The sequence below is a fragment of the Streptomyces sp. WI03-4A genome (assembly GCF_033792105.1).
Taxonomy (GTDB): Bacteria; Actinomycetota; Actinomycetes; order Streptomycetales; family Streptomycetaceae; genus Streptomyces; species Streptomyces collinus_A.
On sequence record NZ_JARAUO010000019.1, the window covers coordinates 1 to 115,343 of the forward strand.

Here is a 115,343-nt window from a genome sequence, read left to right on the forward strand (position 1 = left end):
GCCCCCGGCCTCCCGGCCCCCGGCCCCCGGCCTCCCGGCCCCCGGCCCCCGGCCTCCCGGCCTCCGGCCTCCCGGCCACCAGCCCCCGGCTCCTGGCCCCCGGCCTTCCAGGCGGCCCCTACGGCTCCCCGTGCAGCCTTGCCACCAGTGCCGTGGCCGTCGCTGCCGGTACGCCCGCTGCGGTCAGGACCGTGACCGTGGCCGAGCGGCCCGCCTCATCGGCGGTCACCAGGCCGTCGTTCACCGCCTCCATCACCGCGAACAGCAGCTGCTCGTGGACGTACGCGAGGGCCGGCGCCGGCAGCGGGGAGGTGAAGACTCCCTCGTCCAGGCCGCGCCGGAGGACCTGGATCTTGTTCTCGCGCAGCGGCGCGAGGCGGTCGCGGATGCCCTGCACGGTGACCGTGCGCTGGGCCAGGGCGACCAGCAGCCGGTAGCGGTCCGCGATCGCCCAGATCGCCAGCACCGACCGGGCCACCGCCTCCGCCGGGTCCGCCACCCCGGCGCGTGACCCCGCGTCCGCCTCCGTCAGCGCCTCCACCGCTCCGTCGACGAGCGTGCTGATCAGCGCCTCGCGGCTGGGGAAATGGCCGTACACGGTCCGTCGTACGACCCCCGCGGCGCGGGCGATCTGGTCCATGGAGGCGTCGGGATCGCGCAGCAGCTCGGCGAGGGCGACGTCGAGGATGCGGCGCCGGTTGGCGTCGGCGCGGCTGGTGTTACCCGTGGTCATGACCGTCATTCTGCACTCCTCTCCCCGACTTGCACAGCGATGTGCAACGACGTACATTGCACATGTCTGTGCAATTGCACGACGCTGTGCAAGTCTGTCGCGTACCGAGGAAGGCGATCCCTGCCATGCGACTCGTCATGAAGGAACCGGTCGAAAGCACGGGCCGGCCCTACGCCCGGCGCTGGTGGGCGCTGCTCGTGCTCTGCCTGAGCCTGCTGATCATCGTGATGGCCAACACCGCCCTCACCGTCGCCGCCCCGGACATGACCCGCGACCTCGGGCTGTCCAGCGCCGACCTGCAGTGGGTCATCGACGGCTACACCGTCCCCTACGCGGCGCTGATGCTGCTGCTCGGCGCGATCGGCGACAAGTACAGCCGGCGTGGGGCGCTCGTGCTCGGCCTCGTCGTCTTCGGCGGCGGCGCCGTCCTCGGCTACCTGGCCGGCAGCGCCGCGACCGTCATCGCGGCCCGCGCCGTGATGGGCGTCGGCGCCGCGTTGATCATGCCCGCCACGCTCTCCCTGCTCGCGGCGACCTTCCCGCGCGCCGAGCGCGCCAAGGCGATCACCCTGTGGACCGCCACCGCCGGCCTCGCCATCGCCGCCGGACCGGTGGTCGCGGGCGCCCTGCTGCGCGACCACGGCTGGTCCTCGACCTTCCTGATCAACGTGCCGATCGCCGCCCTCGCGATCGTCGGCGCCCTGGTCCTCGTGCCGCCCTCCAAGGCCGGGCACCACGACCGCATCGACTACGTCGGCGGCCTGCTCTCCGTGCTGTGGACCGGCTCGCTCGTCTACATGATCATCCAGGGGCCGCACTTCGGCTGGGGCGCCGAGGCCGTCACCGCGGCGGTCGTCGCGGCCGCCGGCCTGGTCGCCTTCGTCCTGTGGGAGCTGCGCCACCCCCGCCCGATCCTCGACGTCCGCCGCTTCACCGACCGCCGCTTCGCCGGCTCCAACCTCGCCGTCGCCCTGTTCTTCCTCGCCGTCTTCGGCGCCTTCTACTACCTCACCCAGCACCTGCAGTTCGTTCTCGGCTACGACGCCCTGGAGACCGGCGTCCGCATGCTGCCGCTGGCCGGTGCGGTCTTCGTGGGCTCGGCCCTCACCGGCTGGCTCACCCCGCGCGTCGGCATGAAGTGGACGGTCGGCGCGGGCATGGTCGGCGGTACTGCGGCACTGGCGCTGCTGACCCGGGTGGACGCGGGCTCGGGCTACGGCGACTTCGTGGCGCCCCTCGTCATCCTGGGCCTCGCCATCGGTCTCGCCCTCTCACCCTGCACCGACGCCATCATGGGCGCCTTCCCGGAGTCCGAGCTGGGCGTCGGCGGCGCGGTCAACGACACCTCGCTGGAGCTGGGCGGCTCGCTCGGCATCGCGATCCTCGGCTCACTGCTCGGCACCTCCTACGGCGACCGCCTCACCGACACCACCGCCGGCAGCGGGCTCCCGGCGAGCGCCCTGGCCACCGCACGGGACTCGGTCGGCGCCGGCTACGCGGTCGCCCAGGGCATCGGGGACAAGGCGCACCAGGCGGCGGCCCGCGCCGCGGCCGCCAAGGACCCGCAGCAGGCCGCGCAGCTCAAGCAGCAGGCCGCCGAACTCGGGAGCGGCGCCCGGCAGATGGCCGACGCGGTCGGCTCCTCCTTCGCGCACGCGGTCGCCCACACCAGCCTGGTCGGCGCGGTGATCCTGGGCGTCGGCACCGTCCTGGTGGCCGTCCTGCTCCCGCGCCGTGAAGGCGCCGCCCCGCAGGTGGGGGAAGAGGAGAGGGAATTGGCGGACAGCGCGGCCGGCTGACCGCCCCGCGCCCCCGTCGGCTAACGTGCCGCTCCGGATCGACCGGAACGGCACGTCGGCGTACGGCGTCCGTACGCGTAGGGAGGCACGGGGGATGAAGATCGACTGGGACCGGCGGACGTGTGCGCGCAAGGGGCACGTGACCTACGCGCCCGACGACCCGCGGCTGCGGGTACGGCTGCACGCCCGGACCGCGCTCGGCGACGTGTGGCGCTGCCTGCGCTGCGGCGACTTCGTGCTCGGCGAGCCGCACGGCTCAGGACCGGCCGAGGAGGCGCCGCTGGTGCCGCGCGGCAAGGTGCTGCGGGACCTGTTCATCCTGCGCTTCCTGGCGATCGAGCGAGCCGTGCGCGGGGTGTTCATCGTGCTGGTCGCCTTCGCGGTGTGGAAGTTCAGCAACAGCCAGGACGCGGTGCGCCGACTGTTTCAGGAGAACCTGAACGTCTTCCGCCCGGTGTTCCGGCACTTCCACTACGACCTCGACCACTCACCGGTCGTCGGCTCCATCCAGAAGGCGTTCGGCTACCGGCACTCCACGCTGCTGCTGGTCGCCGCCCTGCTGCTGGCCTACGCGCTCATCGAGCTGGTCGAGGCGGTCGGACTCTGGTACGCCAAGCGCTGGGCCGAGTACCTGACGGTGGTCGCCACCGCCGCCTTCCTGCCGCTGGAGATCTACGAACTCACTGAGAAGGTCAGCTACCTGAAGATCGCCACTCTCGTCCTCAACATCCTGGCGGTCCTCTACATCGCGCTGGCCAAGCGCCTGTTCGGGCTCCGGGGCGGGCGCAGAGCCTTCGACGAGGAGCGGCACAGCGCGTCCCTGCTGGAGGTGGAGGAGTCGGCCGGAGTCGAGGCCGGCCGACCCGAAGGGGCCGGCGCCGGCTGACCCGAGGGGCCGCCGGACGATCCCGCCGGCCCGGGGGCTTGCCTTGACGCCGACGTCAACGCCTACCGTCGGGGACATGCGAATCGGCGAGCTGGCCGCACGGGCCGGGACCACCACCCGCACCCTGCGCTACTACGAGGCGCGGGGGCTGCTGCCCGCCCGGCGCGACGACAAGGGACACCGCACCTACGACGAGGGCCACCTCCGGCTGCTGCGCCAGATCCGGACGCTGCAGGACTTCGGGTTCGACCTGGAGGAGACCCGCCCGTTCGTGGAGTGCCTGCGGGCCGGGCACCCGGAGGGCGACTCCTGCCCGGCCTCGCTCCTGGTCTACCGGCGCAAGCTGGACGAGCTGGACGCGCTCATCGGGCAGCTCACCCAGGTGCGGCGGACGGTCGCGGGGGAGCTGGAGCGGGCCGAGCGGGCGCGGGACGCGCTGGCCGCCGAGTCGCTGGTTCCGGGCGGTCCGGAACCCGGGTGCGAACTGGGAGGGGTGACGCGATGAGCTTGGTGAGCGGACTGGCCGAGGTGACGGACGCGGACTTCGGGACGGAGGTGATCGGGGCCGATCTGCCGGTGCTGGTGCAGTTCACGGCCGACTGGTGCGGGCCGTGCCGGCAGCTGGCACCCGTGCTGAAGGACATCGCCTTCGAGGAGGGCGACCGGCTGAAGGTCGTGCAGCTCGACGTGGACCGGAATCCGGGGACGACCGTCGCCTACGGCGTGCTGTCCACCCCGACCCTCATGGTCTTCCGCGACGGTGAGCCGGTGCGGTCCATGGTCGGGGCGCGGCCCAAGCGACGGCTGCTGGAGGAGCTGGCCGACCTGCTGTAGAACCGGCCCCCGAACGCGGAAAATCCCCTGAGCAATTGCGCTCGGGGGATTTCTGTGCGTATATTCAGGGGTTCGCGACTTCAATTTGGAAAGGTCGCGGAGAGGTTCAGTGACCACATTCTATCCGGGCGGGAGCGGAATTGTCAAACAGCGAATTTCCAGACGATGAATTGCGTCACGAGCAGGAATTCATCGACGGACTGTACGCACGGGTGGACGTGCTGCGCGGCGCGACCGAGACCTCGGTCGCGGACGCGCTCGCCCAGGGCGACAAGCCCATGCAGGCCCGGCTGGAGCGGGACATCCTGGTCGCCGAACGCTCCGGGCTGCTCGCCGCGCTGAACGCCGTGGACGGCTCGCTCTGCTTCGGCCGGATCGACCTCGCCGACGGCATGGTCCACCACATCGGCCGGATCGGGCTGCGCGAGGACGACGCCCGGCGCACCCCGGTCCTCATCGACTGGCGCGCGGACGTCGCCCGTCCCTTCTACCTGGCCACCGGCCACACCCCGATGGGCCTGCGCCGCCGCCGGCACATCGCCACCGAGGACCGCACGGTCACCGCCCTGCACGACGAGATCCTCGACCTCGGCGACGCCACCCGCACCGGCCACGAGGACCCCACCGGGGACGCCGTGCTGCTGGCCGCGCTCGACTCCGCGCGCACCGGCCGGATGAGCGACATCGTGCGGACCATCCAGGCCGAGCAGGACGAGATCATCCGGGCGCCGCACCGCGGGGTGCTGGTCGTCGAGGGCGGCCCCGGCACCGGCAAGACCGCGGTCGCCCTGCACCGGGCGGCCTACCTGCTCTACGAGCACCGGGAGCTGCTGGCCCGCCGCGCCGTGCTCATCGTCGGCCCCAACCCGGCCTTCCTCGGCTACATCGGCGAGGTGCTGCCCTCCCTGGGCGAGACGGGGGTGCTGCTCGCCACGGTCGGCGAGCTGTTCCCCGGGGTGCGGGCCACGGCGGCCGACAGCCGGGAGGCGGCCGCGGTCAAGGGCCGCGCCGACATGGCGGACGTCCTCGCCGAGGTCGTGCGCGACTGGCAGTCGCTGCCCGATCCGGTGATCGCGATCGAGCACGACCGCGAGATACTGATGCTCGACGACGGCCTGGTCCGGGTCGCCCGCGAACGCGCCCGCGCCGCCCGGCTGCCGCACAACGAGGCCAGGGAGCACTTCGAGGGCCACATCCTCAACACCCTCACCGACATGCTCGCCGAACGCATCGGCACCGACCCGTACGACGGGACCAACCTGCTCGACCCGAGCGACGTCACCCAGATCCGCGACGAACTCGCCGAGAACCCCGAGGTCTGGGCCGCCGTCGACCAGCTCTGGCCGCGCCTGACCCCGCAGCGCCTGGTCGCGGACTTCCTCGCCGACCCGGTGGGCTACCTTCCCGACGAGGACGCGGCCGCCGTCCGCCGGCCGGTCACCCGGGAGTGGACCGTGTCGGACGTGCCGCTGCTCGACGAGGCGGCCGAACTGCTCGGGGTGGACGAGCGGGTGGCGCGGGCCCGGGCGGAGCGCGAACGCGAGACGCAGGTGGCCTACGCGCAGGGCGTGCTCGACGTCTCCTACGCCTCGCGCACCTACGAGTTCGAGGACAAGGAGGACGGCGACCCGGACGGTTCGGAGGTCCTGTCCGCCCACGACATCATCGATGCCGAGCGGTTCGCCGAGCGGCAGGAGGAGGCCGACCGCCGCAGCGCCGCCGAGCGGGCCGCGGCCGACCGCACCTGGGCGTTCGGGCACATCATCGTCGACGAGGCGCAGGAGCTGTCGCCGATGGCCTGGCGGCTGCTGATGCGGCGCAGCCCGACCCGCTCGCTGACCCTGGTCGGCGACCCGGCGCAGACGGCCGAGGCCGCGGGCGTCGGCTCCTGGGCGAAGATCCTGGAGCCGTACGTCGGGGACCGCTGGGAGCACACCCGGCTCGGCGTCAACTACCGCACCCCCGCCGAGATCATGGAGCTGGCGGCGGCCGTCGTACGCGCCCGGCACCCCGGCTTCGAACCGCCCAGCTCGGTCCGCTCGACCGGGGTACGGCCCTGGGTCCGCGCCACCGACGACCTGCCCGGCGCCGTCGCCGAGGCGGTCGCGGAGCTGACCCCCGCCGAGGGCAGGCTCGCGGTCATCGCCCCGCGCCACCTGCACCGCAGGCTGGCCGCCCGGCTCGACGGCGTCACGGCCGGCGCCGAACCGGACCTCACGCGCACGGTCGTGCTGCTCGACCCGCGCCAGGCCAAGGGACTGGAGTTCGACTCGGTCCTGGTGGTGGAGCCGGCCCGGTACGGCACGAGCGACCTGTACGTGGCGCTGACCCGGGCCACCCAGCGGCTGGGAGTGCTGCACACGGGCACACTGCCGGCGGGCCTGGCCCCGGCCGGGTGACGGCGACGGGGCCCGGAGCCACCGCCCCGGGCCCGCTCGCCCCCGCGCCGGCCGCCTCCACCACCCCGACCGCCCCGGCTCGGCCGGGTGCGGTGGCGCAGGGGTCCGGCTAGGCCGGCCGCAGCCAGACCGTGGCCAGGGGCGGCAGCGTCAGCCTGATGCTCGCCGGGCGGCCGTGCCAGCCCTGGGGTTCCGGTTTGACCGCGTCCGGGTTGGCGACGCTGCCACCGCCGTAGTGGCCCGCATCGGTGTTCAGCACCTCCACCCAGGCCGGGACGTCCTCGGGGACCCCGAGGCGGTAGTCGTGCCGGACCACCGGGGCCAGGTGCGAGATCGCCAGCAGCGGGTTGCCGTCGGCGTCCTGCCGCAGGAACGCGAAGACGTTGTCGTCCGCCGCGTCACCCGTGATCCACTGGAAGCCCGCCGGGTCGGTGTCACGCTGCCACAGGGCCGGGGTGGCGCGGTAGAGCCCGTTCAGGTCCCGCACGAGGTCCCGCACACCCCGGTGGTCGGCCGCCGCGCCGTAGGACGGGTCGAGCAGCCACCAGTCGGGGCCGTGCGCCTCGGACCACTCGGCGCCCTGCGCGAACTCCTGCCCCATGAAAAGCAGTTGCTTGCCGGGGTGGGCCCACATGAAGCCGAGGTAGGCCCGCAGGTTGGCCCGCTGCTGCCACCAGTCGCCCGGCATCTTGGACACCAGGGACCCCTTGCCGTGCACGACCTCGTCGTGCGAGATCGGCAGCACGTAGTTCTCGCTGTACGCGTACACCATCGAGAAGGTCATCTGGTGGTGGTGGTACGCGCGGTGCACGGGGTCGTGGCTCATGTACTCCAGCGAGTCGTGCATCCAGCCCATGTTCCACTTCAGGCCGAACCCCAGCCCGCCGAAGCCGCTCGGGCCCTTGTGGTGGGTGGGCCGGGTGACGCCGTCCCAGGCGGTGGACTCCTCGGCGACGGTCACCACCCCGGGGCAGCGCCGGTAGACGGTGGCGTTCATCTCCTGGAGGAAGGCCACCGCGTCCAGGTTCTCCCGGCCGCCGTGCTCGTTCGGCGTCCACTGACCCGGCTCGCGCGAGTAGTCGAGGTAGAGCATCGAGGCGACGGCGTCCACCCGCAGGCCGTCGATGTGGAACTCCTCGCACCAGTACACGGCGTTCGCCACCAGGAAGTTGCGCACCTCACGGCGGCCGAAGTCGAACTCCAGCGTGCCCCAGTCCGGGTGGGCGGCCCGCAGCGGGTCGTGGTGCTCGTACAGCGGACGCCCGTCGAACTCGGCCAGCGCCCACGCGTCGCGCGGGAAGTGCGCGGGCACCCAGTCCATCAGCACGCCGATCCCGGCCTGGTGCAGCCGGTCCACCAGGTACTTGAAGTCGTCCGGGGTGCCGAGCCGGGCCGTCGGCGCGTAGAACCCGGTCACCTGGTAGCCCCAGGAGCCGCCGAACGGGTGCTCGGCCACCGGCATCAGCTCCACGTGCGTGAAGCCCATCTCCGTCACGTACGCGGGCAACTGCTCGGCGAGCTGCCGGTAGGTGAGGCCGGGCCGCCAGGACGGCAGGTGGACCTCGTACACCGAGAACGGCGCCTCGTGCACCGGGGTACCGGCGCGGCGGGCCATCCACTCCCCGTCGTCCCACTCGTGGTGCGAGGCGTCCACGATCGAGGAGGTGGCGGGTGGCACCTCGGTGCGGCGGGCCATCGGGTCCGCGCGCAGCGTGCGCGAGCCGTCCGGGCGGGTGATCTCGAACTTGTACAGCTCGCCCTCGCCGACGCCCGGGACGAACAGCTCCCACACCCCGGTGCCGCCGAGCGAGCGCATCGGGAAACCGGTGGCGTCCCAGAAGTCGAAGCCGCCCGCGACCCGCACGCCCCGCGCGTTGGGCGCCCAGACCGCGAACCGGGTGCCCGGCACGCCCTGGTGGGTCGTGACATGGGCACCGAGCGCCTGCCACAGCTCCTCGTGCCGGCCTTCGCCGATCAGGTGCAGGTCCAGCTCGCCGAGCGTGGGCAGGAAGCGGTAGGGGTCCTCCGCCTCGTGGGCGGTGCCCTCGTACGTCACCAGCAGCCGGTAGGCCGGGACGTCGGCGAGCGGGAGCAGGCCGGAGAAGAACCCGTCGCCGTCGTCGTGCAGTTCGGCCCGCAGATCGCCGGAGACCACGGCGACCGCCTGCGCGTAGGGACGGAAGACGCGGAACGCGACCCCTCCCGGCACCGGGTGGGCGCCGAGCACGCCGTGCGGGTCGTGGTGGGTGCCGTGCAGCAGCCGCTCGCGGTCACCGGCGTCGATCGCGGGGGAGACGGCGGCCATCTCCGGTGCCTGTACCTGTACCGGTGCATGTGCCGGTTCCGGCGCGGGGCGTGGCACGGGCACCGGGGCGGGGGCCGGGGAGGGCGCGTTCGTCGCCGCGGTGGGCTCCGGTGCGCGGGCGCCCGGGATCGCGGCCGGTCCGCCCGGCCGGTCGGTCTCCGGCCCGGCGCCGGCCCGCGTGGCCTTCTCCGCGGCGCGCTTCTCGGCCTCCTCCTGAGCCTTCCTCTCGACCTTCCCGACCTTCTCCGCCTTCTCGGCCTGTTCGATGTTCGCGGCCTTCGCGGCCTTCTCGGTCTCGTTCTTCCCGGCCTTGCTCTTGCCGGACTTGTTCTTCGAGGTGGCTGACTTCTTCGTCACGGACTGGTCTCCCGGGCGAGGGTAGGGTCGGACGCGGCGAGGCGGCGTACCGCCGAGAGGGGCACCCCCAGCCAGTCGGGGCGGTGCCGGGCCTCGTAGACGACCTCGTAGACGGCCTTGTCGGTCTCGTAGGCCCGTAGCAGGACCGGATCGGTGCGCGGGTCGCGGCCGGCGACCTCCGCGTACCCGGCGCAGTACGCCGACCGGCACCCGTGGGCCCATTCCGGGGCCTGCGGGCTCGCCGACCGGGCCGCGTAGTCGAAGGAGCGCAGCATCCCGGCGACGTCCCGCAGCACCGGCTGCGGCATGCGCCGCTCGGCCAGCGGCCGGGCCGGCTCGCCCTCGAAGTCGATGAGCGACCACGCGCCGGACGGCGAGCGCAGGCACTGGCCGAGGTGCAGGTCGCCGTGGACGCGCTGGGCGGTCCAGGTGCGCCCCTCCTCGGCGAGGTCGGCCAGCGCCCGGAAGGCGGAGCGCAGCCCCGGCTCGTACGGCCGCAGCGCCGGCACCGCCTGGACGGCCGCCTCGAGCCGCTCGGTCATGCCGTCGACCAGCAGCCCGAGCTGGGCCTGGCCCAGGGTGACCGTCGGCAGGGCGCGGGCGAGGGCGGTGTGCACCTCGGCGGTGGCCCGGCCCAGCGAGCGGGCCTCCGCGACGAAGTCCTCGCCCTTGGCCAGCTCGCGCAGCGCCAGCTCCCAGCCGTCGGTCGCACCGCTCACGAACGGCTGGAGCACGGCCAGCACGTACGAGTCGTCGTCCAGCTCGGCATGGAGCCAGCCCGTAGGCGCGGGCACCCGGGCACAGCCCTCGCGGGCCAGCGCCAGCGGTATCTCCAGATCGGGGTTGACGCCGGGGACGACCCGGCGCAGCAGCTTCAGGATGAACGTATCGCCATAGACGATCGAGGAGTTGGACTGCTCGGCGGTCATCACGCGCGCCACGAGTCCGTCCCGGATCTCCTGGCCCGGGTCCCGGTCGAACCGCAGCCCGCCGATGCGCGCCTGGGTGCGCAGGGCCTCCAGGAGCACGTCGGCGGGCCGGGGGTCGTACAGGGCCTCGTACACGGTGCGGCCGGCCAGCGGCCCCTCCGTGACATGTCCGATGAGCGCGGGCGCCAGCCGGGGCGGCAGCGCCTCGCGCACGCCTATGAGGAGCTGGTAGCAGTCGCCGGGGTGCGCCGGCGTGCCCAGCGCGGGCGGCTGGTGGACGCGCACGAGCAGGTGGTAGAGCCCGATCCGGCCGTCGGGCGGCAGCAGTTCGGTGACGGCCACCGGGGTGAGTCCGGTGACCGGGCGTCCCTTGCCGGCGAACCAGCGCTGCCGGGGCAGCCATTCGCGCAGCAGAGGTTCGAGCGAGGCGAGGGGGTGGCCGGATGAGGGGGTGGTGCCGAAGGGGGTGACCGTTTCCGCCACGGGCGTCACGTCCTTTCCCCGGGTCGTCGGGGTGTCACTGTTGCGTGCCCCGGGTGGGGCGAGGGAAACCGCCCCACCCGGGGTATGGCCTACGCGGCTTCCCGGCGCAGCCGGAACCAGTAGAAGCCGTGGCCCGCCAGGGTCAGCAGGTAGGGCAGTTCACCGATGGCGGGGAAGCGCACGCCGCCGAACAGCTCGACGGGGTGCCGCCCGCCGAACCGGCTCAGGTCCAGCTCGGTGGGCTGCGCGAACCGCGAGAAGTTGTGCACGCACAGCACCAGGTCGTCCTCGTACTCGCGCAGGAACGCGATCACCGCCGGGTTCGAGGACTGCAGTTCGTCGTAGGACCCCAGTCCGAAGGCGGGATTCTGCTTGCGGATCTCGATCATGCGGCGGGTCCAGTGCAGCAGGCTGGACGGGGAGGACATGGACGCCTCGACGTTGGTGACCTGGTAGCCGTAGACCGGGTCCATGATCGTGGGCAGGAAGAGGCGTCCGGGGTCGCTGGAGGAGAAGCCGGCGTTGCGGTCGGGGGTCCACTGCATGGGGGTGCGGACCGCGTCGCGGTCGCCGAGCCAGATGTTGTCGCCCATGCCGATCTCGTCGCCGTAGTAGAGGATCGGCGAGCCGGGCAGGGACAGCAGCAGGGCGGTGAACAGCTCGATCTGGTTGCGGTCGTTGTCGAGCAGGGGGGCGAGGCGGCGGCGGATGCCGATGTTGGCGCGCATACGCGGGTCCTTCGCGTATTCGGCCCACATGTAGTCGCGTTCCTCGTCGGTGACCATTTCGAGGGTCAGCTCGTCGTGGTTGCGCAGGAAGATGCCCCACTGGCAGTTGGAGGGGATCGCCGGGGTCTTGGCGAGGATCTCCGAGACGGGGTAGCGGGACTCGCGGCGCACGGCCATGAAGATGCGCGGCATGACCGGGAAGTGGAACGCCATGTGGCATTCGTCGCCGCCGGAACGGTAGTCGCCGAAGTAGTCGACGACGTCCTCGGGCCACTGGTTGGCCTCGGCCAGCAGCACCGTGTCGGGGTACTGGGCGTCGATCTCCTTGCGCACCCGCTTCAGGAACTCGTGCGTCGCGGGGAGGTTCTCGCAGTTGGTGCCCTCCTGCTGGTACAGGTACGGCACGGCGTCGAGGCGGAAACCGTCGATGCCCAGGTCGAGCCAGAACTTCAGTGCGGAGATCATCTCCTCCTGCACGGCCGGGTTCTCGTAGTTGAGGTCCGGCTGGTGCGAGAAGAAACGATGCCAGTAGTACTGCTTGCGTACGGGGTCGTACGTCCAGTTGGAGGCTTCGGTGTCGACGAAGATGATCCGCGCGTCCTGGTACTGCTTGTCGTCGTCGGCCCAGACGTAGTAGTCCCCGTACGGCCCCTCCGGGTCGCGCCTCGACTCCTGGAACCACGGGTGCTGGTCGCTGGTGTGGTTCATGACGAAGTCGATGATCACGCGCATGCCGCGCTGGTGCGCGGCGTCCACGAACTCCACGAAGTCGGCGAGGTCGCCGAACTCGGGCAGTACCGCGGTGTAGTCGGAGACGTCGTAACCGCCGTCACGCAGCGGCGACTTGAAGAACGGCGGCAGCCACAGGCAGTCGACACCCAGCCATTGCAGATAGTCGAGTTTGGCGGTCAGACCCTTCAGGTCGCCGACGCCGTCACCGTTGCTGTCCTGGAAGGAGCGGACCAGGACCTCGTAGAAGACGGCGCTCTTGAACCAATCCGGATTCCGGTCCTTGGCGGGAGTGTCCTCGAAGGTGTCCGGAACGGGCTCGTTGACGATCATATTGTGGGTGACCCTCCGGTCTTCGGGGTGGACGGTCGCAGCACCGAGAAGATATGCGCGGGTCGACGACCCGGTTCGAGCCGCACATAGTTGGCCCTGCCCCAGTGGTAGGTCTCGCCGGTGAGCAGGTCGCACACCGGCACCGACTCGTGCCAGTCCAGGCCGAGTTGCGGCATGTCCAACGAGACCGTGGCCTCCTGGGTGTGGTGGGGGTCGAGGTTGGCGACCACCAGAACCGTGTTCGATCCGCTCCGCTTGCTGTAGGCGAGCACCTGGTCGTTGTCGGCGTGGTGGAAGTGGAGGTCGCGCAGCTGCCGGAGGGCCGGATTCGCGCGCCGGACGGTGTTGAGCCGGGTGATGAGAGGAGCCAGGGTGCGGCCCTCGCGGGCGGCGGCTTCCCAGTCGCGGGGTTTGAGCTGGTACTTCTCCGAGTCGAGGTACTCCTCGCTGCCTTCGCGCAGCGGGGTGTTCTCGCACAGTTCGTAGCCGCTGTAGATGCCCCAGGTGGGGGAGAGGGTGGCGGCGAGCACGGCCCGGACCTCGAAGGCGGGCCGGCCGCCGTGCTGGAGGTAGGCGTGCAGGATGTCGGGGGTGTTGGCGAAGAAGTTCGGCCGCATCCAGGCCGCCGACTCACCCGAGAGCTCGGTCAGGTACTCCGTCAGCTCCCGCTTGTCGTTGCGCCAGGTGAAGTACGTGTACGACTGCTGGAACCCGACCTCGGCCAGCGCGCGCATCATCGCCGGCCGGGTGAACGCCTCCGCCAGGAAGATCACGTCCGGGTCCCTGCGGTTGACCTCGCCGATCACCCGCTCCCAGAACACCACCGGTTTGGTGTGCGGGTTGTCCACCCGGAAGATCCGCACCCCGTGGTCCATCCAGTGCCGCAGCACCCGCACCGTCTCCGCGACCAGACCGTCCATGTCCGCGTCGAAGGCGATGGGGTAGATGTCCTGGTACTTCTTCGGCGGGTTCTCCGCGTACGCGATCGTGCCGTCGGGCCGGTGATGGAACCACTCCGGGTACTTGTGCACCCACGGATGGTCCGGCGAACACTGCAACGCGAAGTCCAGCGCCACCTCCAGACCCAGCCGGGCGGCCTCACCCACGAAGTGGTCGAAGTCCTCCAGCGTGCCCAGCGCGGGATGCACGCTGTCGTGGCCGCCCTCGGGCGAACCGATCGCCCACGGCACCCCCACATCCTGCGGGCCCGCGGTCAGCGAGTTGTTGGGCCCCTTGCGGAACGTGGTGCCGATCGGATGGATGGGGGGCAGGTAGACGACGTCGAAACCCATCTCCGCGATCGCCTCGAGCCGCCTCGCCGCCGTCCGGAACGTGCCGTGCGGCTGTTCGGCGGTGCCCTCCGAACGAGGGAAGAACTCGTACCAGGAACCGAACAGCGCCCGCTCCCGCTCCACCAGCAACGGCATCGCGTCCGACGCCGTCACCAACTCCCGCAGCGGATACCGCGCCAGCACCGCCTCCACCTCCGGCGACAACGCCGCCGCGAGCCGCCAGGCGGCCGGGCGGTCCGCGTCCCGCAGCGCGGCGGCGGCCGACGCCACGACGGCCCGCTGCCCCTCGGGGACACCGGCGGCCGCTCGCTCGAACAGCAGTGCGCCCTCGGCCAGGACCAGTTCGGTGTCGATGCCCGCGGGGATCTTGATCCGCGCGTGGTGCCGCCAGGTGCCTACGGGGTCCGACCACGCCTCGACCGTGTAGGTCCAGTGGCCGGGCCGGTCCGCCGCGACGGTGGCACCCCAGCGGTCGGTGCCCGGGGCGAGTTCGCGCATCGGTGTCCAGGGCCCGGGGCGTCCCCCCGGATCGCGGAGCACGACGTTCGCGGCGACGGCGTCGTGCCCCTCGCGGAACACGGTGGCCGAGACCTCGAACTCCTCCCCGACCACGGACTTGGCGGGCCTGCGCCCGTGCTGGACCACGGGGCGCACATCGAGGACCGGGATACGCCCGACGGCGGTGGCCCCGGCCGGGCCGGGCTGCTGCCGGGGTGGCGCCGGTTCGAGGACGTCCTCCACCGGCTTGCCTGACTTGTTGCCCGATGTCTTCTTTCCGGCCGTCCTACTGGTAGTCGGGGGTGCTGACGAGTGGTGCGTGGCGGGCATGACCGCTCCTGTCCGCGTCAACGAGGGTGTGGGCGGATGGATGTGGGGAGGTGGGTCCTGCGGTGGTGCTCTGATGGTGCTGTGGGGTCACCGGAGGAGCCTTCCCATCCCGTTCGGGTGGGCAATCCGGCACTTTGTTAACTACTCACGCGTACGTCCACACGCAAGACCAGCCCCTTTTTTCCGGGTGCCCCACGCCCTGGCGTCCACGCCCCCGTGCCCCGACACCCCTGTCCGGTACGTCCCCACCGACGCCCCGGTAACCACTACCGTCGACCCTGACGACGAGACGTACAGCGCCGTGCGTCTCACCCCGCGACGTGTCGAGGTGGAATGTGAAGGCGATCCGTCGGTTCACCGTCCGTCCCGTTCTCCCCGAACCCCTCCGGCCACTCAGCGACCTGGCGCGCAATCTGCGCTGGTCGTGGCATGCGGAGACGCGCGACCTGTTCCAGTCCGTCGACCCCGAACGCTGGGCCGCCGCCGGGGCCGACCCGGTGCGGCTGCTGGGCGGGGTCCGCCCGGGCCGGCTGGCCGAGCTGGCCGGCGACCGGCGGTTCCTGCGCCGGCTTACCGCGGCGGCCGACGACCTCCACGACTACGTGACCGGCGACCGCTGGTACCAGCACCAGGACGCGGGCCTGCCCGCCGCGGTCGCCTACTTCTCCCCGGAGTTCGGCATCACGGCCGCGCTGCCCCAGTACTCCGGGGGCCTGGGCATCCTCGCCGGGGACCACCTGAAGGCGGCCAGCGACCTCGGGGTACCGCTGATCGGCGTCGGACTGCTCTACCGGCACGGGTACTTCCGCCAGAGCCTGTCCCGGGACGGCTGGCAGCAGGAGCACTACCCGGTGCTCGACCCGCACGAACTGCCCGTAAGCCTGCTGAAGGAGGCCGACGGCACCCCGGCCCAGGTCTCGCTGGCCCTGCCCGGCGGCAAGGCGCTGCGCGCCCGGATCTGGCTGGCCCAGGTGGGGCGGGTGCCGCTGCTGATGCTCGACTCGGACGTGGAGGAGAACGACCTCGGCGAACGCGGGGTGACCGACCGGCTGTACGGCGGCGGCAGCGAGCACCGGCTGCTCCAGGAGATGCTGCTCGGCATAGGGGGTGTGCGGGCCGTGCGGACCTACTGCCGGCTCACCGGGCACCCGGACCCGGAGGTGTTCCACACCAACGAGGGGCACGCGGGCTTCCTCGGGCTCGAGCGGATCGCCGAGCTGTGCGAGCGCGGGCTGGACTTCGACCCGGCGCTGGAGGCCGTGCGCAGCGGAACCGTGTTCACCACGCACACGCCCGTGCCCGCCGGGATCGACCGGTTCGACCGGGAACTGGTCGGACGGCACTTCGGGCCGGACGCCGAACTCCCGGGCATCGACGTGCAGCGCATCCTGGCCCTCGGCATGGAGACGTACCCGGGCGGTGAGCCGAACCTGTTCAACATGGCCGTGATGGGACTCCGGCTCGCGCAGCGGGCCAACGGCGTGTCCCTGCTGCACGGTCAGGTGAGCCGGGAGATGTTCGCCGGACTCTGGCCGGGATTCGACGCCGAGGAGGTGCCGATCACCTCCGTCACCAACGGGGTGCACGCCCCGACCTGGGTGGCCCCGGAGGTGCTCCGCCTGGGCGCCCGGCAGATCGGCACCCAGCGGGCCGAGGACGCGCTGACCGTCGGCGGCTCCGAGCGCTGGGACTCGGTCGCGGAGATCCCGGACCAGGAGGTCTGGGAGCTGCGCCGCACGCTGCGCGAGCAACTGGTGTTCGAGGTGCGGGAGCGGCTGCGCGCGTCCTGGCGGCAGCGGGGTGCGGGCGACGCGGAGCTGGGCTGGATCGAGGGGGTGCTCGACCCCGACGTGCTGACCATCGGGTTCGCGCGGCGCGTGCCGTCGTACAAGCGGCTCACCCTGATGCTGCGGGACCGGGACCGGCTGATGGAGCTGCTGCTGCACCCCGAGCGGCCGGTCCAGATCGTCGTGGCGGGCAAGGCGCACCCGGCGGACGACGGCGGCAAGCGGCTGGTGCAGGAACTGGTGCGGTTCGCCGACGACCCGCGGGTGAGGCACCGGATCGTCTTCCTGCCCGACTACGGCATGGCGATGGCGCAGAAGCTCTACCCGGGCTGTGACGTCTGGCTGAACAACCCGCTGCGCCCGCTGGAGGCCTGCGGGACCTCCGGGATGAAGGCCGCGCTCAACGGGTGCCTCAACCTCTCCGTGCTGGACGGCTGGTGGGACGAGTGGTTCCAGCCGGACTTCGGCTGGGCCGTCCCGACCGCGGACGGCGTCGGCACCGACCCGGACCGTCGCGACGACATCGAGGCCGGGGCCTTGTACGACCTGCTGGAGCAGCGGGTCGCGCCCCGGTTCTACGAGCGGGGGCGCGGCGGGCTGCCCGACCGCTGGATCGAGATGGTCCGGCAGACGCTCACCCTGCTCGGCCCGAAGGTGCTGGCGGGCCGCATGGTCCGCGAGTACGTGGACCGCCTGTACGCGCCCGCCGCGCAGGCCCACCGTGCGCTGACCCCGGACACGGCCCGCGAACTGGCCGGCTGGAAGGCCCGGGTGCGTGCCGCGTGGCCCGGGGTGAGCGTCGACCACCTGGAGACGGCGGCCACGACGGCCACCGCGGAGCTGGGCACGAGCGTGGGGCTGCGGGTCCGGGTGGGGCTCGGCGAGCTGGGCCCGGACGACGTCGAGGTGCAGGCCGTGTCGGGCCGGGTCGACTCCGAGGACCGCATCACGGACGCGACGACGGTGCCCCTGAAGCCGGTGGGCACTCCCGACCTGGAGGGCCGCCTGCTCTACGAGGGCCCCCTCTCCCTGGACCGCACCGGACCTTACGGCTACACGGTCCGCATCCTGCCGGCCCACCGCCACCTCGCGTCGAGCGCGGAACTGGGGCTGGTGGCGGTGCCGTCCGAGGACGCGGCGGAGGGGGCCGGGGTGCTGCTGCGCTAGACGCGGGGGCGGGCCCCCATGGCGAGTGCCGCGGGGGTCAGTCCTCCTCCAGCCCGGCGCACAACCGGCGCAGGACCGTCCCGCACCGGCGGGCGTAGGCGTGCTGGAGACCTCGGGTGGCCGGGCCGCCGGCCCGGGCGTACCACTTGGCGGCCCGGCTGAAGGCGGCCACCGTCAGCCAGACGGTGCCGTCGCCCGTGCGGTCGACCACGAAGGCCTCCTCGCCGCACTCGGGGTGGCCTTCGAGGGTGCCGTAGGCCCAGCCGGCGCGGCGGGGCTGCTCCACGGTCCACACGATGCGGCAGGGTGCTCTGACCAGGCCGGCCAGGGTGACCGTGACGTCGGTGCCGGGGGCCGCGCGGTCCGCGGTGGCGTCGATGCCCACGCCGAGCGCGCGGTGCATCTCCCAGGTCAGGACCGCCTCGGCGGCCCGGCGGAAGACCTCGGGACCCTCGCCGAGGCGGGTGCGCACGAGCATCGGGCGGAATCCGGGCGGGCAGAAGCTCAGGTCGTCGCGGGTCGCGCCGACCGGCTCGTAGGTGAAGGGCGCCGGGGACATGGGTCACAAGACTAAGGCGGTACCCGGGTCGCTCTCAGCCCGGGTACCGCCGACAGTCAACTTACCTGGTATCAGCTGACGTTGACCGCGGTCCAGGCCGCGGCGACCGCCTTGTACTCGGTGCTGGTGGAGCCGTACAGGGCCGACGCCGCGTTCAGGGTCGCCGTGCGGGCGGCCTTGTAGTTGGTCGTCGACGTCATGTACGTGGTCAGCGCCTTGTACCAGATCTGCAGCGCCTTGGCGCGGCCGATGCCGGTGACCGCGGCGCCGTTGTAGGTCGGGGAGTTGTACGAGACCCCATTGATCGTCTTCGCGCCGCTGCCCTCGGACAGCAGGTAGAAGAAGTGGTTGGCGACACCGGACGAGTAGTGGACGTCCTTGTTGCCGACCGTGGAGGACCAGTAGTCGGCGGAGCCGCCGTCCTTGCTGGGCTTGTCCATGTAGCGCAGCGGGGTGCCGTCGCCGTTGATATTGATCTTCTCGCCGATGAGGTAGTCGCCGACGTCCGAGCTGTTGGCGGCGTAGAACTCCACGCCGGTGCCGAAGATGTCGGAGGTCGCCTCGTTCAGGCCGCCGGACTCGCCGCTGTAGTTGAGGCCCGCGGTGTTTGAGGTGACGCCGTGGCTCATCTCGTGGCCGGCCACGTCCAGCGAGGTCAGCGGGTGGGTGTTCCCGGAGCCGTCGCCGTAGGTCATGCAGAAGCAGCTGTCGTCCCAGAAGGCGTTCACGTACGAGCTGCCGTAGTGGACGCGGGAGTAGGCGCCGACGCCGTTGTTCTTGATGCCGCTGCGGCCGAAGGTGTTCTTGTAGAAGTCCCAGGTCTCCTGGGCGCCGTAGGCGGCGTCGGCGGCGGCCGTCTGGTCCGTGGTGGAGCTGGAGGCGGTGCCGGTGCCCCAGACGTTGTCCGTGTCGGTGAACAGGGTGCCGGTGCCCGAGGTGCCGTGCTTCAGGTTGTACGTCTTGTGCCCGCCGCGCGTGGTGTCGTACAGCTGGTACGTCGAGCCCGACAGCGTGGTGTTGAGGCTGACGGTGCCCGAGTACAGCGACTTGCCGGTGCCGGTGGCGTTCTCGATGCCCTGGTACTCGAAGAGCTTCTTGCCGGTGGCCGCGTCGGTGATGACGTGCAGCTGGTTCGGGGTGCCGTCGTCCTGGAGACCGCCGACGACCGTCTCGTAGGCGAGCACGGGCTTGCCGGAGCCGGCCCAGATCACCTTGCGCGCGCCGTCCGCGGAGGACTTGGCGGAGCCGAGGGTTCTCGCGGCGCTCAGGGCCTGCTTCTCCGCCTTGGCGGCGGTGATCTGCGGCTTGAGCGAGGCGACCTTGACGGCCGACTTGACGGCCTTGGTGACGCCCTCGGTCGCACCCGACTTGGCGGTGTGGACGATGAGGTCGCCGCCGAGCACCGGAAGGCCGGCGTAGGTGCGCTCGTAGCGGGTGTGGACGGTGCCGTCGGCGTCCTTGACGACGTCCTTGACGACGAGCTTCTCCTTGGCGCCGAGGCCTATGTGCTGCGCGGTCTGCGCGGCACCGGCCTGTGCCTTCTGCAGCAGGGTGGTGCGGGCGGCGGAGGACAGCGCGGTCGGGGCGGCGGCCAGGGGCTTGGCGGCGACCTCGGCCGGGGTCTGCGCGCTGGCACTGGTGGTCAGCCCGGTGGAAAGCAGGGCTCCGGCGGCGACAGCGGTGGCGATGGCCAGAGTGGTGCGCTTGTGACGCGCGTAGAGGGGGCTCACAGAAGCTCCTTCTCGTGGGGGAGTCCGGGCAGTGTGGGGTTACTGTCCGGAGGCTGTGGCGGTGCGAAGTTGCTGTGCTGCTGCGGCGGGTGAAGGAAGAGTGGCACCAGGGGCGCGTACATGTCATGACCCTGAAGTGATGTTGGCGCAAAACCAACTGTCTGCCGAACGTTTCAAAGATGTAAACGGACGCCGCCGGAGAGTGGCGAACCCTCCGGCGGCGCTCCGTTCGCGGGCCTGTGGCGTGCGGTTTACGGGAAGGTCAGCTTCCAGCTGTTGATCTTCCCGACGTCCTGTGCGGCCTGGTCCTGGACCTTCAACTTCCAAGTCCCGTTGGCCGATTCGGAGGCGGCGTTGACCGTGTAGGTCTCCTGCACGTTGTCCGCGGAGTCGGACCCGGAGAAGTTCTTCAGCCGGTACGCGGTCCCCGACGGGCCGACCAGGTCGATCACCAGGTCACCGCGCCAGGTGTGCGTGATGTCGACCGCCACCTGGAGGTTGCCTGGCGCGTTTCCGCTCCTCCCGGAGACGGTGATGTTCGAGGTGACGGCGGGCCCGTTGTCCGGGATCGACACCGGTGTGGTGTTCTCGTACGAGGTGCCCCCGCCTCCGCCGCCGCCCGAGCGGGCACCGACCGCGACGGCCGCCCAGGCGTCCTGCACCGCCTTGTACTCCGCGCTCGTGGTGCCGTACAGCTCGCCGGCCGCCGCGAGGGTGCCGGTGCGGGCGCCCGCGTAGTTGGTGGTGGACGTCCACTTCGTGGTCAGCGCCCGGTACCAGATCTGCAGGGCCTTGTCGCGGCCGATGCCGGTGACCGGGAGCCCGTCCGCGGTCGGCGAGTTGTAACTGACGCCGTTGATGACCTTGGCGCCGCTGCCCTCGCTCAGCAGGTAGAAGAAGTGGTTGGCGGGGCCCGACGAGTAGTGGACGTCGACGCCGCCGATCCCGGAGTACCAGCTGTCCTTGGACGCGCCGTCCTTGCTGGGCTTGTCCATGTAGCGCAGCGGGGTGCCGTTGCCGTTGATGTCGATCTTCTCGCCGATGAGGTAGTCGCCGACGTCGCTGGAGTTGTTGGCGTAGAACTCCACGCCGGTGCCGAAGATGTCGGACGTGGCCTCGTTCAGGCCACCGGACTCGCCGCTGTAGTTGAGGCCCGCGGTGTTGGACGTGACGCCGTGGCTCATCTCGTGACCCGCGACGTCGATGGCGGTCAGCGGCTTGGCGTTGCCGGAGCCGTCGCCGTAGGTCATGCAGAAGCAGCCGTCGTCCCAGAAGGCGTTCACGTACGAGTTGCCGTAGTGGACGCGGGAGTAGGCGCCGACGCCGTTGTTCTTGATGCCGCTGCGGCCGAAGGTGTTCTTGTAGAAGTCCCAGGTGACCGCGGCGCCGTAGTGGGCGTCGGCGCCCGCGGTGGCGGCGTTGGAGTTGGTGCCGTTGCCCCAGGTGTCACTGCTCTGCGAGAACAGCGTGCCGGTGCCCGAGGAACCGTGGTTCAGGTTGTACGTCTTGTGACCGCCGCGCGCGCCGTCGGTCAGCGTGTACGTCGAGCCCGACTGGGTCGTGGTCAGCGTGACCTGGCCGCTGTACTGGGTGTTGCCGACGCCGGTCTCGATGCCCTGGTACGTGAACAGCCGCTTGCCGGTGGCCGCGTCGGTGATGACGTGGAGCTGGTTCGGGGTGCCGTCGTCCTGGAGACCGCCGACGACCGTCTCGTGGGCGAGGACGGGCTTGCCCGAGCCGGCCCAGATCACCTTGCGCACGCCGTCCGCCGCGGACCGGGTGCCGCCGAGGGACCTGGCCAGCTTCACGGCCTGCGTCTCGGCCGATTTCGCCGACACCGCCGGGGTGAGACCGGGGACCTTCAGCGGGGCGGCGTTCGCCTTCACGACCCGCTCGACCGCGCCGGACGCGGCGGTGTCGACGACGAGGTCGCCGCCGAGCACGGGCAGGCCCGCGTAGGTGCGCTCGTACCGGGTGTGCAGGGTGCCGTCCGCGTCCTTGACGACGTCGCGGACGACCAGTTCCTCCTTCGTCCCGAGGCCGAGGGACCGCGCCGTCGCGGCCTTCCCGGTGTCGGCGTGCCGGATGAGCTCGGCGCGCTGCGAGGGTGAGAGCCGGACGGCCGCATGAGCCGGGCCGGCCTTGCCGGCGGACGGGGCGGCGCCGGCCACGCCCGTCTGCGCGGCGGCGGCGATCAGGGCGGCGACGCCCACGAGGGCGACGGTGGCGGTGCGACGGGGCGCCGTCGGGCGAAGCGCTGTGTGGGGGGCGCGTCTGCGAGAGCTGTTACTCAACACTGACTCCTTCTGCGTGACCGCGGGTCGCGCGGTCAGGGGAGACCGGACGGTGGGTTCGGACGTCCGGGCAGAGCAGGGTGTTGCGCAAGGCCATGTGCGGGTGCGGAGCCGGCTCACACGCGGAGGCGGAAGCTGTGGGGTCGCTGTGAGTCGGCCGTGGGAAGAGTGACAGGAATGAGTGCATCTGTCAGGACCACGTCACGAATTGGCCGGAACTGGTTCGTTGAACGGGTGACCGTGTCCGCTATGCGAACCGCCGGTGGCTCATGGCCGGTCCTGTTCGGCGGCGTCCCCGTGCCAGGTGCGCCACAGGCCCGCGTACGCCCCGCCCGCCGCCACCAGTTCGTCGTGCGTGCCCAGTTCCGTCAGCCGGCCGTCCTCCATCACCGCCACGCGGTCCGCGTCGTGGGCCGTGTGCAGGCGGTGGGCGATGGCGATCACCGTGCGGCCCTGGAGGACCGCCGCGAGGGCGCGCTCGGTGTGGCGGGCGGTGGCGGGGTCCAACAGGGCGGTGGCCTCGTCCAGGACGAGGGTGTGCGGATCGGCCAGCACCACGCGGGCCAGGGCCAGTTGCTGGGCCTGGGAGCCGTCGGTGGGGTGGCCGCCGGGGCCGAGCGGGGTGTCGAGGGCGGCCGGCAGGGCACGGACCCAGTCGTCCGCGCCGACCGCGGCCAGCGCCGCCCACAGCCCCTCGTCGGTCGCGGCGGGCTCGGCGATCAGCAGGTTGTCGCGGACCGTGCCGAGGAAGACGTGGTGTTCCTGGGTGACCAGGACGACCTGGCGGCGCAGCAGTTCGGGCTCCAGCGCGGCGACCGGTACGCCGCCGACCGTCACCGTGCCCGCACCGGGGGTGTCGATGCCCGCCAGCAGCCGGCTCAGGGTCGTCTTCCCGGCGCCCGACGGACCGACCACGGCCAGGCGCTCGCCCGGCCGTACGGTCAGGTCCACCCCGCGCAGCACCTCGCCGCCGCGCTCGTAGGCGTAGCGCACCCCGCGCACGTCGATCCGGTCGCCGGCCGGCTTCGGACCGCCCTCGGCCCGCGCCCTGGGCGCCCGGGCCAGTCCCTCGACCCGGGCGAACGAGGCACCACTGCTCTGCAGTTGCTCCACCCGCATCAGGATCTGGTCCAGCGGCTCGGTGAGCTGCCGCAGGTACAGCGCCGCGGCCACCACCGCTCCGAGACCCACCGCGCCGCGCGCGTGCAGCCACCCGCCGACCAGCAGCACACCCGCCACCGGCACGGTGTACGTGATCTCCACGGCGGGGAAGAACACGGTCCGCAGCCACAGGGTGTGGAAGCGGGCCCGGCGGGACTTCTCCAGCGCCTCCCGGCTCGCCGAGATCCGCCGTCCGCGCAGCCGGAACGTCTCGACCGTGCGCGCCCCGGCCGCCGTCGCCGCCACGATCTCGGCGACCTCCGAGGTGGCCGCGCCCTCGGCGAGATAGCCGTCCCGGGCCCGGCGCAGGTACCAGCGCAGCGCCAGCCAGATCGGCGTGAGGCCCACCACCCCGAACAGGCCGAGCAGCGGATCGAGCGCGAAGACCGCGCCGAGCACGAACAACGCCTGCACCGTGCAGACCAGCAGCTCCGGGCCGACGTCGCGCAACGTGGTACCCACGGTGGCGACATCGGCCGTGCCGCGCGCGGTCAGGTCGCCGGTGCCGGCCCGCTCCACCGTCGAAGCGGGCAGCGTCAGCACCCGGTCGACGTACTCCTCGCGCACCCGGGCCAGCGTCCGCTCCCCGAACCGGTGCCCGACGTACCTGGCCCAGCGGGCCAGCAGCAGCTGGGCCAGCGCGCAGAGCAGGATCCACAGCGCCAGCCGGTCCACCGCCTCGACCCCGCGCCCCGCCCGCACCTCGTCGATGATCCGGCCGACCAGCCACGGGCCGACCAGACCCGCCCCGGCCGCCAGCGCGTTCAGCCCGAGCGCGGCGGCGAACGCCCGCCCGTCGGCACGGACCAGCCGCGCGGTCGCGCGCCGTACCCCGGCCCGGTCCGCCACCGGCAGCAGCGTCGCGTCCGTCGTCACCGTACGGCCTCCTCGGCATCCGCGGCGCTCCCGCGGTTCTCGGCGTCTGTGTCTCCATCGGGCCGGGCCTCCGCGGCGTCCTCCGTGTCCCGCGCCACCAGGTCCCGGTAGGCCGGTTCGCGGGACAGCAGCCGCCGGTGCGGGCCGCTCGCCGTCACCTTGCCGTCGGCCAGGAACAGCACCGTGTCCGCGTGGTCGAGCACCAGCGGCGAGGTGCTCACCACCAGCGTCGTCCGGCCCTGCCGCGCCGCCCGCAGCCGCTGTGCGACCGTCGCCTCGGTGTGCGCGTCCAGCGCCGAGGTCGGCTCCACCGCGAGCAGCACCTCCGGGTCCGCGAGCAGCGCCCGCACCAGCCGGACGCGCTGCCGCTGCCCGCCGGAGAGGCTGCGGCCCTGCCCGGCCACCACCGAGTCGAGACCGTCCGGCAGCCCGCGTACGACGTCCTCGGCGGCGGCCGCGTACACCGCCCGGCGCAGCGCCGCTTCGCCGGGCGTACGGTCCGCGGCCACGACCTCCCGCAGCGGCCCGGCGAACAGGTCGGCCTCGTTGTCCGCGACCAGGATCCGGGTGCGCACCTCGGCCAGCGGGACCGCGTCGAGCCGGACCCCGCCCCAGACGGCCTCGGTGGCCCCGTACCGCCCCAGGCGGTCGACCACGGCGGCGGCCTCGGCGGGCCGGGCGGCGGCCAGCGCGACCAGCCGGCCCGGCGCCAGCCGGACCCCGGAGGCCGGGTCGCTCAGCTCGGCCGGCCCGTCCGGCGCGGCCAGTGTGCCCTCGTCCGGCTCCGGCTCGAGGCGCAGCAGCCCCACCACCCGGCGGGCGGCCACCACACCGCGGTTCAGCTCGTAGGCGAGCTGCACGACGAACGCCACCGGCCCGATCAGCACCGCCACATAGCCGTACACCGACACCAGTTCACCCACGCTGATGTCGCCCCGCGCCGCCAGCCGGGCCGCCAGCCAGGTCACCACGGCCAGGAACAGCGTGGGCAGCCCCACCCCGAGCGCCTGCACCCAGCTCGCCACCGCGCCCACCCGGTAGCCCTGCGCCCGCAGCCGCTGCGAGTCGCCGCGGAAGGCGTCGGCGAACAGGCCCTTGCCGCCGAGCCCGTTGAGCACGCGCAGCCCGCCCGCCAGGTCGCCGATACGGGCCGCCAGCACGCCCTGCCGCTCCCGGTACTCGCTCTCGGCACCCTGCAGGCGCAGCGTCAGCGGCCCGGTGAGCAGCGCGATCACCGGCACCCCGAGCAGCACCACGGCGGCGAGCCGCACGGAGATGTCCAGCAGCAGCCCGGCCACCACCAGGTACACCGCGACCGCGCCGACCCCGGGCCCGACCACGGTCAGCGCCTGCGAGAGGGTCGCCACGTCGCCGACACCGATCGTGACGACCTCCCCGGCCCCGGCCCGCCGGGACAGCGCGGCGCCCAGCCGGGCCGCGTGCGCCACGACCAGCTTCACCGTGCGGAAGTTGGCGTCCATGCGCACCCGGGTCATCGTGCGGTGCCGCAGGATGCTCAGCCACGCGGTGACGACCCCGACCACGAACATCGTCGCCGTCCACCCGGCCAGGACGCCCGTCCGCCCCGGCACCAGCCCGTCGTCCACCGCCCGGGCCATCAGGTACGGCTGGGTGGCCATCAGCACCAGCCACACGCTGCCCAGCAGCGCGCCGGCCAGCGACCGCAGCGGCTGGCGCAGCACCAGCCACCACAGGTAGTGCCAGCCGCCCCGGGTGTCCGGTGTGCCCGGGTCCTCGTACGCGTCGATCACCGTCGTCCCCCCCGTCCGAACAGGCCCTGGGCCGTGTCCACAAAGTGCCGCCTGCCCCACGCCCTCCGGGCGGACGACGGGACTTTGCGGACCCGACCTAGGCCAGACTGTCCCGCCACGCCCGGTGCAGGTCGGCGAACCGCCCGGTGCCCGCGATCAGTTCCGCCGGGTGCCCGTCCTCCACGATCCGGCCGTGCTCCATGACCAGCACCCGGTCGGCGATCTCCACGGTGGACAGCCGGTGCGCGATCACCACGGCGGTACGACCCCGCAGCACCGTCGACATCGCCCGCTGCACGGCCCGCTCGCCGGGGATGTCCAGGGAACTGGTCGCCTCGTCCAGGATGAGCACCGCCGGGTCCGCCAGCAACGCGCGTGCGAACGCTACCAGTTGGCGCTGACCTGCGGAGATGCGCCCTCCGCGTTTGCGTACGTCGGTGTCGTAACCGTCGGGCAGCGCGCTGATGAACTCGTGCGCGCCGATCGCCTTCGCGGCCCGCTCGATCTCCTCGCGGGTGGCGTCGGGACGGCCGATCGCGATGTTGTCGGCGACCGTGCCCGAGAACAGGAACGCCTCCTGGGTCACCATGACCACCCCGCGCCGCAGTTCGGGCAGCGCCAGCTCGCGCAGGTCCACGCCGTCCAGCAGCACCCGCCCGTCGGAGGGGTCGTAGAACCGGGCCAGCAGCTTGGCCAGGGTCGACTTGCCCGCGCCCGTGGAGCCGACCACGGCGACGGTCTGCCCGGCCGGGAGCGTCAGGTCGAAGCGGGGCAGCACCTCGCCACCGGTGCGGTAGGCGAAGCGGACCCCGTCGAAGACGACCTCACGGCCCGGGAACTCACCCGCCGGCGGCGGGAGCTCGCGGGGCGCCGCCGGTTCCGGCACGGACGGCGTCTGCGCCAGCAGGCCGGCGATCTTCTCCAGGGACGCGGCCGCCGACTGGTAGGAGTTCAGGAACATGCCCAGCCGGTCGATCGGGTCGTACAGGCGGCGCAGGTACAGCACCGCGGCCGCCAGCACACCGAGGGCGAGCGAGCCGGAGGCCACCCGGTAGGCGCCCCACAGCACGATCCCCGCGACCGCCGTGTTGGCCACCAGACGGGACCCGACCACGTACCGCGCCATCTCCAGCAGCGCGTCCCCGTTGATCCGTTCGTGCCGCTGGTTGAGCACCGCGAACTCGGCGTCGTTCGCCGCCTCCCGGCGGAACGCGCGCACCGGCCGGATGCCGTTCATCGTCTCGACGAACTTCACGATCACCGAGGCGATCGCCGTGGACCGCGCGGTGTACACCCGGCCCGCGCGCCGCCGGTACACCCGCACGAGCTGGTACAGCGGCACGAAGGAGGCCACCGCCACCGCGCCCAGGCCGAGATCCAGCCACAGCAGCAGGGCCGAGATGTAGACGAAGGACAGCACGACGGTCACCAGCTCCTGCAGCCCCTCCTCCAGCAGTTCGCGCAGCGACTCGACGTCGGTGGTGGAGCGGGAGATCAGCCGGCCCGAGGTGTAGCGCTCGTGGAAGTCGACGCTCAGGGCCTGCGCGTGCCGGAAGATCCGGCCGCGCAGGTCGAGCAGCACGTCCTGGCTCACCCGGGCGGACGCCTCGACGAACCAGAACTGCAGCACACCGGAGAGCAGCGCGCAGACCAGGTAGCCGGCGGCGACCGCGATCAGCGGCCCGTGGTCGTGGTGCCGCAGCGCGGGTACGGCGCTGTCGAGGGCGTAGGCCACCAGCAGCGGACCCGCCTGCACCGCCGCCTGCTGGAACAGCAGCAGGAGCGCGGTGAGGACGACCCGGGTCTTCATGGGCGCGAGCAGCGAGCGCAGCAGGGCCGCGGTGGCGCCGGGCGGGGTGGGCAGGACGTCGTGGTCGAAGGGGTCGCCGGCCTCCTGGGGGCGGGGGACCTCGTCGTCGTCCGTGGCCGGGGCGGCGGTCGTGGTGGTGGTCATCGCTCGTCCTCGGGGTCGCCGTGGTCGTCGTCGAAGGGGTCGCCGGGGGTGCCCGGTTCACCGTCGTCGCCGGACATCAGGTGCGCGTACTCGGCGTTGCTGCGCAGCAGTTCGTGGTGGGTGCCGACGGCGGCGATCCGGCCGCCGGAGAGCAGGGCGACCCGGTCGGCGAGCAGCACCGTGGACGGGCGGTGGGCGACGATCAGTGCCGTGGTGTCCGTGAGGACCCGGCGCAGCGCGGCCTCCACGGCGGCCTCCGTGTGCACGTCCAGGGCGGAGAGCGGGTCGTCCAGCACGAGGAACTCCGGCCGGCCGACGACCGCGCGGGCCAGTGCGAGGCGCTGGCGCTGGCCGCCGGACAGGCTCAGGCCCTGCTCGCCGACCTGGGTGCCGGTGCCCTGTGGCAGCGCGTGCGCGAAGTCGGCCTGGGCGACGGCCAGGGCCCGGTCGAGGTCCGCCTCCCCGGCGTCGTCCGCCGCCCCCATGAGCACGTTCTCGCCGACGCTGGCCGAGAACAGGGTGGGTTCCTCGAAGGCGACGGCGACCTTGGCGCGAAGCCGTTCCCGGCTCATCGCGGTGATGTCCACCCCGTCCAGGGTGATGCGCCCCGAGGTGACCTCGTGCAGCCGGGGGACCAGGGCGGTGAGGGTCGTCTTGCCGCTGCCGGTGGCGCCGACGAGGGCCATGGACTCGCCGGGGCGGATGTGCAGGTCGACGTGGTCGAGAAGGGGCTGTGAACCGGCCGGGGCGTCGGGATAGCGGAACCGGACGTCCTCGAAGCGCAGTCCGCGCGCCCCCTCGGCGCCGGTGTCCGGCGCGGTGCCGCCGGCGTCCTCCGGCTCCTCGTCCACCACCTCGAAGTACCGTTCGGTGGCCGTGGCCGCCTCCTGGCTCATCGCGAGCAGGAAGCCGATCGAGTCGACGGGCCAGCGCAGGGCGAGTGCCGTGCTCAGGAAGGCGACCAGGGTGCCCGCCGACAGGTCCCCGTCGGCCACCCGCAGCGCGCCCAGGACCAGGGCCGCGCCGATCGCCACCTCGGGGAGCGTCACGATGACGCCGAGGATGGTCGCCAGCAGCCGGGCCTTGCGCAGTTCCGTGCCGCGCAGCGCGCCGGACAGCTTCCGGAACGCGCGGGCCTGGGCGCGGTGCCGGCCGAAGCCCTTGACGATACGGATGCCGAGCACGCTCTCCTCGACCACCGTGGTCAGGTCCCCGACCTGGTCCTGCGCGCGCCGCGCCACCTCGGCGTAGCGCCGCTCGAAGACCACGCAGGTCCACAGCACCGGGACGGCGGGCCCGAGGATCACCAGCCCGAGGACCCAGTCCTGCAACAGCATGATCACCACGCCGACGAGGATCGTCACCGCGTTGACCAGCAGGAAGGTCAGCGGGAAGGCGAGGAACATGCGCACCAGCATCAGGTCGGTGGTGCCCCGGGAGAGCAACTGGCCGGACGCCCACCGGTCGTGGAAGGCCACCGGGAGCCGCTGCAGCCTGCGGTAGAGCCCCGCCCGCATCTCCGCCTCGACGTGCGACAGGGGCCGGGCCACCAGCCACCGCCGTATGCCGAACAGCACCGCCTCGGCGACACCGAGCAGCAGCAGGTACAGCGCCCCGAGCCAGACCCCGGCCGGGTCCCGGTCGGCCACCGGCCCGTCCACCATCCACTTCAGGACGAGCGGGATCACCAGTCCGGTACAGGAAGCGACGACCGCGACGAACGCGGCGGTGAACAGGCGGGCCCGCACGGGGCGGACATACGGCCACAGCCGCAGCAGGGCGCGTACGGCGGAGCGGTCCTCGGTGGTTGCACGTGTCGTGGGCATCATCGCGAGCCTACGGATCCGCACCGACATCGCCCACTGAGTTTTGGCCGGACCGGGGTCGGTCGCTGGTCCTACGACCAGCGCGTTCGGTGCGCCGTACGGGTGACTAGCGGGGGCGGTGATTGCCCGGACCGCCGGTGATCGCCAGCATGAGCGCGTGGTTCTGGTCCCGGCATGGGTGTGGTGGCAGGGCCCGGTGCGCGGAGGGCTGTGCGTCGGCCTGGCCGCCGGTGTCCTCTTCGCCGCCTTCGTCGCCGTCGAGTCCGGCGCGTGGCCGGCCGCCGCCGTCGTCCTGCTGGTGCTCGGTCCGCTGTACGGCGTCCGGGCGGCGCGCCGGATGGACCGGACGTGGCCCGGCGGCGCCGCTCTCGCGCCCGCGGACCGGGCACGGGTGGTGCGGGCCACGCGCCGGGGCGAGTCCGTCGGCGACGCCCGGCTGGCGCCGGCGGTCCTGGAGTACGCCGGCGCGCTGCGTGTCCTGCGGGAGGAGGACCGCATGCGGTGGTGGCTGAAGGCGCTCCTGGCCGCCGTGGCACTGGCTCTCGCGCTCTACGACACCGTCGCCGGCCCGGCCCGCCAGGCCCTGGTGTCCTGGCTCGTGGTCGCCCTGGTGGCCCTGGAGCTGACCTGGTCACCCGTCAGGAAGAACCGCCTGCTGGCCCGGGTGGCACGAGCGGAGGAAGCGGCCCGCGCGCTGCCGCACGGGAGAGGGCCGCACGGGAACGCTCCGCGCGGGGACGGCCCGGACGCGCAGGTCGGGTGAGCCCGGGTGCCGTCCGCCCGGCCCGGCCGCCACGGCACCCGGACCGCCGCTACGGCACCCCGAGTTCGAACAGTGCGTACCCCGCGTACGAGCCGGAGGCCAGGGCGGCGATGCCGAGCACCGGGTACAGCGTGCGCGGGCCGAGCCGGCGCAGGGCGACGGCCAGGGGCAGGAACAGCGGGAAACAGGGGAGCAGGTAGCGCGAGACGTTGGCGAAGATCTGCTGGCTGCCGAGGACCAGGACGAGCGTCAGCACCGTGTGGACGACCAGCACCGGCGGCGGGCGCAGTCGCAGCAAAGGGGGGAGGAGGGCGAACGCCAGCAGGACCACGCCGACGCCGATGACGTCCGCGAAGGGGAACGCCGACAGGTAGGTGAAGTGGCCCACGGGCACCGAGGTCAGCACGTCGAGGGTCTGGCTGCCGTAGTCGAACCGGTGCGCCCACGCGCCCGACTGGAGCGTGAAGTACCCGCTCGGGTCGCCCATCCGGTTCCCCACCCAGCCCAGGTAGCCGAGCAGGCCCAGCGGGGCCAGGCCCAGGGCGAGCAGCGGGCGCAGGACGCCGTCGCGCCGGTCGCGCACCGCGCACAGCGCGGCCACGCCGAGCGCGGCGATCAGGGCGGCGGCCGTCGGGCGGTTGAGACCGGCGGCGAAGGTGAGCACCCCGGCGGTGAGCCAGCGGCGGGTCATGACGGCGTGGCAGGCCCAGGCGGCCAGGGCGACGTAGAGGGAGTCGGAGTAGACCGCCCACTCCACCCCGGAGCCGGGCCACACCGCCCACAGCCCGGCCGCGGCGAGCCCGGCGCGCCGGCCGCCGAACCGCTCGGCGACGTGGTGGATCCCGAGGGCGGCGGTGAAGGAGGCGACGACGGAGACCAGCATCCCGGCCCCGTAAGGGCCGAGGCCGGTGACCGCGGACGTCATCCGCATCAGTGCCGGGTAGAGCGGGAAGAAGGCCGCGGAGTTGCCCTCCAGCGTGATCAGGCCGGTGGCGCCGGGGAGGTGGACGAGCTTCGGGTCGTAGCCGTGCAGCGCGATCTGCTGGTACCACCAGCCGTCCCAGGTGGCGAGCACGTCCCACGCGTGCGCACCGCCGCCGAAGCGGGGGTGCCTGGTGCGGAAGTCCCCGGCCGAGTCCAGCAGGTACATGAAGGAGCAGAAGCCGACGAGCTTCAGGACGCCGAAGAGGGCGAGGACCGGGCCGTGTTGGCGGACGGCGGCGCGCAGCCGCTCCCGGGTGCGCAGGGCGTGGTCACGGGCACGGGCCGCCGCCGGGGGGCGGTCGACGACGGCGCTCACGGGGCGACCGGCCGGGTGCGGCGGCGGGCGGCCTCCCGGTACATCCGGGCGATCCCGCGCAGGTCGGCCAGCGCGGTGGCGAGGAGGTCGACCCGGCTGTCGGGGTCGTCCACCCAGTCCACGGGCACCTCGTGGATGCGCAGCCCCGCCCGCTCGGCGCGCACCAGCAACTCGGTGTCGAAGAACCACTCCCCGTCCCGCACCAGCGGCAGCAGCCGCTCGGCGACGTCGCGCCGCACCGCCTTGAACCCGCACTGGGCGTCGGAGAAGCCGACGGCGAGCGTGCAGCGCAGCAGGGTGTTGTAGCAGCGGGAGATGATCTCCCGCTTCGGGCCGCGCACCACCCGGGCGCCGGGCGCGAGCCGGGTGCCGATGGCCAGGTCGGAGTGGCCCGATATGAGCGGCGCGACCAGCGGCAGCAGGGCCGTGAGCCCGGTGGACAGGTCCACGTCGGTGTACGCCAGCACGGGCGCCCGCGAGCCCGACCAGGCGGCGCGCAGGGCCCGCCCGCGCCCCTTCTCGGGCAGCCGGATCCAGGCCACCTCGGTCAGTTCGTCCGCGAGGCGGGCGGCGATGTACGGGGTGCGGTCGGTGCTGGCGTTGTCGGCGACCGTGATCCGGAACGGGTAGGGGAAGGTGTCCCGCAGGTGCGCGTGCAGCCGCCGGACGTTCGGCTCCAGGTCCGTCTCCTCGTTGAACACCGGTACGGCCAGGTCCAGGACGGGCTCGTCCTGCCGGTTGGTCAGAGGGGCCCGTCGCGGCAGGTGCGGCCGGGCGGGTATCGCGCGACCCGGGAGGAGATTCATCACGTAAGTCCCTTGTGTTCTGGTTTTCGGGGCGCGCTCGGGGAACGCGGGGCGAAAGTGAGGCCGGGGAGGGGCCGGTGCGCTAGTGGTCCGGCCCGGCCGTGCCGGACGCGGCGTACGACGGATCGGCGGAGGAGGTCTCCGGCTCCGTGGCGGGTGGCGGCGCGGTGAGCGTGTTCCGCGCGGTGGCGGTCGTGGTGGTGGTCGCCGTGGCGGTGCCCGTGGGCGGGGCGCCGGTGGTCGGGCCGGAACCGCCCTGTGTGGCCGGGGGCAGGGAGGTCTCCGTGGCCCCGCCCGGGTCCGGCGACCGGGTCGGGGACGAACTGGGCGGCAGGCTCGGCGAGTCCTGCGGCGAGGGTGTCCCGGTCGGGCCCGGCACGGGGCTGACGGCGGGCCGCGGACGGGGCGCGCTCGGCTGGTCCGTGCCCGGCGCGTGCGGCCACAGGAGCAGCCCGAGGCCGAGCCCGGCGACCGCGAGGACCGACCCGGCCGCCCGGCGCGCGGTCCGCACCCGGCGCCGCGTGCGGACGCCCGCCCGCAACCGGTCCCGGTGGGCCGTCCCGAACGCCTGGTGTTCCCGGGTGTCGTGCATCAGCCGCGTCAGCTGCCGCTCGAAGTGATCCATGGCTTCTTCCCTCACCCCACCGGCTCGATGACGTCGGCCAGCAGCCGGCGCAGCCGGGCCACGCCGCGCGCGGCGTGGGACCGGGCCGTGCCCACCGGGCAGCCCAGGGTCTGTGCGACCTGCCGGTCCGGCAGGTCCTGGTAGTAGCGCAGCACGACGGCGGCCCGCTGCTGGGGGGTCAACTGCGCGAGCGCCGCCTCCAGGCGGGAGCGTTCGGCGACGGTGGCGGACACGTCGCCGGCCGCCGCCACCTCGGGCAGCTCCTCGACGGGCCGCTCACCCCACCAGCGCCGGCGGGCCGAGCGGGCCGCGGCCCGGGCCAGCACCTTGCGCACGTACGCCTCCGGCGCCTCGTCGGCGACCTTCGGCCAGACGAACCACAGCTTGACCAAGGACTCCTGCAACAGGTCCTCGGCCCGATGCCGGTCCCCTCCGGTGAGCAGACGGGCCAGATGGAACAACACCGACCAGCGGGCCGCCACGAACGCGTCGTACTCACCGGCCCGAGCCTGCTCCATTCCACGGTCCCCTCGCCGGCTGTCTACACAAGGGGAAAGGCCCTGGACCCACGCCCGCGCTGCACCCCGCGGACGTGATCCCCGTCACGCTTCGCGCGACGCACGTCCGGTCAGGGCCGGTCGACCCGCAGCAGCAGCACGGACCGGGCCGGGACCAGGACCTCCGCGCCCGCCGGATGGACCGTGCCAGGTGCGGCGGTCTGGTCCTCGCGGGCGGTGTCGACCACCACCTCGTACGCCTCGGCCCAGGGTGCGCCCGGCAGGACGAAGCGCACCGGGCGGTCGCCCGCGTGCAGCACCGCGAGGAAGCTGTCGTCCAGGACCGGCGCGCCCCGCTCGTCCCGGCCCGGGATGTCCCGGCCCGACAGATACATGCCGAGCGTGGCGGCGGGCGCGTACCAGTCGCCCTCGGTCATCTCCTCGCCCCGGGAGGTGAACCAGGCCAGGTCGCGCAGTCCGTCGGCCGAGGCGGCGCGGCCGGAGAAGAAGGCGCGGCGGCGCAGTACCGGGTGCCGGTGGCGCAGGGCGATCAGCCGCGAGGTGAGGTCGAACAGCGGGCGCCAGTCGGGGTCGTCCAGCAGGGACCAGTCCAGCCAGCCGATCTCGTTGTCCTGGCAGTAGGCGTTGTTGTTGCCGCGCTGGGTGCGGCCGAGTTCGTCGCCGGCCACCAGCATGGGCACACCGGTGGACAGCAGCAGGGTCGTCAGCAGGTTCCTGAGCTGCCTGCGCCGGGTGGCCCGCACCCGCTCGTCGGCGCTCTCGCCCTCGGTGCCGCAGTTCCAGGAGCGGTTGTCGTCCGTTCCGTCCCGGTTGCTCTCGCCGTTGGCCTCGTTGTGCTTGCGCTCGTACGACACCAGGTCGCGCAGGGTGAAACCGTCGTGCGCGGTGACGAAGTTGACCGAGGCGTAGGGGCGCCGGCCGCCCCAGGCGTACAGGTCGCTGGAGCCGGACAGGCGGTAGCCCATCTCCCGCACGTCGGGCAGCGCGTGGCGCCAGAAGTCCCGCACGGTGTCACGGTAGCGGTCGTTCCACTCCGTCCACAGCGGAGGGAAGGCGCCCACCTGGTAGCCGCCCGAGCCGATGTCCCACGGCTCGGCGATCAGCTTCACCCGGCGCAGCACCGGGTCCTGGGCGATGACCGCGAGGAAGGGGGAGAGCATGTCCACGTCGTGCATCGAGCGGGCCAGCGCGGCCGCCAGGTCGAAGCGGAAGCCGTCCACCCCCATCTCGGTCACCCAGTAGCGCAGCGAGTCCGTGATCAGCCGCAGCACCTGGGGCTGGACGACGTGCAGGGTGTTGCCGCAGCCGGTGTAGTCCGCGTACCGCCGGGCGTCGCCCTGGAGGCGGTAGTAGCCGCGGTTGTCGATGCCCTTCAGGGAGAGTGTGGGCCCCAGCTCGCCCGCCTCGGCGGTGTGGTTGTAGACCACGTCGAGGATGACCTCGATGCCGGCCGCGTGCAGCGCGCGGACCATCCGCTTGAATTCGCCGACCTGGCCGCCCGCCGTCCCCGAGGCGGCGTAGGCCGCGTGCGGGGCGAAGTAGCCGATGGAGTTGTAGCCCCAGTAGTTCCTCAGGCCCCGGCGCAGCAGGTGGTCCTCGTGCGCGAACTGGTGCACGGGCAGCAGCTCCACGGCCGTGACACCCAGCTTCACCAGGTGCTCGACGGCGGCCGGGTGCGCCAGCCCCGCGTACGTGCCGCGCAGCTCAGGCGGGATGCCGCGGTGCAGCTTGGTGAAGCCCCGCACGTGCAGCTCGTAGATCACCGAGTCGGCCCACGGCGTCTTGGGGCGGCGGTCGTCCTCCCAGTCGTCGTCATCGTCGACGACGACGCCCTTGGGGACGTGGGGTGCCGAGTCCCGGTCGTCGCGCACGGTGTCGGCGACGTGCTGCTCGGGCCAGTCCCGGACGTGCCCGTACACCTCGGGCGGCAGCCGGAACTCGCCGTCCACCGCGCGGGCGTACGGGTCGAGCAGCAGCTTGGCCGGGTTCCAGCGGGCGCCGGTCCACGGGTCCCAGCGGCCGTCCACCCGGTAGCCGTAGCGCTGCCCGGGCATCACGCCCGGTACGAAGCCGTGCCAGATCTCGTGCGTCAGTTCGGTCAGCGGAGCCTGGGTCTCCCGGCCCCGCTCGTCGAACAGGCACAGCCGGACCCCCTCCGCACCGGCCGCCCACAGCGCGAAGTTGGTGCCCGCGACCCCGTCCGGGCCCACCCGGAAGCGGGCCCCCAGCGGTGTCGGCGTCCCCGGCCACACGGGCGGGGACGGCGGCGTGGCACGGCGGGCGCCGCTCACCACGGCGGCCGGCTGCCCGTTCCCGGCGGCCCGCCCCTCGGCCAGTGCCCGCTGCTCGGCTGCGCTCGTCACCTGTGGCCCCTCTTCTCAGTGGCTCGCCCCGGCGGCTGCGACGCGGGCTTCGGGTGGGTCACCACGGGTGGGGAGGCTCCCCTCCGTGTCGTTCTCCCCACTGTTCTGCCCAGCGCGGGCGTCGCACTCACGTTTCCCCGGAGCGGGCACCGTCGTTGAGTCCCACGTGAGGCACGTACAAGGACACGCACGGCGCGCGTGCGCCGCGCTGGCAGCGGCACTGACATGGGCGGGACTGCTGGCCGGGTGCACCCCGGGCGGTTCCGGCGGACTGGGCCTGGACGGGGCCCTCGGCAAACCTCCGTCCCCCGAGGACGTCATCCGGGTCACCCCGGACGACGGGGGCAGGGACATCCGTCCGGGTGAGCGGCTGCGGGTGCGGGTGCCCGACGGACGCCTGGAGAAGGTGAGCGTCGTCAGGTCCCAGGACGCCCAGGACACCCCGGTGCCCGGGCGCATCAGCGCCGACGGGCTGACCTGGCGGCCGGACGACGGCCGGCTGGCGCTGGCCGCCAAGTACACCGTCGACGCGGTCGCGCTGGACGCCCACGGGCGCCGCTCGGCCCGGCACACCACCTTCACCACCTACGTCCCCGAGGAGCGGTTCATCGGCTACGTCACCCCGGAGAACCGGTCCACCGTCGGCACCGGGATGATCGTCTCCCTGGCCTTCAGCCGGGACATCGTGAACCGTGCCGCCGTCGAACGCGCGGTGCGGGTCACCGCGAACCCGCCGGTGGAGATCCGCCCGCACTGGTTCGGCAAGAACCGTCTGGACTTCCGCCCCGAGCGCTACTGGAAGCCCGGCACCGAGGTCACCGTCGGCCTCGGCCTCAGGGACGTCGAGGGCGCGCCCGGCGTCTACGGCCTCCAGGCCAAGACGTTCTCCTTCACCGTCGGCCGCAGCCAGACCTCCCTGGTCGACGCGGCCCAGCACATGATGGAGGTGCGGCGCGACGGCCGGCTGCTGGCCACCGTGCCGATCACCGCGGGCGCCCCCAAGAGCCCCACCTACAACGGCAAGATGGTGGTGATGGAGATGCTCGAGGTGACCCGTATGAACAGCCGCACGGTCGGCTTCGGCGGCGAGTACGACATCCCCGACGTCCCGCACGCCATGAAGCTCACCGACTCCGGCACCTTCCTGCACGGCAACTACTGGTCGCCCGACTCCCCGGGGCACGTCAACGTCAGCCACGGCTGTGTGGGTCTCATGGACGTGAAGGGCGGCAGTTCGGACACCCCGGCGGGCTGGTTCTTCGACCGCAGCCTGATCGGGGACGTCGTCGAGGTCGTCAACAGCAAGGACAAACAGGTCTCTCCCGACAATGGCCTCGGGGGCTGGAACATGGCATGGAACGAGTGGAAAGCGGGCAGTGCCGTCAAGTGACCCGGTGTGCGCCGTGGTTGCGGGCGCCGGTGACGGTCGAAGTTGCGACGGAACGGTGACATTCACCTGACACCTCGCTCAAATCCCTGCGGTTAACATGCGCACACCAAATGTGGTGGGGAGCGGGCCTGACCTGGCCCGGCGAGGGGAGAACGAGTGAACGTGCGGCCTATATCGGGGGCGGCGCCGGCGGGGAGCCGGAGGACGGGCCGCAAAGGGGCGGCGCTCATAGCCGGCGCCCTGCTGCTGTCGCTCACCGCCTGCGGCGGGGGCGGCGACTCCGGAGCCGGGTCCGGTTCCGGGGGCGGGAAGGACAAGGGCACCGGCACGCAGCAGGGCAAGCAGTCCACGGCCGCCGTCAGCATCCTGCCCAAGTCCGGCGCCACGGGCGTCGACACCAGCGGCGCCCTGAAGGTGAGCGTCGCCCAGGGCAAGCTGACCCAGGTCACCGTCAAGAACGCCAAGGGCGCCGAGGTCGACGGCAGCATCACCGGCGGCGGCGCCTCCTGGACGCCGTCGACCCACCTGGCCGGCGGCACCAAGTACACGGTGCACGCGGTCGCCAAGGACTCCGAGGGCCGCGAGGCCGCCGAGGACTCCACCTTCACGACCCTCACCCCGAAGAACACCTTCGTCGGCTACTTCACCCCCGAGGACGGCTCCACCGTCGGGGTGGGCATGCCGTTCTCCGTCCGCTTCACCCGGGGCATCACCAGCCCGGCGGCCGTCGAGAAGGCCATCCGCGTCAAGACCGAGCCGGCCGTCGACGTCGAGGGCCACTGGTTCGGCAACGACCGTCTGGACTTCCGCCCCGAGAAGTACTGGAAGGAAGGCACGAAGGTCACCGTCGACCTCGACCTGGACGGCGTCGAGGGCCGTGACGGCGTCTACGGCAAGCAGCACAAGACCATCAGGTTCACCATCGGCCGCGACCAGGTATCCATCGTGGACGCCAAGAAGCACACGATGAAGGTCACCCAGGACGGCAAGGTCGTCAAGACCATCCCGGTCACGACCGGCAAGCCCGGCTACGACACCTGGAACGGCCAGATGGTCATGAGCGAGAAGCTCGCCGTGACCCGTATGAACGGCGAGACCGTCGGCTACGGCGGCGAGTACGACATCAAGGACGTGCCGCACGCCATCCGCCTGACCGACTCCGGCACCTTCATCCACGGCAACTACTGGGGCGGCGGCGCCTTCGGCAACTACAACGCCAGCCACGGCTGTGTCGGCCTGCGCGACGTCCGCGGCGGCTACGACAAGAAGGTCCCGGCGGCCTGGTTCTTCAACCACTCCATGATCGGTGACGTGGTGGTCGTCAAGCACTCCCACGACCGCACCGTGGACCCGGCCAACGGCCTCAACGGCTGGAACATGTCCTGGGCCGACTGGAAGAAGTAGGTCCCGCGCGCGTTCCCCGCGCCCCTCAGGGGCGCGGGGAACTGCGCGGGCAGCCCGGGAGGTCCGCGGGTGACGACGTACCGGTGCTGCCCCCGATGTGAACGCCCGCTAACCTGCGGAGCATGACCGTCACTCTCGAAGTCGCCGCAGGCGTCGGAACGCTGCGCCTGGACCGTCCGCCGATGAACGCGCTGGACGTGGCCACGCAGGACCGGCTGAAGGAACTCGCCGAGGAGGCCACGCGCCGCGAGGACGTGCGCGCCGTGGTGATCTACGGCGGGGAGCGGGTGTTCGCGGCGGGCGCGGACATCAAGGAGATGCAGGCCATGGACCACACCGCGATGGTCCTGCGCGCCCGCGCCCTGCAGGACTCCTTCACCGCCGTCGCCCGCATCCCCAAGCCCGTCGTCGCCGCCGTCACCGGGTACGCGCTCGGCGGCGGCTGCGAGCTGGCCCTGTGCGCCGACTTCCGCATCGCCGCCGAGAACGCCAAGCTGGGTCAGCCCGAGATCCTGCTCGGGCTGATCCCGGGCGCCGGCGGCACCCAGCGGCTGTCCCGGCTGGTCGGCCCCTCCAAGGCCAAGGACCTCATCTTCACCGGCCGTCAGGTCAAGGCCGACGAGGCGCTCGCGATCGGCCTGGTGGACCGGGTCGTCCCGGCCGCCGAGGTGTACGAGCAGGCGCACGCCTGGGCCGCGAAGCTCGCTCACGGACCGGCGATCGCGCTGCGCGCGGCGAAGGAGTCCATCGACACCGGCCTGGAGACCGACATCGACACCGGTCTCGCCGTCGAGCGGAACTGGTTCGCGGGCCTGTTCGCCACCGAGGACCGCGAGCGGGGCATGCGCAGCTTCGTGGAGGAGGGCCCGGGCAAGGCCAAGTTCCTCTGAACCCACCGGGAAATCTCCCCCGGACTCCTTGCAATTGACGAGTCGTCTGATCCGGGTCCCTCGATGGGGCGGTTTATGGGAGCCTTAACGCACCCTTAAGCCTGCTTCGTCGAGGGAGCCTGTCGATTGCCCGAAAGTGAGCCGTCGCCGCAGGTCAGCCCGGCTGTCGTCCACCCCGGCATGCCATCGGCATATGCCGATCGACCGGATTGTGACACAGGCGCACAGGGGGCGTATTCCTCCGGAACGGCCACGGAGGCGGCTCCGGACGGCCATCATGGGGGCATGGCGGGGCTGGAGGGCATCGAACAGCCGCGGGGACACAGCCGTGCGGCCGCGGCGCGCTGGTCGCCCGCGGTCGAGGACGAACGAGCGCTCAAGGCACTCGAACTGTTCGGCAACCCGACGGAGGCCGAGGTCCCGCTGCCGTCCCGCCCCGAATCCGCGGCGACCGCGCGCCGGCTTGCCCAGGTCGTCGTCCTGCGCCAGTGGGGGCTGAGCCCCAAGATGACCGAGGACGCGGTCCTGCTCGTCTCCGAACTCGTCGGCAACGCGGTACGGCACACCGGGGCCCGGGTGTTCGGCCTCCGCATGCGCCGCCGCCGCGGCTGGATCCGCGTCGAGGTCCGTGACCCCTCCCGCGGACTGCCGTGCCTGATGCCGGTTCAGGAGATGGACGTGAGCGGGCGCGGCCTGTTCCTGGTGGACAAGCTGTCCGACCGCTGGGGCGTCGACCTCTTACCGCGCGGCAAGACCACCTGGTTCGAGATGCGGGTGGGCGACCGCTAGGCCGCCACACGGGCGCCGGCGCGCATGCCGGGGCCGGTTCCGCCACCGCGACCCGCAAATATCCCCAGAACGGGGCAATCGGCGGTTTTCTTACCTGACGCCCCTTAAATGGTGCGGGTGACCACGACCAACCGACGCGGAGTGCTGCGCACGGGTGCCGGGCTCGTCGCCGGGGGCGCGCTCGCCGCCGGATGCGGAAGCGGCCAGGACACCCCGCCCGCCGCCGAGACGTCCGCGTCCGCCCCGACCAACGACGCCTCCGGCCGGCCCGCGGCCACCGCCCGGACCGCGCGCACCGCCCACACCGCCCCCGCACCCCGCGCCTACGCCGGGCAGCCCGCCCAGATCACCCACGGCCCGCGCACCCACCCCCGGGTCGCCCTCACCTTCCACGGCCAGGGCGACCCCCATCTCGCCGAGTCCCTGCTCAGCACGGCCGAACAGCGCGGCGCCCGGCTCACCGTGCTCGCCGTCGGCACCTGGCTGGACGAACACCCCTCCCTCGCCCGCCGCATCCTCGACGGCGGCCACGACCTCGGCAACCACACCCAGCGGCACGTCGCCGTCAACGCCATGGCCGAGGCCGACGCCCGCCGGGAGATCACCGACTGCGCCGAACGCCTGAAGCGGCTCACCGGATCCATCGGCACCTGGTTCCGGCCCTCCCGCTCCCCGACCGCCTCCCCGCTGGTCGCCGGGCTCGCCCGGGCCGCGGGCTACCCGCACGTGCTCTCCTACGACGTCGACTCGCTCGACTACACCCGTCCCGGCGCCGGCGCCATCACCCGCAAGGTCCTGGCCGACGTGCGCGCGGGGTCGGTGGTGAGCCTGCACTTCGGCTACCCGGACACGGTCGCCGCCCTCCCCGCCGTACTCCACGAACTCGACCGGCGCCGGCTGCGCGCGGTCACCACCACGGAGCTGCTGAGCTGATGCAACCCACACGAGCCGCCCGCCTCCTGGCCGCCGGAGCCGCCCTGACCGCCCTGACGCTGCTCTCCGCGTGCGGAGGCGGCACCCAGCACCGCGAGGACGAGGCCCTCGCCAGCAAACCGCCGGTCCAGCCGCAGCTGAGGAAGCAGCAGGTGGACGTGTTGCCCGGGATGCCTCCGGTGCAGGACGCGACCGACCTCTACGCCGCGGACCGCCCGAACCGGCTCTCGCCCGTCGTCAAGGACTTCCCCTCCCGGGTCTACGTACCCAACACCAACTCGAACACCGTCACCGTCATCGACCCGGCGACCTACCGGGTACTGGAGACCATCCCGGTCGGCCATCAGCCTCAGCACGTGGTGCCGTCCTGGGACCTGAAGACCCTCTGGGTCAACAACGACCTCGGCAACAGCCTCACCCCCATCGACCCGCGCACCGGGAAGGCAGGCAAGCCGGTCGACGTGCACGACCCGTACAACCTGTACTTCACACCCGACGGCAGGTACGCCGTCGTCATGGCCTCCAAGGACCGCCAGCTCGTCTTCCGTGACGCGCACACCATGAAGATCGCCAAGACCGTGCCCGTGAGCTGCTCCGGCGTCAACCACGCCGACTTCTCCATCGACGGCAAGTACTTCGTCGTCTCCTGCGAGTTCAGCGGCGAACTGCTCAAGGTCGACACCGCACGGATGGAGGTCGTCGCCCAGCAGAAGCTGCCGTACCGGGGCGCCATGCCCCAGGACGTCAAGATCTCCCCGGACGGCAAGCTGTTCTACATCGCCGACATGATGGCCGACGGCGTGTGGATCCTGAACGGGGACACCTTCGACCAGCCGAAGCTGCTCCGGACCGGCAAGGGCGCCCACGGGCTGTACGTCAGCCGGGACTCCCGGGAGATGTACATCTCCAACCGGGGCGAGGGCACCATCTCCCTGTTCGACTTCACCCAGAACCGGCTCACCAAGAAGTGGCGGCTGCCCGGCGGCGGCAGCCCGGACATGGGCGGCGTCTCGGCCGACGGCAAGGTGCTGTGGCTCTCCGGCCGCTACAACTCCGAGGTGTACGCCATCGACACCCGCACCGGCACCGAACTGGCCCGCATCAAGGTCGGCAGCGGCCCGCACGGCCTCGCCGTCTACCCGCAGCCGGGCCGCTACTCACTCGGTCACACCGGCGTCTTCCGCTGAACCCCCGCCGGCCGGCACCCGGCCGAGCAGCAGCGCCTCCGCGCCCACCGCGCGGTAACCCGCCGCCTGGAACGCCCGCATGCTGCGGGCGTTCCCCGGCGACACCTGCGCCCACACCGGCTCCGCCGCGAGCTGCCGGGCCGCCGTCACCAGCGCCCGGCCCAGCCCCCGGAGCCGGGCGCCGTCGTCCACCTCGACGGACACCTCGAGCCGGCCACCGACCCCGCGGCCCATGACCAGCACCCCGCCGTCCGCCGTCCACGCCCGCACCGCGTCCCGCCGCCGGCGGGCGTAGCGGACCCGGGGATGCCCGGCGTCCTCGATCTCCCGCAGCGCGAGCGCCGGCCGGCCCGGCAGGGGCGTGCCGACCAGCAGTGCGTCGACGGTCTCGGCTCCGCGCCCGGTACGGGCCATGAGGGAGGCGAGGAAGACGGGGTTCATCGGCGCGGCGAGCGGGTCGCAGTCCACGGCGGCCAGGGCGCCGCGCACCCAGCGCGGGTCCTCGTCCGTGAAGACCACGGAGTGCCCGGTGAACGCGATCACCCCCGCGTCCCGCGGGCAGTCCTGCGGCACGACCGCCGTCCGGCCGTCCGCCGGCGGGAAGACGCCCCGCGCCGCCGCGTCGAGTACGTCCCGCAAGGTCTCCACCACCGCGCTCCTCCGCTCGTGCCGGTCCGCACCGGCCTCTGCCGGCCGTCACCGGCAGCCGTGGGCCGGCGGCCCCAGACTCGCAGACGTGATCGACGACGGCACCCGACTTCCCCTCGTCCGGGTGGCCGCGGTACGGGACGTGCGCGGGGGCCGTTAATCTGACCAGCGTCAGTACGCCAGCACGGCATGAGCAACACGAACAAAAAGGGGCGGATCGGTGGCGGACATCGAGGAAGCACGCAAGCAGTTCCAGCGGATCGACGCGGACGGTGACGGGTTCATCACCGCCGCCGAGTTCAAGTCCGCGCTGGCCCAGCAAGGTGACTGGAACGTCACCGACACGGTGGCGGAGGCCATCATCAGGACCCGCGACCTCAACGGCGACAAGGTGCTGTCGTTCGACGAGTTCTGGGCCTACCTGGACAAGTGACCGTCAGGCGGGGGTGCCGTCCCGTACGGAGGGCACCCCTGACCCGGCCGTCCCCTAGGACGCGGCCCAGGCGCGCAGCGCGGCCTTGGAGGAGAACGCGGCCACGTCCTTGTCGTGCGGCTCGCTGCTGTACTGGTGGAAGCGCCACGCGGCCTTGATCCGGGGCTTGCCCGCCGTCACGTAGTCGGCGATCCACAGGCCGTCGCCGGCGTACGAGGTGACGTCCACGTTCAGCCAGTAGTCCCGGTTGGTGTACAGCAGGACCTTGTTGTGCGGCCGCAGTTCCCGCACCCTGCGGATGAACAGGTCCTTCTCCGCGTTGCTCGCGTGCGTGCCGTCGCCGGTGGTCTCCCAGTCGACGGCGAGCAGGTCGCCCCCCTTCTCCGGGGCGTGCGAGACGAAGTACTCGGCCTGGGCGCCGATGTGACCCGGCCACAGGAAGTGGTAGAAGCCGACGACCAGTCCCGCGTCGCGGCCCCTCTTGGCCTGCGCGGAGAGTCTCGGGTTGACGTACGAACGCCCCTCCGTCGCCTTGATGAAGACGAAGGAGAGGCCGTCCGTGTCGTACGACGAGGACTGGTACGCGCTGACGTCGATGCCGTGGAGCATGGGGGGACTCCCTGAGTGCCGGTGGGGAGACAGGAGTTGACTGATATATGCCCACCCTGGCGCGGGCGATCCGCCCGCGTGTCCGGATTCCTCAGCCCCGGTCCGTCACCGCGCCCAGCACCGACGCCGGCTTGGCCGACCAGTCCGAGGTGATCAGGCTGGCGTGGTCCGTGGCCAGCAGCGCCAGCCGGGCGGCGACCTCGGCGTCCGTGGGGTTCGTGGAGGAGATCGCCGGGGAGACGCCGTCGGCGCCGGTGGCGATCAGGATGTAGTGGTTCGCCGAGTAGAACGACGTGTCGTACCCGTTGTTCACGTACGCCGCCGCGTCACCGTCGAAGAAGACGAACCAGGGGCGGATCGAGGCGTCGTAACGGCTGGTGCGCGGGTCCCCGTTCGCGGCGCCGAGCACCGCCGGGAAGGCCTGCGCCCGGCCGATGTTCCCGGCCGCGTACAGGTCGCGCAGGTGCTCGCCGTACTCCTTGTCCGTCCAGTAGTGGTCGAACGGGTTGGACTGCTCGACCGTGCCCGGGATCAGCTCGAAGAGGAACTTGCCCCGCAGGGAGTCGCGGGCCGGCCAGGCGTCGGCCTTGGCCGCCGCGTCCAGGGAGGAGTAGGTCCCGCCGAGCAGGTCGGCCGGCTTGAACACGCTGTCACCGAGTTTCTGCGAGACCAGCGTGTCGAAGGCGGCCGGGCCGAGGCCGGCGTTGTTGTTGAACCCCACCTTCATCTCGACCTTGAACACGATCGGCGGGTGGTCGGGGTGGAGCTGGTTCCAGGCCGCGATGTTGTCCAGACAGCTGCCGAGGTCCTGGTTGCGGCTCTTGCTGTACAGGTCGCCCGGCGTCTTGGCGGCCTCGCAGTTGTTGTCGTTGCCGAGCGGGTTGCTGTGGCTCACCCGCCACCGGTGGGTGAGGCTGTCGACGTACACGTCCAGTTCGAGCAGCGAGGCGCCGGAGTCCAGCGCCTGCGCGAAGTACGGGTACTTCGCCTTGTCGTACGCGTTGTGCGTCCCGATCGCCGTCGTCTGGGAGAACTTCGGCGACGCCGCCTGAGCGTGCCCCGGCACCGCCACCGCCACCACGGCCACACCCACCAGCGCCACCAGCCGTCTCACCGCACGCATGACTCAACTCCCCTATGTCGTCACGGACTTGGCCGCAGACTAGGGGTAGTTGATTACTGCTCGGTAGCCCTTGGAAGGACAGAGAGGGACGAGACCGGTCGCCCCCCGGCGCCGGGCGTCAGCACTCGATGATGTTCACCGCGAGCCCGCCGCGGGCCGTCTCCTTGTACTTGACGGACATGTCGGCGCCGGTGTCCTTCATGGTCTTGATGACCTTGTCCAGGGACACCTTGTGGGAGCCGTCGCCGCGCATCGCCATCTTCGCCGCGGTGACCGCCTTCACCGCGGCCATGCCGTTGCGCTCGATGCAGGGGATCTGGACCAGGCCGCCGACCGGGTCGCAGGTCAGGCCGAGGTTGTGCTCCATGCCGATCTCGGCCGCGTTCTCCACCTGCTCGGGGGAGCCGCCGAGCACCTCGGCCAGGGCGCCGGCGGCCATGGAGCAGGCCGAGCCGACCTCGCCCTGGCAGCCGACCTCGGCACCGGAGATGGAGGCGTTCTCCTTGAAGAGCATGCCGATGGCACCGGCCGCGAGGAGGAAGCGGACCACGCCGTCCTCGTCGGCGCCGGGCACGAAGTTGATGTAGTAGTGCAGGACGGCGGGGATGATGCCCGCGGCGCCGTTCGTGGGGGCGGTCACCACCCGGCCGCCGGCCGCGTTCTCCTCGTTCACCGCCATCGCGTAGAGCGTGATCCACTCCATGGCGTGGGCCAGCGCGTCGCCCTCGGCGCGCAGCTGGCGGGCCGAGACGGCCGCGCGGCGGCGCACCTTCAGGCCGCCGGGCAGGATGCCCTCACGGGACATGCCCCGCTGGACGCACTCGCGCATGACCCGCCAGATCTCCAGCAGACCCGCGCGTATCTCGTCCTCCGTGCGCCAGGCCCGCTCGTTCTCCAGCATCAGGGAGGAGATGGACAGGCCCGTCTCCTTCGTCAGGCGCAGCAGCTCGTCACCGGTACGGAACGGGTACTTCAGCACCGTGTCGTCCAGCACGATGCGGTCCGCGCCGACCGCGTCCTCGTCCACGACGAAACCGCCGCCGACCGAGTAGTACGTCTTGGTGAGCAGCTCGGCGCCCGAGGCGTCGAAGGCCCAGATCGTCATGCCGTTGGCGTGGTACGGGAGCGCCTTGCGGCGGTGCAGCACCAGGTCGTCGTCGAAGGAGAACGCGATCTCGTGCTCGCCGAGGACCGAGAGCCGGCCCGACGCCTGGATGGCCGCCACCCGGTCGTCGGCGCTCTCCACGTCCACCGTGCGCGGCGATGCGCCCTCCAGGCCGAGCAGCACCGCCTTCGGGGTGCCGTGGCCGTGGCCGGTCGCGCCGAGCGAGCCGTACAGCTCGCAGCGCAGGGAGGCGACGGAACCGAGCAGGTCCTCGTTGCGCAGGCGACGGGCGAACATACGCGCCGCGCGCATCGGACCGACCGTGTGCGAACTCGACGGGCCGATGCCGATCGAGAACAGGTCGAAGACCGAGATGGCCACGGGGACTCCTCAAGAACGGGGGTGGTGCGAAAAAGGGGCGGTGCGGGGGTGGGCACCTGCCCGGTACCGCGCACACCTTCCCTTTCCAGTGTGCGGGGTACCGGGCGTTACGGACCTACTTGTTCAGACCCGGGTACAGCGGGTGCTTGCCGGCGAGCGCCTCGACGCGCGCCTTGAGCGCCTCGACCTCGGCGCCCTCGAAGGGGGACGGCGCCTTCAGCGTCTCGGCGATCACGTCCGCGACCTCGGCGAAGTCCTCGGCCGAGAAGCCGCGGGTGGCCAGGGCGGGCGTACCGATCCGCAGACCCGAGGTGACCATCGGGGGGCGCGGGTCGTTCGGGACCGCGTTGCGGTTGACCGTGATACCGACCTCGTGCAGCCGGTCCTCGGCCTGCTGGCCGTCCAGCTCCGACTCGCGCAGGTCCACCAGGATCAGGTGCACGTCGGTGCCGCCGGACAGCACGTTCACACCGGCCTCGCGCGCGTCGGCCGCCGTCAGCCGCTCGGCGAGGATGCGCGCACCCTCCACCGTACGGCGCTGGCGCTCCTTGAAGTCCTCCGAGGCGGCGACCTTGAAGGAGACGGCCTTGGCCGCGATCACATGCTCCAGCGGACCGCCCTGGAAGCCCGGGAAGACCGAGGAGTTCAGCTTCTTCGCGAAGTCCTTCTTCGCCAGGATGATGCCGCCGCGCGGCCCGCCCAGGGTCTTGTGCGTCGTGGAGGTGACCACGTCCGCGTACGGCACCGGGTTCGGGTGCAGACCGGCGGCGACCAGGCCGGCGAAGTGGGCCATGTCGACCCACAGGAACGCCTCGACCTCGTCGGCGATCCGGCGGAACTCGGCGAAGTCGAGCTGCCGGGGGTACGCCGACCAGCCCGCGATGATCACCTTGGGGCGGTGCTCCTTGGCGAGCCGCTCGACCTCGGCCATGTCGACCAGGCCGGCGTCGTCCACGTGGTAGGCGACCACGTCGAACTGCTTGCCGGAGAAGTTCAGGCGCATGCCGTGGGTCAGGTGGCCGCCGTGCGCCAGGTCCAGGCCGAGGATGGTGTCCCCGGGCTGGGCCAGCGCGAACAGGGCCGCCTGGTTGGCGGAGGCGCCGGAGTGGGGCTGCACGTTGGCGTACTCGGCGCCGAACAGCTCCTTGATCCGGTCGATGGCGATCTGCTCGGCGACGTCGACGTGCTCGCAGCCGCCGTAGTAGCGGCGGCCCGGGTAGCCCTCGGCGTACTTGTTGGTGAGGACCGAACCCTGGGCCTCCATCACCGCGAGCGGCGCGAAGTTCTCGGAGGCGATCATCTCCAGGGTCGACTGCTGGCGGTGCAGCTCGGCGTCGACCGCGGCGGCGATCTCCGGGTCCAGCTCGTGCAGGGACGTGTTCAGGACGGTCATACGGCTACGACTCCTCAGCCGGCGTTCTGGGCGGTGTACTCGTCGGCGGAGAGCAGGTCGGCCGGCTCGTCCGTGACGCGCACCTTGAACAGCCAGCCGCCCTCGAAGGGGGCCGAGTTCACCAGGGACGGGTCGTTGACGACGTCCTCGTTGATCTCGGTGATCTCGCCGCTGACCGGCGAGTACAGGTCCGAGACCGACTTGGTCGACTCCAGCTCACCGCAGGTCTCGCCCGCCTCGACGGTGGAGCCGACCTCGGGGAGCTGGGCGTAGACCACATCGCCGAGCGCGTTGGCCGCGAACTCGGTGATGCCGACCGTCGACACGCCGTTCTCGGCGGCCGACAGCCACTCGTGCTCCTTGCTGTAGCGCAGCTGCTGGGGGTTGCTCATGGCCTGAATTCTCCTGTACGCGCGGGAGTGCTGATGAAGGGGGGACTGCCGGACCTGCCCGGAGGCAGGCGGATGTGCGCAGGGTCACGCCGCGATGACGGACCGCGCCCAGTGTCTACTTCTGGCGCTTGTAGAACGGCAGTGCCACGACCTCGAAGGGCTCGTGGCTGCCGCGGATGTCCACGCCGACGCCCTCGGTGCCCGGCGCGGCGTGCGCCGCGTCGACGTACGCCATGGCGATCGGCTTGCCCAGGGTGGGGGAGGGGGCGCCGGAGGTGACCTCGCCGATCACCGCGCCGCCGGAGACGACGGCGAACCCGGCCCGCGGGATGCGGCGGCCCTCGGCGACGAGGCCGACCAGGACGCGCGGCGGGTTCTGCTCGGCCCGGGCGGCGGCCTCGGCCAGCGCCTCACGGCCGACGAAGCCGCCCTCCTTCTCGAACTTCACCACCCGGCCGAGACCGGCGTCGAACGGCGTCAGCGCGGTGGTCAGCTCGTGCCCGTACAGCGGCATGCCCGCCTCAAGGCGCAGCGTGTCCCGGCAGGACAGACCGCACGGCACCAGGCCGGCGCCCTCGCCGGCCTTGGTCAGCGCCTGCCACAGCTCGACCGCGTGCTCGGGCTTCACGAACAGCTCGAAGCCGTCCTCGCCGGTGTAGCCGGTGCGGGCGATCAGCGCGGGGACGCCGGCGACGGTGCCCGGCAGGCCCGCGTAGTACTTCAGGCCGTCCAGGTCGGCGTCCGTGAGCGACTTCAGGATGCCGGGGGACTCCGGGCCCTGGACCGCGAGCAGCGCGTAGGTGTCCCGGTCGTCGCGCACCTCGGCGTCGAAGCCGCCGGCGCGCTCGGTCAGCGCGTCCAGCACCACCTGGGCGTTGGAGGCGTTGGCCACGACCATGTACTCGGTCTCGGCGAGCCGGTAGACGATCAGGTCGTCCAGGATGCCGCCGTCGGCCTGGCAGATCATGGTGTAGCGGGCCCGCCCGACACCGACGGAGGCGATGTTGCCGACCAGGGCGTGGTTCAGCAGGGCCGCGGCGCCGGCGCCGGTCACCGTGATCTCACCCATGTGGGAGAGGTCGAAGAGGCCGGCCCTGGTGCGCACCGCGACGTGCTCGTCGCGCTCGGAGCCGTAGCGCAGGGGCATGTCCCAGCCGGCGAAGTCGGTCATCGTCGCACCGAGCGAGCGGTGGAGGGCGTCCAGCGCGGTGTGACGGAGTTCGGTACTGCTCATCGGTCGGTCGTCTCCCAGGGCGATGGGGGTCCCCCCGTGCGAGCGCAGCCGAGCATGGGGGAAGGCGAGGTCGTTCCTCCCCATCTGTCATCGGAACCTGAGAGGTTCGCCATGATCCCCGCGAAGGGGTGGTCACGGCTTGCACCTTGGGTGGGGCCACTGTCGCAGCGGCCCGCTTTTCAGATGTGCCTCGCCCGCGCGGTAACGGTGCCTGAGAGATTCAAGGGAGGGACTTGCTCCTTCGGCGTCCCAGCGAACAGGGCTGGGAACTCTCCCGCGCGGATTCAAACGGCCGGTATGCAGTTGGCGGGCACATCATTGCACGCCACGCCCCCGCCCGTCAGGGCCCGCATCTGTAACCGACCTGTGGCAGTACGCGTACCGAACCGCGGGACCCGACGCATTACCTTCTCTTTAACGTCGCAGGGCATGGGATCGGTCGAGCCCCAGGGGAGGACGATGACGGTGAACAGGACCACGGCCTATCTCACCACCGCGGGCGTCGCGGTGCCGGGACAGCCCTCCGCCCCGGCCCTCGAGCAGCGCGCCGGGCGCCCCGTACCCGCCGTGCGCGACCTGCGTGAGCGCGCCGGTCGCGGCCCGCGCGCCCTGCTCTTCGGGCCGCGCGACGTGGTGGTGGTCACCGGCCTGCCCGGCAGCGGCAAGTCCACCCTGATGCGCCGCGCGGTCCCCGGGCCGCGCGTCGACTCCCAGGACACCCGTGACCGCTGGGACGCCCGGGTGCCCCGCGCGCTGCCCTACGCGTTTTACCGCCCCTTGGTCCGCCTCGCGCACTACGCGGGGCTGCGCCGCGCCCTGCGCTCCGGCGAGGGCCTCGTGGTGCACGACTGCGGCACCCAGTCCTGGGTGCGCGCCTGGCTCGCCCGCGAGGCCCGCCGCCGGGGCGGCACCCTGCACCTGGTCCTGCTCGACGTGCCGGCCGGGACGGCCGAGGAGGGGCAGCGCGAGCGCGGCCGCGCGGTCTCCCGGTACGCCTTCCGCCGGCACCGGCGCACCACCTCCCGGCTGCTGCGCGCCGTGGAGCGCGGCGAACCGCCCGCGGGCTGCGGTTCGGCGGTGCTGCTCGACCGCGCCGCGGTGGACGTCCTGCAGCGCATCGACTTCACCGGCTGATCGGGCCCTGGCCTGTCACGGGCACCCGCTAGCCTTCTGATCCACAGGCACGGTTCCCAGCAGGCGGTAGGCAGATGGACTTCCCGGCGGACGTTCCCGCGGACTTCCCGGCACAGACGCACCCCCACCCGCACGGCGGTTGGCCCGGCAACGAGCTGGAGGAGGTGCTCTCGGCCTCCCTCGGCATACCCACGGCCGGCGGCCGGATCATCGAGGTGCTGGGCCGCAGCTTCGTGTGGATCCCGCTGCCCAACGGCGGCGGCCCGGACAGCGGCCCGCTCGACCTGCCCACCATGGAGATCGACGGCCAGGTGTTCGTCCCGGTCTTCAGCTCCGAGGAGCAGCTGCGCCAGGCGGCCGGCTCCCACATGTCGTACACCATCGCCCCCGCGGTGGAGTTCGCCCGCGGCCTGCCCCCGCAGGCCGGGATCGCGGTGAACCCCGGCGGCGTGGTGGGCGTGCCGCTGCCGCCTGAGGCGGTGGCCGAGGTGTGCCGCTCCGGCCGCACCCCGCTCGACGGTCCCAGCACGGGCGGCCGGGTCCGCCTCTTCGAGCCCGACTGGCAGGACGACCCGGTCGACTTCCTCGCCGCGGCCGCCGCCGAGTTCGCCGGGACCGGCGTGGTCGTCACCGCCCGCCGCTGTCTCGCGGCGATCGAGACGGCCGACCCGGTCATGTTCGTCGGGGTGGAGCTCTCCCAGTGGGAGGGCGACCTGCGTGCCCTGCCCCTGGAGGCCCTCGGCCGGGCCCTCGGCAAAGTCCCGGTCAAGTGGCCGGTCAACCTGGTCCTCCTGGACGTTGCCCAGGACCCGGTCGGCGACTGGCTGAAGACCCACGTCCGGCCCTTCTACCAGTACGGCCACTGAAAGCCGGCGTGGCGACCGAGGGGCGCGGGGAACTGCGCGACCGGCCGGGACCGACCCGCACCCGCGCACGAACACGGGGCCCCGAGCCCTTGGGCGCTTAAGCTGTCTCCACACACAGGGCAAGAACCGAAGGGGCGGTACGGACAGGTGAGCGCGAGCCCAAGCGGCAGCGTCGAGCACATGCTGCGCCAGGTCACCCCCGGGCGGTACGACGCCTACGAGGCACTGCTGCGCGCCCTCGCCACCCCCTCCTCCGGCCAGATCTGGATGCTCCTGTGGCACGGCCAGGGCGGGTCCCCCGACGCCCAGTACGGAAACATGGAGGTCGACGGGGTCAGCTACGCCCCCTGTGTGACCTCCGCGCAGGAACTCTCGGCGAGCGGCTGGAACCGCTCCTACGAGGTGGTCGACGGACTGGACGTCGCCCGCACCCTCTTCCCGGACCACTACGGCCTCTGGCTCAACCCGCACGCCCCGGGCGGCGGCGTCGGCGTCCCCTGGCCGGACCTGCGCCGTATCGCCACCGGCCTGGACCGCCAGCCCGCCGGACCCCTGAGCCTGTCGGAACCGGGCATCGAGGTCTCGCAGTTCTACGCGCTGCTCGCGCAGAACGCCCACCGCACCCCCGCCCTGCGCGCGCTGCGCCGCGCCTGGGTGCAGCCCGCGCTCGGCGCCCCGTACCTAGCCATCGGCCTGGACGTGTACGACACCTCGCCGGCCGCGGTGGACTCGGTGCGGGCGATGATGCAGCAGTCCGTCGGAGCGGTGCCCGAGGGGCTGCCGGTGTCCACGGTCGCGATGACCGACGACTACGACCCGGTCGTGCTGTGGATGCGGGCCAACGCCCGGCCTTTCTACGACCGCGAGGCGCACGCGGCCGCGCCCCAGCTCCAGGCCCAGCCCCAGGGACCGGCCGCCGGGTACGGTTATCCGCCGGTCCACGGCGGCTACTGACCAACGGGCCCGCGCGGTCCGCCCCTTGGACCGTACGACGGCATCCCAGGCGAACTGCGGACTTCTTCGCGCGTAGATCAGTGCCGATTCGTCCGTATTGGCGCAGATGTTCACTCGCTGCCCCAAGTGCCCCGCGTTCGCTGGCCGTTACCCGCTGATCGGATAACGGAATCCCCTGGACTGCATCACGTTTGCGCATACTTTCTCCGTCAGCTCTGGCGGGTGATCGCAACGAAGCTGAAGACTCGCGACTCAGACCACAGGTGGAGATCTCGTGGTCGAGCAAGTCGACAAAGCCGCAAACCGCGGCAGGCGCAGGCCGGTCACCACCGGCGAGAGGGGTCGGGTCACTGTGACCGCACCGATCGAGACCACCGGGGCGGCAGCCGAGGCACAGCCGGAAGCTGTGCTCGAAGGCGCCGGTAAGGGGCAGATCGAGGGTCGTTCCCTTGGACAGATCGCGTGGACCCGGTTCAAGAAGGACAAAGTCGCGGTCGCCGGTGGTGTGATCGTGATCCTGCTCGTTCTTGTCGCGGTCCTCTCTCGTCCGATCCAGGCCATGTTCGGTCTCGACCCGAACGCCTTCCACCAGGACCTGATCACGCCCGACACCTCGCTGCCCAAGGGCGGCTGGGGTGGCATGAGCGCGGACCACCCGCTCGGCGTGGACCCGAAGTTCGGCCGGGACATCGCCACCCGCATCCTGGAGGGTTCCTGGGTGTCGCTGGTGGTCGCCTTCGGCGCCACGATCCTGTCCAACGTGATCGGCGCCATCATGGGTGTCGTCGCCGGCTACTACGGCGGCCGGGTCGACAACATCATCAGCCGCCTGATGGACACCTTCCTCGCCTTCCCCCTCCTGCTCTTCGCCATCGCGATCTCCGCCACTCTGCAGGGCGGCGCGTTCGGCCTGAACGGGCTGCCGCTCCACCTGAGCGTGCTCATCTTCGTCATCGGCTTCTTCAACTGGCCCTACCTGGGCCGGATCGTGCGCGGCCAGACCCTCGCCCTGCGTGAGCGCGAGTTCGTCGACGCCTCCCGCGGCATGGGTGCCAAGGGCCCGTACATCCTGTTCCGGGAGCTGATGCCCAACCTGGTCGGCCCGATCATCGTCTACTCGACGCTGCTCATCCCGACCAACATCCTCTTCGAGGCGTCCCTGAGCTTCCTCGGCGTCGGCATCCAGCCCCCGCAGGCGTCCTGGGGCGGCATGCTCCGCGAAGCGGTGACCTACTACCAGGTCGACCCCGAGTACATGATCGTGCCCGGTCTCGCCATCTTCGTGACCGTTCTCGCGTTCAACCTGCTCGGAGACGGTCTCCGCGATGCTCTCGACCCGCGCAGCCGCTGACGCCTGCCGCCGAGAGTCAAACAAGTTTCCGACAATGGAGGGGAAAGCGCCCATCATGCGAAGGTCTGCGCTGGCCGCGATCGCGGCCATCGGCTCCGCCAGTCTGCTCGTTGCAGGCTGCAGCAAGGCCGATGACAACAAGGGAGAGAACGGCACCTCGTCGGCCGGCGCGAACGCCGCGACCAAGGGCGTCGTCAACGCTTCCGACAAGAAGGGCGGCACGCTCACCTACGAGCTGTCCGACGTGCCGGACTCCTTCGACCCCGGTAACACGTACTACGCGTACATGTACAACCTCAGCCGGCTCTACGCCCGCCCGCTGATGACGTTCCAGCCCGGCGCCGGCGAGAAGGGCAACACCCTCGTCCCGGACCTCGCCGCGAGCAAGGGCGTCCCGAGCGACGGCGGCAAGACCTGGACGTACAAGCTGCGTTCGGGCCTGAAGTACGAAGACGGCACCGCGATCACCTCGAAGGACGTCAAGTACGCCGTCGAGCGCTCCAACTTCGCGCGTGACGTGCTCTCCCTCGGCCCGAACTACTTCCAGCAGTTCATGGCGAAGGGCGACAAGTACAAGGGCCCCTACAAGGACAAGAGCGCCAAGGGCCTGTCGTCCATCGAGACGCCGGACGACACCACGATCGTCTTCCACCTGAACCAGGCGTTCCAGGAGTTCGACTACCTGGTCGCCGCCCCGCAGACGGCCCCGGTGCCCCAGTCCAAGGACAAGGGCGTCGACTACGTCAAGCACATCGTGTCGTCGGGCTCCTACAAGTTCCAGAGCTACGAGGACGGCAAGCAGGCCGTGCTCGTGCGCAACGAGAACTGGGACCCGAAGACCGACCCGCTGCGCAAGCAGCTGCCGGAGAGGATCGTCGTCAAGCTGAAGGTCAACCCGGAGACCATCGACCAGGACGTCCTGGCCGGTGACGCGATCGACCTCGCCGGTGCCGGTGTCCAGGCCTCCACGCAGGCCAAGGTCCTCACCGACACCTCGAAGAAGGCCAACACGGACAACACCTACGGTGGCCGTCTCGTCTACATGGCGATCAACACCAAGGTGAAGCCGTTCGACAAGGTCGAGTGCCGCAAGGCCGTGCAGTACGCGATCGACAAGGTCTCGGTGCAGACCGCCGAGGGCGGCCCGATCCGCGGCGACATCGCCTCCACGGTCCTGCCTCCGGACATCCCGGGCTACGCGAAGTCCGACGTCTACGCCACCTCCGGCAACAAGGGTGACGCCGCCAAGGCCAAGGAGCAGCTCAAGGCCTGCGGCAAGTCGTCGATCAGCACCAACATCTCGGCCCGTTCGGACCGTCCGCAGGAGATCGACGCCGCCACGGCGATCATCAACTCGCTGAAGAAGGTCGGCATCAACGCCAGCCTGAAGCAGTTCCCGTCCGGTAAGTACTTCACCGACTACGCGGGTGTGCCGAAGTTCACCGAGAAGCAGAACGTCGGCCTGATCATGATGCAGTGGGGTGCCGACTGGCCCTCCGGCTACGGCTTCCTGCAGCAGATCCTGAACGGCAAGGCGATCAGCCAGTCCGGTAACACCAACCTGTCGCAGTACGACAACAAGGACGTCAACAGCCTTCTGGGCAAGGCCATCGGCACGCAGGACGACACCGCGCGCAACGGCCTCTACACCCAGATCGACAAGAAGACCATGGACGACGCCGTCCTCGTCCCGCTGACCTACTTCAAGGTCCTGCTCGCCCGCCCGCAGAACTACACCAACCTGGTTTCCACGGCGGCCTTCAGCGGTCAGTACGACTACCTCAACATCGGCGTCGCGTCGAAGTAGCAGCCCCGGAAGGCAGGTGAAGGCATTGGTGCCCGCGGGCTTCGCGGCCCGCGGGCACCAGCGCCGGTCCCCGTGATCTCGTACATCCTCCGCCGGACGTTCGCGGCAGTGATCCTGCTGCTGGTCGTCTCCGCGGTCACCTTCGCCATCTTCTTCCTGCTGCCACGGCTTGCCGGCCAGACAGCGGATCAGCTGGCGCAGCAGTACATCGGCAAGAGCCCGTCGAAGGCGGACATCGCCGCTGTCAAGCACAACCTCGGTCTGGACCAGCCTGTCTACGTCCAGTACTGGCACTTCATCAAGGGGATCGTGGCCGGCGCCACCTACGACCTCGGCCCCACCACGGTGCACTGCGACGCACCCTGCTTCGGTTACTCCTTCAAGAACCACCAGGCAGTGTGGCCGGAGCTCACCTCCCGTCTTCCGATCACCCTCTCGCTGGCCGTCGGTGCCGCCGTGCTGTGGCTGCTCTCGGGTGTCGCGGCGGGTGTCATCTCGGCGCTGAAGCCGCGCTCGGTCCTCGACCGGACCTTCATGGGCATCGCGCTCACCGGCGTGTCGCTGCCCATGTTCTTCACGGGCAACCTGGCGATCCTGCTCTTCACCTATCAGTGGCCGATCTTCGGCAAGACCTACGTCCCGTTCACCGAGAACCCCTCGCAGTGGGCCAACACCCTCTTCCCGGCGTGGTGTTCGCTCGCCCTGCTCTACTCCGCCATCTACGCGCGGCTCACCCGCTCGGGCATGCTGGAGACGATGAACGAGGACTTCATCCGCACGGCCCGCGCCAAGGGCCTGCGGGAGCGCACCGTCGTCACCCGGCACGGCCTGCGCGCCGCGCTCACCCCGATCATCACGGTCTTCGGCATGGACCTGGGCCTGCTGCTCGGCGGTGCCGTGATCACCGAGTCGGTGTTCTCACTGCCCGGTATCGGCCAGTACGCGGTGCAGGGCATCACCGACAACGACCTGCCCAAGATCCTCGGCGTGACGCTGCTCGCCGCGTTCTTCGTCGTCTTCGCAAATCTCCTGGTGGACGTGCTCTACGCCGCCGCCGACCCGCGGGTGAGGCTCTCGTGACCGAACTCTCCAAGACCGGTGCCGCAGTGGGGGAGCCCACCTCCCCCGGCACGGCGCCCGAGGCCTTCCTCGAGGTCCGCGACCTCAAGGTGCACTTCCCCACCGACGACGGCCTGGTCAAGTCCGTCGACGGGCTCAGCTTCTCGCTGGAGAAGGGCCGGACCCTCGCCGTCGTCGGCGAGTCCGGCTCCGGCAAGTCGGTCACCTCGCAGGCCATCATGGGCCTGCACCGGCTCGGCACCCGCGGCAAGAACGTGCGGATGACCGGCGAGATCTGGCTGGACGGCAAGGAGCTGGTCTCCGCCGCCCCGGACGAGGTGCGCAAGCTCCGCGGCCGCGAGATGGCGATGATCTTCCAGGACCCGCTGTCCGCGATGCACCCGTACTACAAGGTCGGCGACCAGATCGTCGAGGCGTACCGGGTCCACCACAAGGTCAGCAAGAAGGTCGCCCGCAAGCGGGCCATCGAGATGCTCGACCGGGTCGGCATCCCCGAGCCGGCCAAGCGCGTCGACGGCTACCCGCACGAGTTCTCCGGCGGTATGCGCCAGCGCGCCATGATCGCCATGGCGCTGGTGAACAACCCCGAGCTGCTCATCGCGGACGAGCCGACCACCGCCCTCGACGTCACCGTCCAGGCGCAGATCCTCGACCTGATCCGGGACCTGCAGAAGGAGTTCGGCTCCGCGGTCATCATGATCACCCACGACCTCGGCGTGGTCGCCGAGATCGCCGACGACGTCCTGGTGATGTACGGCGGCCGGTGCGTGGAGCGCGGTCCGGCGAACGAGGTCTTCGAGAAGCCGCAGCACCCCTACACCTGGGGCCTGCTCGGCTCGATGCCCCGCATCGACCGTGAGACCTCCGAACGGCTCATCCCGGTCAAGGGCCAGCCGCCGAGCCTCATCAACGTCCCCTCGGGCTGCGCGTTCCACCCGCGCTGCCCGTACGCGGACATCCCCAAGGGGAACGTCACCCGCACGGTGCGCCCCGAGCTGGAACCGGTGGGCACCGGGCACTGGTCCGCCTGCCACCTCCCGGCCGAGGACCGTGAGCGGATCTGGACCGAAGAGATTGCGCCGAAGCTGTGAGTGAGACCAAGAAGACGGACGAGGCCCAGGCCGTGATCCCGCAGCAGGCGTCCGCTCCCGAGGACCGTGACGTGCTGCTCCGGGTCGAGGGCCTGACCAAGCACTTCCCGATCAAGAAGGGCATTCTCCAGCGCCAGGTCGGCGCGGTGAAGGCCGTCGACGGCATCGACTTCGAGGTCCGACGCGGCGAGACCCTGGGCGTGGTCGGCGAGTCGGGCTGCGGCAAGTCGACCATGGGCCGGGTCATCACCCGCCTCCAGGACCCGACCGGCGGCCGGATCACCTTCGACGGCCAGGACATCACCCGGCTGAAGACCGGTCAGATGCGTCCGCTGCGCCGCGACATCCAGATGATCTTCCAGGATCCGTACGGCTCCCTGAACCCCCGGCACACCATCGGCTCGATCGTCTCGGCGCCCTTCCGGCTCCAGGGCGTCGAGCCCGAGGGCGGGGTGAAGAAGGAGGTCCAGCGGCTCCTCGAACTTGTCGGTCTGAGCCCCGAGCACTACAACCGCTACCCGCACGAGTTCTCCGGCGGTCAGCGCCAGCGCATCGGCATCGCCCGCGCGCTCGCCCTGAAGCCGAAGCTGGTGGTGGCGGACGAGCCGGTGTCCGCGCTGGACGTGTCGATCCAGGCGCAGGTCGTGAACCTCATGGACGACCTCCAGCAGGAACTCGGCCTCACCTACGTGATCATCGCCCACGACCTCTCCGTGGTGCGGCACGTCTCGGACCGCATCGCGGTGATGTACCTCGGCAAGATCGTCGAGATCGCCGACCGCACCTCGCTGTACGAGGCGCCGATGCACCCGTACACCAAGGCGCTGATGTCGGCGGTGCCGGTGCCGGACCCGAAGCGGCGTGGCCAGAAGAGCGAGCGCATCCTGCTGCGCGGCGACGTGCCCTCGCCGATCGCCCCGCCGTCGGGCTGCCGTTTCCACACCCGGTGCTGGAAGGCGACGGAGATCTGCAAGACGACCGAGCCGCAGCTGGTGGAGCTGAGGACCGGTCAGCAGGTCGCCTGCCACCACCCGGAGAACTTCGCCGACCAGGCCCCGCAGGACACGGTCCTGCTCTCGGTGGCGAAGAAGGCCTCGGAACTGGTCCCGGACGCGGTCGTCCCCGACGACGCGGCGGAGCAGGAGCCGGTGGCGGAGAAGACCGCCGCCGAGGAGTCCGTGTCCGAGGAGTCCGTGTCCGAGGAAGCCGTGGCCGAGGAGTCGGCTCCCGCCGAGGAGACCGCCGCCGAACCGGCCGCCTCCGAGGAGGAGTCCGTTTCTGAGGAGCCCGCCGCCGAGGACGCCGCCGACGAGGAGTCGGCCGCCGAGGACGAGGCGTCGGCCGAGGAGACGGCCGCCGCCGAGGCCGTGGCGGAGACCGGTCCGAAGACCGGTCCCGGTGCGAAGGTCTCGACCGACAAGCCCGAGCCGGCCACCGACTCCCAGGAGTCAACCGACAAGTAGCACATGACAACTGGGCAAAGTCATGAACATGCCTGAACGGGAGAGTGCAGAGTCGTCCGTGTCCGACCACTGATCGGTACACGCTCGAAAGGGACGACTCATGGCACTCTCCCGTTCGGCACGTTCAGCGGCCGTCGCCACCGCGGCGGCCGCTTCCTTAGTCATCGCCGCCGCACCAGCCCCCACCGCGGGCGCACCCGGCGCGGGTGACCCCTACTTCCCCCGGCTCGGCAACGGCGGCTTCGACGCCCGCCACTACGCCCTGGACATCGCCTACGCCCCGGACACCGGCCGCCTCGACGGCCGGGCGACCCTCACCGCGCGCGCCACCCAGAACCTCTCCTCCTTCGACCTCGACCTCCAGCAGCTCCGGATCACCGAGGTCGAGGTCAACGGCAGACACGCCAAGTTCACCCGCGAGGGCGACGAGGTCACGGTGACCCCGCGCGGCACCCTGGCCAAGGGCCGCGACTTCACCGTCACCGTCACCTACGGAGGTGTCCCCGAGCCGCTGAGCGGCCCCATCGTGTTCGGCTCCAAGTACGGCTGGATGAAGACCGCCGACGGCGTCTTCGTCGCCTGCGAGCCCAACGCCGCCTCCACCTGGTTCCCCTCCAGCGACCACCCCTCCGACAAGGCCACCTACGACATCCGGATCAAGGCGCCCCGCGGCCTGACCGGCGTCTCCAACGGCCGGCTGGTGTCGACGTACGACCGGGGCGACTCGACGTACACGCACTGGCGGGAGAGCCGGCCCATGGCCACCTACCTGGCGACCGCCACCATCGGGAAGTTCGACGTGCGCACCGGCCGCACCCCGGGCGGCACCCCGATCTACGTCGCCATCGACCCCGTGCTCAAGAACAGCAACAGCGTCGACGTGTACGCCGTCACCGCCGCCGCCACCGACTACTGGTCGCAGGTGTTCGGCCCCTACCCCTTCGAGGAGACCGGGGCCATCGTCGACGACATGCCCGAGGCCGGTTTCTCGCTGGAGGTGCAGAGCAAGCCCGCCTACTCGGCCGTGCGCAACGAGACGACCATCGTCCACGAACTGGCCCACCAGTGGTTCGGCGACTCGGTGAGCGTGGCCCAGTGGAAGGACGTCTGGCTCAACGAGGGATTCGCCACCTACGCCCAGTGGCTGTGGGCGGAGCACCAGGGCACCCGCTCGGCCCACGACACCTTCCGCGCCGCCTACGACGCCCGCCCCGCCGACTCCTCCTTCTGGCAGATCCAGGTGGCCGACCCGCAGCGCGACACGATGTTCGCCTCCGCCGTCTACCAGCGCGGCGCGATGACGCTCCAGGCGCTCCGGGAGAAGATCGGCGACAAGGCGTTCTTCCGGCTGCTGCCCGCCTGGACCCGGCTGCACCGGTACGGCAACGCGGACACGGCCGACTTCGTCCGCCTCGCCGAGCGGGCCAGCGGCCGCAAACTGGACGACTTTTTCCGCGCCTGGCTCTTCACGACAGGGAAACCCACCCTGTGAGCCTGGCTTTGTAAGGTTCATGTGCCCTGTTGGGTGAGAATGGCAGGGTGCAGCTCCAGCAACTCTTCAGTCCCTCCGTCCAGCACACGCTCGATGTCATCGGCATCTTCGTGTTCGCGATCTCCGGCGCGCTGCTGGCCGTCCGCAAGAACTTCGACGTGTTCGGCATCGCGGTGCTCGCCGAGGTCACGGCGCTGGGCGGGGGGCTGTTCCGGGACGTGGTCATCGGGGCCGTGCCGCCGGCCGCCTTCACGGACCTGGGGTACTTCCTCACCCCCCTGATCGCCACCCTCGTGGTCTTCTTCCTGCACCCGCACGTGGAGCGGATCCAGACCGGCGTCCTGGTCTTCGACGCGGCCGGCCTCGGTCTGTTCTGCGTCAGCGGTACGACCAAGGCGTACAGCTACGGCCTCAACCTCACCGCGTCCGCGACCCTGGGCCTGGCGACCGCCGTCGGCGGTGGCGTGCTCCGGGACGTGCTCGCCAACGAGGTGCCCTCGCTGCTGCGCTGGGACCGCGACCTGTACGCGGTCCCCGCGATCGTCGGCGCCACCATGGTGGCGCTGTGCATCCGCTACGACGCCCTGACCCCGCTCACCAGCGGGCTCGCCGTCGTCACCGCTTTCGTCCTGCGGCTGCTGGCGATGAGGTTCCACTGGCGAGCGCCGCGCGCCTGGAACCGGCGGTCGACGGTGACCGAGGAGTAGTCCCGGCGGTCGCCGGGGTGAGGGACCGGTCCTCGCCTCTGGCGCGGTTCTGGCCCATCTGGAGGGTCAGCCAGCGGAACACCGCCGGCACCTGCGGCCGCCACAGCGCCATCGTGTGCCCGCCCGCGCTGCGCGGCAGGAACACCACGTGCACGGTCGTCGGCGCCTTGGCGACGGACTCCAGCGCCGTGCCCGCCTGGTAGCCGTCACCGGACTCGCCGGACACGTACAGCGCGACGCGGGGTGGCACGGCCGCCTTGCGCAGCAGCAGGTAGGGGTTGTTCTCGGCGCGCAGCGCTGGGTTCTGCGAGGCCAGCGAGTTGCGCTCGCCGATGGGGTCGTTGTACCCGGACATGCTCGCCGCGGCCCGGTACCGGTCCGGGTGCGCCACGGCCAGCTTGACCGCGCAGTGCGCGCCGGCCGAGTACCCGGCCACCGCCCAGCCCTGGGGGGCCGGCTGCGCGCGGAAGTTGTCCGTGACCATCCTGGGCACGTCGATGCTGAGCCAGGTGTCGGCGTTGACCTGGCCGGGGATGTTGGCGCAGCCGGTGTCGACGCCGGCCAGCAGGTTGGTGCGCGGCGCGACCAGGATGAAGGGCGCCACCTGGCCGCTGCGCATGAGCGGCAGCAGCTGCTCGTGCGCCTTCAGCGACCCGAACCAGGCCTTCGCCGAACCGGGGTAGCCGGGCAGCAGTTCCACCACCGGGAACTTCTTGCCGCGGTACGCCGGCTCGTCGTACTGCGGCGGCAGCCAGACGTAGACCTCGGCGTTCACCCCGGAGACCCGGCCCCTGAGCTGGGTGACGCGGACACCGCCGGCCGCGCGCATGCCGGGGCCGTCGGCCGGCCTGAAGACCTGCCTGACCTTCGGCAACCGTTTCAGCGCCAGCCCGCCGGTGCCGTCCCTTCCGAGGTCGGCGGCCTGCTGGACGTGGTCGCCGGTGCCCAGCAGGTCGGCCCAGTTGTCGTACAGGTTGTTCTGGTTGTTGACCAGCACGAAGACCAGCGCGACGGCCGTGCCCTGGGTGAACAGCAGCATGAGGACCCGGGCGGCGGTGCGCAGCGGCCTGGGCCCGCGCAGCCGCGACCAGAGCGTGAGCGGCAGTATCAGGGCGACGACCGACAATACGATCGTCGTGTAGAGGAACGGAGTCCCGGTGAGGCTCATGTCCTCATAGAGGGGAACAGTGGGGCGCGGGTTGTGGACGTGTCCGGACACTTACCGAGAAATTGCCGGGATCTCACCCGGAGGCCGGATCGGGTCCTTCCGGTTGGCCGGTTCGCGACGTACGGCGCCGGCATGGAAAAGCTACCGCTTAGTAATTACCTGTTGTACCGTTCATCCATGCCAGAAGCAGCCACCGCGCCCACCGGGCGAGCCGTGATCGGCGACAGCGAGTTCGACCGCGACACCGCGGTCACCCGGCGTGAGCCCGGGGTCTACGACATCGACCTCTCCGCCGGCTGGACCATCATCAACGCCGTCAACGGCGGCTATCTGCTGGCCGTCCTCGGCCGGGCCCTCGCGGACACCCTCCCGCACCCGGACCCCTTCACGATCTCGGCGCACTACCTGACCGCGTCCCAGCCGGGCCCGGCGGTCGTCCGCACCGAGACGGTCCGCACCGGCCGCACCCTCTCCACCGGCCAGGCCTCGCTCCTGCAGTACGACGACGAGGGCAACGAGGTCGAGCGCATCCGCGTCCTCGCCTCCTACGGCGACCTCTCCGCCCTCCCCGACGACGTCCGCACGACGGCGGCCCCGCCGGCCGTCCCGCCGATCGAGCAGTGCTTCGGCCCCGACGACTCGCCCGCCCCGGTGCCGGGCAGCTCGGCCATCACCGACCGGCTGATGCTCAAGCTGGACCCCGCCACCCTCGGCTGGGCCCTCGGCGCGCCCTCGGGCAAGGGGGAGATGCGCGCCTGGTTCGGCCTCGCCGACGGCCGCGACGCCGACCCCCTGTCGCTGCTCCTGGCGGTGGACGCGCTGCCGCCCACCGCCTTCGAGATCGGCCTCAAGGGCTGGGTCCCCACCGTGGAACTCACCGTCCACGTCCGTCACCGCCCGGCCCCCGGCCCGCTGCGGGTGTCCATCACCACCCGCAACCTGGCCGGCGGGTTCCTGGAGGAGGACGCCGAGGTCTGGGACAGCGAGGACCGGCTGGTCGCCCAGTCCCGCCAGCTCGCCCGCGTCAGGCTCGGCTGAGCGGGGCGCGTCCCATCCAGGCCGCGAGCCGCTCGTAGACCCCGGCCCCCTCGGGGGCCTCGCGGCGGGTGTCGAACGGGGTCTCCTCGTCCCGGGGCCGGGAGTCGGGCAGCACCCGCTGGGCCGTCGCCAGGGCGAAATCGGCCAGCTCCGGGTCGAGTGCGAAGGGGTGGCCGACGGCCTCGGCGAGGTCCCAGGTGTGCGTCACGATCTCCATCACGTACCCGGACAGCGCCGCGTGGCCCGGCACCTCGCCCCAGGGCACCCGCACCGGGGCCGTCATCCGCTCGTCCGCCTCCCACGCCTTCAGGACCCGGACGCGCACCTCGTCGTAGGCCGCCGTCCAGCCGTCGTCCTCGACGCCCTCGGCGACCGGCTCCACGGCGAGCCCGTCACCGCCCTCGCCCACCACGGCGATCCGCCGCGTGCCGCCGACGACGTGGCTCAGCAGGGACCGCACGTCGAACTCGGCGCAGGGGGTCGGGCCGTCGAGCTGCTCGGGGCGCACCGTCCTGATGAGCGCGGCGGCCTGCTCGGTGGCGCGGGTGTAGACGGGACGCGGGTCGGTGTAACCGGTGGTGGTCATCGTGTGCCTCTCCTCTGGTGGGTACGGAGAGGAGCATGCGCCGAAAACCTGACAGATTCCGTCAACATTTGCGCGAGATCCCCGACGGCGCGATTCTGGGGCCGTGAAGTCCGACCGGCTGCTGTCGATCCTGCTGCTCCTGCAGACCCGGGGCCGGGTCCCCGCGCACGAACTCGCCGACCGGCTCGAGGTGTCGGTGCGCACCATCTACCGGGACGTCGAGGCGCTGTCCGCCTCCGGCGTGCCCGTGTACGCCGAGCGCGGCCGGCACGGCGGCATCGAACTCCTCGCCGGATTCCGCACGGACGTCACCGGCCTGACCGCCGACGAGTCCCGCGCCCTGTTCATCCTCGCCGCGCAGGGCGCCCATGCCGCGCTCGGTCTCGACGCGGCGCTCGGCTCGGCCCTGCGCAAGGTGATGGCGGCCCTGCCCGCGCCGCACCGGCCCGCCGCCGAGGTCACCAGCCGCCGCATCCTGGTCGACGCCACCCGCTGGCGCAGCGGACCCGGGCGGTCCGTCGACCTCCAGGTGCTCCAGGACGCGGTCTTCGCCGACCGCCGGCTGAGAGTGAGCTACCGGCACAGCGGGCAGCGCGAGCCCCGCACGTACACCGTGGACCCCTACGGCCTGGTCGCCAAGGCCGGGGTCTGGTACCTGGTCGCCGACCGGCGCGCGGCCCCGCGCCTGTTCCGTGCCGACCGGGTGCGCTCGGCGCGGCTGCTCGACGAGCCGGTCAGGCGCCGGACCGGCGTCGAACTCGCCGACGTCTGGGAGGTGCTGCGCCGCCAGGTCGAGGAGCGGCCCGAGGGCGCGATCGACGTCACGGTGCGGGTGCGCCGCGAGCGTCTGGACATGTTCCAGCGGATGGTGGGGGCCCTGCTGACCGAACTCCCCGAGGACGACGGGGACGACGACTGGGTCACCGTCCGGCTGTCCTACCCCGCGCTGCGCGCGGTGCGCCAACTCCTCGGCTTCTCCGACCAGGTGGAGATCCTCGACCCGCCCGAGGCCCGCGCCGAACTGCTGCGCGCGGTCGGCGCCGTCACGGCCCTGTACCAGGAGGCGGGCCGCACCGGCGAGTGAACCCGCAGGTGAGCGGGGGTACTTGGGGGGTGCTTTGTCCTCGCTGCTGCTGTTCGGGTGCGGCTCGGGCGACTCGTCCTCGTCCGGCGGCGGCTCAGGCTCGCGGCAGGCGGGCGGGGCCCCGTCCGGCCTGCCGACCGGCGGCGCGAGCCGGCCCGCCGGGGCGCCCTCCGGGGCACCCTCGGGAGCTGCTGGGCGGTCGTCCGGTACGCCCACGGGCCGGCCGTCGGGGGCACCCTCGGGAGCGCGGTCGGGTATGCCGGGCGGGGCACCGGGTGGCGGTCAGGGCGGCCCCGGGAACGGCGGGGGTGCCGGCGGCTGCGGCGGCCCGGGCGGGGGACAGGGTGGGGGACAGGGCTGACCGGTGCGGCCGGGAGGACCCGGGAAGATCCGGCGGGGCCGACCGCGACGGCGGACGCGGGGCCGACCATGGCGGCGGACGTGGCGCGAAAGCGCCGCCGGAGCGTGTCAGTCCCGCCAGTGCCGGCGGCCGATGGTGATGAGCCGCAGCTGCCGGGTGGCCAGCTGGGCGACGCGCTCGCGCTCGCCGTCCTCGGGCGAGTCCAGCGTCTCCAGGAACAGGGAGGCGGTGATGAGCATCTGGTCGACGTAGAGATGCGCGAGCATCAGCAGGTCGTCGTCGCTCCACCCCTGCGCCTGCGGGTCCTTGGCCAGCTCCGTCTTCACCTCCTCGGCGAAGCGCGCCAGTTGGGCGCGAATGGCCTCTCGGACCGGCTGGACTCCGCCATGCCGCTCACGGGCGATGAAGCGGACGTGTGCGGGGTACGCGTTCACGTGACGGGCGATCAGTTCCACGGCGCGCGTGATGCGCTCCTCGCTGTCGCCCGCGGTGGACACCGTCGTCCGCACCATCGGGTGAAGGCTGCCCAGCGCCTCGTCGACCAGAGCCACACCGAGGTCGGCGGTGGAGCGGAAGTGCCGGTAGAAGGCCGTCGGGGCGACGCCCACGGCCCGGGTGACCTCGCGCAGTCCGAGGCTGCTCAGGCTCTGTTCCTCCAGCAGTGCGAGGGCCGCGTCCAGGAACGCCTGCCGGGTCTTCTGCTTCTGGGCCTGCCGGACGCCGAGGGTGTGACTCATCTCTCTAGTTAACAACTGTTCTCTGAAATTGGAAAGCCGCGCGAAGGGGTAGACTCGAAGTCAGTGAACAACTGTTACTACAACTGTTCACCCAAGCTTTACGCAGGCCCTACACGAGGCATCCCTGAGGGGGGATCTCATCCCATGCTGTTCCTCGTCGCCGCTCTCATGCTGCTCGGTGTGGTGCTGGGCACCGTCGCCCACGCACCCCTGACCTTCACCGCCGTCGCGGCCGCCGTCATCGCCGTCTGGCTCGGCGTCTTCGCGATCCGCGAGCGTCACGGCCGCCGCCGGCACCCGTCGGCCCACTGACCGTCCGTCACGACCTCAAGGAGCTGAGCACCATGCAACTCACCGCACCGGCCGCGGGCCGCAGCGCCGAAAGCCGTCCGCGCGACCCCGACGGCATGGCCGTCGCGTCCTTCATCCTGGGCCTCCTCGGCCTGCTCGTCCTCAACCTCTTCCTCGGCCCGATCGCCATCGCCCTGGCCGCCGTCGCCCTCTGGCGCGGCACGTCCCGGCGCGGCCGCGCCTGGCTCGGCCTGACCCTCGGCGTGGCCGACCTGGTCGTCCTGCTGGTCTCCATGGACCTCTCCCACACGGTCTCCTGGAGCCTGTGACGCCCCGCCGGCGCCCCGAGGGCGACGGGGCAGAGCCGCCCGGCACCGCTCCCGCCGTGGGCAGGCCCGTAGAATCGGCCACACCATGGCTTACCTCGACCACGCCGCGACGACCCCGATGCTCCCGGAGGCGGCGGAGGCGCTGACCGCCCAGCTGAGCATCACCGGCAACGCGTCCTCCCTGCACGCCTCCGGCCGCCGGGCCCGCCGCACGGTCGAGGAGTCCCGTGAAACCCTGGCCGAGGCGCTGGGCGCCCGCCCCAGCGAGGTCGTGCTCACCTCGGGCGGCACCGAGGCCGACAACCTCGCGGTGAAGGGCCTGTACTGGGCCCGCCGCGACGCCGACCCGGCCCGCACCCGCATCCTGGCCAGCCCCGTCGAGCACCACGCCGTCCTCGACGCCGTGCACTGGCTCGGCGAGCACGAGGGCGCCACCGTCGAGTACCTCCCGGTCGACTCCTACGGCCGTGTCCACCCCGAGGCGCTGCGCGAGGCCGTCGCCCGCGACCCCGAAGACGTCGCCCTGGCCACCGTGATGTGGGCCAACAACGAGATCGGCACGATCCTGCCGGTCCGCGAACTGGCCGCCGTGGCAGCCGAGTTCGGCATCCCGCTGCACGCCGACGCGGTGCAGGCGTTCGGCCAGGTCCCCGTCGACTTCGGCGCCTCCGGCCTCGCCGCGATGACCGTGTCGGGGCACAAGATCGGCGGCCCGTACGGCATCGGCGCGCTGATCCTCGGCCGCGAGTACACCCCCGTACCCGTGCTGCACGGCGGCGGCCAGGAACGCCATGTCCGTTCCGGCACCCTCGACGTCCCCGCCGTCGCCTCCTTCGCCGTGGCCGCCCGCCTCGCCGCCGAACAGCGCGGGTGGTTCGACCGCGAGATCGGCGCCCTGCGGGACCGGCTGGTCGACGCCGTGCGCGAGGCCGTCCCGGACGCGATCCTCGGCGGCGACCCGGCCCCCGGGGGCCGCCTCCCCGCCAACGCGCACTTCACCTTCCCCGGCTGCGAGGGCGACTCCCTGCTGCTCCTGCTGGACGCCCAGGGCATCGAGTGCTCCACCGGCTCGGCCTGCACCGCGGGCGTCGCCCAGCCCAGCCACGTCCTGCTCGCCACCGGCACCGACCCGGACCTGGCCCGCGGCACCCTTCGCTTCTCCCTCGGCCACACCTCCACGGAGGCCGACGTCGAGGCCGTCGCCAAGGCCATCGGACCGGCCGTCGAGCGGGCCCGCGCCGCCGGCCTGACCTGACCCCGCCCGGGCCGCCCGGGCCGCCCGGGCTTGCCCGGACCGCTCAGTGCGCCGAGGGCCCGCGCGCGGCGCCGACCAGCCGCAGGTACCGGTCCCAGTCCCAGAACCGCCCCGGGTCCGTGTGGTCCGTCCCCGGCACCTCCACGTGCCCGACGATGTGCTCCCGGTCGGCCGGTATGCCGTAGCGCGCGCATATCGCCGCCGTCAGCCGGGCCGAGGAGGCGTACATCGCGTCCGTGAAGGAGGAGGCGTCCTCCACGAACCCCTCGTGCTCGATGCCGACACTGCGCTCGTTGTACGCCCGGTTCCCCGCGTGGAACGCCACGTCCAGTTCGCGGACGAGCTGGGTGACCCGCCCGTCCCGGCGCACGACGTAGTGCGCCGTGGCCCGGTGCGCCGGGTCCTGGAAGACCTTCACCGCCGACGCGTAGCCGCCCTGGGTGACATGGACGACCACCCGGTCGATCCGGTAGTCGTCCGGCCGGTCCGCCCGCCGGTAGTTCGCCGCCGAGGCCGGCACCCAGCGCGCGCCGCGGAAGTCGACCGCTCCCGCCACCCGGGGCTTCTCCACGCCGGGCAGCCGCCACCACAGCCGGGACAGCTCGTCGCGGGCCAGCACGGCACTGCCCACGGCGGCCGCGGCCCCGCCGATCAGCAGGGCCCGCCGCCCCAGCCGGCGGTCCCCGTCCTTCGCCGCCACGTCCTTCGTCGCCCCCATGTGATCGTCAACGGATATCCGGCGGACCCGGTTCCCACGCCCCCGTACCCTGGAGGGGCTATGACTGACATCCCGCAGCGCACCCGTCCCCTCCGCGTCCTCGCCGCCATGTCGGGCGGCGTCGACTCCGCCGTCGCCGCCGCGCGCGCCGCGGAAGCCGGTCACGACGTCACCGGCGTCCATCTCGCGCTCTCCGCGAACCCCCAGTCCTTCCGCACGGGCGCGCGGGGCTGCTGCACCATCGAGGACTCGCGGGACGCCCGGCGCGCCGCCGACGTCATCGGTATCCCGTTCTACGTCTGGGACCTCGCCGACCGCTTCCGCGAGGACGTCGTCGAGGACTTCGTCGCCGAGTACGAGGCCGGCCGCACCCCCAACCCGTGCCTGCGCTGCAACGAGAAGATCAAGTTCGCCGCGCTCCTCGACAAGGCGCTGGCCCTCGGCTTCGACGCCGTGTGCACCGGTCACTACGCGCAGGTGATCCTCAAGGAGGACGGCTCCCGCGAGCTGCACCGCGCCTCCGACATGGCCAAGGACCAGTCGTACGTGCTCGGCGTGCTGGACGAGCGGCAGCTCGCCCACGCGATGTTCCCGCTCGGCGACACCGTCACCACGAAGGACGAGATCCGCGCGGAGGCCGAGCGCAGGGGCCTCGCCGTCGCAAGGAAGCCCGACTCGCACGACATCTGCTTCATCGCCGACGGCGACACGCAGGGCTTCCTCGCCCAGCGGCTCGGCAAGGCGGAGGGCGACATCGTGGACGAGTCCGGTACCAAGCTGGGCACGCACGAGGGTGCCTACGGCTTCACCATCGGCCAGCGCAAGGGCCTGCGGATCGGCACCCCGGCCGCCGACGGCAAGCCCCGCTACGTCCTCGACATCTCCCCGGTGGACAACACGGTGACGGTGGGACCGGCCGCCGCCCTGGACGTGACCGCGCTGACCGCGGTCAAGCCCCGCTGGTGCGGCACCGCGCCGACCGCCCCCGCCACCTACACCGCCCAGCTCCGCGCCCACGGCGGCGAGACCGAGGTCACCGCGGCACCGGTCGACGGCGAGCTGCGGGTGACCTTCACCGAGCCGGTGCGCGGCGTCGCCCCGGGCCAGGCGATCGTGCTCTACGACGGCACGCGCGTGGTCGGCTCGGCGACGATCGCCTCGACGACCCGGGCGGCCGCGGCGGCCGTCTGAGGTCTGCCGCCGGGCGGCGGGCCCGGGCACTCACCCCGCGAAGAACTCCGCCAGCGCGGGCCCCAGGACGTCCGGCTCCACCATGTGGGTCTGCCCGTCCAGGACGCGGTACGTCCCCCGGGGCACCGCTTCGGCGACCGCCCGGCCCGCCTCGCGCATCCACTCCGGGCTCGCCCCGCCCACCACGGACAGGACGGGCACGGAGACGGCCGCGAGCCGCTGCCGGGGCAGCAGTCCGTCGCCCATCACCGCGTCGTCGTACGCAAGGCTCGGTGCCACGGCCTCCAGGCCGGGCCACATCGGGGACTGCCGGGCGCCCCGGATCATCTCCTCGCCGAGGCCCGTCAGCCGCAGGAACAGCTCGACGGCGTCCCCGCGCCGGCCCTCCGCGAGCGCCTTGCCCAGGCTCTCCTTGTACACGGCCTCGCGCTCGGCGCCGTCCTCCAGCAGGTCGGCGAACGGCGTCTCGTACACGGCCACCTGACGGACCGGCAGCCCGCTCGCCGCCGCCTCCAGCACCAACGCGCCGCCCGAGGAGACACCGAACAGCGCCGCCTCGCCGCCCACCGCCTCCATCAGTGCCGCCAGGTCCTCCACCTCGCGCTCCACCGCGTACGGCGCCGTGTCCCCGCTCGCGCCGCGGCCGCGGCGGTCGTAGACGACGGCCGTGCAGTGGTCGGCGAGCCGGAGCGCCAGGGGCGCGAGGGTGCCGCCGGTGGACATCGCGCCGCTCGCCAGGATCACCGTCGGCCCCTGGCCGGTCACTCGGTACGCGAGGGAGGTGCCGTCGCGGGAAGTCGTCTTCTTGTCCATGCCGTTGCAGACTGCCGTACGCCGCGGAATTCAGCGGTCACGACACGTCGACCTCGTAGAAGCAGAGGTGGTCCTTGATCTCCGCGACCTCCGGCTTCGGATCGGGATAGGCCCAGGCGAGGTCGGGCGCGCCGGGCAGCGACCAGTAGGAGGCGGTGCCCTTGAAGGGGCAGACGGTGTGCGTGTCCGACGGGGTGAGCAGTTCCAGGCGGACGTCCTCGGCGGGCAGGTAGTACCGCGCCGGACAGCCCGTCTCGCGCAGCACGAGGGGGCGGTCGGTCTCCGCGAGCACCTGGCCGTCGCGCACCACGCGCACGTGCCGCTCGCTCTTCTCGATGGTGATCGTGTGTCCTTGAGCCATACAGGGACAGCGCCCGTGGGCCCCGACTTCTTCCCACGTACGGTGGTGGACATGAACATCTGCGTCTTCCTGTCCGCCGCCGACCTCGACGAGCGCTACACCCGCCCCGCGCGCGAGTTCGGTGAACTGCTCGGCAAGGCCGGTCACACCCTCGTCTGGGGCGGCTCCGACACCGGTCTGATGAAGGTCGTCGCCGACGGTGCGCACGCGGCGGGCGGCAGGCTGCTGGGCGTCTCGGTGGAGTTCCTGGCGAACAAGGCGCGGCCCGGGGCGGACGAGATGATCATCGCCGCCGACCTCGCCGAACGGAAGAAGCTGCTGCTGGAGAAGGCCGACGCCGTGGTGATCATGGTGGGCGGCACCGGGACGCTGGACGAGGCCACCGAGATCCTGGAGCTGAAGAAGCACGGCCGGACCGAGAAACCGGTGGTGCTGCTGAACACGGCCGGCTTCTACGACGGCCTCGCCGAGCAGTTCCGGCGCATGGAGGAGGAGGGCTTCCTGCCCCGGCCGCTGGCGGAGCTGGTCTTCGTCGCCGAGGAGCCGGCGGGCGCGCTGGCCCACCTGGAGGAGCGGCTCGCCGCCCGGTGATGCGAGCATGGCGGGCATGGCTACTCATGTGATCACCGGGGCCGGTTCCGGCATCGGCGCGGCCGTCGCCCGCCGGCTGCACGCGCGCGGGGACGAACTCGTCCTCCACGCGCGCGACGCGGGACGGGCGAAGGAGCTTGCCGCCGAGTTCCCCGGCGCGCGCACCCTGGTCGGCGACCTCGCCGACCCGGACAAGCTGTCCTGGGCCTTCTCGCACCAGACACTGCCGGACCGGGTGGACTCGCTCCTGCACATCGCCGGTGTCGTGGACCTCGGCGAGGTCGGCGAACTGACCCCGAAGGCCTGGCACCACCAGCTCAACGTCAACCTGGTCGCGCCCGCCGAGCTGACCCGGCACTTCCTGCCCCAGCTGCGCACCACGCGCGGCCATGTGATCTTCGTCAACTCCGGGTCCGGGCTGAACGCCCACGCCGGCTGGTCCGCCTACGCCGCCTCCAAGCACGGCCTGAAGGCGCTGGCCGACTCCCTGCGGGAGGAGGAGCACGGCAACGGCGTCCGCGTCACCTCCGTCTACCCCGGCCGCACCGCCAGCCCCATGCAGGCCAAGGTGCACCAGCAGGAGGGCAAGGAGTACGACCCGGGCCGGTGGATCGACCCCGAGTCGGTGGCGACGACCCTCCTGATGGCCCTGGACCTGCCCGAGGACGCGGAGGTCAACGACCTGACGGTGCGGCCAGGGCGCTGACCGCGGGGCACCCGGGGGCCGAAGTCTACGTAGGCTTCACCCCGTGGACGAGAACATTCGCTTCGGCCCCGCGACGGGCGTCGGTTCGCTGCCCGGCGGGGACGCCCGGGAAGCCGCCAAGACCGTCACCGGCAGCTTCGAGGACTTCCCCTTCCTGGCCGAACTGCCCGCCCGGGGGCCCGGCGCCGACATGATCGGCCGGACCGCCGGGATGCTGGTCGAGCTGTACGCGCGCGTGGAGCCCAGCGGCTGGCGGCTCGGTGACCGGCCGGGCCGGGACACCAAGCGGGCCCGGTCCTGGCTGGGGGAGGACCTCGACGCCCTGGAGGAGTTCACCCAGGGGTACGAGGGCGACCTCAAGGTGCAGGCGGTCGGGCCGTGGACCCTGGCCGCCGCCCTGGAGCTGCGCAACGGGGAGGCCGCCCTGTCGGACCCCGGCGCCTGCCGCGACCTGGCCGGCTCGCTCGGCGAGGGCCTGCGCCTTCACCTCGACGAGGTGCGCCGCCGGGTGCCGGGCGCCCGGCTCGTGCTCCAGCTCGACGAGCCGTCGCTCACCGCCGTGCTGCGCGGGCAGGTGCGCACCGCCAGCGGCTACCGCACCCACCGGGCCGTGGACCGGCAGGTGGTCGAGGCCACCCTCCGCGACGTCGTCGGGGCGCACGCGGGCGGACCCGTCGTGGTGCACTCCTGCGCGCCCGGGGTGCCGTTCGCCCTGTTGCGCCGGGCGGGCGCCGCCGCCGTCTCCTTCGACTTCTCACTCCTCACCGAACGTGACGACGACGCCATCGGTGAGGCGGTGGAGGCCGGCACCCGGTTGTTCCCCGGTGTCGTGCCGGGCACCGACGGCCCATTGTCGGACCCTGCCGGTAGCGTCATGGGTGTCAGGACGCTGTGGCGCAGGCTGGGGCTGCGTCCGGGGCTGCTCGCGGAGGCGGTCACGGTGACCCCGGCGTGCGGGCTCGCGGGCGCTTCCCCCGCCTACGCCCGCCAGGCGCTCGCCCACTGCGTCCGGGCGGCGAGATCCCTCGCGGACAACCCAGAGTAACGGGAGGACGACACGGTGGCCGGCGACAAGCAAGCCCGGACGACGGCGGTGCCCGCCGAGGCCCGCGAGAAGCACATGCGGCTCGCGGAGCAGGTCGAGGAGCACCGCTTCCGGTACTACGTGAAGGACGCTCCCGTCGTCAGCGACGCGGAGTTCGACGAGCTCCTGAAGACGCTGGAGGCGCTGGAGACGGAGTACCCGGAGCTGCGCACCCCGGACTCGCCCACCCAGAAGGTCGCCGGGTCGTACGCGACGGAGTTCACCGCCGTCGAGCACCGCCAGCGGATGCTCTCCCTGGACAACACCTTCAACGACGACGACCTGGCCGCCTGGGCCGACCGCATCGCGCGGGAACTGGGCGCGCAGGAGTACCACTTCCTGTGCGAGCTGAAGGTCGACGGCCTCGCGGTCAACCTCACCTACGAGCACGGCCGCCTCACCCGCGCGGCCACCCGCGGCGACGGCCGCACCGGCGAGGACATCACCCCGAACGTCCGCACGATCGCGGAGATCCCGGACCGTCTCAAGGGCGACGACGTCCCGGACCTGGTGGAGATCCGCGGCGAGGTCTACTTCCCGATGGAGAAGTTCCTCGAGCTGAACGAACGCCTGGTCGCCGCCGGTGACAAGCCCTTCGCCAACCCCCGCAACGCGGCGGCCGGTTCACTGCGCCAGAAGGACCCGCGGGTCACGGCCACCCGCCCGCTGCACATGGTCGTCCACGGCATCGGCGCCCTGGAGGGCTTCTCGGGCATGACCCGCCTCTCCCAGGCGTACGACCTGCTGAAGACCTGGGGGCTGCCGACCTCCCCGCACAACCGCGTGGTCGGCGACCTCGACGGCGTCCGCGCGTTCATCGCCCACTACGGCGAGAACCGCCACTCCGTGGCGCACGAGATCGACGGCGCCGTCATCAAGCTCGACGAGATCCGCCTCCAGGGCCGCCTCGGCTCCACCGCGCGCGCCCCGCGCTGGGCGATCGCCTACAAGTACGCGCCGGAGGAGGTCAACACCAAGCTCATCGACATCAAGGTGGGGGTCGGCCGCACCGGCCGGGTCACGCCGTACGCCCAGGTCGAGCCGGTCACCGTCGCGGGCAGCGAGGTCGAGTTCGCCACCCTGCACAACCAGGAGGTCGTCAAGGCCAAGGGAGTGCTCATCGGCGACACCGTCGTGCTGCGCAAGGCCGGTGACGTCATCCCGGAGATCCTCGGCCCCGTGGCCGACCTGCGGGACGGCAGCGAGCGGGAGTTCGTGATGCCGGGCGAGTGCCCCGAGTGCGGCACGGCGCTGCGGCCCATGAAGGAGGGCGACATCGACCTGCGCTGCCCCAACGCCCGTGCCTGCCCGGCCCAGTTGCGGGGACGCCTGTCCTACCTCGCGGGCCGCGAATGCCTGGACATCGAGCACTTCGGCGACGTGGCCGCGGCCGCGCTCACCCAGCCGCTGGAGCCGGCCGACCCGCCACTGGTCGACGAGGGCGACCTGTTCGACCTGACGGTGGAGAAGCTGCTGCCCATCAAGGCCTACGTCCTGGATCCGGACAGCGGGCTGCCCAAGCGCGACCCGAAGACGGGCGAGGAGAAGGTCGTCACGGTCTTCGCCAACCAGAAGGGCGAGCCGAAGAAGAACACCCTCGCCCTCCTGGAGAACATCGAGGCGGCCAAGTCCCGCCCGCTCGCCCGCTTCCTGAACGGGCTCTCCATCCGGCACGTCGGCCCGGTCGCCGCGCAGGCCCTCGCCCGCGAGTTCCGCTCGCTCGACCGCATCGAACAGGCCACCGAGGTGGAGCTGGCCGGTACGGACGGCGTCGGACCCATCATCGCCGCCGCTCTCAAGGAGTGGTTCGCCGAGGAGTGGCACCGCGAGATCGTCCGCAAGTGGAAGGCCGCCGGAGTGCCGCTGGAGGACCAGGCCGCGGGCGAGGACGAGGGGCCGCGTCCGCTGGAGGGACTCACCGTCGTCGTCACCGGCACCCTGGAGAACTTCACCCGGGACGGCGCCAAGGACGCGCTGCAGAGCCGCGGAGCGAAGGTGACCGGATCGGTGTCCAAGAAGACCTCGTTCGTGGTGGTCGGTGACAACCCCGGGTCGAAGTACGACAAGGCGATGCAGCTCAAGGTCCCGGTCCTGAACGAGGACGGTTTCGCCGTCCTGTTGGAGCGGGGACCCGAGGCCGCGGCCGAAGTCGCGCTTCCTTCCGCGGAGTAGCGGTTGAAGGCCACCCGTTCGGTGCATATCAGTTGCATACGGGTGGCCCGGGCGCATTCGGGCAACCGTCGACGACCGCTGCCCGAGGGAGCCTTCAGCGTCCTACTGTTGAGGTGTGCGCCTGCCGTGCCCAGCTGCGGCTGGGGCATCTCCCTGCCCGCGAAGGGCACGGGAGGAGGTTTCTTCGACGCGGAGCCGCTGATGGTTGTCGGGCATCGGGCCGCGTGGCGTGGGCACCGCCGGCTGTGAGAGGGACGGGAATGGAACCGACCGAGAGCGCCGCTCCGGACTCATGGCTGCGCCTGCGCCGCCGTGCGGTCGCGTGGCGGGAGAGCCGGTGGACCGGACGGGGCGCAGAGCGCACGGACGTCCGGCCGCGCCCGGCCGGACCCGGTACCCCCGCCGAGACGCACACCGCGATCCCCCTGGCCGTGGAACCCGTCCCGGCGCTGCCCGGCGGCGACGCCGAACGGCACCTGCCCTGGCCGCCGTTGCCCGCCGCCGTGGTGGCCGCCGCCGGCTGCGTCCTGAGCGCCGGCTTCGCCCGCGCGTTCACCCAGCACCACGCCCTCTTCCCGTGCGACACGCTCGGCTGGTCGCTGGCCGTGCTCACCGGCATCATCGTCGGCCACCTCGTGATGCTCGGCCGCGCCCGCTGGTGGGGCGGCACCGGCTCCGGCGCCGCCCTCACCCTCGCCGTCCTGCTGCTGTACGGCTGGGTGCCCGCCGGGATGGTCAGCCTGACCGTCGTCGTCCTGGTGGGCATAGCCAGGCGGCACCGCTGGCGGCAGGGCGTGCTGCACGGTGCCGTGGACATCCTCGGGATCGGCGCAGGCGCCCTGGTGCTCGGCTCCTTCGGACGGGTGCCGAGCGTCGAGGAGCCCTGGCGGCCCGAGAGCTGGGGCATCACCACCGTGCCCGAGGTGGTGCTCGTCGCGGCCGCCTACCTCGCGGTCAGCCGCGGCCTGCTCTGGTACCTGCACGCGCCGCGCGGTGGCCCACTGCCCACCGTCGCCCGCACCGCCCTGGTCAGACAGGGCCTGGTCGCCGTCGCCCTGCTCGGCATCGCGCCCCTGGTGTGCGTGGTCGCCGACGCCCAGCCGATCCTGCTCCCGCTGTTCGCGATCCCGCTCATCGCCCTCGACTCCACGCTGTGGATGGCCCGCGCCCGCGCCGAGGAGCAGTTGCGCGACCCGCTGACCGGACTGCCCAACCGGCAGTGGCTGCTGGAGCGGATCTGGACCGCGCTGGACGACGCCGAGCGGATCGGCGCCCGCGCGGCCCTCATGCTGATCGACCTCGACCGTTTCCGGTCGGTGAACGACACCCTCGGTCATCTCGCCGGTGACCGGCTGCTGCTCCAGATCGCCGACCGGCTGCGGGTCGCCCTGCCGCGCGGCGCGGAGGCGGCCCGGCTCGGCGGTGACGAGTTCGCCGTGTTACTGCCGGTCGCCGACTCCACCACCTCGGCCACCCGGGTCGCCCGCGGCCTCGTCGCCGCCCTCAGCTCCCCGCTCGACCTCGACGGCCTCACCCTCGTCCTGGAGGCCAGCGCGGGCGTCGCCGTCTTCCCCGACCACGCGCTGGACGCGGAGGGGCTGCTGCGGCGGGCCGACGTGGCGATGTACCAGGCGAAGCGCGACCGCACGGGCGTCGAGGTCTACGAGTCGAAGCGGGACTCCAACACCCCGGACCGCCTCGGCCTGCTGGGTGACCTGCGCCGGGCGCTGGACAAGCACGAGGTGCAGGTGCACTACCAGCCCAAGGTCCGCTTCGACGGGCAGGTCGTGGGTCTCGAGGCGCTGGTGCGCTGGGTGCACCCCGAACGCGGGAAGGTTCCGCCGGACGAGTTCATCGCCATCGCCGAGTCCTCGGGGCTGATGCCCCACCTGACGGAGTACGTGCTGGAGACCGCCCTCGCGCAGGTCGCCCGGTGGCGGGCGCAGGGGCTCAGGGTCCCGGTGGCCGTGAACGTCTCCCCGCGCGACGTCCACACGCCCGGCTTCGCCGGCTCCGTCGCGGCCCGTCTGGCCCGGCACGGTGTCCCGGCGGGAGCGCTCCAGCTGGAGATCACCGAGCACGTCCTCCTGGAGGACCCGCAGCGGGCCGCCGACACCCTCGCCGGGCTCACCGGGCACGGCGTGAAGATGTCGCTCGACGACTTCGGCACCGGCTACTCCTCACTGGTGCATCTGCGCCGGCTGCCGGTCAGCGAGCTGAAGATCGACCGGTCCTTCGTGGCCCGGCTCGCGGTGGACAACGAGGACGCGGAGATCGTGCGCTGCACGGTCGACCTGGCGCACTCCCTCGGCCTGCTGGTCGTCGCCGAAGGAGTGGAGGACGACGAGACCTGGGAGCGGCTGCGCGACCTCGGCTGCGACGCGGTGCAGGGCTGGCTGGTCGCCGCCGCGATGCCGCCGGACGAGACGACGGCATGGCTGCGCGCCCGCGGCTCCCGGGGCTGGCAACGCCCCCGCGCGGCCCTGCCGGCGGCGGAGTAGCCCTTCCGCCGCCGCGCCCGGTCAGTCACGCGCGAAGTGGTCGATCAGCAGGCCCAGCCTCCTGGCGTGTGCCTCCCCCGGGAGCCTGCCGCTTCTCGTGAGCGTCGCCAGGCCGTGCAGGCCCGCCCAGAACGTCTCCGTCAACAGGACCGGCTCCTCGCCCTCGGCGGCGACCGGCTCCACCACGCCCAGCAGCTCCCCGAACGCCTCCCGTAGCGGTGACGGTGTCTCCTCCGTCGCGAACGGCAGGTCCACCAGGTGGGTGAACATCGCGTCATAGAGGGCGGGGCGGCGCCGGGCGAAGGACGTGTACGTCTCCGCCACCGCCGCCAGTGACTCCCGTACCCCGCCTGCCGCCGCGCGCGCCGCCCGCAGCTCGGCGGCCAGGTCCGCGCAGCCCCGCACGGCGACCGCCGCCATGATCGCGGTCTTGCCCCTGAAATGGCTGTAGAGCACCGGCTGGCTGTACTCGATCCCGGCGGCCAGCCGGCGGGTGGTCACCGCGTCCCAGCCCTCCGCCTCGGCCAGCCGCAGTGCCGCCGTCACGATCAGCCGCTCGCGTTCCGCTCGTTCGCGCTCCCGGCGCCTCTGGATCGACATGACCGTGATTCTAGCGACGCTAGTCATTCTGTCGCCGCTCTGCTAGCGTCGCTCTCACATATAGCGCCGCTAGCAAGGAGTGGGAAATGACCGTCACCGCGTACACCCTGGCCGTCGTGCTCGACCTGTTCTGCCTGTTCCTCGGCTACCGGTTCCTGTTCCAGCCCGGCCCGGCGGCCGCCGGCTACGGCGTCCCGGCCGACCCGGGCGGCGACGCCGGCGCCTACCTCACCGTCAAGGGCTCACGGGACGGCGCCCTCGGTGTCGTGGGGCTCCTGGTGCTCGCCTTCGCCGGTGCGCACGCCGAGGCGTGGTTCATGGTCGCTGTGGCCCTCGTCCCGCTGGCCGACACGCTGATAGTGCTGCGCAACGGCGGTGCCAAGGCCGTAGCCTTCGGGATCCACTTCGCCACCGCGGTCGTGGTCCTGATCAGTGCCGCGCTGCTCTTCCTCGTCTGATCACCGCGGCACCCGTCGGACCACGTCGGCAACCGTCCGGCCACGTTCTTGCACGTCAGCACACGTCCGTACACATCCGCACCAGCACCGGGGGCAGAAGCAGATGTCGCTGTTCGTTCCGAAGTTCGACGAGACCGTGATCGTCCGTGAGGCAGAGGCCGAGGTCGTCGGCCGCGCGCCCGCCACCGTGCGCCTGCTGGCCGACAGCAGCCGGACCGGCGGAGCCCTGTCCACCCAGCGCGTCACCCTCACGGCGGGCGCCGACGGCGCCAAGCCGCACTGGCACGACAACTCCGCGGAGATGTTCTTCCTGCTCGACGGCGCCGCCGAGATCCTCTCCGGCGACGACGTGGTCACCGCCGGCCCCGGCGACCTGGTCGTCGTCCCGCCCGGCAGGCCGCACGCCTTCGCCGCCGTGCCCGGAGCCGACGCCGACCTGCTCATCGTCCTCACCCCGGGCGTCGAGCGCTTCGAGTACTTCCGCCACCTCCGCCGCGTCGCCCTCGGGGAGGTCACCCCGGAGAGCCTCCTGGAGGTCCAGGAGCTGTACGACAACCACTTCCTGCGCAGCGCCGCCTGGGACGCACGACGCGGCTGAGCGGCGCCACGGGGCAGGGACGGGCAAACCGTTTAACAGGCACCCGGCCCCGCCCCATAGGATTGGGCCCAAACCGCTAACTCTCACCCCAGAGGATCGCTGCATGCCTGGCATCACGCGCGAGGAGGTCGCCCACCTCGCCCGGCTGGCGCGTCTGGAGCTGAAGCCCGAAGAACTCGACCACTTCGCGGGACAGCTCGACGACATCATCGGCGCGGTCGCCCGCGTCAGCGAGGTCGCCGACCAAGACGTACCGCCGACCTCGCACCCGCTCCCGCTGACGAACGTCATGCGGCCGGACGAGGTCCGTCCCTCGCTCACCCCCGAGCAGGCGCTCTCCGGCGCCCCGGCCCAGGAGCAGCAGCGTTTCAAGGTGCCGCAGATCCTGGGGGAGGAGTGACCACCATGACGGACAGCAACATCATCAAGCTCACGGCCGCGCAGATCGCCGAGAGGATCGCCAAGGGCGAGCTCACGGCGGTCGAGGTCACCGAGGCCCACCTCGCCCGCATCGAGGCCGTGGACGAGAAGGTCCACGCCTTCCTGCACGTCGACCGCGAGGGCGCCCTCGCCCAGGCGCGCGCCGTGGACGAGAAGCGGGCCCGCGGCGAGAAGCTCGGCCCGCTGGCCGGCGTCCCGCTCGCGCTCAAGGACATCTTCACCACCGAGGGCGTGCCGACCACCGTCGGCTCCAAGATCCTCGAGGGCTGGATCCCGCCGTACGACGCGACGCTCACCAAGCGGCTGAAGGCCGCCGACGTGATCATCCTCGGCAAGACCAACATGGACGAGTTCGCCATGGGGTCCTCCACCGAGAACAGCGCCTACGGCCCGACCGGCAACCCCTGGGACCTGACCAAGATCCCCGGCGGCTCCGGTGGCGGTTCCTCCGCCGCGCTCGCCTCCTACCAGGCCCCGCTCGCCATCGGCACCGACACCGGCGGCTCGATCCGCCAGCCGGCCGCCGTCACCGGCACCGTCGGCGTGAAGCCGACGTACGGCGCGGTCTCCCGCTTCGGCATGGTGGCCTTCTCCTCCTCCCTCGACCAGGGCGGGCCCTGCGCCCGCACGGTCCTGGACGCGGCCCTGCTGCACGAGGTCATCGCCGGGCACGACCCGCTCGACTCCACCTCCATCGACGCCCCCGTGCCGCCGGTGGTCGAGGCCGCGCGCAACGGCAGCGTCGCCGGCATGCGGGTCGGCGTGGTCAAGCAGTTCCGCGGCGAGGGCTACCAGGCCGGCGTCGTCCAGCGCTTCGACGAGTCCGTCGCGCTGCTCAGGGAGCTGGGCGCCGAGATCGTCGAGCTGGACTGCCCGTCCTTCGACCTCGCCCTGTCGGCGTACTACCTGATCGCCCCCTCCGAGTGCTCCTCCAACCTCGCCCGCTTCGACGGCCTGCGCTACGGCCTGCGGGTCGGCGACGACGGCAGCCACTCGGCCGAGGAGGTCACCTCCCTCACCCGTGAGGCGGGCTTCGGCCCGGAGGTCAAGCGGCGCGTCATGCTCGGCACCTACGCCCTGTCGAGCGGCTACTACGACGCCTACTACGGCTCCGCGCAGAAGGTCCGTACGCTCATCACGCGCGACTTCGAGAAGGCGTTCGAGCAGGTCGACGTGATCGTCTCCCCGACGACCCCGACCACGGCCTTCGCGATCGGCGAGCGCGCGGACGACCCGATGGCCATGTACCTGGCCGACCTGTGCACCATCCCCACCAACCTGGCGGGCAACGCGGCCATGTCGCTGCCGTGCGGCCTCGCCCCGGAGGACAACCTCCCGGTGGGCCTGCAGATCATCGCCCCGGCCCTGAAGGACGACCGCCTGTACAAGGTGGGTGCCGCCGTCGAGGCCGCCTTCGTGGAAAAGTGGGGGCACCCGCTGCTCGAGGAGGCTCCGTCGCTGTGAGTGCACTGAACAAGGCCAAGGGCTTCAAGAAGTCGAAGTCCGGCACGTACCTGTCGATGGCCGGGACCGCGTTCGGCGCGTTCGGTGTGGCCAAGCAGATCAAGAAGGCGCGCGCCGAGCACGACACGCTGCGGCTGATCGACGCCACCGTGTCCGCCGTCGCGATCGTCACCGGCCTCGCCATCCTCTACCGCGAGCTGAAGCGGCTGGGCGACGACGACGTCCTGCTGGGCTGAGAGGGAAGTTTTCACCGTGACCACCACGACCGACCTGGTGTCGTACGAGGACGCGCTGGCGTCGTACGACCCCGTCATGGGCCTCGAGGTCCATGTCGAACTCGGCACCAAGACCAAGATGTTCTGCGGCTGTTCGACGGCGCTCGGTGCCGACCCGAACACCCAGACCTGCCCCGTCTGCCTCGGCCTGCCGGGCGCGCTGCCGGTCGTCAACGCGACCGGGGTGGAGTCCGCGATCAAGATCGGTCTCGCGCTGAACTGCGAGATCGCCGAGTGGTGCCGCTTCGCCCGGAAGAACTACTTCTATCCGGACATGCCGAAGAACTTCCAGACCTCCCAGTACGACGAGCCGATCGCCTTCGACGGCTACCTCGACGTGCAGCTGGAGGACGGCGAGACCTTCCGCGTGCAGATCGAACGCGCCCACATGGAGGAGGACACCGGCAAGTCGACGCACGTCGGCGGCGCCACCGGCCGTATCCACGGCGCGTCCCACTCGCTGCTGGACTACAACCGCGCCGGCATCCCGCTCATCGAGATCGTCACCAAGCCGATCGAGGGCGCGGGCGAGCGCGCTCCCGAGGTCGCCCGCGCCTACGTGCGCGAGCTGCGCGAGCTCATCAGGGCGCTCGGCGTCTCCGAGGCCCGCATGGAGATGGGCCAGATGCGCTGCGACGTGAACCTCTCGCTGCGCCCGAACGGCACCGAGAAGTTCGGTACGCGCTCCGAGACGAAGAACGTCAACTCGCTGCGCTCGGTGGAGCGCGCGGCCCGCTTCGAGATCCAGCGGCACGCGGCCGTGCTGTCCTCGGGCGGCACGATCGTCCAGGAGACCCGCCACTTCCACGAGGACACCGGGTCCACGACCTCGGGCCGCGTGAAGGAGGAGGCCGAGGACTACCGGTACTTCCCGGAGCCCGACCTCGTCCCGGTGGCCCCCTCCCGCGAGTGGGTCGAGGAGATCCGCGCGGCGCTCCCCGAGCTGCCGCTGGCCCGCCGCACCCGGCTGCTCGCCGAGTGGGGCATCTCCGCCACCGACATGCAGTCCATCACCAACGCCGGCGCGCTGGACCTGATCGTCGCGACGATCGACGCCGGTGCCGACGCGGCCTCCGCCCGCAAGTGGTGGATGGGCGAACTGGCGCGCAGCGCCAACGAGTCCGGCAAGGCGCTGGACGAGCTGGCGATCACCCCGGCGCAGGTCGCCCGGGTGACCGAGCTGGTCACCAAGGGCGACCTGAACGACAAGCTGGCCCGCCAGGTCATCGAGGGCGTCCTCGCGGGCGAGGGCACCCCGGACGAGGTCGTCGACAAGCGCGGCCTCAAGGTGGTCTCCGACGACTCGGCGCTCGGCACGGCCGTCGACGAGGCCATCGCCGGCAACCCGGGCATCGCGGACAAGATCCGCGGTGGCAAGGTGGCCGCCGCCGGCGCCCTGGTCGGCGCGGTCATGAAGGCCACCCGCGGCCAGGCCGACGCGGCCCGCGTCAAGGAGCTCATCCTGGAGAAGCTGGGGGTGAGCGAGGGCTGAGTCCCCGCTCCCGTACGGCCCCGGAGGCATGTCCTCCGGGGCCGTACCCGTGTCCGGGCGCGGAGGCGCTACGCTCGCCCGCCATGAGTGGACGCACCGATTCCGGCACCGAACCCGCCATAGCCGGGACCGAGGGGACCGACGAGGCCGAGGAGACCGAAGGGAACCAGGAGACCGGCGAGGCCGACGGGAGCGAGGACCCGGCGGACTCCGTCCGGGGAGCCCGCCGGGCCCGCTGGACCGCCCTCGGCACCGGAGCGCTGCTGTCCCTGGCCGGCCTCGCGGCCGCACTGCTGCGTCTCACCGGCTCCGAACCCGCGCTCGTGCCCGCCGCCTACGCCCTCGGCGCCGCCCTGTGCGCCCTCGCCGCGGTCCTCGGCCTCCGGGGCCGAACCCGCCGGGCCCTGTGGCTGCTGGTCGCCGGGACGACCGTCATGGCCGTCGGGGACCAGTTCGACTGACGGGCCGCCCATGAGAGGCTCGGCCAGGTCCCGGTGGTGGAACCGGGGAACGTGCGAGAGGAGCGGGAACGCGATGTACGCGACATCCCTGGGTGACGACGGCGCGGAACTGCGGCCCCTGGAGGTCTGGCACGCGGCCGACCTGCTCGCCAACATCGACCGGGGACGCGAGTTCATCGGCCGCCACATCGGCCTCGCGGACGTGGTGGGCGACCTGGACGGCGCCCGCGCCTGGATCCGCTCCTACGCGGACAAGCGCGCCGCCGACGCGGGCGCACTGCACGGCATCTGGCTCGACGGACGGCTGGTGGGCGGTGTGCTGTTCCGGGTCTGGGACACCCCGAGCGGGGTCTGCGAGGCCGGCTGCTGGCTGGAGCCCGCGGCGGCCGGGCGCGGACTCGTCACCCGCGCCATGCGGCTGCTGCTGGACTGGGCGTTCGACGAGCGCGGCATGCACCGGGTGGAGTGGCACGCCTCCTCCGCGAACGAGGGCAGCCTCAACGTGGCGCGCCGGCTCGGCATGAGCCGGGAGGGCGTGCTCCGGGAGAACCACCCGCACCGGGGCGTGCGCACGGACACCGAGATCTGGGCGCTGCTGGCCCCCGAGTGGCGGTCGGCCCGCGCGGACGGCGCCGGCGACGGTCGCTAGGCCGTCGGGCCGTCAGGTTCGCAGGTCGTCAGGTCGTCACGTCGTTAAGAGAGCTCTCAGAGAGCGTCCGTACGGTGCCGGGCATGGCAACGAAGACAGCGGACGTGAGCAGGACCGACGACGAGCGGGCGCGGCAGGAGGCCGCGGCGGGCACCGAGGACGAGGTGCGGGAGGCGGAGACGGAGGAGGCCGCCGCCGGGGCCGAGGGCGCCGAAGTCGCCGAGTACGGCGCGGAGTCCGGGGAAGTCCGGGAGAAGTCGCCCGGCGTCGGCCAGGGAGCGGGCGCCGTCGTCTCCGCCGCGCTGGGCTTGGTGTCGCTCAGCGGCGGCTGGATCGGCACCGTCGCCGCCGCCCGCGAGACCCTGGTCGGGCAGCTCCGGACCTCGTCGGGGGCGAGCGTCGGCAAGCAGATCAAGGAGGTCTACGGCGACGCCTGGCACACCACCGCGCTGTGGGCCGGCCTGTTCGCGCTGGCCGCGCTGGTCGTCGGCGTGGTCGTGCTGGTCCGGCCCGCGTTCGGCACCCCAGGGCGTCCGCAGGCCGCCTGGATCAGGTCGGTCGCCTGGGCGGGCGTCTCGCTCGGCGTCGTCGGCCTGCTGCTGGCCGTCCTGAAGTACTCGGACGCGCTGCTGGCCCTGCCCTCCACCGGCTGAGATAACCGCAGGTCCCCGGGGGCCTTAGGGAATCCGTACCCCCTTACGGAGCCCCTGAGGCCCCTTACGCGTGTCCGGGGCCCGCGTTCAGGCCCAAGATGCGGAACTCTCCCGATGTGGCGCACCCCCCTGGGAGACGAAGGTGGAGGCATCGCGGAAAGCGAAGCACGAAACCCACCTCGACCGAAGGACACGCCATGTACGAGCTCGACCTGCTCCGGATGCGCTCCGCCGAACTGCGCCACGAGGCCGCGCAGGAGCGCCTGGCCCGCGAGGTCGCCCGCGGCGGCCGCGCCGCCCGGCGCGCGGCGGCCGCCCTGCGCAACGCCCCCGAGGCGGAGACCCATACCGACCGCCCGCGCGGACACCGGCTCCCGCGCACCGCGTGAGGGGCCGGGCGGTGGCGGGCGGCCGCACGGGGGTCGGCCGTCCGCGGGAGCAGGGCCGGGCACCTCGCGTCGAGGAGGACCCGGCCCTGCGGCCCGTCGGTACGACGATCACACCGGACCTGTGGAAAACGGGTGCCGCGCTCTCCGGACCTCGTGCGATGCTCGGGCCTGTGGAGACCAGGTCCGTCAGTCCCGTGTTCGTCGGCCGCACCGGCGAGTTGGACACCCTGAACGACGCGCTCGCCCGTGCCGCCGCGGGCGAGCCCCAGGCGCTGCTGCTCGGCGGTGAGGCCGGCGTGGGCAAGACCCGCCTCGTCGAGGAGTTCGCCGCGACCGCCTGCCGCCGCGCCGCCGTCGCCGTGGGCGGTTGTGTGGAGATCGGCGCCGACGGGCTGCCCTTCGCACCCTTCTCCACCGCGCTGCGCGTGCTGCGGGACGCCCTGCCGGAGGAGTTCGCCGCCGCCGTGGCCGGGCAGGAGGAGGAACTGGCCCGGCTGCTGCCCGAACTCGGCGAGACCGGCCCCGGCCGCCCCGACGAACGCGGCACGGCCCGCCTGTTCGAGTTCACCGCCCGGCTGCTGGAGCGGGTCGCCGCCCGGCACACGGTGGCGCTCGTCCTGGAGGACCTGCACTGGGCCGACGCCTCCACCCGGCACCTCCTCACCTACCTCTTCCGCACCCTGCGCACCGGCCGCCTCCTCGTCCTGGCCACCTACCGCGCCGACGACGTCCACCGCCGCCACCCGCTGCGCCCCCTGCTCGCCGAACTCGACCGACTGCGCACCGTCCGCCGCCTGGAACTGGCCCGCTTCACCCGCGCGGAGGTCGCCCGCCAGATCGCCGGCATCCTCGCCACCGAACCCGACCCCGCCCAGGTCGACGAGATCTTCGAACGCTCCGACGGCAACGCCTTCTTCGTCGAGGAACTCGCCGTCGCCGCCGGCGAGGGCTGCTGCACCGGACTCACCGACTCCCTGCGCGACCTGCTCCTGGTCCGGGTCGAGGCGCTGCCCGAGCGGACCCAGCGGGTCGCCCGGATCGCCGCCGAGGGCGGCTCCACCGTGGAGTACGGGCTCATCGCCGCCGTCGCCGGGCTCCCCGAGGACGACCTCATCGAGGCGCTACGGGCCGCCGTCGGCGCCAACATCCTCACCGCGACACCGGACGGCGACGGCTACCGCTTCCGGCACGCCCTGGTCCGCGAGGCCGTCGCCGACGACCTGCTGCCCGGTGAACGCTCCCGTCTCAACCGCCGCTACGCCGAGGCCCTGGAGGCCGACCCCACGCTCGTCCCCGCCGACGAACGCGTGGTCCGCCTGGCCGGCTACTGGTACCACGCGCACGACCCCGCCCGGGCCCTGCCCGCGATCCTCGACGCCTCCGTGGTGGCCCGCCGCAGACACGCCTACACCGAGCAACTGCGCTTCCTGGAGCGCGCGATGGAGCTGTGGGACACCGCTCCCGCGGAGGTGCGCGACGCCCTGCGCCCGGTGGACTTCACCGACGTCTACCCTCCTTCGCTGCCCCAAAGGCGCGGGGGGACCCCCAGCGGCTGCGACCCGGCGACCACCCCGCTGCGCTACCTCGACCTGATGGCGGAGGCCGCGGCCGCGGGCCGCTTCGCCGGGGAACGCGAACGCGCACTCAAGATCATCAAGCGTGCCCTGCGCCTGCTGGAGGAGGAGCCGGACCCGCTGCGCGCCGCCTGGTTCTGGGTGCAGCGCTCCCGGGTCGTCCAGGCCCTGGCCCGCGGCGACGGTTGGCCGGAACTGTCCACCGCGCAGGACCTGGTCCGCGGTCTGCCGCCCTCGGAGGTGCACGCCGAGGTACTGGCGGAGGCCGCCGGCTGGTCCATGCTGCACCGGCCCGGACCCGAGGCCTTCGCCGCCGCCGAGCGGGCCGTCGAGTACGCGCGCATGGTCGGCGCCCGGGAGATCGAGCTCAACGCCCGCCTCACCCTCGGCGGCCTCATGGTCGACGCCGGCGACACCGAGGCCGGACTGGCGGAGATGTCCCGGGTGCAGGAGGACGCGCTCCGCGAAGGCGTGAGCGGCGTGGCCGGCCGGGCCTTCGTGAACCTGCCGTCCGCGCTGCAGGCGGTCGGCCGCTCCCGCGAGGCCGTGCCCCTGCTGCGCGAGGGGACCGCCTTCGCCCGCGAGTTCGGGCTGCTGGACACCGAGGCCTGGGTGTGGGGCAACCTCTCCGACTCGCTGTACACGCTCGGCCGGTGGTCCGAGGCCGCCGACGCCGCGGAGCACGCGCTGCGCGTCGGACACAGCGCCAGGCCCCAGGGCTCCGGCTCCCTGCGCCTTGCCCAGCTCGCGCTCGCCCGGGGCGACCTCGCCGAGGCGGCCCGGCACCTGGCCACCGCCGGCGCCCGCTACGGCCGCCACGACCCCGTGCCCCAGCAGTCCCTGCGGGTGGTCCGCGTCGTCATCGGGGTCGCCGCGGCGGAGGGCCGTATCCTCGACGCCCGCGCCGAGCTGCGCACCGCCTTGGAAGCGGGGTTCCCGCCCGGCACCCAGCGCTACGCCTGGCTCCTGCTGCTGGCCGCCGCCGTCGCCGAGGCCGACGCCCGGACCCTGCCCGCCGCGGCGGACGGCCGCGCCGAGATCCTCGACCGGCTGCGCGAGACCGCCCGGGGACTCACCACCGGCGCACCGATCTGGCTGGCCCACCAGCAGTGGGTCCAGGCCGAACTGCACCGCGCCGAGGGCCAGGACACCGCGGAGGTCTGGTCTCGGGTGGTCGCCGCGTTCGAGTGCCTGGACCGCCCCTACGACCTCGCCCGCGTCCGGTACCGCCTGGCCCAGACCCTGCTCGCCGAGGGCGGCGAGGACGGACGCGAGCGCGCCGTGGAACTGCTGCGGCTGGCCGGCGCCGTCGCCGGCCACCTCGGGGCCCGCCCGCTCGGCGACGCGGTCGCCCGGCTGGCCCAGCGCGCCCGCCTCACCCTGGCCGGTTCCCCGCGGCAGGCCCCCGACCCGGCCGACCCGGCCGAGGCCCTCGGCCTCACCGGCCGGGAGCGGGACGTCCTGCGCCTGGTGTCGGCCGGCCGCACCAACCGCCAGATAGCCGAGGAGCTGTTCATCTCGCCGAAGACGGCGAGCGTCCACGTCTCCAACATCCTCGCCAAGCTCGGCGTCTCGGGAAGGGGGGAGGCGGCGGCGGTGGCGCACCGCCTTGGGCTGTTCCCGGAGGGCTCGCTCGCCGCACCGTCGGCCGGGTGACCGTACGCTGGATGAGTCCGGCAGGGGGGAGAAGCCGTGTTCAACGCCTTCGAGGAACTGTTCGCGCCTGGCCGCAAGCACACTCATGACGAACAGAAACGCCTGGAACTGACCCGGGAGGACGTCGGCGACGCCGATCCCGCCCGCGGGCCCATAGACCTTGCCTCGGGAAAGGTCGTCGTCCGCCGGCCCGGGCAGTCCGCCGCCGGCGCCGCCGAGGAGCAGGAGGCGCCGGATCCGGGGTGAGCCGTGGGGCTACCTCACCCGCACCTCCAGCACCCGGTCGTCCCCCTTCTTGGGCTTGCCGCGGCCGTCGGTGTTGCTCGTCACCAGCCACACCTTGCCGCCGCCCGCCGAAACCACGGTGCGCAACCGGCCGTACTCGCCGGTGAGGAAGGCCCGCGGAGGTGCCGAGGCCTTGGTGCCGTTCAGCGGGATGCGCCACAGGCGCTGCCCCTTCAGCGCCGCCATCCAGATCACCCCGTCGACGTAGGCGATCCCGCTGGGGGAGGCGTCGTCGGTGTGCCACTCGGCGACGGGGCCGACGAAGCGGGGGTCGGAGGACTCGCCCTCGGCGTCCGGCCAGCCGTAGTTCCCGCCCGGCTTGATCGCGTTCAGCTCGTCCCAGGTGTCCTGCCCGAACTCCGAGGCGAACAGCCGCTGTCGGCGGTCCCAGGCCAGGCCCTGGACGTTGCGGTGGCCGTAGGAGTACACGGGGGAGTGCGGGAACGGGTTGCCGGGGGCCGGCTCGCCCTCCGGGGTCAGCCGCAGGATCTTGCCGCCCAGCGACTTCCGGTCCTGGGCCAGCCCGCGGTCGCCGCTCTCGCCGGTGCCCGCGTAGAGCATCCCGTCGGGGCCGAAGGCGATCCGCCCGCCGTTGTGGATGAAGCCCTTAGGGATGCCCCTGAACACCGTGTCCGGCGCGCCCAGTTGTTCGCCCGCCGGCTTGTGCTCGTCGTACAGCACCCGGACGATGCGGTTGTCCGAGACCGAGGTGAAGTAGGCGTAGATCATGTGGTCCGAGGCGAAACCGGGTGACAGGGCGATGCCCAGCAGACCGCCCTCGCCGGCCGCGGACACCCCGGACACCGTGCCCAGCAGGGTCTTGTGGCCCGTCCCCTCGTCGATCCGGGTGAGGGTGCCGTCGTCGCGGGAGGAGACCAGCAGGCCGCCGCCCGGCAGCGGGGCCAGACCCCAGGGGGACTTCAGGCCCTCGGCCACCGTGCGCAGCACCCGCACCGACCCCTTGGCCGGCGGCGTCGGCCCGGCGGCCCGCGAGGACGCCGTGCCCCCCGGGGTCGTGGTCACCGGCGCCATGCCGCCGCCCGGCGGGCTTCCGCCGCCGGAGCAGCCCGCCGTCAGCAGGAGCGCGGTCGCGGCCAGCACGGCCGTCACATGTCGACGTGGCACGGTCTTGGTCCCTTCGAGGCGTCGGCTACTGACTCTCATACACCGCTCACACCGCCCGGGTTCCCGTTCCCGCGAAGTCGCTCAGTCCCAGGACCCCTGTGCCGCGGGCAGCCCGGACACCTCGAGGAGGTCCTCGGCGGACAGCCGCAGCCCGGCCGCCGCCGCGTTCTCCGCGGCCCAGCGCTCCTGCTTGGTCCCGGGCAGCGCGATCACATGACGGCCCTGGGCGAGCACCCAGGCGAGGGCCACCTGAGCGGCGGTCACATCCTCGCCGTACCGGCGCGCGACCCGGCGCAGACCGGCGACGATCGGCTGGTTGGACGCCATCATCTCGGCCGTGAAGCGAGGGTGGCGGGCCCGGACGTCGTCCGGTTCGAACCCCTCGCCCGGCGTGAGCGTGCCGGTCAGGAACCCGTTGCCCAGGGGCATCGCCGCCAGGAAGCCCACGCCACGCGACTCGCACCAGGGCAGCAGCGCGTCCAGCGCCTCCTGCGACCACACCGAGAGCTCCGCCTGCACCGCGCTCACCGGGAAGACCTGCTGCACCCGCTGCAACTGGCGGAGCGTGGTGTCGTGCAACCGGGACCCGGAACGGCGGTGGCCGCGCGCGCCCACCGCGCACAGCCCGAGCGCCCGCACCTTCCCGGCCCGCACCAGATCGGCCATCGCGCCCCAGGTCTCCTCGACCGGGACCTCGGGGTCCGTGCGGTGCAGCTGGTAGAGGTCGATCACGTCCGTCTGCAGCCGCCGCAGCGAGGCGTCGCACGCCCGCCGGACATAGCCCGGACGGCCGTTGGCCACGATGTGCTGCTCACCCACGAGCAGGCCCACCTTGGTCGACACGAACGCCTCCGGGCGCCGCTCCTTGAGCACCCGCCCCAGCAGCAGCTCATTGGTGAACGGGCCGTACATGTCGGCCGTGTCCAGCAGGGTCGAGCCGAGGTCCAGTGCCCGGTGCACGGTTCTGAGCGAGGCGTCGCCCCGCTGCCGCGAACCGCTGTACGCCCAGCTCATCGGCATGCACCCGAGTCCGACGGCCCCCACCGCGAGCGCCCCCGCGCCGATCGTCCTGCGCTCCACGTGCCCGTGAACCTCCCTCGTCCGGGTCACCAACCTAACCCTTGGTCATCGGCGCACCTGACATAGCCTCCTGTCATGAGTGCTGACGTGTGGCTGCCCATCGCGCCGGAGGAGATCGAGGGGCTCCCGGAAGGGCCCCGCTACCTGTTCTGGGACGGCGGTGCGGACGGCGACCAGGAGTTCCCCGGCGACCCGGCGGACTGTGTGCTGTACGTGGTGCCGTACATGAAGAAGTGGCCGGTCAAGGTACGCCCGCTGGAGCACCTGACCGGGGTGCGGGTCATCCAGACGCTCACGGCCGGCGTCGACGACATCACCGCCCGGATGTCCTCCATCGTGCCCGGTGTCCAGCTCTGCAACGCCCGGGGCGTGCACGAGGCGAGCACGGCGGAGCTCGCCCTGACCCTGACCCTCGCCTCCCTGCGCGGAGTCCCCGAGTTCGTCCATGCGCAGCGGGCGGAGCGCTGGCGGAGCCGGTTCCATCCCTCCCTGGCCGACAAGAACGTCCTCATCGTCGGCTACGGCGCCATCGGTGCCGCCATCGAGGACCGGCTCGTGCCCTTCGAAGTGGCGCGCGTGGCGCGCGTCGCGCGCTCCCGGCGCACCACAGCGCGCGGTGTCGTGCACCCGCTCACCGAATTGCCCTCTCTGCTTCCGGACGCCGATGTCGTGATCCTCTCCACGCCCTTGACGGAGGAGACGCACGGGCTGGCCGACGCGGAGTTCCTGGGCCGGATGAAGGACGGCGCCCTGCTCGTGAACGTGGCCCGGGGGCCCGTCGTCGACACGGAGGCGCTGCTCAAGGAGCTGGGAGCCGGGCGCCTCACCGCGGCGCTGGACGTGACCGACCCCGAGCCGCTGCCGCCCGGTCACCCCCTGTGGCAGGCGCCCGGAGTGCTCATCAGCCCGCACGTCGGCGGCCCCAGTTCCGCGTTCCTGCCCCGCGCCAAACGGCTGCTCGTGGACCAGTTGCACCGATTCGTGAACCACGAGCCCCTGCGAAACGTGATCCTGACGACAGGGGAGTAATCCGCTTCCGGCACGCTCCGCGATCTCGCGGACGCGGGGCGTGTCCGCCTTGACGGTGATCGTCACGGAGCGTAGAGAAGCTATGTCCCTGAGTGACGATACTGGTGTATCGTCCCGACAGGGGCTGCGCCGCTCACCGTTCGGCGCCGGGGATGGACATTTCAGATTTGTGAGGGGGGCGACGGGCGATGCACGGCCTATGGACGAGCGATCCGACGCGGCGGAGCCGCCGGCGGCGACCCTGGCGCACGGCCACGCGCAGACGCGGCCACCACACCAACCATCACAGCCACCACCGCAGGCCGGGCGGCCGCAGGAGGCACCCGGCGCAGCGGGCTCGGCGGGACACGGGTACGGCGCGGAGCGGGAGGCCCCGGTGAACGCGCCGCCCTCCCTCTCGACCGCCCTCGACGGCGGGCTGCGCGCACCGCACCTGCCGGGGGCGCCGCTGCCGCCCCGCCCGTCGGCCGCCGGCGACGGGTCGCGGCTGGTCCAGCAACTCGTCCTCGCCCTGGTCTGCGGCGCGTACGCCGTCGGCTCCACCTTCGACTGGGGGTCCCAGGCCGTCGCGCTGGTCATGGGGGACTTCGGGCTGAGCGCCGCGGCGGGCGCCGCCGCCGTCTCCTGCTTCCTCTACGCCCGCGGCCCGCGGGTCCGCTTCCGGCCCGCCTGGCTGCTGTTCTCGCTCTCCTCGGCGATGGCGGCCCTGGGCAACGCGGTCTGGGGGTGGTACGAGGTCGTCCTCGACCGGCCGGTGCCGAGCCCCAGCTACGCCGACCTGTTCTTCCTGTGCTTCGCACCCCCGGCCATCGTGGGCCTGCTGGTCCTCGCCAAGCGGCCGGTGACCCGGGCGGGCTGGATCTGCCTCGGCCTCGACGCCTGGCTGATCGGCGGCTCGCTGCTCACCCTGTCCTGGAGCCTCGCGCTCGCCCAGGCGGCCCGGTTCGACGGGTCGAGCGTCGCGCACACCGCGCTGTCCCTGGCGTACCCGCTGCTCGACATCGCGCTCGTCAGCATGGTGCTCGCGCTGCACTTCCGCCGCTCCCCGGGCAACCGCACGGCGGTCAACACCGCGATCGGCGCACTCGCGCTGACCGTGATGTGCGACGCATTGTTCACCTCGCCGCTGCTGCACAGCAGCTACCGCTCCGGACAGCTGCTGGACGCCGGCTGGTTCGCCGGTTCGCTGCTGCTCGCCTACGCCCCCTGGGCCGCCCCGCGGCGCACCGGTGGGCCGGAGGCCGAACGGCACGTGCCGGACGGGCACACGCGCGTGATCCACGAGCACGTGCCGGGCCAGCGTGCCACGGGCCACCCGGCACCGCCCGCCCCCGCACCGGGCGGCGACCACGTCCGGTACCCGGCCGGACGGCCGCTCACCGGCTCGCTCGCCGCGCTCACCCCGTACCTCGCCGCCGCCGTGTGCACCCTGGGCATCCTCTACAACGTGCTCAACGGCCGCCGGCCCGACCACGTGGTGCTGATCACCGCGGGCGCCGTGGTGCTGGCGCTCGTCATGCGCCAGGGCATCATGCTGCTGGACAACATCACCCTCACCCAGGAACTGGCGCAGAAGGAGAACCACTTCCGCTCCCTGGTGCAGGGCTCCAGCGATGTCATCATGATCGCCGCGCCCAACGGCATCCTGCGCTACGTCTCCCCGGCCGCCGCCGGGGTCTACGGACGGCCCGCCGAGGACCTGGTGGGCACCGAGCTGGCCGCGCTCATCCACCCGGAGGACCTGGGCTGCGTGGTGCACGAGGTGCGCCGCTTCCTCGCCGCCAGCCCGCTCGAGGAGCCGACCACGCGCATCGAGTGCCGGTTCCGGTCCGGCGGTGGGGGCACCTCCCGGCCGGGCGAGGCAGAGGGCGGGGGCGGCTGGCTCAACGTCGAGTCCACCGTCAACCGCCACCACGGCGGACTGATCTTCAACAGCCGGGACGTGACGGAAAGAGTGCGGCTGCAGGCCCAGTTGCAGCACAACGCCGAGCACGACCCGCTCACCGACCTGCCCAACCGCGCGCTGTTCACCCAGCGCGTCCAGCAGGCCGTGTCCGGCCGCCGCGCCACCGACCGCGGCACCGCCCTGCGCGGCACGGCCGTGCTCTTCATCGACCTGGACGGCTTCAAGGCCGTCAACGACACGATCGGGCACCAGGCTGGGGACGAACTGCTCGTCCAGGCCGCCCGCAGACTGCACGACGCCGTCCGGCACGGGGACACCGCCTCCCGGCTCGGCGGCGACGAGTTCGCGGCCCTGATCGTCGGGGACGGCACCCGGGACCGCGCCGCCCGGGAGCGGAACATCCTGGAGCTCGCCGACCGCCTCAGGACCACCCTCTCCCAGCCGTACTCCATCGACGGCAACGATGTCCGGGTCAACGCCTCCATCGGCGTCGCCTTCGCGGAACCGGGCCTCGGCGCGGGCGAACTGCTGCGCAACGCCGACCTCGCCATGTACCGCGCGAAGTCGGCGGGCAAGGGCCGTGTCGAGCTGTACAAGCCGCAGATGCAGCAGGACGTCGTCCGCAAGGCGGAGCTGGCCACCCGGCTGCGCGCGGCGCTGCACGACGGCGAGTTCGCGCTGCTGCACCAGCCGGTGGTCTGCCTGGAGAACGGCCGGATCACGTCGATCTCCGCGCAGGCGCGCTGGCGCTCCTCCCAGGGGGTGCTGTTCACCCCGGCGGAGTTCCTGCGCGTGGCCGAGGACGGCGACAAGACCGCCGAACTGGACCGCTGGATCCTCCAGGAGGCCGTGGAGCAGGCCGCCGAGCGGGCCGCCGCCGGGGCCGCGGTGCCGGTGACCGTCCGGATGAGCGCCCGGCGGCTGCTGGACCGCTCGGCACCGCTCGCCTCCGTGGAGGCGCTGCTCACCCGGCACGGGCTGCCGCCCGGCGCGCTGGTCCTCGAGCTGGCCGACACCGACCCCCGGGCCGCCTCGCTGGACGAGCTGGAGCGGCGGCTGACCGCGCTCAGCCGGCTCGGCGTGCGGATCGCGCTCGACGGCTTCGGCAGCGGCTACGCGGCGATCACGGCCCTGCGCAGACTGCCGGTGGACGTCCTCAAGCTCGACCGCGGCCTGGTCGAGGGCGTGGTGGAGTCCGCGCGGCTGCACAAGATCACCAGCGGGCTGCTGCGTATCGCGGGCGACCTCGGGCTGCAGTCCGTCGCCGAGGGCGTGGATTTGCCGGAGCAGGTGGTCGCGCTGCGCGCCATGGGCTGCACCCACGGGCAGGGCATGGCGTTCGCGGGACCGCTGGACGAGTACCGGCTGCGCCGGGCGATCGGATCAGGCCATTATCCGGTGCCGCACGCTCCGGCCGAGCCGGCGTTCGCGGGCGGGGGCGGCGGGGTGTACACCAAGGGGGTGTCCGCCGTCATCGGAGGTGGCAGTGGTCTCCGCTCACATAATGAGACTCCCGTCCCACCCACTTGACACGTGGTGCGTGCCGGGGGGAGGGTCAGTTCCATGCGCACCCGAATTCTCGTACTTGGACAGCGCGTCGGCTGAGCTGGGACCCACCGGAGGAGATCCGGAATCCCCAGCGACCTCACCGGCGCGCTCCCCTCGCTTGCCTTACGGCACGAGGGGTTTTTTGTTGCACGAGTGCCGTTCGTGCAGCGCTCGAACTCCGCCCAAACCTCGCAAAAACCTCAGCATCGAGAAGAGAATGCCGATGACCGAGCAGGCCACCGGGGCCCATCCGCAGCCGCGGCCCCGATCCGGAGGACAGCACTCCGCCACCGTCGAGCACGTGACGGGTGCGCAGTCCCTCATCCGCTCCCTCGAGGAGGTCGGCGCTGAGACGGTATTCGGTATCCCCGGCGGCGCGATCCTGCCGGCGTACGACCCGCTGATGGACTCCACCCGGGTCCGGCACGTGCTGGTCCGCCACGAGCAGGGCGCCGGCCACGCGGCCACCGGCTACGCGCAGGCCACCGGCAAGGTCGGCGTCTGCATGGCCACCTCGGGCCCGGGCGCCACCAACCTGGTCACGCCCATCGCCGACGCGCACATGGACTCGGTGCCGCTCGTGGCGATCACCGGCCAGGTCGCGTCCAAGGCCATCGGCACCGACGCCTTCCAGGAAGCGGACATCGTCGGCATCACCATGCCGGTCACCAAGCACAACTTCCTGGTCACCAAGGCCGAGGACATCCCGCGGGTGATCGCCCAGGCGTTCCACATCGCCTCCACCGGCCGCCCCGGCCCGGTCCTGGTCGACATCGCCAAGGACGCCCTCCAGGCGAAGACCACCTTCTCCTGGCCGCCCACCATGGACCTGCCCGGCTACCGCCCGGTGACCAAGCCGCACGCCAAGCAGATCCGCGAGGCGGCCAAGCTGATCACCTCGGCCAAGCGGCCCGTGCTGTACGTCGGCGGCGGCGTCCTCAAGGCGCAGGCCACCGCCGAGCTGAAGGTCCTCGCCGAACTCACCGGAGCGCCCGTCACCACCACCCTGATGGCGCTCGGCGCATTCCCCGACAGCCACCCGCTGCACGTGGGGATGCCGGGCATGCACGGTGCGGTCACCGCCGTCACCGCGCTGCAGAAGGCCGACCTGATCGTCGCCCTCGGAGCCCGCTTCGACGACCGCGTCACCGGCAAGCTGGACAGCTTCGCCCCGTACGCCAAGATCGTCCACGCCGACATCGACCCGGCCGAGATCGGCAAGAACCGCGCCGCCGACGTGCCGATCGTCGGCGACGCCCGCGAGGTCATCGCCGACCTGGTCCAGGCGGTGCAGAAGGAGCACAGCGAGGGCCAGACGGGCGACTACACCGCCTGGTGGAGCGACCTGAACCGCTGGCGCGAGACCTATCCGCTCGGCTACGACCAGCCCGCGGACGGCTCGCTCTCCCCGCAGCAGGTCATCGAGCGCATCGGGCAGCTCGCCCCGGAGGGCACGATCTTCGCGGCGGGCGTCGGCCAGCACCAGATGTGGTCCGCGCACTTCATCCAGTACGAACAGCCTGCCACCTGGCTGAACTCCGGCGGCGCCGGGACGATGGGCTACGCGGTCCCGGCCGCCATGGGCGCCAAGGCCGGCCGGCCGGAGCGCACCGTCTGGGCGGTCGACGGCGACGGCTGCTTCCAGATGACCAACCAGGAACTGACCACCTGCGCGCTGAACAACATCCCGATCAAGGTCGCCATCATCAACAACGGCGCCCTCGGGATGGTCCGCCAGTGGCAGACCCTCTTCTACAACCAGCGCTACTCCAACACCGTGCTGCACAGCGGCCCGGAGGCCGACGGCAGGCAGCCGAGCGCCGGCACCCGCGTCCCCGACTTCGTGAAGCTGTCGGAGGCCATGGGCTGCTACGCCATCCGCTGCGAGCGCCCGGAGGACCTGGACAAGGTCATCGAGGAGGCGAACTCGATCAACGACCGTCCGGTCGTCGTCGACTTCATCGTCCACGAGGACGCGATGGTGTGGCCGATGGTCGCCGCCGGCACCTCCAACGACGAGATCATGGCCGCCCGGGACGTCCGCCCCGACTTCGGCGACAACGAAGACGACTGAGCGAGAGAGACGAACGAGAAAATGTCCAAGCACACGCTCTCCGTCCTGGTGGAGAACACGCCGGGCATCCTGGCCCGGATCGCCGCCCTCTTCTCCCGCCGCGGCTTCAACATCGACTCGCTCGCGGTGGGTGTCACCGAGCACCCCGACATCTCCCGCATCACCATCGTGGTGGGCGTCGAGGACCTGCCGCTGGAGCAGGTCACCAAGCAGCTCAACAAGCTGGTCAACGTGCTGAAGATCGTCGAGCTGGAACCCGGCCACGCCGTTCAGCGCGAACTCGTCCTGGTGAAGGTGCGCGCCGACAACGAGACGCGGTCCCAGATCGTGGAGATCGTCCAGCTGTTCCGCGCCAAGACCGTCGACGTCTCCCCGGAGGCCGTGACCATCGAGGCCACCGGGTCCAGCGAGAAGCTGTCCGCCATGCTCAAGATGCTGGAGCCGTTCGGCATCAAGGAGCTGGTCCAGTCCGGCACCATCGCGATCGGCCGGGGCGCCCGCTCCATCACGGACCGCTCGCTGCGCGCTCTGGACCGATCCGCGTAAGGCTGGGTACGGGCGGTCCCGCGCCGCCCGTATGCCGAGACCCCGGAACTTCCCGTCCCCCCACCGGCATACGGTGGGACGCACCATCTGCACACCAAGGAGAGAACCCAAAGTGGCCGAGCTGTTCTACGACGCTGACGCCGACCTGTCCATCATCCAGGGCCGCAAGGTCGCGGTCATCGGCTACGGCAGCCAGGGCCACGCCCACGCGCTGTCGCTGCGTGACTCCGGTGTCGACGTCCGCGTCGGTCTGCACGAGGGCTCCAAGTCCAAGGCCAAGGCCGAGGAGCAGGGCCTGCGCGTGGTGAGCCCCGCCGAGGCCGCCACCGAGGCCGACGTCATCATGATCCTCATCCCGGACCCGATCCAGGCCCAGGTCTACGAGGAGTCGATCGCCCCGAACCTGAACGACGGCGACGCGCTGTTCTTCGCGCACGGCTTCAACGTCCGCTTCGGCTTCATCAAGGCCCCGGCCGGCGTCGACGTCGCCCTGGTCGCCCCCAAGGGCCCGGGCCACCTGGTCCGCCGCCAGTACGAGGAGGGCCGCGGCGTCCCCGCGATCGCCGCCGTCGAGCAGGACGCGACCGGCAACGCCTTCGCGCTGGCCCTGTCGTACGCCAAGGCCATCGGCGGCACCCGCGCCGGCGTCATCAAGACGACCTTCACCGAGGAGACCGAGACCGACCTGTTCGGTGAGCAGGCCGTGCTGTGCGGCGGCACCTCCGCCCTGGTCAAGGCCGGTTTCGAGACCCTGGTCGAGGCGGGCTACCAGCCGGAGATCGCCTACTTCGAGTGCCTGCACGAGCTGAAGCTGATCGTCGACCTCATGTACGAGGGCGGCCTGGAGAAGATGCGCTGGTCCGTCTCCGAGACCGCCGAGTGGGGCGACTACGTCACCGGCCCGCGCATCATCACCGACGCCACCAAGGCCGAGATGAAGCAGGTCCTCGCCGAGATCCAGGACGGCACCTTCGCCCAGACCTGGATGGACGAGTACCACGGCGGTCTGAAGAAGTACAACGAGTACAAGCAGCAGGACTCCGAGCACCTGCTGGAGACCACCGGCAAGCAGCTGCGCAAGCTGATGAGCTGGGTGAACGAGGAGGCGTAAGCCTCGCGTCAGGGGGCCGGGGCATGCTGCTCCGGCCCCCTTCCGCCACCCCGGACCCGGCCGGGCCGACGACGATCCGCGAACGCCGTCCACCGGTTGTCCACCCCGTCCAGCCACGGACGGGTGATACTTCCGCAGCGGCGCAATACGGCGACTCTGGCGCCACTAGACTGCTGCACAACATACGCGTCAGGCCCACAGCGTCGTGCGTCTTCCGCGGCTAGCCCCCCTCCACCGCCAGCGGCCGTCGGGACGGCCGTCCGCATTGGACTTGTGAGGACTCACGTGAGCTCGAAACCCGTCGTACTCATCGCTGAAGAGCTGTCGCCCGCGACCGTCGACGCGCTCGGCCCGGACTTCGAGATCCGGCACGCCAACGGAGCCGACCGAGCCGAACTGCTCCCCGCCATCGCCGACGTCGACGCGATCCTGATCCGCTCCGCCACCAAGGTCGACGCGGAGGCCGTCGCCGCCGCCAAGAAGCTCAAGGTCGTCGCCCGCGCCGGCGTCGGCCTGGACAACGTCGACGTCTCGGCCGCCACCAAGGCCGGCGTGATGGTCGTCAACGCCCCGACCTCCAACATCGTCACGGCCGCCGAGCTGGCCTGCGGCCTGATCCTGGCCACCGCCCGCAACATCCCGCAGGCCAACGCCGCGCTGAAGAACGGCGAGTGGAAGCGCAGCAAGTACACGGGCGTCGAGCTGGCCGAGAAGACGCTGGGCGTGGTGGGCCTGGGCCGTATCGGCGCCCTGGTCGCGCAGCGCATGTCCGCCTTCGGCATGAAGGTCGTCGCCTACGACCCCTACGTGCAGCCCGCGCGGGCCGCGCAGATGGGCGTCAAGGTGCTCTCCCTGGACGAGCTGCTCGAGGTCTCCGACTTCATCACCGTCCACCTGCCCAAGACGCCCGAGACCCTCGGCCTGATCGGCGACGAGGCGCTGCGCAAGGTCAAGCCCAGCGTGCGCATCGTCAACGCGGCCCGTGGCGGCATCGTCGACGAGGCGGCGCTGTACGCGGCGCTGAAGGAGGGCCGGGTGGCCGGCGCCGGCCTCGACGTGTACGCGAAGGAGCCCTGCACCGACTCCCCGCTGTTCGAGCTTGACCAGGTCGTGTGCACCCCGCACCTCGGCGCCTCCACGGACGAGGCCCAGGAGAAGGCCGGTATCGCGGTCGCGAAGTCGGTGCGCCTCGCGCTCGCCGGCGAGCTGGTGCCCGACGCGGTGAACGTCCAGGGCGGTGTCATCGCCGAGGACGTGAAGCCGGGCCTGCCGCTCGCCGAGCGCCTCGGCCGCATCTTCACCGCGCTCGCGGGCGAGGTCGCGGTCCGCCTCGACGTCGAGGTCTACGGCGAGATCACCCAGCACGACGTGAAGGTGCTCGAACTGTCCGCGCTCAAGGGCGTGTTCGAGGACGTCGTGGACGAGACGGTGTCCTACGTCAACGCGCCGCTGTTCGCCCAGGAGCGCGGTGTCGAGGTGCGCCTGACCACCAGCTCCGAGTCGTCGGACCACCGCAACGTGGTGACCGTGCGCGGCACCCTGGGCAACGGCGAGGAGGTGTCCGTCTCCGGCACCCTGGCCGGCCCGAAGCACGTCCAGAAGATCGTGGCGGTCGGCGAGTACGACGTCGACCTCGCGCTCGCCGACCACATGGCCGTCCTGCGCTACGAGGACCGCCCGGGTGTCGTCGGCACCGTCGGCCGCATCCTCGGCGAGGCGGGCATCAACATCGCCGGCATGCAGGTGGCCCGTGCGACGGTGGGCGGCGAGGCGCTGGCCGTCCTCACCGTCGACGACACGGTCGCCCCCGGTGTGCTGGCCGAGGTGGCCGAGGAGATCGGGGCGACCTCCGCCCGCTCGGTGAACCTGGTCTGACCTCCCTCTCGTCCGGGCGTCACGAAACGCCGGACGGGCCGAGTTCCCTCGGCCCGTCCGGCGTTCTCCGTGTGTCCCGGGCGTCGCCCGGTGTCCTACGCCTCGTCGCCCACCCGGATCTTCCGCAGGGTCACCGCCGCGCCCACCGCGGCCAGCGCCAGGACCACCGTCCCGGCGATCGCCACGCCGTGCATCCCGCTGGTGAAGGCCTCCCGCGCCGTGGCGAGCAGGGACTCACCGGCCCGGCCGGGCAGCCGGGCGGCGTCGGCCAGGGCGCCGCCCAGGGTCTCGCGGGCCTCGGCCGGGGCCGAGGACGGCATCCGGTGCCGGTAGACGGCCGTGCCGACGGAACCGAGGACCGCCATGCCGAGCGCGCCGCCGAACTCGGTGGCCGTCTCCAGCAGGGAGGAGGCGCTGCCCGCGCGCTCCACCGGAGCGGTGGACATGGCCAGGTCGGTGAGCTGGGACAGCACCATCACGACGCCGGAGGCCAGGACCCCGGCGGCGGCCAGCACCAGCCAGAGGGAGTCGGTGCCGGCGAAGGCGAGGGTCGCGTAGCCGGCCGCCGTGACGGCGAACCCGGCGGCGACGACGTGGCCGCGGTGGACGCCCCGGGCGACGAGCACCCCGGTGACCGGCCCCGCGACACCGATCAGCACCGACGGGAGCAGGCTCCACAGGGCGGCCTGGAGCGGGCTCTTGCCGAGGACCGACTGCAGGTACTGGGTGGTGAAGATGGCCGAGCCCATCATGCCGAACGCGGAGACCAGGGTCAGGACCAGCGCCGGGGTGAAGCCGCGGCCGCGCAGCAGTGCCGGCGGGATCAGCGGTGAGGCGGCGGTGCGCTGACGGTGGACGAAGAGCGCCGCGAAGAGCAGACCGACCGTCACCGAGACGACGTACAGCGGGTGCCAGCCCTCGGAGGGGATCTCCTTCAGGCCGTAGATCACGGGGAGCACGGCGGCCATCGACAGCGGGACGCTGGGCCAGTCGAAGCGGCCGGGGTTCGGGTCCTTCGACTCGGGGAGCAGGAAGGGGCCGAGGACCAGCAGCAGTGCCATCGCGGGCAGGTTGACCAGGAAGACCGAGCCCCACCAGAAGTGCTCGACGAGAACGCCGCTCATCACCGAGCCGAGGGCGATGCCGCCCGTCATCACGCCTGACCACAGCCCGATCGCCTTGGCCCGCTGGCCGGGGTCGGTGAACATCGTGCGCAGCAGGGCCATGGTCGACGGCATCAGGGTGGCGCCGCCGATGCCGAGGATCGCGCGGGCCGCGATCAGGGTCCCGGCGCTGTCGGCGTAGGCGGCGAGGAGCGAGGCCCCGCCGAAGGCCGCGGCGCCCGTGAGCAGGAGCCTGCGGCGGCCGATGCGATCGCCCAGGGACCCCATCGTCATCAGCAGGCCGGCCAGGACGAAGCCGTAGATGTCGAAGATCCACAGCTGCTGGGTGCCGCTCGGCCGCAGATCGGCGCTGATCGCCGGAGTGGCGAAGTACAGGACCGAGACGTCCATGGAGACCAGCAGCAGCGGCAGCATCAGCACGCCCAGAGCGGTCCACTCACGGCGTCCGGCACGGACGGGGGCGCTCTCGGCGCCGACGGAGGTCGTGCTCGTCGAGTTCGTCATGACAGGGACTGTACGGACGTCTTAAACGCTTGTCTAGAACGCTTGTATAGAACACGCGTGTAGGACACTCGTGTGAAACCCGTGTATAAGTCAGTCGTCTAGGACGCCCGTATGGACCGCCGGGTAGCCTGATCCGCATGGGACACCGTGAGGATCTGCTCGAAGGCGCCAAGCGCTGCCTGCTGGAGAAGGGGTTCGCGCGGACGACGGCGCGCGACATCGTGAAGGAGTCGGGGACCAATCTGGCCTCGATCGGCTACCACTACGGCTCGAAGGACGCCCTTCTCGCGCAGGCCTACGTCGGGCTCATGGAGAACGTGTCCGGCGCCTTCGAGGGGAGCGGGGACCTGGCCGAGGGCGCGCCCGGATCGCTGGAGCGCTTCCGCTGGGTGTGGTCCAACATCATCGCCACCATGCGGGAGCCCGGCTCTGTCTACCGGCTGAGCATGGAGGTCATGACCCTCGACATGCCGGTGGTGCGCGAGCACCTGTCACAGGCCCAGCGCGAGGGCGGCCGCGGACTGGTGGCGCTGCTGATGGGAGTGCCGGAGGAGGAGGTCTCCGACGAGAGCGCGGACACGCTCGGCCGCTTCTACCTGACGCTCATGACCGGACTCATCGCCCAGTGGACGTTCGACCCGAAGAGCGCCCCCGAGGGCGAGGCACTGACCGAGGGCCTGCGCCAGGTCGTCGAGGCGGCCACGAAGAGCTGAGCCCCGCGGAGCCTGGCCGAGCCGGGCCGCCCGGACTACAGCCGCGCCCTCTTGAGGGCCATGTGCAGCAGCAGGCGGTCCTCGCCGTCGTCCAGGTCCAGGCCCGTGAGCTGTTCCACCCGGGACAGGCGGTAGTACAGCGTCTGGCGGTGGATGCCCAGGCCGGCGGCCGTGCGGCCGGCCTGGCCCGCGCAGTCGAGGTACACCTCCGCGGTACGGGCCAGTTCACGGTGGGCGGGGGAGAGCAGCGGGCCGACCACCGGGTCGTGGGCGGACTGCGGCGGCAGCGCGGTCAGCAGCCGGTACGGCCCGATCAGCCGCCACTCGGCGACCGGACCGAGCCGCGGTTCGGCCAGCGCGGCGCGCGCCGCGGCGGACGCCTCCCGCCAGACGTCCCCCAGCTCGGCGAGACCGGTCCGGGGCTCCCCGACCCCGGCGGCCGCCGTCGGCCGGTCCCGCGGGCCGCGGCCCCCGGCCCCCTCCGTCTCCTTCAGCAGCCGTGCGGCCGCCGCCAGCGCCGGCGTCGCCACATCCGTCGCGCGCAGCCGGACCAGCACCGCCAGGCTCTGCTCCGTCGCCCCCCACGGAACCGTGCACAGCGCGGTGGCGTGCGGGACCGCGCGCGCGGACGGCGCCTGCTCCGGATCGGCGGACGGCCAGGGCGCCACGCAGACCAGCGTGTGCGGGACGTCCGCGCGGGGCCCCAGCGCCGTGCGCAGCTCGGCCACCGCCATGTCCTGCTGCCAGCCGCGCTCCGCAGCCAGCACCGCCCGTAGCTCCCGGCCGAGGTCGGCCCCGGCCTGCGCCTCGTCGGCCAGCAGCGCGCCGATCCGGCCGGCCACCAGCATGGCGGCGGCGAGCTGCGCGTCCGTCGGGCCCGGATCGTCGTCCAGCAGCCAGACGTAGCCGAGGACCACGCCCCGGTGGCGCACGGGCAGGCAGATGCGCCCGCGGTAGACACCGGCGTCCGGGGTCGGCGGGATGCGCACGGGTCCGGTCGCGCGCGTGATGCCGAAGCCCTCGAACCAGGTGCGCACCGCCGTCGTGGAGCGCCGGGTCAGGATCGAGCGGGTGCGCACCGGGTCCAGGGCCGAGGGGTCCAGGTCGCCCTCGCTGTCGTACGCGCCGAAGGCGATCAGCTCGAAGTCCCGGTTCTCCAGGGTCGCGGGCGCGCCCAGCAGCTCCGAGATCTCGTCCACCAGTTCCTGGTAGTCACCCTTGTAATCGGTCGCCACCCGGGCATTCTCCCGCATTCCCCGGCCCTCTTCATACATCTGTCTGAGATCGGAGTCGGGGATGCGTGACAGCTGTCGATGGCCCACGATCGGAGAACTCCTTAGGTTTCACGGTGGTTCTCCGTGCCGTACCCGGACAGTCGGGTAGTGGCCCTTTAGATGCTTGCCTGTGGAGGTGCCCCGTGCTGGGTCCCGTGATTCTCGCCGCGTCGCGCAGCGACCGGATGCGTCGCCTGATCTCGGCGGCCCCGGTGACCAAGCAGGTCGTCGACCGCTTCATCCCCGGCGAGACCGTGACCGACATCGTCCCGATCGTCGAGGACCTCACGGCCAAGGGCCTGGAGCTGACGATGGACGTCGTCGGCGAGGACATCACCACCCCCGAGCAGGCCGCCGCCGCCCGGGACGCCTACCTGGAGCTGATCGGCCGGCTGAAGGAGCTGGCGCTCGGCGAGCGCGTCGAGATGTCCGTCAAGCTGTCCATGTTCGGCCAGGCGCTGGAGGGCGGCCACGAGCTGGCCCTCGCCAACGTCCGCCCGGTCGTCGAGGCCGCCGCCGCCATCGGCACGACCGTCACGCTGGACGCCGAGGACCACACCACCCTGGACTCGATGTTCGCCATCCACGAGGAACTGCGGAAGGACTTCCCGCAGACCGGCTGCGTCATCCAGGCCTACCTCTTCCGCACCGAGGCCGACGCCCGCCGCCTGGCGGACGCCGGCAGCCGCGTGCGTCTGGTGAAGGGCGCCTACAAGGAGCCCGCCGAGGTCGCCTACCAGCAGAAGCACGAGATCGACAAGGCCTACGTGCGTATCCTGAGGACGCTGATGGAGGGCGAGGGCTACCCGATGATCGGGTCCCACGACCCGCGCCTGATCTCCATCGCCCAGGAGCTGGCCCACCAGGCCGGCCGAAAGCTCGACGAGTACGAGTTCCAGATGCTGTACGGCATCCGCGGCGACGAGCACCTGCGCCTGGCCGCCGAGGGCCACCGCATGCGCGTCTACACCGCCTACGGCACCGACTGGTACGGCTACTTCATGCGCCGTCTGGCGGAGAAGCCGGCGAACCTGCGCTTCTTCCTCCGGTCGATGGTCAGCAAGGGCTGAGCCCGAACACCCGCTCACGTACAAGGAGTTACGGATCTCATGGACGCTGTGACCCAGGTCCCCACCCCCGTCAACGAGCCGGTGCACGGCTACGCCCCCGGTTCACCCGAGCGCCTGCGCCTGGAGGCCAAGCTCAAGGAGCTGGCCGACAACCCGATCGACCTGCCGATGACCATCGGCGGCGAGAAGCGCATGGGCGGCGGTGAGTCGTTCCAGGTGGTCCAGCCGCACAACCACAAGGCCGTCATCGGCACCCTGCGCCACGCCACCCAGCAGGACGCGCAGGACGCCGTGGACGCGGCCCTGGCCGCCGCGCCGGCCTGGCGCGCCATGTCCTTCGACGACCGCGCCGCGATCATCCTGCGCGCCGCCGAGCTGCTCTCCGGCCCGTGGCGCGAGACGATCGCCGCCTCCACCATGCTCGGCCAGTCGAAGACCGCCCAGCAGGCCGAGATCGACAGCCCCTGCGAGCTCGTCGACTTCTGGCGCTTCAACGTCCACTACGCCCGCCAGATCCTCGCCGAGCAGCCCCCGGCGAACTCCCCGGGCGTGTGGAACCGCATGGACCACCGCCCGCTGGAGGGCTTCGTCTACGCGATCACGCCGTTCAACTTCTCGGCGATCGCCGCGAACCTGCCCACCGCCCCCGCGCTCATGGGCAACGTCGTGGTCTGGAAGCCGTCCCCGACGCAGACCCACGCGGCCGTCCTCCTCATGCGGCTGCTGGAGGAGGCGGGCCTGCCCAAGGGCGTCATCAACCTCGTCACCGGTGACGGCATCGAGGTCTCCAAGGTCGTCCTGGAACACCGCGACCTGGCCGGCATCCACTTCACCGGCTCGACCAAGACCTTCCAGTACCTGTGGAAGACGGTCGGCAACAACATCGAGAAGTACCGCTCCTACCCGCGCCTGGTCGGCGAGACCGGCGGCAAGGACTTCCTGGTCGCGCACCCGAGCGCCGACCGCGCGGTGCTCAAGACCGCCCTGACCCGCGGTGCCTTCGAGTACCAGGGCCAGAAGTGCAGCGCCACCTCCCGCGCCTACATCCCGGCCTCCATCTGGAACTCGGGCTTCAAGGAGGAGTTCGCGGCCGAGGTCGACTACCTCACCATGGGTGACGTCACCGACCTGTCGAACTTCATGGGCGCCGTGATCGACGAGCGCTCGTTCGCCAAGAACAAGGCCGCGATCGACCGCGCCAAGGCGGACCCGACCTGCACGATCGTCGCGGGCGGCAGCTACGACGACTCGGTCGGCTACTTCGTCCGCCCGACGGTCGTGGAGTGCACCGACCCGGAGAACGAGGTCTTCACGACCGAGTACTTCGGCCCGTTCCTGGCCGTGCACGTCTACGAGGACGACCAGTACGACGAGATGCTGACCCAGATGGAGTCGGTGTCGGACTACGCGCTCACCGGTTCGGTCGTCTCCAACGACCGCGCCGCGGCCGCCTACACGATGGAGAAGCTCCGCTACGCGGCGGGCAACTTCTACATCAACGACAAGTCGACCGGTGCCGTCGTCGGCCAGCAGCCCTTCGGCGGCGGCCGTGCCTCCGGCACCAACGACAAGGCCGGCGCCCCCCAGAACCTCCTGCGCTGGACCCTGACCCGCGCGATCAAGGAGACCCTGGTCCCGCCGACCGACTACACGTACCCGCACATGGGCTGATCCCCGCCCCCCGAGCGACGGGCCGGGGAGCCTGACACGATCAGGCTCCCCGGCCCGTTTCCACTTCCCGAGGGCCGTTCGGGTCCCGCGACCCGGACGGTGAACGCGCAGGTCAGCGCGGTGTGGCCGGGTCCGCCGTCTCAGATAGTAGGAAGTCCGAGTAATTGGGCAGACAGGCGCGGGCCGCTCCCTTACTTTGGAAGAAGCCGAACGTCTCGCTCGATCCAGCGAATGGCGGTCGTGAGCCGGGCCCCGTGCAGGCAACCCCTGCGGCCGCTGCTCCCCGCCCCTTCCGGCGTCTCGTAACCCTCATTGCGCACACCACGTGCGTCGAAGGAGTCGATCTGCCATGGCCGAGACGACCGTCAGCCGCCGGGTCCGCCACGCGACCCGCACCAGCGAGTCCGACCGCAAGAACGCCGCCGCCGCCCTCCAGCGCGCCCTCGACCGCCGCGACAACGGCGGCGAGACCGGCCACTGAGCCGCCCCCGACCGGGAGCCGCACCCCGTGGGGTGCGGTGCGGCCTCAGCCGCCGCGCCGCACCTCGAAGTGGTCGATCCGCCGGCCGTCCTGCGCCAGCGCCGACACCTTCAGCCGCGGCCTCGGGCCCGGCCGCGCCTCCACCCTGAGCAGCGAGAAGCCGGTGTAGCGCACCCGCGACCAGTGCGCCGTCTCCGGCACCCGCTCCTTGTCCCGGCCCCAGTGGAAGGTCGGCACCGCGCGGTGCCGACGGACGTGCCCCTCGTAGCTGTCCTTGACGCCCGAGGGGAAGGAGTACAGGTCGCGGCCGCCCCCGCCGGCGGTGACGTACACGATTCCGTCCCGGGCGGGGTCGGTCGAGCCGCCGATGGGCACCTCGCGGCCCACCGCGCTGTTCCGGATGGCGTCCGTGCGCTCGTAGACGTGGTTGTGCCCGTTGATCACCAGGTCCACCCGGTGCCTGGCGAGCAGCGGCAGCCACTTCGCCCGCACCCCGCCGTCCGAGGCGTGCTGAGAGGTCGAGTACGCGCAGTGGTGGAAGAAGACGACCACGAAGTCCACGCCCCGCCTGGCCCGCAGCTCCCTCAGCTTCGCGTCCAGCCAGCGGGTCTGCCGGCCGTCGCTGTGCCCGTGGTTGGCGGGGATTTCGTACGACACGTCGTTGGCGTCCAGCGCCACGAAGGCGGTGTTGCCGTAGGTGAACGCGTAGGCGCCCGGCGTCCCGCGCGGGTCGAACCCGCTGTCCGGCAGGGAGAACCTGGCGAGCTGGCCGCCGTAGCCGTCCGGCGAGTACCAGGCCTCCATGTCGTGGTTGCCGGTCGTCACCATCCACGGCACCGACCGCGCGACCGGCTCGTTCTGCTTCAGGAACAGGTCCCAGAACGTGGGGTCGTAGCCGTCCGAGGTCCGCCCGGCGCCGTTGACGTCCGCGTAGCAGATGTCGCCCGCGTGCAGGTGGAAGGCCGGGTCCTGACGCCGTACCAGGTGATCGTTGGCGTTCGCGGCCCGGCCGACGCCCTGGTCGCCGAAGGCGGTGAAGACGAAGCGCTCCGCCGCCGCGGGCGCCGTACGGAACGAGGCGAGGGCGGCGCGGTGGGCGGGCGCGGCGGGGTCCCAGCCCTCGTGCCCGACCCCGTAGTAGTACGTCGTGCCCGGCCGGAGCCCGTCCAGGGCCGCGTGCAGGTAGTACTGCTCGACCGCCCGCCGCACCCCCCGCACCCCGGGCGTGCGCAGGTTGCGCAGCTCGGCCGGGACCCGGCGGCCGAGGTCGTCCGGGCGCGTCCCGAGGCGCAGATACGGCCGCCGCACCGCGAACGGCACCTGCCAGGAGACCCGCATCTGCGTCCTCGGATCGGCGCCGAAGGCCAGGTGGCGGCCGAACGGCCGGACCACCGAACCGGACACCCGGGAGGCGGAAGGACCCGGCCGCGCCGCCGCGCCGGCACCGCCGGAGCAGCCGGCCAGCAGCCCGCCCGCCACCGCGCCCGCCGTCACCAGGGTGCGGCGGGGGACCAGCCGGGCGCGCAGGTACTCGTACTGCTCGGCCATGCTCATCCGCTCCGCCAGCGGGCGCGGGATGCCGAAGTCGGGAGTCTCCATGGAGGGGAAGTTCCCACGGGGTTGCGACGGCCGGGCCATCCCCGGGTGAACGCCAGCCGACGGGATGACACCGCACCCGTCCGGGTGTCCGCATCGCGGACGGGCCGTGTCATCACCTGGGACGAGGAGTAGGGTGCCGACATGTCTCGCAGCATCAATCTCGCAGTGATCCCCGGTGACGGCATCGGCCAGGAGGTCGTGGCCGAGGGTCTCAAGGTCCTCTCCGCCGTCCTGCCGCAGGATGTGAAGCTGGAGACCCAGGAGTACGACTTCGGCGCCAGGCGGTACCACGCCACCGGTGAGACCCTCACCGACGCCGACCTCGACGCGCTCAAGCGGCACGACGCCATCCTGCTCGGCGCCATCGGCGACCCGTCCGTGCCGTCCGGTGTGCTGGAGCGCGGCTTCCTGCTCAAGCTCCGGTTCGCCTTCGACCACCACGTCAACCTGCGTCCGTCGAAGCTGCTCCCCGGTGTCGCCACCCCGCTCGCCGGCCAGCCCGAGATCGACTTCGTCGTGGTCCGCGAGGGCACCGAGGGTCCCTACACGGGCAACGGCGGCACCATCCGCAAGGGCACCGAGCACGAGGTCGCCACCGAGGTCTCCGTCAACACGGCGTTCGGTGTGGAGCGCGTGGTCCGCGACGCCTTCGCCCGGGCCCAGGCCCGCCCGCGCAAGAAGCTCACGCTGGTCCACAAGAACAACGTGCTGACCTTCGCCGGGCACCTGTGGACCAACATCTTCAACAAGGTGGCCCAGGAGTTCCCCGAGGTCACCACCGACTACATCCACGTCGACGCGGCGACCATCTACCTGGTCACCGACCCGGCCCGGTTCGACGTGATCGTCACCGACAACCTCTTCGGCGACATCATCACCGACCTCGCCGCGGCCGTCTCCGGCGGCATCGGCGTGGCCGCCTCCGGCAACATCAACCCCGCCCGGGAGTTCCCGTCCATGTTCGAGCCGGTCCACGGCTCGGCCCCGGACATCGCCGGCCAGGGCAAGGCCGACCCCACCGCCACGGTCCTGTCCGTCGCCCTGCTGCTGCGCCACCTCGGCTACGACGGCGAGGCCGACCGCATCGACGCGGCGGTCACCGCCGACCTGACCGAGCGGGCCGGCAAGCCCGCCCGCGGCACCTCGGAGATCGGCGACGCCCTCGCCGTACGCGTAGCCGGCTGACCCGCCGAGCACGCCCAAGCCGCCGGGTCGCATCAGCGCCCGGCGGCTTTTCCTGTGCGGTCGCCGGGTGCCACCATCAACCCCGGGCCGCATTCACCCCGATTCCGTCCGCCGGGGCCCGCGCGCGATAATCGAACGCGAAGCCGCGACATGAGGGAATGCTCGGACGTCCGCACACTGGCCACCGGCCGTGCGGGCGTGCACGCGGCTCGTCACTACAACCGGTGAAGGACAACACATGACGACGCCCACGATCGAGCTCAAGCCCTCCGCCCACCCGCTCGCCGCCGCGGAGCGCGAGGCGATCCTGGCCAGCCCCGGATTCGGCCGCCACTTCACCGACCACATGGTGACGATCAAGTGGACCGAGGGCCGCGGCTGGCACGACGGCCAGCTCGTTCCGTACGCGCCGATCCCCCTCGACCCGGCCACCAACGTCCTGCACTACGCTCAGGAGATCTTCGAGGGCCTGAAGGCCTACCGCCGGCCCGACGGCTCGGTCGCCACCTTCCGCCCGGACCAGAACGCCAAGCGCTTCCAGCGTTCCGCGCGCCGCCTGGCGATGCCGGAGCTGCCGGTCGAGACGTTCATCGAGGCGTGCGACGTGCTGGTCCAGCAGGACAAGGACTGGGTGCCCGCGCACGGCGGCGAGGAGTCCCTCTACCTGCGCCCCTTCATGATCGCCACTGAGGTCGGCCTCGGCGTCAAGCCGGCCAACGAGTACCTCTTCATCGTCATCGCCTCCCCGGCCGGCGCCTACTTCCCGGGCGGCGTGCGCCCGGTGTCGATCTGGGTCTCCGAGGACCGCGTCCGCGCCGTCCCCGGCGGCATGGGCGACGCCAAGACCGGCGGCAACTACGCCGCCTCGCTGCTGGCCCAGGCCGAGGCCGCCGCCAAGGGCTGCGACCAGGTCTGCTACCTCGACGCGGTCGAGCACCAGTGGGTCGAGGAACTCGGCGGCATGAACCTGTACTTCGTCTACGGCGACCGGATCGTCACGCCCACGCTGACCGGCTCGATCCTGGAGGGCGTCACCCGTGACTCCCTGCTGGCGGTCGCCCGCGACCTCGGCTACAAGGCCGAGGAGGGCCGTGTCTCCGTCGAGCAGTGGCAGCGCGACTCCGAGAACGGCACGCTCACCGAGGTGTTCGCCTGCGGCACCGCGGCCGTGATCACCCCGGTGGGCACCGTCAAGCGGGACGGCGCCGAGTGGCAGCAGAGCGGCGGAGAGCCCGGCGAGGTCACCCTCCGCCTGCGCAGCGCCCTGCTGGACATCCAGCGCGGCAAGGCCGAGGACCCGCACGGCTGGATGCACGAGCTGGCCTGACGCCCGCCGACGGCCCTCAACGCTCGGCGCCCACGCCCAGGGCCGCCGCGGACTCCGGGTCCGCGGCGGCCCTGGGCCGTTCCGGGGTGATCGTCAGCAGCAGGTAGACCAGCCCGCCGACGGCGCCCGACAGCAGGAAGCTGCAGTCCACCCCGCCGGTCAGGCCCAGCAGCGGGCCCTCGTACGACGGCAGGGACACCGCCAGCAGGCCGACCGCCGCGCCGGCCGCCCAGGACCCGGTGGCCCGCGGGTTCCAGCCGGCCCGGTACCAGTAGATCCCGCCCCGCGAACGGCGGTTGAAGACCTGGAGGGCGTCGGCGTCGTACACACCGCGGCAGCGGACGAAGCCGATGAGGGTGATGACCGCCCACGGGGTGCCGATCGCGGTGAGCAGCAGCACGAAGGACGTCATGGCGGACTGCGCGTTCCACGCGTAGTGCCCGGCGAAGACGCAGGCCGTGGCCACCACGGCGACCGTGCAGGTGGCGCGGGCGCGGGAGGCGCGGGGCAGGATCGCGTCCAGGTCGAGACCCATCGAGTACAGCATCAGGCCCGCGTTGCCGACCGAGCCCGCGGAGGCGGACAGCAGCAGCGGCAGCAGGTACCAGGCGGGCGAGGCGGAGACCAGGGGACCGGCGTAGTCGCCGGCCGCGCGGGCCGCGTACGCCGTGAAGGTGCCGAACAGCTGCGGCACCAGCAGGCCCAGGATCAGCCCGAGCCAGGTGGCGTGCAGCACGCGGCGGCCGGAGTGGCGCGCGGGGGAGATATAGCGGGTGTAGTCGCCGAGCAGCGTGATGAAGGCGATCGGCCCGGACAGCCCCGCCGCCACCGCCGCGAGGAACCAGGTCGGCCAGAACGAGCCCAGCAGGTAGCCGCCGGCGTCCGCGAGCGGCGAGGCGCTGAAGTGCGGGGCGTAGGCGAGGACGCCGAGGGCCAGCAGGGCGGTCATGCCGACGGCCAGCACCCGGGACATGGCGAGCAGCACCCGGTAGCCGTAGACCGCGCCCGCGACCGTCGCCGCGGCGAGCAGCGCGTAGACGACGGCGTACGACAGCCCGTCCGCGCGCAGCCCGAACAGCCGGCCGAGCACGCTCACCATCACGTCACCGCCGATCCACACGGTCAGGGCGGTGTAGCCGAGGGCCAGCAGCAGGCCCACCACCGAGCCGACGAGCCGGCCGCGCACGCCGAACTGGGCACCCGAGGAGGTGGACAGGTTGGTCGCGGTGCGCAGGGAGACCAGGGCGAGCGGGGCGGTGAACACCGTGCCGGCCACGGTGCCCGCGACGACCGCGCTCACCGAGGCCCACCAGCCGAGCCCGAACGACGCCGGCAGCCAGCCGAAGATGATCACCCCGAGGCAGAGGTTGGAGCCGAGCAGGATCGAGACCAGGTCCTTCGGCCCGCTCGTCCGCTCCTCCTCCGGGATGGTGTCGACACCGCGCTGTTCGATCGGCATGGCTGGTCTCCTTCGACGGCCGCCTCATGGTTTGAGCGACGTTCAATGTGTCGTGAACAGCGGTCGCAGGTCAATGCTTCTGTTTCATGGAGAGTGCGTTTAGAGTGATGTTCTAATCTGTGGAAGGCAAGGAGGTGCCGCGTCGTGAGACTCACCCCCACGGAACGTGACCGGCTGCTGCTCTTCGGGGCGGCCGAGCTGGCCCGGGCCCGCCGGGCCCGCGGCCTCCGGCTGAACGTGCCGGAGGCGACCGCGCTGATCGCGGACACCGTCTGCGAGGCCGCGCGGGACGGCAGGCGGCTCGCGGAGGCCATCGAGGCGGCCCGGTCCGTCCTCGGTCCCGAGGACGTGCTGCCGGGGGTGGTCGACGTGGTCACCGAGGTCCACGTCGAGGCGGTCTTCGACGACGGTTCCCGGCTCGCCGTGGTCTCCGACCCCATCGGCGCCGGCCCGTGCGAGGACGGACCGGGCGCGCTGCTGCCGGGACCGCAGCACACCGAGCCCGGGCCCACCGTCCGGCTGCGGGTCACCAACACCGCGACCGTGCCGGTCTCCGTCACCTCCCACTTCCACTTCTTCGAGGCCAACCCGCGGCTGGACTTCCCGCGGGAGAGGGCCTACGGCATGCGGCTCGCCGTGCCCGCCGGGTCCTCGGTCCGGTTCGGGCCC

At 72.1% G+C, this 115,343-nt stretch carries 96 protein-coding genes, 1 pseudogene and 1 riboswitch (1 of these 98 running past the window's edge); of the genes and pseudogenes, 60 read left to right on the forward strand and 37 right to left on the reverse strand.

Features of this window, described 5'->3' with window-relative positions; translation table 11 throughout:
• Window positions 1-118: 118 nt before the first annotated feature.
• On the reverse strand, window positions 119-742 hold the full coding sequence (locus PV343_RS20110) for a TetR/AcrR family transcriptional regulator (RefSeq protein ID WP_319148344.1): 624 nt from the start codon (window positions 740-742) through the stop codon (window positions 119-121).
• Between the two features lie 116 nt (window positions 743-858).
• Between PV343_RS20110 and PV343_RS20115 the strand changes: the two genes are divergently transcribed.
• From PV343_RS20115 to PV343_RS20135, 5 genes are all read left to right on the forward strand, one after another.
• On the forward strand, window positions 859-2,532 hold the full coding sequence (locus tag PV343_RS20115) for an MFS transporter (protein ID WP_319148345.1): 1,674 nt from the start codon (window positions 859-861) through the stop codon (window positions 2,530-2,532).
• Window positions 2,533-2,626: 94 nt separating this feature from the next.
• On the forward strand, window positions 2,627-3,418 hold the full coding sequence (locus tag PV343_RS20120) for a DUF2127 domain-containing protein (protein ID WP_319148346.1): 792 nt from the start codon (window positions 2,627-2,629) through the stop codon (window positions 3,416-3,418).
• Window positions 3,419-3,494: 76 nt separating this feature from the next.
• The gene (locus PV343_RS20125; RefSeq protein WP_319148347.1) at window positions 3,495-3,923 is read left to right on the forward strand and encodes a MerR family transcriptional regulator; all 429 of its coding nucleotides are present in this window, start codon (window positions 3,495-3,497) and stop codon (window positions 3,921-3,923) included.
• Window positions 3,920-4,252: a thioredoxin family protein gene (locus tag PV343_RS20130; protein WP_319148348.1), complete on the forward strand. Its 333-nt coding sequence runs from the start codon at window positions 3,920-3,922 to the stop codon at window positions 4,250-4,252. The genes PV343_RS20125 and PV343_RS20130 overlap by 4 nt, the downstream gene beginning before the upstream one ends.
• Before the next feature lie 170 nt (window positions 4,253-4,422).
• Window positions 4,423-6,651, forward strand: coding sequence for a HelD family protein (locus tag PV343_RS20135; RefSeq protein ID WP_319148349.1), 2,229 nt, complete (start codon window positions 4,423-4,425; stop codon window positions 6,649-6,651).
• Window positions 6,652-6,760: 109 nt separating this feature from the next.
• Here PV343_RS20135 and glgB read toward each other — a convergent pair whose 3' ends face one another.
• From glgB to PV343_RS20155, 4 genes are all read right to left on the reverse strand, one after another.
• Window positions 6,761-9,223 (reverse strand): 1,4-alpha-glucan branching enzyme, encoded by a 2,463-nt coding sequence (gene glgB, locus PV343_RS20140; RefSeq protein ID WP_415923503.1) that lies wholly within the window; start codon window positions 9,221-9,223, stop codon window positions 6,761-6,763.
• An 86-nt stretch (window positions 9,224-9,309) separates the two neighbouring features.
• The gene (locus PV343_RS20145) at window positions 9,310-10,725 is read right to left on the reverse strand and encodes a maltokinase N-terminal cap-like domain-containing protein (RefSeq protein WP_319148351.1); all 1,416 of its coding nucleotides are present in this window, start codon (window positions 10,723-10,725) and stop codon (window positions 9,310-9,312) included.
• Between the two features lie 89 nt (window positions 10,726-10,814).
• Window positions 10,815-12,515 carry a maltose alpha-D-glucosyltransferase gene (gene treS, locus PV343_RS20150; RefSeq protein WP_319148352.1) on the reverse strand — a complete coding sequence of 567 codons (1,701 nt, stop codon included), beginning with the start codon at window positions 12,513-12,515 and terminating at the stop codon, window positions 10,815-10,817.
• A complete protein-coding gene (locus PV343_RS20155) occupies window positions 12,512-14,635 on the reverse strand; it encodes an alpha-1,4-glucan--maltose-1-phosphate maltosyltransferase (protein WP_319148353.1) in 2,124 nt (707 codons plus the stop codon). Before PV343_RS20155 ends, treS begins: the two co-directional genes overlap by 4 nt.
• Window positions 14,636-14,970: 335 nt before the next feature.
• On the opposite strand from PV343_RS20155, the gene PV343_RS20160 reads away from it, so the two are divergent.
• The gene (locus tag PV343_RS20160; protein ID WP_319148354.1) at window positions 14,971-17,589 is read left to right on the forward strand and encodes a glycosyltransferase family 1 protein; all 2,619 of its coding nucleotides are present in this window, start codon (window positions 14,971-14,973) and stop codon (window positions 17,587-17,589) included.
• A gap of 37 nt (window positions 17,590-17,626) precedes the next feature.
• Here the strand turns inward: PV343_RS20160 and PV343_RS20165 are convergent, their stop codons facing one another.
• The 7 genes from PV343_RS20165 to PV343_RS20195 all read right to left on the reverse strand — a co-directional run bounded on the left by PV343_RS20165 (window position 17,627) and on the right by PV343_RS20195 (window position 29,761).
• Window positions 17,627-18,148 carry a DUF1990 domain-containing protein gene (locus PV343_RS20165; protein WP_319148355.1) on the reverse strand — a complete coding sequence of 174 codons (522 nt, stop codon included), beginning with the start codon at window positions 18,146-18,148 and terminating at the stop codon, window positions 17,627-17,629.
• Window positions 18,149-18,219: 71 nt separating this feature from the next.
• Window positions 18,220-19,878, reverse strand: a complete 1,659-nt coding sequence (locus PV343_RS20170) for a M4 family metallopeptidase (RefSeq protein ID WP_319148356.1) — start codon at window positions 19,876-19,878, stop codon at window positions 18,220-18,222.
• Window positions 19,879-20,129: 251 nt separating this feature from the next.
• Window positions 20,130-22,175: a M4 family metallopeptidase gene (locus PV343_RS20175; RefSeq protein WP_387953646.1), complete on the reverse strand. Its 2,046-nt coding sequence runs from the start codon at window positions 22,173-22,175 to the stop codon at window positions 20,130-20,132.
• Window positions 22,176-22,439: 264 nt separating this feature from the next.
• Window positions 22,440-24,209, reverse strand: a complete 1,770-nt coding sequence (locus tag PV343_RS20180; protein WP_319148358.1) for an ABC transporter ATP-binding protein — start codon at window positions 24,207-24,209, stop codon at window positions 22,440-22,442.
• On the reverse strand, window positions 24,206-25,981 hold the full coding sequence (locus PV343_RS20185; protein WP_319148359.1) for an ABC transporter ATP-binding protein: 1,776 nt from the start codon (window positions 25,979-25,981) through the stop codon (window positions 24,206-24,208). The genes PV343_RS20180 and PV343_RS20185 overlap by 4 nt, the downstream gene beginning before the upstream one ends.
• Window positions 25,982-26,078: 97 nt before the next feature.
• The gene (locus PV343_RS20190) at window positions 26,079-27,935 is read right to left on the reverse strand and encodes an ABC transporter ATP-binding protein (protein WP_319148360.1); all 1,857 of its coding nucleotides are present in this window, start codon (window positions 27,933-27,935) and stop codon (window positions 26,079-26,081) included.
• The gene (locus tag PV343_RS20195; protein WP_319148361.1) at window positions 27,932-29,761 is read right to left on the reverse strand and encodes an ABC transporter ATP-binding protein; all 1,830 of its coding nucleotides are present in this window, start codon (window positions 29,759-29,761) and stop codon (window positions 27,932-27,934) included. The genes PV343_RS20190 and PV343_RS20195 overlap by 4 nt, the downstream gene beginning before the upstream one ends.
• 157 nt (window positions 29,762-29,918) lie before the next feature.
• On the opposite strand from PV343_RS20195, the gene PV343_RS20200 reads away from it, so the two are divergent.
• Complete coding sequence (locus tag PV343_RS20200) at window positions 29,919-30,524, forward strand: hypothetical protein (RefSeq protein WP_319148362.1); 606 nt, start codon at window positions 29,919-29,921, stop codon at window positions 30,522-30,524.
• 49 nt (window positions 30,525-30,573) lie between these two features.
• Here the strand turns inward: PV343_RS20200 and PV343_RS20205 are convergent, their stop codons facing one another.
• The 5 genes and pseudogenes from PV343_RS20205 to glgX all read right to left on the reverse strand — a co-directional run bounded on the left by PV343_RS20205 (window position 30,574) and on the right by glgX (window position 36,136).
• On the reverse strand, window positions 30,574-31,770 hold the full coding sequence (locus PV343_RS20205) for a hypothetical protein (RefSeq protein ID WP_319148445.1): 1,197 nt from the start codon (window positions 31,768-31,770) through the stop codon (window positions 30,574-30,576).
• A gap of 77 nt (window positions 31,771-31,847) precedes the next feature.
• Window positions 31,848-32,630, reverse strand: a pseudogene (locus PV343_RS20210) (dolichyl-phosphate beta-glucosyltransferase); the annotation flags it as partial.
• A gap of 82 nt (window positions 32,631-32,712) precedes the next feature.
• Complete coding sequence (locus PV343_RS20215) at window positions 32,713-33,255, reverse strand: hypothetical protein (RefSeq protein WP_319148363.1); 543 nt, start codon at window positions 33,253-33,255, stop codon at window positions 32,713-32,715.
• Between the two features lie 11 nt (window positions 33,256-33,266).
• A complete protein-coding gene (locus PV343_RS20220; RefSeq protein WP_319148364.1) occupies window positions 33,267-33,773 on the reverse strand; it encodes a SigE family RNA polymerase sigma factor in 507 nt (168 codons plus the stop codon).
• Between the two features lie 110 nt (window positions 33,774-33,883).
• Window positions 33,884-36,136 (reverse strand): glycogen debranching protein GlgX, encoded by a 2,253-nt coding sequence (gene glgX / locus PV343_RS20225; RefSeq protein WP_319148365.1) that lies wholly within the window; start codon window positions 36,134-36,136, stop codon window positions 33,884-33,886.
• 166 nt (window positions 36,137-36,302) lie between these two features.
• Here glgX and PV343_RS20230 point away from each other — a divergent pair, with 166 nt between their 5' ends.
• The 6 genes from PV343_RS20230 to PV343_RS20255 all read left to right on the forward strand — a co-directional run bounded on the left by PV343_RS20230 (window position 36,303) and on the right by PV343_RS20255 (window position 42,729).
• Window positions 36,303-37,526 (forward strand): L,D-transpeptidase, encoded by a 1,224-nt coding sequence (locus PV343_RS20230; protein ID WP_319148366.1) that lies wholly within the window; start codon window positions 36,303-36,305, stop codon window positions 37,524-37,526.
• A gap of 156 nt (window positions 37,527-37,682) precedes the next feature.
• Window positions 37,683-38,930, forward strand: a complete 1,248-nt coding sequence (locus PV343_RS20235) for a L,D-transpeptidase (RefSeq protein WP_319148368.1) — start codon at window positions 37,683-37,685, stop codon at window positions 38,928-38,930.
• Between the two features lie 122 nt (window positions 38,931-39,052).
• Window positions 39,053-39,820, forward strand: coding sequence for an enoyl-CoA hydratase/isomerase family protein (locus PV343_RS20240; protein ID WP_319148369.1), 768 nt, complete (start codon window positions 39,053-39,055; stop codon window positions 39,818-39,820).
• Window positions 39,821-40,105: 285 nt separating this feature from the next.
• Window positions 40,106-40,609 (forward strand): ATP-binding protein, encoded by a 504-nt coding sequence (locus tag PV343_RS20245; RefSeq protein ID WP_319148370.1) that lies wholly within the window; start codon window positions 40,106-40,108, stop codon window positions 40,607-40,609.
• A gap of 108 nt (window positions 40,610-40,717) precedes the next feature.
• Entirely contained in the window at window positions 40,718-41,542 is an 825-nt protein-coding gene (locus tag PV343_RS20250) for a polysaccharide deacetylase family protein (protein WP_319148371.1), read from the forward strand.
• Window positions 41,542-42,729 carry a YncE family protein gene (locus PV343_RS20255; protein ID WP_319148372.1) on the forward strand — a complete coding sequence of 396 codons (1,188 nt, stop codon included), beginning with the start codon at window positions 41,542-41,544 and terminating at the stop codon, window positions 42,727-42,729. Before PV343_RS20250 ends, PV343_RS20255 begins: the two co-directional genes overlap by 1 nt.
• Here the strand turns inward: PV343_RS20255 and PV343_RS20260 are convergent.
• Window positions 42,700-43,377, reverse strand: a complete 678-nt coding sequence (locus PV343_RS20260; protein WP_319148373.1) for a GNAT family N-acetyltransferase — start codon at window positions 43,375-43,377, stop codon at window positions 42,700-42,702. The genes PV343_RS20255 and PV343_RS20260 overlap by 30 nt on opposite strands.
• A 220-nt stretch (window positions 43,378-43,597) precedes the next feature.
• Here PV343_RS20260 and PV343_RS20265 point away from each other — a divergent pair, with 220 nt between their 5' ends.
• On the forward strand, window positions 43,598-43,810 hold the full coding sequence (locus tag PV343_RS20265; RefSeq protein ID WP_020942355.1) for an EF-hand domain-containing protein: 213 nt from the start codon (window positions 43,598-43,600) through the stop codon (window positions 43,808-43,810).
• Between the two features lie 54 nt (window positions 43,811-43,864).
• Here the strand turns inward: PV343_RS20265 and PV343_RS20270 are convergent, their stop codons facing one another.
• From PV343_RS20270 to gcvT, 6 genes are all read right to left on the reverse strand, one after another.
• Window positions 43,865-44,419, reverse strand: a complete 555-nt coding sequence (locus PV343_RS20270) for a glycoside hydrolase family 25 protein (protein ID WP_319148374.1) — start codon at window positions 44,417-44,419, stop codon at window positions 43,865-43,867.
• Window positions 44,420-44,510: 91 nt separating this feature from the next.
• Window positions 44,511-45,542: a phosphatidylinositol-specific phospholipase C domain-containing protein gene (locus PV343_RS20275; protein ID WP_319148375.1), complete on the reverse strand. Its 1,032-nt coding sequence runs from the start codon at window positions 45,540-45,542 to the stop codon at window positions 44,511-44,513.
• A gap of 118 nt (window positions 45,543-45,660) precedes the next feature.
• Entirely contained in the window at window positions 45,661-47,028 is a 1,368-nt protein-coding gene (locus PV343_RS20280) for an L-serine ammonia-lyase (protein ID WP_319148376.1), read from the reverse strand.
• A 115-nt stretch (window positions 47,029-47,143) separates the two neighbouring features.
• The gene (glyA, locus tag PV343_RS20285) at window positions 47,144-48,421 is read right to left on the reverse strand and encodes a serine hydroxymethyltransferase (protein ID WP_319148377.1); all 1,278 of its coding nucleotides are present in this window, start codon (window positions 48,419-48,421) and stop codon (window positions 47,144-47,146) included.
• Window positions 48,422-48,435: 14 nt separating this feature from the next.
• Complete coding sequence (gcvH, locus tag PV343_RS20290) at window positions 48,436-48,813, reverse strand: glycine cleavage system protein GcvH (protein WP_020942360.1); 378 nt, start codon at window positions 48,811-48,813, stop codon at window positions 48,436-48,438.
• A 115-nt stretch (window positions 48,814-48,928) separates the two neighbouring features.
• On the reverse strand, window positions 48,929-50,047 hold the full coding sequence (gene gcvT / locus PV343_RS20295; RefSeq protein ID WP_319148378.1) for a glycine cleavage system aminomethyltransferase GcvT: 1,119 nt from the start codon (window positions 50,045-50,047) through the stop codon (window positions 48,929-48,931).
• A 189-nt stretch (window positions 50,048-50,236) separates the two neighbouring features.
• A riboswitch (glycine riboswitch) is annotated at window positions 50,237-50,334 on the reverse strand.
• A gap of 172 nt (window positions 50,335-50,506) precedes the next feature.
• Between gcvT and PV343_RS20300 the strand changes: the two genes are divergently transcribed.
• The 10 genes from PV343_RS20300 to PV343_RS20345 all read left to right on the forward strand — a co-directional run bounded on the left by PV343_RS20300 (window position 50,507) and on the right by PV343_RS20345 (window position 61,992).
• Entirely contained in the window at window positions 50,507-51,181 is a 675-nt protein-coding gene (locus PV343_RS20300; protein WP_319148379.1) for an AAA family ATPase, read from the forward strand.
• A 74-nt stretch (window positions 51,182-51,255) separates the two neighbouring features.
• Window positions 51,256-52,047, forward strand: coding sequence for an enhanced serine sensitivity protein SseB (locus tag PV343_RS20305; protein WP_319148380.1), 792 nt, complete (start codon window positions 51,256-51,258; stop codon window positions 52,045-52,047).
• Window positions 52,048-52,227: 180 nt separating this feature from the next.
• Window positions 52,228-53,001, forward strand: coding sequence for an enhanced serine sensitivity protein SseB C-terminal domain-containing protein (locus PV343_RS20310; RefSeq protein ID WP_387953659.1), 774 nt, complete (start codon window positions 52,228-52,230; stop codon window positions 52,999-53,001).
• 352 nt (window positions 53,002-53,353) lie between these two features.
• Window positions 53,354-54,352, forward strand: coding sequence for an ABC transporter permease (locus PV343_RS20315; protein ID WP_319148382.1), 999 nt, complete (start codon window positions 53,354-53,356; stop codon window positions 54,350-54,352).
• Between the two features lie 34 nt (window positions 54,353-54,386).
• Window positions 54,387-56,159 carry an ABC transporter substrate-binding protein gene (locus PV343_RS20320; RefSeq protein ID WP_319148383.1) on the forward strand — a complete coding sequence of 591 codons (1,773 nt, stop codon included), beginning with the start codon at window positions 54,387-54,389 and terminating at the stop codon, window positions 56,157-56,159.
• Window positions 56,160-56,231: 72 nt separating this feature from the next.
• Entirely contained in the window at window positions 56,232-57,239 is a 1,008-nt protein-coding gene (locus PV343_RS20325; RefSeq protein ID WP_319148384.1) for an ABC transporter permease, read from the forward strand.
• The gene (locus PV343_RS20330; protein ID WP_319148386.1) at window positions 57,236-58,330 is read left to right on the forward strand and encodes an ABC transporter ATP-binding protein; all 1,095 of its coding nucleotides are present in this window, start codon (window positions 57,236-57,238) and stop codon (window positions 58,328-58,330) included. The genes PV343_RS20325 and PV343_RS20330 overlap by 4 nt, the downstream gene beginning before the upstream one ends.
• The gene (locus PV343_RS20335) at window positions 58,327-59,793 is read left to right on the forward strand and encodes an ABC transporter ATP-binding protein (protein ID WP_319148387.1); all 1,467 of its coding nucleotides are present in this window, start codon (window positions 58,327-58,329) and stop codon (window positions 59,791-59,793) included. Before PV343_RS20330 ends, PV343_RS20335 begins: the two co-directional genes overlap by 4 nt.
• A 100-nt stretch (window positions 59,794-59,893) precedes the next feature.
• On the forward strand, window positions 59,894-61,285 hold the full coding sequence (locus tag PV343_RS20340; RefSeq protein WP_319148388.1) for a M1 family metallopeptidase: 1,392 nt from the start codon (window positions 59,894-59,896) through the stop codon (window positions 61,283-61,285).
• 47 nt (window positions 61,286-61,332) lie between these two features.
• Window positions 61,333-61,992: a trimeric intracellular cation channel family protein gene (locus tag PV343_RS20345; protein WP_319148389.1), complete on the forward strand. Its 660-nt coding sequence runs from the start codon at window positions 61,333-61,335 to the stop codon at window positions 61,990-61,992.
• Here the strand turns inward: PV343_RS20345 and PV343_RS20350 are convergent.
• Window positions 61,901-63,160, reverse strand: coding sequence for an alpha/beta hydrolase (locus PV343_RS20350; RefSeq protein ID WP_319148390.1), 1,260 nt, complete (start codon window positions 63,158-63,160; stop codon window positions 61,901-61,903). The genes PV343_RS20345 and PV343_RS20350 overlap by 92 nt on opposite strands.
• A 177-nt stretch (window positions 63,161-63,337) precedes the next feature.
• Here PV343_RS20350 and PV343_RS20355 point away from each other — a divergent pair, with 177 nt between their 5' ends.
• The gene (locus PV343_RS20355; RefSeq protein ID WP_319148391.1) at window positions 63,338-64,198 is read left to right on the forward strand and encodes a thioesterase family protein; all 861 of its coding nucleotides are present in this window, start codon (window positions 63,338-63,340) and stop codon (window positions 64,196-64,198) included.
• Here PV343_RS20355 and PV343_RS20360 read toward each other — a convergent pair.
• Window positions 64,185-64,784 carry a TIGR03086 family metal-binding protein gene (locus PV343_RS20360; RefSeq protein WP_319148392.1) on the reverse strand — a complete coding sequence of 200 codons (600 nt, stop codon included), beginning with the start codon at window positions 64,782-64,784 and terminating at the stop codon, window positions 64,185-64,187. The genes PV343_RS20355 and PV343_RS20360 overlap by 14 nt on opposite strands.
• Before the next feature lie 103 nt (window positions 64,785-64,887).
• Here PV343_RS20360 and PV343_RS20365 point away from each other — a divergent pair, with 103 nt between their 5' ends.
• Complete coding sequence (locus tag PV343_RS20365) at window positions 64,888-65,868, forward strand: helix-turn-helix transcriptional regulator (RefSeq protein WP_319148393.1); 981 nt, start codon at window positions 64,888-64,890, stop codon at window positions 65,866-65,868.
• A 468-nt stretch (window positions 65,869-66,336) separates the two neighbouring features.
• Here PV343_RS20365 and PV343_RS20370 read toward each other — a convergent pair whose 3' ends face one another.
• Window positions 66,337-66,966 (reverse strand): TetR family transcriptional regulator, encoded by a 630-nt coding sequence (locus tag PV343_RS20370; protein WP_319148394.1) that lies wholly within the window; start codon window positions 66,964-66,966, stop codon window positions 66,337-66,339.
• 144 nt (window positions 66,967-67,110) lie between these two features.
• On the opposite strand from PV343_RS20370, the gene PV343_RS20375 reads away from it, so the two are divergent.
• The 3 genes from PV343_RS20375 to PV343_RS20385 all read left to right on the forward strand — a co-directional run bounded on the left by PV343_RS20375 (window position 67,111) and on the right by PV343_RS20385 (window position 68,841).
• A complete protein-coding gene (locus PV343_RS20375; RefSeq protein ID WP_020942377.1) occupies window positions 67,111-67,278 on the forward strand; it encodes a hypothetical protein in 168 nt (55 codons plus the stop codon).
• Window positions 67,279-67,310: 32 nt separating this feature from the next.
• Window positions 67,311-67,586, forward strand: a complete 276-nt coding sequence (locus tag PV343_RS20380; RefSeq protein ID WP_133923641.1) for a DUF4190 domain-containing protein — start codon at window positions 67,311-67,313, stop codon at window positions 67,584-67,586.
• Window positions 67,587-67,671: 85 nt separating this feature from the next.
• Window positions 67,672-68,841, forward strand: a complete 1,170-nt coding sequence (locus PV343_RS20385; RefSeq protein ID WP_319148395.1) for a cysteine desulfurase family protein — start codon at window positions 67,672-67,674, stop codon at window positions 68,839-68,841.
• 43 nt (window positions 68,842-68,884) lie between these two features.
• Here the strand turns inward: PV343_RS20385 and PV343_RS20390 are convergent, their stop codons facing one another.
• Window positions 68,885-69,559: an N-acetylmuramoyl-L-alanine amidase gene (locus PV343_RS20390; protein ID WP_319148396.1), complete on the reverse strand. Its 675-nt coding sequence runs from the start codon at window positions 69,557-69,559 to the stop codon at window positions 68,885-68,887.
• A 60-nt stretch (window positions 69,560-69,619) separates the two neighbouring features.
• Between PV343_RS20390 and mnmA the strand changes: the two genes are divergently transcribed.
• Entirely contained in the window at window positions 69,620-70,750 is a 1,131-nt protein-coding gene (gene mnmA / locus PV343_RS20395) for a tRNA 2-thiouridine(34) synthase MnmA (protein WP_319148397.1), read from the forward strand.
• Window positions 70,751-70,780: 30 nt separating this feature from the next.
• Here the strand turns inward: mnmA and PV343_RS20400 are convergent, their stop codons facing one another.
• Entirely contained in the window at window positions 70,781-71,563 is a 783-nt protein-coding gene (locus PV343_RS20400) for an alpha/beta fold hydrolase (protein ID WP_319148398.1), read from the reverse strand.
• 37 nt (window positions 71,564-71,600) lie between these two features.
• The gene (locus PV343_RS20405; RefSeq protein WP_319148399.1) at window positions 71,601-71,924 is read right to left on the reverse strand and encodes a DUF427 domain-containing protein; all 324 of its coding nucleotides are present in this window, start codon (window positions 71,922-71,924) and stop codon (window positions 71,601-71,603) included.
• A 51-nt stretch (window positions 71,925-71,975) separates the two neighbouring features.
• Here PV343_RS20405 and PV343_RS20410 point away from each other — a divergent pair, with 51 nt between their 5' ends.
• From PV343_RS20410 to PV343_RS20430, 5 genes are all read left to right on the forward strand, one after another.
• Window positions 71,976-72,515 carry a TIGR00730 family Rossman fold protein gene (locus tag PV343_RS20410; protein WP_319148400.1) on the forward strand — a complete coding sequence of 180 codons (540 nt, stop codon included), beginning with the start codon at window positions 71,976-71,978 and terminating at the stop codon, window positions 72,513-72,515.
• 7 nt (window positions 72,516-72,522) lie between these two features.
• Entirely contained in the window at window positions 72,523-73,221 is a 699-nt protein-coding gene (locus PV343_RS20415; protein WP_319148401.1) for an SDR family oxidoreductase, read from the forward strand.
• Window positions 73,222-73,264: 43 nt separating this feature from the next.
• The gene (locus tag PV343_RS20420) at window positions 73,265-74,266 is read left to right on the forward strand and encodes a methionine synthase (RefSeq protein ID WP_319148402.1); all 1,002 of its coding nucleotides are present in this window, start codon (window positions 73,265-73,267) and stop codon (window positions 74,264-74,266) included.
• Window positions 74,267-74,341: 75 nt separating this feature from the next.
• The gene (gene ligA, locus PV343_RS20425; RefSeq protein ID WP_387953657.1) at window positions 74,342-76,477 is read left to right on the forward strand and encodes an NAD-dependent DNA ligase LigA; all 2,136 of its coding nucleotides are present in this window, start codon (window positions 74,342-74,344) and stop codon (window positions 76,475-76,477) included.
• A gap of 260 nt (window positions 76,478-76,737) precedes the next feature.
• Window positions 76,738-78,978, forward strand: coding sequence for a putative bifunctional diguanylate cyclase/phosphodiesterase (locus PV343_RS20430; RefSeq protein WP_319148404.1), 2,241 nt, complete (start codon window positions 76,738-76,740; stop codon window positions 78,976-78,978).
• A gap of 21 nt (window positions 78,979-78,999) precedes the next feature.
• Here the strand turns inward: PV343_RS20430 and PV343_RS20435 are convergent, their stop codons facing one another.
• Complete coding sequence (locus tag PV343_RS20435; protein WP_319148405.1) at window positions 79,000-79,578, reverse strand: TetR/AcrR family transcriptional regulator; 579 nt, start codon at window positions 79,576-79,578, stop codon at window positions 79,000-79,002.
• An 86-nt stretch (window positions 79,579-79,664) separates the two neighbouring features.
• Between PV343_RS20435 and PV343_RS20440 the strand changes: the two genes are divergently transcribed.
• The 12 genes from PV343_RS20440 to PV343_RS20495 all read left to right on the forward strand — a co-directional run bounded on the left by PV343_RS20440 (window position 79,665) and on the right by PV343_RS20495 (window position 89,934).
• The gene (locus tag PV343_RS20440; RefSeq protein WP_319148407.1) at window positions 79,665-80,036 is read left to right on the forward strand and encodes a DUF4267 domain-containing protein; all 372 of its coding nucleotides are present in this window, start codon (window positions 79,665-79,667) and stop codon (window positions 80,034-80,036) included.
• Between the two features lie 103 nt (window positions 80,037-80,139).
• On the forward strand, window positions 80,140-80,634 hold the full coding sequence (locus tag PV343_RS20445; protein ID WP_319148408.1) for a cupin domain-containing protein: 495 nt from the start codon (window positions 80,140-80,142) through the stop codon (window positions 80,632-80,634).
• A gap of 103 nt (window positions 80,635-80,737) precedes the next feature.
• Window positions 80,738-81,034 carry an Asp-tRNA(Asn)/Glu-tRNA(Gln) amidotransferase subunit GatC gene (gatC, locus tag PV343_RS20450; protein WP_004925108.1) on the forward strand — a complete coding sequence of 99 codons (297 nt, stop codon included), beginning with the start codon at window positions 80,738-80,740 and terminating at the stop codon, window positions 81,032-81,034.
• 5 nt (window positions 81,035-81,039) lie between these two features.
• Window positions 81,040-82,539 carry an Asp-tRNA(Asn)/Glu-tRNA(Gln) amidotransferase subunit GatA gene (gene gatA, locus PV343_RS20455; protein ID WP_319148409.1) on the forward strand — a complete coding sequence of 500 codons (1,500 nt, stop codon included), beginning with the start codon at window positions 81,040-81,042 and terminating at the stop codon, window positions 82,537-82,539.
• Window positions 82,536-82,775 (forward strand): hypothetical protein, encoded by a 240-nt coding sequence (locus PV343_RS20460; RefSeq protein ID WP_020942391.1) that lies wholly within the window; start codon window positions 82,536-82,538, stop codon window positions 82,773-82,775. The genes gatA and PV343_RS20460 overlap by 4 nt, the downstream gene beginning before the upstream one ends.
• Window positions 82,776-82,791: 16 nt before the next feature.
• Window positions 82,792-84,306 (forward strand): Asp-tRNA(Asn)/Glu-tRNA(Gln) amidotransferase subunit GatB, encoded by a 1,515-nt coding sequence (gene gatB, locus PV343_RS20465; RefSeq protein WP_319148410.1) that lies wholly within the window; start codon window positions 82,792-82,794, stop codon window positions 84,304-84,306.
• A gap of 83 nt (window positions 84,307-84,389) precedes the next feature.
• Window positions 84,390-84,767 (forward strand): hypothetical protein, encoded by a 378-nt coding sequence (locus PV343_RS20470; RefSeq protein ID WP_319148411.1) that lies wholly within the window; start codon window positions 84,390-84,392, stop codon window positions 84,765-84,767.
• A gap of 73 nt (window positions 84,768-84,840) precedes the next feature.
• On the forward strand, window positions 84,841-85,416 hold the full coding sequence (locus PV343_RS20475; RefSeq protein WP_319148412.1) for a GNAT family N-acetyltransferase: 576 nt from the start codon (window positions 84,841-84,843) through the stop codon (window positions 85,414-85,416).
• 83 nt (window positions 85,417-85,499) lie between these two features.
• Complete coding sequence (locus tag PV343_RS20480) at window positions 85,500-86,069, forward strand: hypothetical protein (protein WP_319148413.1); 570 nt, start codon at window positions 85,500-85,502, stop codon at window positions 86,067-86,069.
• Between the two features lie 197 nt (window positions 86,070-86,266).
• Window positions 86,267-86,458 carry a hypothetical protein gene (locus tag PV343_RS20485; RefSeq protein ID WP_319148414.1) on the forward strand — a complete coding sequence of 64 codons (192 nt, stop codon included), beginning with the start codon at window positions 86,267-86,269 and terminating at the stop codon, window positions 86,456-86,458.
• A gap of 158 nt (window positions 86,459-86,616) precedes the next feature.
• Complete coding sequence (locus tag PV343_RS20490; RefSeq protein ID WP_319148415.1) at window positions 86,617-89,688, forward strand: helix-turn-helix transcriptional regulator; 3,072 nt, start codon at window positions 86,617-86,619, stop codon at window positions 89,686-89,688.
• Between the two features lie 36 nt (window positions 89,689-89,724).
• Window positions 89,725-89,934, forward strand: a complete 210-nt coding sequence (locus tag PV343_RS20495) for a DUF6191 domain-containing protein (RefSeq protein ID WP_319148416.1) — start codon at window positions 89,725-89,727, stop codon at window positions 89,932-89,934.
• Between the two features lie 9 nt (window positions 89,935-89,943).
• Here the strand turns inward: PV343_RS20495 and PV343_RS20500 are convergent, their stop codons facing one another.
• Window positions 89,944-91,083: a PQQ-dependent sugar dehydrogenase gene (locus PV343_RS20500; protein WP_319148446.1), complete on the reverse strand. Its 1,140-nt coding sequence runs from the start codon at window positions 91,081-91,083 to the stop codon at window positions 89,944-89,946.
• Window positions 91,084-91,179: 96 nt separating this feature from the next.
• Window positions 91,180-92,178, reverse strand: a complete 999-nt coding sequence (locus tag PV343_RS20505; RefSeq protein WP_319148417.1) for an aldo/keto reductase — start codon at window positions 92,176-92,178, stop codon at window positions 91,180-91,182.
• 75 nt (window positions 92,179-92,253) lie between these two features.
• Here PV343_RS20505 and PV343_RS20510 point away from each other — a divergent pair, with 75 nt between their 5' ends.
• The 6 genes from PV343_RS20510 to serA all read left to right on the forward strand — a co-directional run bounded on the left by PV343_RS20510 (window position 92,254) and on the right by serA (window position 102,267).
• Entirely contained in the window at window positions 92,254-93,207 is a 954-nt protein-coding gene (locus tag PV343_RS20510) for a 2-hydroxyacid dehydrogenase (RefSeq protein WP_319148418.1), read from the forward strand.
• Between the two features lie 376 nt (window positions 93,208-93,583).
• Window positions 93,584-96,643, forward strand: a complete 3,060-nt coding sequence (locus PV343_RS20515) for a putative bifunctional diguanylate cyclase/phosphodiesterase (protein ID WP_319148419.1) — start codon at window positions 93,584-93,586, stop codon at window positions 96,641-96,643.
• Window positions 96,644-96,884: 241 nt separating this feature from the next.
• On the forward strand, window positions 96,885-98,735 hold the full coding sequence (locus tag PV343_RS20520; protein WP_319148420.1) for an acetolactate synthase large subunit: 1,851 nt from the start codon (window positions 96,885-96,887) through the stop codon (window positions 98,733-98,735).
• Window positions 98,736-98,756: 21 nt separating this feature from the next.
• Window positions 98,757-99,281 (forward strand): acetolactate synthase small subunit, encoded by a 525-nt coding sequence (gene ilvN, locus PV343_RS20525; RefSeq protein WP_020942403.1) that lies wholly within the window; start codon window positions 98,757-98,759, stop codon window positions 99,279-99,281.
• 112 nt (window positions 99,282-99,393) lie between these two features.
• Window positions 99,394-100,392, forward strand: a complete 999-nt coding sequence (ilvC, locus tag PV343_RS20530) for a ketol-acid reductoisomerase (RefSeq protein WP_319148421.1) — start codon at window positions 99,394-99,396, stop codon at window positions 100,390-100,392.
• A gap of 285 nt (window positions 100,393-100,677) precedes the next feature.
• Window positions 100,678-102,267: a phosphoglycerate dehydrogenase gene (serA, locus tag PV343_RS20535; protein ID WP_234967556.1), complete on the forward strand. Its 1,590-nt coding sequence runs from the start codon at window positions 100,678-100,680 to the stop codon at window positions 102,265-102,267.
• A 95-nt stretch (window positions 102,268-102,362) separates the two neighbouring features.
• Here serA and PV343_RS20540 read toward each other — a convergent pair whose 3' ends face one another.
• Complete coding sequence (locus tag PV343_RS20540; RefSeq protein ID WP_319148423.1) at window positions 102,363-103,895, reverse strand: MFS transporter; 1,533 nt, start codon at window positions 103,893-103,895, stop codon at window positions 102,363-102,365.
• Window positions 103,896-104,032: 137 nt separating this feature from the next.
• On the opposite strand from PV343_RS20540, the gene PV343_RS20545 reads away from it, so the two are divergent.
• Window positions 104,033-104,608 (forward strand): TetR/AcrR family transcriptional regulator, encoded by a 576-nt coding sequence (locus PV343_RS20545; RefSeq protein ID WP_319148424.1) that lies wholly within the window; start codon window positions 104,033-104,035, stop codon window positions 104,606-104,608.
• Window positions 104,609-104,643: 35 nt separating this feature from the next.
• On the opposite strand, the gene PV343_RS20550 is transcribed toward PV343_RS20545, so the two are convergent.
• Window positions 104,644-105,861 (reverse strand): helix-turn-helix domain-containing protein, encoded by a 1,218-nt coding sequence (locus PV343_RS20550; protein WP_319148425.1) that lies wholly within the window; start codon window positions 105,859-105,861, stop codon window positions 104,644-104,646.
• Window positions 105,862-106,025: 164 nt separating this feature from the next.
• Between PV343_RS20550 and PV343_RS20555 the strand changes: the two genes are divergently transcribed.
• The 3 genes from PV343_RS20555 to PV343_RS20565 all read left to right on the forward strand — a co-directional run bounded on the left by PV343_RS20555 (window position 106,026) and on the right by PV343_RS20565 (window position 109,104).
• Complete coding sequence (locus PV343_RS20555; protein WP_319148426.1) at window positions 106,026-106,952, forward strand: proline dehydrogenase family protein; 927 nt, start codon at window positions 106,026-106,028, stop codon at window positions 106,950-106,952.
• 39 nt (window positions 106,953-106,991) lie between these two features.
• Window positions 106,992-108,623, forward strand: coding sequence for an L-glutamate gamma-semialdehyde dehydrogenase (gene pruA / locus PV343_RS20560; RefSeq protein WP_319148427.1), 1,632 nt, complete (start codon window positions 106,992-106,994; stop codon window positions 108,621-108,623).
• A 349-nt stretch (window positions 108,624-108,972) separates the two neighbouring features.
• Window positions 108,973-109,104: a hypothetical protein gene (locus PV343_RS20565; RefSeq protein ID WP_020942411.1), complete on the forward strand. Its 132-nt coding sequence runs from the start codon at window positions 108,973-108,975 to the stop codon at window positions 109,102-109,104.
• A 45-nt stretch (window positions 109,105-109,149) separates the two neighbouring features.
• On the opposite strand, the gene PV343_RS20570 is transcribed toward PV343_RS20565, so the two are convergent.
• On the reverse strand, window positions 109,150-110,703 hold the full coding sequence (locus PV343_RS20570) for a metallophosphoesterase family protein (protein WP_319148428.1): 1,554 nt from the start codon (window positions 110,701-110,703) through the stop codon (window positions 109,150-109,152).
• Between the two features lie 141 nt (window positions 110,704-110,844).
• Here PV343_RS20570 and PV343_RS20575 point away from each other — a divergent pair, with 141 nt between their 5' ends.
• Both PV343_RS20575 and PV343_RS20580 read left to right on the forward strand, forming a co-directional pair.
• Window positions 110,845-111,888, forward strand: coding sequence for a 3-isopropylmalate dehydrogenase (locus PV343_RS20575; RefSeq protein ID WP_319148429.1), 1,044 nt, complete (start codon window positions 110,845-110,847; stop codon window positions 111,886-111,888).
• 238 nt (window positions 111,889-112,126) lie between these two features.
• On the forward strand, window positions 112,127-113,215 hold the full coding sequence (locus tag PV343_RS20580) for a branched-chain amino acid aminotransferase (protein WP_319148430.1): 1,089 nt from the start codon (window positions 112,127-112,129) through the stop codon (window positions 113,213-113,215).
• 16 nt (window positions 113,216-113,231) lie between these two features.
• Here PV343_RS20580 and PV343_RS20585 read toward each other — a convergent pair whose 3' ends face one another.
• Complete coding sequence (locus PV343_RS20585; RefSeq protein WP_319148431.1) at window positions 113,232-114,674, reverse strand: cytosine permease; 1,443 nt, start codon at window positions 114,672-114,674, stop codon at window positions 113,232-113,234.
• A 144-nt stretch (window positions 114,675-114,818) separates the two neighbouring features.
• Between PV343_RS20585 and ureA the strand changes: the two genes are divergently transcribed.
• Window positions 114,819-115,343, forward strand: the 5' portion of a protein-coding gene (gene ureA / locus PV343_RS20590; RefSeq protein ID WP_319148432.1) for an urease subunit gamma. It continues 186 nt past the right edge of the window; only the first 525 of its 711 coding nucleotides appear in the window; it begins with the start codon at window positions 114,819-114,821; its stop codon lies off the right edge, out of view.

Coding starts and splice junctions, on each gene's coding strand:
- PV343_RS20385 (WP_319148395.1), top strand. CDS start 67,672: ATGGCTTACCTCGACCACGCCGCGACGACCCCGATGCTCCCGGAGGCG.
- PV343_RS20490 (WP_319148415.1), top strand. CDS start 86,617: ATGCTCGGGCCTGTGGAGACCAGGTCCGTCAGTCCCGTGTTCGTCGGC.
- gatC (WP_004925108.1), top strand. CDS start 80,738: ATGCCTGGCATCACGCGCGAGGAGGTCGCCCACCTCGCCCGGCTGGCG.
- PV343_RS20580 (WP_319148430.1), top strand. CDS start 112,127: ATGACGACGCCCACGATCGAGCTCAAGCCCTCCGCCCACCCGCTCGCC.
- PV343_RS20485 (WP_319148414.1), top strand. CDS start 86,267: ATGTACGAGCTCGACCTGCTCCGGATGCGCTCCGCCGAACTGCGCCAC.
- PV343_RS20470 (WP_319148411.1), top strand. CDS start 84,390: ATGAGTGGACGCACCGATTCCGGCACCGAACCCGCCATAGCCGGGACC.
- PV343_RS20520 (WP_319148420.1), top strand. CDS start 96,885: ATGACCGAGCAGGCCACCGGGGCCCATCCGCAGCCGCGGCCCCGATCC.
- PV343_RS20165 (WP_319148355.1), bottom strand. CDS start 18,148: ATGTCCCCGGCGCCCTTCACCTACGAGCCGGTCGGCGCGACCCGCGAC.
- PV343_RS20195 (WP_319148361.1), bottom strand. CDS start 29,761: ATGCCCACGACACGTGCAACCACCGAGGACCGCTCCGCCGTACGCGCC.
- PV343_RS20190 (WP_319148360.1), bottom strand. CDS start 27,935: ATGACCACCACCACGACCGCCGCCCCGGCCACGGACGACGACGAGGTC.
- PV343_RS20435 (WP_319148405.1), bottom strand. CDS start 79,578: ATGTCGATCCAGAGGCGCCGGGAGCGCGAACGAGCGGAACGCGAGCGG.
- PV343_RS20115 (WP_319148345.1), top strand. CDS start 859: ATGCGACTCGTCATGAAGGAACCGGTCGAAAGCACGGGCCGGCCCTAC.
- gcvH (WP_020942360.1), bottom strand. CDS start 48,813: ATGAGCAACCCCCAGCAGCTGCGCTACAGCAAGGAGCACGAGTGGCTG.
- PV343_RS20125 (WP_319148347.1), top strand. CDS start 3,495: ATGCGAATCGGCGAGCTGGCCGCACGGGCCGGGACCACCACCCGCACC.
- PV343_RS20375 (WP_020942377.1), top strand. CDS start 67,111: ATGCTGTTCCTCGTCGCCGCTCTCATGCTGCTCGGTGTGGTGCTGGGC.
- PV343_RS20475 (WP_319148412.1), top strand. CDS start 84,841: ATGTACGCGACATCCCTGGGTGACGACGGCGCGGAACTGCGGCCCCTG.
- treS (WP_319148352.1), bottom strand. CDS start 12,515: ATGATCGTCAACGAGCCCGTTCCGGACACCTTCGAGGACACTCCCGCC.
- PV343_RS20430 (WP_319148404.1), top strand. CDS start 76,738: ATGGAACCGACCGAGAGCGCCGCTCCGGACTCATGGCTGCGCCTGCGC.
- PV343_RS20400 (WP_319148398.1), bottom strand. CDS start 71,563: ATGGACAAGAAGACGACTTCCCGCGACGGCACCTCCCTCGCGTACCGA.
- PV343_RS20240 (WP_319148369.1), top strand. CDS start 39,053: ATGACCGTCACTCTCGAAGTCGCCGCAGGCGTCGGAACGCTGCGCCTG.
- PV343_RS20545 (WP_319148424.1), top strand. CDS start 104,033: ATGGGACACCGTGAGGATCTGCTCGAAGGCGCCAAGCGCTGCCTGCTG.
- PV343_RS20405 (WP_319148399.1), bottom strand. CDS start 71,924: ATGGCTCAAGGACACACGATCACCATCGAGAAGAGCGAGCGGCACGTG.
- PV343_RS20310 (WP_387953659.1), top strand. CDS start 52,228: ATGCTGCGCCAGGTCACCCCCGGGCGGTACGACGCCTACGAGGCACTG.
- PV343_RS20440 (WP_319148407.1), top strand. CDS start 79,665: ATGACCGTCACCGCGTACACCCTGGCCGTCGTGCTCGACCTGTTCTGC.
- PV343_RS20270 (WP_319148374.1), bottom strand. CDS start 44,419: ATGCTCCACGGCATCGACGTCAGCGCGTACCAGTCCTCGTCGTACGAC.
- PV343_RS20380 (WP_133923641.1), top strand. CDS start 67,311: ATGCAACTCACCGCACCGGCCGCGGGCCGCAGCGCCGAAAGCCGTCCG.
- gatA (WP_319148409.1), top strand. CDS start 81,040: ATGACGGACAGCAACATCATCAAGCTCACGGCCGCGCAGATCGCCGAG.
- gcvT (WP_319148378.1), bottom strand. CDS start 50,047: ATGAGCAGTACCGAACTCCGTCACACCGCGCTGGACGCCCTCCACCGC.
- PV343_RS20320 (WP_319148383.1), top strand. CDS start 54,387: ATGGAGGGGAAAGCGCCCATCATGCGAAGGTCTGCGCTGGCCGCGATC.
- PV343_RS20245 (WP_319148370.1), top strand. CDS start 40,106: ATGGCGGGGCTGGAGGGCATCGAACAGCCGCGGGGACACAGCCGTGCG.
- PV343_RS20370 (WP_319148394.1), bottom strand. CDS start 66,966: ATGAGTCACACCCTCGGCGTCCGGCAGGCCCAGAAGCAGAAGACCCGG.
- PV343_RS20565 (WP_020942411.1), top strand. CDS start 108,973: ATGGCCGAGACGACCGTCAGCCGCCGGGTCCGCCACGCGACCCGCACC.
- PV343_RS20220 (WP_319148364.1), bottom strand. CDS start 33,773: ATGGAGCAGGCTCGGGCCGGTGAGTACGACGCGTTCGTGGCGGCCCGC.
- glyA (WP_319148377.1), bottom strand. CDS start 48,421: ATGACCGTCCTGAACACGTCCCTGCACGAGCTGGACCCGGAGATCGCC.
- PV343_RS20410 (WP_319148400.1), top strand. CDS start 71,976: ATGAACATCTGCGTCTTCCTGTCCGCCGCCGACCTCGACGAGCGCTAC.
- PV343_RS20110 (WP_319148344.1), bottom strand. CDS start 742: ATGACGGTCATGACCACGGGTAACACCAGCCGCGCCGACGCCAACCGG.
- ligA (WP_387953657.1), top strand. CDS start 74,342: ATGCGGCTCGCGGAGCAGGTCGAGGAGCACCGCTTCCGGTACTACGTG.
- PV343_RS20585 (WP_319148431.1), bottom strand. CDS start 114,674: ATGCCGATCGAACAGCGCGGTGTCGACACCATCCCGGAGGAGGAGCGG.
- mnmA (WP_319148397.1), top strand. CDS start 69,620: ATGACTGACATCCCGCAGCGCACCCGTCCCCTCCGCGTCCTCGCCGCC.
- PV343_RS20390 (WP_319148396.1), bottom strand. CDS start 69,559: ATGGGGGCGACGAAGGACGTGGCGGCGAAGGACGGGGACCGCCGGCTG.
- PV343_RS20130 (WP_319148348.1), top strand. CDS start 3,920: ATGAGCTTGGTGAGCGGACTGGCCGAGGTGACGGACGCGGACTTCGGG.
- PV343_RS20155 (WP_319148353.1), bottom strand. CDS start 14,635: ATGCCCGCCACGCACCACTCGTCAGCACCCCCGACTACCAGTAGGACG.
- PV343_RS20480 (WP_319148413.1), top strand. CDS start 85,500: ATGGCAACGAAGACAGCGGACGTGAGCAGGACCGACGACGAGCGGGCG.
- PV343_RS20510 (WP_319148418.1), top strand. CDS start 92,254: ATGAGTGCTGACGTGTGGCTGCCCATCGCGCCGGAGGAGATCGAGGGG.
- PV343_RS20575 (WP_319148429.1), top strand. CDS start 110,845: ATGTCTCGCAGCATCAATCTCGCAGTGATCCCCGGTGACGGCATCGGC.
- PV343_RS20360 (WP_319148392.1), bottom strand. CDS start 64,784: ATGACCACCACCGGTTACACCGACCCGCGTCCCGTCTACACCCGCGCC.
- PV343_RS20215 (WP_319148363.1), bottom strand. CDS start 33,255: ATGGATCACTTCGAGCGGCAGCTGACGCGGCTGATGCACGACACCCGG.
- PV343_RS20540 (WP_319148423.1), bottom strand. CDS start 103,895: ATGACGAACTCGACGAGCACGACCTCCGTCGGCGCCGAGAGCGCCCCC.
- PV343_RS20550 (WP_319148425.1), bottom strand. CDS start 105,861: ATGCGGGAGAATGCCCGGGTGGCGACCGATTACAAGGGTGACTACCAG.
- PV343_RS20340 (WP_319148388.1), top strand. CDS start 59,894: ATGGCACTCTCCCGTTCGGCACGTTCAGCGGCCGTCGCCACCGCGGCG.
- PV343_RS20250 (WP_319148371.1), top strand. CDS start 40,718: ATGGTGCGGGTGACCACGACCAACCGACGCGGAGTGCTGCGCACGGGT.
- PV343_RS20275 (WP_319148375.1), bottom strand. CDS start 45,542: ATGCGTGCGGTGAGACGGCTGGTGGCGCTGGTGGGTGTGGCCGTGGTG.
- PV343_RS20300 (WP_319148379.1), top strand. CDS start 50,507: ATGACGGTGAACAGGACCACGGCCTATCTCACCACCGCGGGCGTCGCG.
- PV343_RS20350 (WP_319148390.1), bottom strand. CDS start 63,160: ATGAGCCTCACCGGGACTCCGTTCCTCTACACGACGATCGTATTGTCG.
- pruA (WP_319148427.1), top strand. CDS start 106,992: ATGGACGCTGTGACCCAGGTCCCCACCCCCGTCAACGAGCCGGTGCAC.
- PV343_RS20415 (WP_319148401.1), top strand. CDS start 72,523: ATGGCGGGCATGGCTACTCATGTGATCACCGGGGCCGGTTCCGGCATC.
- PV343_RS20255 (WP_319148372.1), top strand. CDS start 41,542: ATGCAACCCACACGAGCCGCCCGCCTCCTGGCCGCCGGAGCCGCCCTG.
- PV343_RS20445 (WP_319148408.1), top strand. CDS start 80,140: ATGTCGCTGTTCGTTCCGAAGTTCGACGAGACCGTGATCGTCCGTGAG.
- PV343_RS20120 (WP_319148346.1), top strand. CDS start 2,627: ATGAAGATCGACTGGGACCGGCGGACGTGTGCGCGCAAGGGGCACGTG.
- PV343_RS20570 (WP_319148428.1), bottom strand. CDS start 110,703: ATGGAGACTCCCGACTTCGGCATCCCGCGCCCGCTGGCGGAGCGGATG.
- PV343_RS20355 (WP_319148391.1), top strand. CDS start 63,338: ATGCCAGAAGCAGCCACCGCGCCCACCGGGCGAGCCGTGATCGGCGAC.
- ilvN (WP_020942403.1), top strand. CDS start 98,757: ATGTCCAAGCACACGCTCTCCGTCCTGGTGGAGAACACGCCGGGCATC.
- PV343_RS20305 (WP_319148380.1), top strand. CDS start 51,256: ATGGACTTCCCGGCGGACGTTCCCGCGGACTTCCCGGCACAGACGCAC.